The sequence below is a fragment of the Saccharothrix sp. NRRL B-16314 genome, assembly GCF_000716595.1.
GTDB lineage: Bacteria > Actinomycetota > Actinomycetes > Mycobacteriales > Pseudonocardiaceae > Actinosynnema.
The window spans coordinates 1-115,343 of the sequence record NZ_JNXC01000037.1; the positions used below are offsets into that span (position 1 = coordinate 1).

Genomic DNA, 115,343 nt, shown 5'->3' on the forward strand with positions numbered 1-115,343 from the left:
CGAGCCACAACCACCTCCCGCACTCGACATGCGGGACCAGCCTCGCCGATCAGACCGACCGATCGATTACCGGGTCAACCCTCCGAGACGCGCCACTAGTCCGCGCTGTCGACGAAGGACAGCATGTCGTCGGACCGATGGGTGGGCAGATTGTCCCATATGAGCATGATGGCGCGCCGAGTTGGCGATGTGCCGCGATGAGCAGGTCGCGGTAGTCGGTCTAGGCGAAGCTGCGGCGCCCGCCGCGTCCGGTGCACAGTCGAGGGCGATGGATCAGTCGTGAGCGTTGACCAGTCTTGTAGCGGGTCAGGGCGGCGACCGATAGTTGACGCCGTGCCCCGGCTCGCACCCGGATCACCGGGGTGCGACCGCGGAGCACCCAGGCGCGAGAGGCCAGCGGCGTCATCGCCATGCCGGATTCGTCTTCGAAGACGTTCCGAGCGTCGAGCGCCGCCGCAGCGCTTCCACCTGCGACCACGTGTCCTTCACCCAACCGGCCACCGCCTGGTCGTCGCGTTGCACCGCCCGCCGTACCGGCACTGGCGCGTCCAGCTGTGCCGTCGCAGCACCACTAAACGCCCAATGCACAGGCGTGATCACTGGCTGCATAGGTTGACGTCCTCCGGGGACTCGAAACTGTGCAGCTACTGCCGAGTCCTTCGCATATACCGGCCGACACGACGAGAATTTCGAAACGCTACGCCCCTCTGCGGTTCCCAGCTCGCCAGCGGAGCCTGCCCGCCCAACAACCTGTCCGACCCCATACTGTGGTCGGACATGCCCCGGAACATCACCTCAGCTTGACTCTGTCGGTGATCTTGGAACGGTCGGTGTGTCGTGGAGGGTGACCGGTAGGTAACAGCGAGGCTTCAGGGAGTCGGTGAAGTCGCGATGCTCCCTGAGGTGGTCAGATGTCGTTACCGGTCGGTCCCCGGTCCGCGGTGGAGGTCCCGGAACTCACCGCGCGGATGGCGCGAGCCAGCAATCCCAGTGGTACGACGGCGATGTGGGTGCGTGACCGCCTCGACGGCCTGTGGAAGGACGAGGACTTCGCCGACTGCTACTCGCGTAACGGGCGCCCTGGTCTCTCGCCGGCCCAGTTGGCCACGGTGAGCGTGCTGCAGTTCCTGCTGGGCCTGTCCGACCGCGGCGCCGCGGAGGCCGTGCGCTGCCGCATCGACTTCAAGTACGCGCTCGGCTTGGAGCTGCACGATCCCGGCTTCCATCACAGCGTGCTCGGCGACTTCCGCGACCGCCTCCTACGGGCCGGCCGGGCGGACCACCTCCTCGATGTCGCCCTGGCCCGTCTGAAGGACGCCGGACTGGTCCGCGAGCGCACCACCCAGCGCACCGACTCCACCCACGTCCTGGCCGCCGTGCGCGACCTGACCCGCCTCGAATTGGTGACAGAGGCGGTGCGTGCGGCCTTGGAGGAACTCGCCCGCGTCGCCGATCATGCGCTGCACGGGCTGGTCGACGAGCACTGGGGCCGCCGCTACGGCCGCCCCGTACGTTTGGGCAAGAACCCGACCCGACCCAAGAGCAGGATCAACGCCACCGGGGCGGACGCCCGCCACCTGCTCGAACACCTCAGCCACAACCATCCCGGCCTGCTGGACATCTTCCAGGTCCAGGCTCTGCGGCAGGTGCTGGTGCAGAACTACCACCGGGATGCCGTGGGCCGCCTGCGGTGGCGTGAGGACGAGGAGGGCAGCGGTCTTCCGCCGTCTGCGAATCGGATCGTCTCGCCCTACGACCCGACGGCGCGCTACGCGCGTCGTGGGCAGGTCACCCGCTGGCAGGGGTTCCTCGCGCACGTGACCGAGACCTGCTCCGGCGACAGCCCGAACGTGATCACCGATGTGGCGACCATGCCTGCCACCAGCTCCGACGCCGGGGTCCTGCCCGGCATCCACACCAGACTGCAACACCGCGGCCTACGCCCCGGACCGGCATCTGGTCGACGGCGGCTACACCTCCTTGGTCCACTTGGAGCAGGCCGAACGCGAACACCGGATCACCGGCATCGGACCACTCCCGGGAAACCCCACCCACCAGCACTGGAAGGGCGAAGGCTTCGCCCGCGACGACTTCCGCATCGACTTCGACCGCCGCCAGGTCACCTGCCCACAAGGCCAGGTCAGCCGAGGCCGGCACGGCCCCTACCCGACTTCCTCGCCGACCGCAGCCCCGCTGATCGTGGCCCGCTTCACCAAGGGCCAGTGGCAGCCCTGCCCGGTCCGAGCCCGGTGCACCACCTCCCGTGATTCCGCGCGCAGCGTGGGCTTCCCTCCGAAAGAGCTGCTCGAACTGCAGCTGCGCAACCGCGCCGAACGGCAGGAACCTGCCTGGCACAAGCGCTACGCGGTGCGTTCCGGCATCGAGGGGACCATTTTCGAGTTCACCCACGGTCATGGCATGCGCCGCTGCCGCTACCGGGGACAGAGCAAAACCCACCTACAGCACGTGCTCACCGCCATCGTGGTCAACATTGAACGCCTCAGCCGGCACCCTCCCGGAACAAGCGCGCCCGCACGACCACCGACGGCTTTCCAGGACTACCTCGATGAGCAGGACATCCCGCGCCTGCGTTCCTGGCGAGCCGCCAGCTGACACAGCAGCGACAAGATCACCGACAGAGTCAAGCTTAGTCCTCAAGTTCGGAGAGTGAAGATTCAATCACTTGTCGCTGTTCGACGAACTCCGAACACCTCAGCGCCGATCGCAAGAAATACACGGCCCGCTGCCTGAGGTCTCCACTCGAAATTCCACACATGAAAATTAGATCCACACAGGCCGAACGAGAATGGACATTCTCCCCGGTTTCCAGAATCTCGACATATGCAGGAAACCCAAGGCGCACCTCCTTCAGGCACTTCTCCGCAGACACCATTCCGTAGACAAGCGGATCCCTTTCATCCACCTCACCACCGGAGATATCGGCAAGCAGACCCAAGATGATATCCTCAGCCAACGGCGAACAGCACCACAAGGCATGCACCAAGCTTGATGCCACTGCAGGTGCGGCCTCAGACAACAGCTCGTTATCGAAAATTTCCTTCTGGATACGCGCCTGCGCTTCTTCCGCCACTTGCCGATCGGTCGCAGTGACAAGCTCACGGATGGCAGCTTCGAGGAGGTGGGCGTCACCACGGACTCCCCGCAGCGACGCCCACCTGTGCCGCCCTAGTTCAAACTCCACTATCTCCCACTCAGTCGAAGAGTCTCAAAACGTCGGCGTCAAAGACAGTCCCTGATCCTTGGAACCCACCTCTGCCGAACTGCCCCTCGCACGAGACACAGATGTTAATCTGCTGCCCCGTGCGCGGACGTACCGCAGAGGTGAACACGATCTTCGACGGATCTCCACCGAGTTTGTTCACCACGCATACCTCGGCGCACACACCCTTGACCGACTCCCCGGCCGTATACTGTCCGGTCTCGACATTGTAGCCTGCGGTCACAACTGCTGGGCGTTTGCTTTGTGACAGCCCCTTGACGCTGTTGGCATATGAATCGCGAAGCTCTTCAGCTCTGGACATCAACTCGTCTGGCGACAGGCCTGCTCCGTCACGCACCTCGCTGCCGCAGTTGTGAACCAGGGCAGATGCCGTTCCGGCGACCACGTAGTAGGTGTGGACGCCGTCAACCGTTAGGTCGTAGGTGCGTTGTGCTCCGCTGTAGGCACGGACCGCATCGATCTGGACATGCGTTCCCGCTGCCGTGCGGAGGAGTGCACCCGGCTGTAGGTGCTTGGCTTCGACCCAGCGGCCTTGAGTGACCGACCAGAACGGGTGGTTGTCGGTCGTCTTGACGGTGTGCTGTCCACTGTCGTCACGGACGGTGACGACGACGTGGGACTTGTCGTGGTCGGTCCGGATCGAACGGGTCACCTGACGGCGTTCCGTCTTGCCAGCGCCGGGGTCGGTGACCTGCACGGTGTCGCCCGGCTTCACCTGTTCGATCGGCTTGGTCGTACCATCCGCCAGCAGGACGCGGGTTCCAGCTGGGAAACTGTGGCAGTCCTTCGGCTTCTTCTTTGTCGCCGCTTTAGCTTTGGCGGCAACGGCCTTGGCACGTTCAGCGGCCTTCGCCGCCGCCTTCTTGGCGGCCTCTTCGGCTATCGCACGGGCCCTCGCGGCCTTCTCCGCAGCCGCCTTGGCTGCGGCCGCCGCTGCTGCCTTGGCGGCTTCGGCAGCTTTCTCCGCGCCTTGGATGATGGCGCGGGCCCACTTGATCTCTTGGAAGAAGGTGACGACGGCTTTGCCGGCGCGGAAGATGGCTTCGGCGATCTTCTTGGCCTTGAAGATCTTGCCCCAGGGCAGGGCGCCGATGACCACGGAGACGCAGGCGCCGATGTCGCCCTTGGCGTAGGCGTAGGCGGAGATGGCGGGCCCGGGTTGGGGCATGGGGTCGGTGCTGGTGAAGCGTCCGGTGTCGGGGTTGTAGTTGCGGGCCCGGAGGTAGTAGTTGCCCCCGCCCGAGGTGGAGTCCTGGTAGGCGCCGGTGTACTTCAGCGGGTTCGCCGGGCCGGACGGGTCACCCGGCTTGAGGGTGCCGCCTTCGCGCGGGTTGCCGAACGGGTCGTAGTCGTAGCCCGCTTCGGGTACGCCGTCGGGGCTGAGCATGTTGGCCACGCCGCCGAGCCAGTCGTGCGTGTAGGAGTGGGCGCCCGTGCCGGGGTCGAGCAGGGCCAACGGCTCGTCGTCCGGTCCGTAGGTGAAGCCCCGGCGTTCGGTGGTGGCGCCGGCGGCGTTGGTGGTGGTGTCGAGGGCGATCTGCGGCAGGGTGCCGTTGACGTCCCAGCTCCAGCGCTGGGTGGTGGTGGCCTGGCCAGCGCCGGAAGTGGCGGTCAGGCGCAGGCCGGTGGCGTCGTAGGCGAACGCGGTGGTGCGCCCACCGGTGGTGGCACTGGCCAGGGTGTTGTCGAGGTTGTAGGTGAAGGTGTCGCGGCCGGCTTTGGTCTGGTTGCCGTTGATGTCGTAGTCGAAGTCGGTGACCGTGCTGGGCCACCCGTTCGTCTCGCCGTCGGGCGCGTTGGCGACGTCGGCGCGGTGCTGGGTGACGATGCGCTTGCGGAGCTGGTCGGCGGCGTCGTAGTGGTAACGGGTGGTGTCGCTGCCGGCGGTGCCGGTGCGCTTCTGGGTGAGGCGGTTGCCGACCAGGTCGTAGCTGTAGTCGATGCGCCCGGCGGCCTGCGCATGCTGATTGCAGTTGGTGGCGGCGTAGCAGGCGGAGGTGACGCGGTCGGCCGGGTCGTAGGCGTAGGCGACGGCCTCGGACACCCCGCCGCGGGTCGTGGTGACCTTGATCGGGTTGCCGACCGGGTCCAGGTCGAGCTGGTAGGCGGAAATCGGATCTTGTACGTCGGCCGGTGGGCCGGTGCCGGGGGTGCGGTCGGTGCCGATGGTGGTGAGGCGGCCGGCGTCGTCGTAGGTTCGCCGTTCCACCAGGCCGGTGCCCTGGGGCAGGGTGGTGCTGGTGCGACGGCCCGCGATGTCGTAGCCGAACCGCCACGTGGCCGCGTCGGCGCCCGCGCTGCCGCCGTTCACGGCCAGTTCGGACAGGCGACTGTCGGCGTCGTAGCCGCTGGTGACGCGGGTGCCGTCGGGGTAGGCGCGGGCGGTGATGTTGCCGCGCACGTCGTAGTCGTAGTCGAACGTCTCGCTGCGCCCGGCCGCCTCTTCGCGGGTGACGCGGGTGATCTGGTCCTCGTCGTCGTAGGAGACCTTGCGCACGCCGAGCGGGTCGCCGTAGGCGGTGATGCGGTCCTTGGCGTCGTAGCCCCAGGTGTACTTCGGTCCGTTGTCGCCCAGGGCTCGGTCGGTGCGGCGGCCGACGATGTCGTAGGTGTCGACGATGGTGCGCTTGGCGCGTTCGGCGTCGCTGAGGCGTTCGTGCTCGCCGCGGGTGATTGCGGCGACGAGGTTGTTCTCGACGTCGTAGGTGGCTTCGACGCGGCGGCCGAGTGGGTCGGTGGTGCTGGTGGGGCGTCCGGCTCGGTCGTAGTCGATGCGGCGGACGTGGTGGTTGGGGTCGCGGATCGCCGCGAGCAGGCCGTCGTGGTGGTAGCTGTAGACGGTGGCGTCGTTGTGCGGTGCGTGCGGGTGGTAGCGGGCGTCGGGAGCGTGGACGCTCTCGATCTGGTTGTCCTCGCGGTACCGGTAGTGGGTGGTGTGCTGGTTGGCGTCGGTGACCGAGGTGAGCCGGTTGTTCGCGTCGTAGGCCGAGACCGTGGTGTGGTCGAGGGGGTCGATGACCTTGGTGCGGTTGCCCGCCAGGTCGTACTCGAAGTGGGTGGTGAACCGCTCGCGGTCGGCGCCCTCGACGTTGCCGCGCGGTTCGGTGACGCTGGCGAGCAGGCCGTCGTCGCTGTAGGTCCAGGTGGTGACGCCGCCGGTGGCGTTCTCCTGGCGGATCTTGTTGCCGGCCTCGTCGTAGGTCGACTTCGTGGTGTTGCGCCCGGCGTCCGTGTTCGAGGTTTGCCGGCCGTTGCGGTCGTAGCCCATGGTCAGGCTGCGGCCCAGGGTGTCCTTGGTCTCGGTGACCTGACCGGTGTTGTCCCGCTGGAAGGTGGACGGCTTGTTGAATTCGTCCACGGTGGACGTGGTGCGGTCCAGTTCGTCGACCTTGATGTCCTTGTGGACGACCTTGCCGCCCGGGTACGGGCGGGAGATGCGCACGAGGTTGTCGTTGGCGTCGTAGCGGTAGGTGGTGGTGAAGTCCGCTTCGACGGCGCCCGGCACGTTGCCGCGGGGCGAGATCGTCTGGTGCAGCAGGCCCTTGGCGTTGTACCGGTAGGCGGTGACGATGTCCTGCTCGCCGCGTCCCATCTCGATCCGTACCGCGGCGCGGCGCCCGGCGTTGGTGTAGGTGATCGAGGTGGTCTTGCGCGGATCGGTGACCTTCGCCAGCCGTCCGTTGTCGAGGTAGTGGTACTCGACCTTCACGTGCTCGGGGTTGACGGTGCTGGAGACCCGGCCGACCTCGTCGTAGTTCGTGCGCCACGGGTGGTGCTTGCCAGGCTCGGACACCTCGACCACGCGGTCCTGCGCGTCGAAGCGGTATTCGGTGGTGAACGCCCGCCGGTCGGCGCCTTGCACCGTCCCGCGCGGGTCGGTCGAGGTGATCCGGCGGCCGGTGGCGTCGTACTTGGCCTCCGTGCGCCTGCCTTCCGGCGAAATCACCGCCGCGAGCAGCCCGGAATTGGTCTGTCCGGCCGGGATGTGCTCGAAGCGGGTGACCTTGCCGCGCTGGTCGGTCGTGGTGGTGCGCAGGCCGCGCTCGTCGTAGGCGTAGTTGATCGAGTGGTTCTCGGCGTCGGTGCTGCGGATCAGCTCGTTGAACTCGTTGTAGGTGTTCTTCCAGACGTTGCCCTTGGCGTCGACGAACTCGATCGGGTTGTTGCGCTCGTCGTACTTGGTCTTCTCGTCGAAGCCCTGCGGTGCGGTGCGCCGGGTCGGGTTGCCGTTGGCGTCGTGCTGCGACTCGTGCTGGTTGTGGTTGCCGTTGACGAGCAGGTTGCGGTTGAGCGAGCCGTCGTAGCGGTGGTTGTCCGTGTCACCCGCGCCGCGCCTGCTGTAGAGCAGGACGTTGCCGCGGTAACCGTCGCGGACCACCACGCCGTCCGCGTCAGTGGTCGTCGCCTCCTGCTCGCCCGCGTTCCAGACGAACGTGGTGGCGTTGCCGACGGCGTCGAGCTGGCGCGCCATCCGCCCGGCCGCGTCGTACTCGTTGCGCACCAAGGTGGTCCGGTGAGGCTGCGGGTCCATCACGTCGACCAGCCGGCCTTCGGCGGAGTAGCCGTAGCGCCATTGGCCGGCGCGGGCGTCCTTATAGACCGCCAACCTGCCGGCCGCGTCGTACTCGTACTGGACCTTGCGGTGGTCGGGCAACGTGATCGAGCGGATCAAGCCGCCCTCGACCCGCGCACGCACCACCCGACCCGACGGATCGGTGATCGTGATCTCCTGCTCGCCGTACGCGAGCGTCACGCCCACGCCACGCGGCGTGCGGATCGACACCAGGCGACCCTGCGCGTCGAAGCCGTACACCAACTGGCCCACCGTGACCAGTTCCCAGCCGGCATCGGTCTTGCGCAACGTCGAACGCACACCCGGCGGACGCTGGTAGCCGCCGTCGACCAGCCGGTACAGCACGCTCGCGCCGTCGTCCGCCAGCACGATCGCGCCGTCGTCGGTCTGCGTCACGCGCATGCCGTACGACCACGCCCACCCCGGACCGAACAGACCCGCAGCGGTCAACGTCGAGGAGTACACCCGGGTGGAGGAGAACGGGACGCCGAACGACGCCATCGCCAGATCCGGCTCGATGCGGGTGAACGCGCCGGTCGCCGTGTTCACGCCGTCACCGCGGAACGCCTGCCGCGCGGCGGTCGTGCTCAACGCCGACCCGCAACCACAACCGGACGTCTGCTCGACCGGGATCGGCGGCGGTTCGACCGTCGTGCGCGGACGCGTGTTCGGCCCGGGCGCGGACACCAACTCGCCGCCTTCGTCCAGGATGGCGGCCAGCGTGACGAAGTACTCCTTGGCCGGATCGAGGACCCAACCCTCACGGCCGCCGAACGTGCGGCAGAACTGCCGCACCACCCCACAGGGAGTCCCCAACTCCGACCGCGGCAACACCGTCGAGGCCTGCTCGGTACCAGTCGACGCTTCGAACACCCGCGCACGCCACGACGACCACGCCCGGTCGTCGTGGCGTACGTCGAAGTAGGCCACCAACGAGGTGTCACCCAGCGCGAACCCAGGGCGTGTCAGGACGCCAGCGAACACCTCCTCGGCGTTCTTCGCCGCGGCCTGGCCCGGCTTGCGCACGCGCTCCCAGTCCTCGGCGGACAGGCGCACCGGCTCACCACCGGCCTCGACACCCGTCGGCACGACCGGCGGCCACTGCTCCGGCGGAACCGCCTCGTCCGGACGTGCGGACTCCGGCGCCGGTCTGTCCACCGGCCCCGGCCCCGCCGTCACCCCGGGCACCTCGCCCGCCACCGCACGCGCCCACGTCACCGGTTGCAGCAGGCTCGCCGCCACCAACAGCACGCACACCGCTGCCAACCAACGAATCCGGCTCATCCGAATCGTCCCCGGTTCCGTCACCGCTCCCCCAAATCCCAAATTCGATCGATACGCGAATCGTGCGCAGCACAAAACCGGACATGAAGGAACTGGCTGAAACCGACACGACACGTCGAATCAGCCGATACATGCCAGGACGCAACCACAGGAACGAAGCCCCTGGAGCCACCCGGACGAGCCGTTCTCGCCCATATGGACCCAGCGACTACAACGTCAGAAATTTCCACCGAACAGCATGAATATCCCCCCGGATGTCAAAGTGATCAACTCACCGCCGAGACGGCAGTGCCGTGCCATTGAAGCGGAAAACCGGCAACCAAAGACACGACCGACCGAGTGAATCCACGACAAGCAGTCATCGCGACCAGGAATCGTCAGCGTAATCGATAAAGGCCCTCGCGACCTGCAACAACGGCGCGATCCCGGCGAGAACGGCAGTAATCCGCAGAATTCGGACACGAACCCCAGCAGTCCCACAACGCACCCCGACAGCGAACTGATCATCACCGGAGACAAACCCTGTCCTGCACCGAAGCAGGCGACAAGGTGTGCGCTTGAAGCGCACCGAGCAGCGGACCAGTGGCAAGCAAGTGCTGGCGGTGCGACGAACGACAGTGAGCCCTTTCCAACCTGATGGTGTGGACCTGTGACCGTGGTGCAGACGCGGCGAAGCTCCTGGTAGATGACTTCTCGACCAAGAGCAAGGCCATCGCCAGGAGCTTCGAGTGCTTGTCTACCCATCCGCGATCGACCTGTCCAGTTCACACCTCCAGTTCCTCGCTCGTGAGCTGACCGCGCATCGACGGCGGATCGACAGCAGGTGGCGACGCCTGAATCCCGGACGTCAGGCCCTGCTGGTCTTGGCGCATCTGCGCTGCGGCGACACCTACAGCCGCCTGGCGGCCGGGTTCGGCATCGGCTTGGCCACCGTCTGCCGCTACGTCCACGAGGCGGTCCGGCTTCTGGCCGCCCTCGCGCCGGATCTCACCGAGGCGACGCGGGTCGCCGCGCGCAAGGCGTACGTCATCCTCGACGGCACTCTGCTGCGCATCGACCGGATCGCCGCCGATCGTCCCTTCTACTCGGGAAAGCACAAGCGGCACGGCATGAACATCCAAGTCCTGGCTGATCCGGCCGGGCGACTGCTGTGAACCTCGCCGGCACTGCCGGGCTCGGTCCACGATCTGACCGCGGCCCGCACCCACGGCATCGTCGATGCCCTCACCGTGGCCGACATCGACTGCTGGGCCGACAAGGCCTACCGAGGGGCGGGCGGTCCGTTTCGCGTGCCCTACCGGGGCAGGTGGCACAACCTCTCGCGCGGACAGCAGGCGGTCAACCGCTCCCACGCCCGCATCCACGCCCTGGGCGAACGTGCCGTCTCGATCCTCAAAGCCTGGCGGTTACTGCGCAGGCTCCGCTGCTCCACCACCCGCATCACCGACCTGACCCGAGCCGTCCTCGCACTCCACCTCGCCGCCGGATGAGGTTGGAAAGGGCTCAGTGACGGGTCCTGATCATGGAGCCCATGTGGTGTCTTGTCGACAAGTGCCGTGAACCAGACCTGTGGTGACGTCGCCGGTGGTCGCGGCGTGGTCGCACGCTCGTGTTCCACCTCCACCTCGGGAGGTGGAACGCGAAAGAAGGTCATGATGAGCAACCCTCAACATGGGCGCGTGTGTCGACGGTGCGGCTGCCGGGATGGCGCGGGCAGGCAGCTCGGCACCCGGTGCCCCGACCTGGCGGGCGGTAGGCACGGCGGTGGGCGTTCGCGGTCGACCTGCCGTCGCTGGACGGGTGTCCGGACCTTGCGGCGCAGCGGTTTCGCCACCACGACAGAAGCTCAGGCGGCGTCGGGCAAGGTGCTGGAGTACGAGCGGACCGGCATCGTCGCCGACGACAAGCAGACCGTCGCCGACTATCTGACCGCTGGCTGCGCGATAAGGCGTCAGCGCTCAAGCCGACAACCACGGCCCGCTACCGCGACTATGTCTTCAAGGATCTCGTTCCCGCCCCGGGCGCGGTGCGGCTGGACGCGCTCAGCCACCAGCACATCGCGCTGTTCATCCACGACCGGCTGGCCGCCGGACGCGGTCCGGTCACCATGCGGCGCTGCATTGCCACCCTGTCCAGCGCCCTGACCGACGCCGTCCGTTAACGGCGGTTAACGCACAACCCTGCCCGCTACGTCCTGGTACCGCGGCCTCCGAAGTACGAACACACCTGCTGGTCACCGACCGAGACTGCAAGTCCCGACCGTGTTCGACGCGTCCTAGCCGACGCCGGCATCCAAGTCGTCTTCAGGGTCCGCAGCGACGGGGCGGGTCTGTCAAACGAGCGGCTCTGGCCCGTAGTCGGTGGTGACGTCGAGTAACCAGCCATGATCATGATCTTGTGATGGATGTCGACTCCCTTGTGCGGACGGTGTTTTCCGGATTGTCGGCGCTGGTTGTCCAGGACGTGGCAGAGAGCGGCGGCATGGTGGCGGTCACGGCCCGTACTCGGGTTGTGCCCGTGGCGTGTCCGGTGTGCGGGACCCCGACGGCGAAGGTGCACGGATACCACCATCGGACGCTGAAGGACGTGCCGGTCGACGGCCGTCAGGTCGTCGTGCACCTGCGCGTGCGGCGGCTGGTCTGCCCGGCTCGGAGTTGCCTGCGGCAGACCTTCCGGGAGCAGGTTCCCGGACTGCTGGAACGCCACCAGCGCCGCACGGTGCGGCTTGTCCGGCAGATATCCCATGTGGCGCAGGAGTTATGCGGTCGGGCGGCCGCACGGCTGGCCGGAGTGCTCGCCGTGCCGGTGTCCCGCAGCACCGCGTTGCGCCGTCTGCGACGCCTGCCGCTGCCCGAGCTGACGGTTCCGCGGGTGATCGGCGTGGACGACTTCGCCCTGTGCCGCCGCCACCGCTACGCCACGATCGTCATCGACGCCGAGACCGGCCGACGTGTCGCGGTCCTGCCCGGCCGCGACGCCGCCACTCTGGAGACCTGGTTGCGCGAGCATCCCGGTGTCGAGGTCGTGTGCCGGGACGGCTCGGCCACCTACGCCGAGGCCGTCCGCCGCGCTCTGCCTGACGCGGTGCAGGTCGGCGACCGATGGCACCTGTGGCGCAATCTCTGCGACAAGGTCTTGGTCGAAGTCCGCGCGCATGCCGGGTGTTGGGCCACCGTCAACCCGTCCCGCCCCGGCGGAGTCCACGAGCAGACCGTCCGCGAACGCTGGAACAAGGTCCACGAGCTGCTCGGCCGGGGCGTCGGCCTGCTCGACTGTTCACGGCGCCTCGGCGTGGCTCTGAACACCGTCAAACGCTACGCCCGCATGCCCGAACCCCAAACCTTGCGCATCGCCCCCACCTACCGCCCGACCCTCGTCGACCCCTACCGCGACCATCTGCGCGCCCGCCGCGCGGCCGACCCCGCGGTCCCTGTCACCCAGCTGCTCGCCGAGATCCGCGAGTCGGGCTACACCGGCAGCGCCAACCTGCTGATCCGCTACCTCAACCAGGGTCGCGCCGAAGGCGACCGCCCGGTCACGACCTCCCGTCACGCCAGCCGGCTCCTGCTCACCAAACCCGACAACCTGCGCGCGAAGGACACGGCGCTGCTGGAGCAGATCACCATGGCGTGCCCGGAGATGGCCGCACTCGCCGATCTGGTGCGCGGCTTCGCCGCCCTGCTGACACCGGCCGCGGGCAACGACGCGAAACTCACCGACTGGATCGCGGCGGCCCGCGCCGTCGACCTGCCGCACTTGCGCAGTCTCACCAACGGTCTCGAGATCGACCGGTCCGCTGTGGACGCCGCTCTCACCCTGCCCTACCACAACGGTCGCACCGAAGGCGTCAACACCCGCACCAAAAGGATCATGAGGCAGATGCACGGACGCGCCGGATTCGACCTCCTCCGCCACCGCATCCTCCTGCCCTGACAAACGCCCAGCGTCACCACCGGCTACGGGCCAGAGCCGATCACGAGATAGACCCATGCAGGCCGACCGACTCCTCCAGTACGACGCACTATGCGGAGATGGTAATGCCGAAGCGCAGTGGAGCCCGAACTAAAATCGAGGCACTTCTACGACAAGAAGATGCGGCAGGCCGTGGACGGTCCGTCACCCTCCGCCCACCGCCTAGCCACTCACTCCGACGGTTGGAGCCCAAACCGGCATTCGACCACCAGGCTACCGCTATAGATCCGCTGGTCAGACCTGTTCCCATCCTTTGGCGCTCCTGCCGGGGATTCGAACCTGCGCAGCCATCCGACATGCCGTACCCCTTGCCCATCCGGCGGTGGCGTGGACGTCGTCCACGGGCGCCACCGGGGTGCGTCGACGTGGCAGCCGAACGGGTCGATGTGCCGTAGTGCGCCACTGCAGCGCCGTGCCGCCGCCACTGCGGCGACCGCCGGGTACGCGTGATCCGCAGTCTGCGTCCGATCGCGTCGGTTCAGGTCCACCAGGCGGCCGTATCGGCAGGTCAGAGCGCGTTTGGGACGCTCGGCGCACAGTGGAAGCGGTTCACCCCAACGGGTGGCGTTTGGCGTCGGTTGGCCGGATTCACCCGTTCGGGACGACCCCATTTGGCGTTGGTCAAAGATCTGGAGCGACCCGCTCCTTATTTCGCTCCTAAACACCGTTCACCAAGATCGCAAAGTTACCGTTCCGTGACCGAATGAAGATCGATTCCAATGCACGAAAAAGCCCGCTGACCTGGGATTTCATCCAGATCGAGCGGGCTTCCTCTGACCGTCGGGACGACAGGATTTGAACCTGCGACCCCTTGACCCCCAGTCAAGTGCGCTACCAAGCTGCGCCACGTCCCGGCCGCACCCCGTTGCGGTGTGCGCGGTTAGCTTAGCGCACTCTTCAACGGGGCCCGACGCGACCCCCCGGCCTCGTCGATCAGGGGATCTACCTGGGGAAATGGCAGAGGCCCGCATGCGCGGGCCCCTGCGCTCCCCTCGGTCTCACCGCTCCCCCGGGTCGACGCCGTACCCACTATGCGTTCGCCGAGTTTCGTGCACTACCGCCGAAAGTCGAGTCATCTGCGTCAACTTTCGACGGACCCACCGGTAGCTTCGCGTGCACGGCGAAGCTGCCGTCGGCCCGCGCCGTCGTGGTCAGGCTGCCCCCGACGGACGTCACGCGTTCCCGCAGGCCATGCAGGCCGTGTCCTCCTCGATCCGCCACCGGCACGGGGGTCGTGGGTGGGCCGTTGATCACCGACACGTGCAGCTGTCCGTCCTGTTTCGACAGTCGCACTTGGACTGTGGCGCCGGGCGCGTGTTTCGTCACGTTGGTCAGTGCTTCCTGCACGATCCGGTACACCGCTCGGCCCGTTGCGGACGGTGGGGGTGGGGTGATTTTGTCCTCGTAGTGCACGGCCAGGCCGGCCGAGGTCGCCCGTTCGATCAGTGACGGGAGGCCTTCGTAGCCCGGTGTCGGCTCGGTGTTCAGCAACCCCAGGGCAGCGCGCATCTCGGACAGCGCTTCCTTCGCCAGCGCACGGAGGCGCAGCGCCGTCTCCCGAGTGCCGTCGTCGTCCGTGGTGGCCGCCAACGCCGCCGACTCCACCGCGATGAGGGTCGCGTGGTGCCCCACCGCGTCGTGGATCTCCCGCGCGATCCGGGCACGTTCGGACGCCCGCGCCCCGACCTCACGCGCCTCCAACTCGGCGGTGCGGGCGCGGGACGCTTCGGCGAGGCTCGCGGTCAGTTTGCGCCTGGTCGTGATCAGGGCTCCCAACGCCGTGGGCGCGCCCGACATGAAGAGGCTGAACGCGACGGTCAGGAGCGCGGAACCCAGGGCCAGGCGTTGGGTCACCACCACCAGGGCGGACGGGAGGATGGTCGCCAGCGCCACCAAGGTGATCATCATCCGCACCGACGACTTCCGACCCACCCGGTACATGGCCACGACGGTGGGCGGCCAGCCGAGTCCTCCGATCAGGCCCGGCAGGCACGCCAGTGCCGCCGGCCACGGCCGCCAACGGCGCACCGGCAGCAACAGGCACGCCGCCAGCGCCGTCGGGATCGACCACGCGTACGGCACGTGGTCGGCCATCAGCACCATCGCGGCGGGCACCAGGACGGCCAGGGCCTCCAGGAGGATCACCACGGGCCCACCTGGTGCGCCACTAGGGCCGCTTGCACGCGGTTCTCCACGCCGAGTTTCGTCAGCACGGTGGACACGTAGCTCTTCACCGTCGCCTCGCTCAGCCCCAGCGACGCGGCGATGGCGCTGTTCGGCTGCCCGCTCGCCAGCAGGCCGAGCACCTGGCGTTCACGCGCGCTCAGGCCGTCGAGCTGGCGGTTCTCCCGCAGCCGCGTCGCGCGCAGCTTCGGCAGCAGCCGGGCGGCGATCCGGGGATCCAGCACCGCCCCGCCGGCCGCCAGGTCGAGCACCGCCCTGACCAGGGCTTCCGGCTCGGCGTCCTTCAGCAGGAAACCCTGGGCGCCGAGTTCCAACGCGGTCGCCACGTAGTCGTCGAGGTCGAACGTTGTCAGCACCGCCAACGCGGGCGGGTCGGGCCAGGCCAGCATCGCCTTCAACGCGGTGAGGCCGTCCATCCCCGGCATCTGGACGTCCACCAGCGCCACGTCCGGCCGGAACCGCCGCACGACGTCCAGCAGCCCGGCGCCGTCCGCGGCCTCGGCCACGACCTCCACCCGTCCGTCGGCTTCCAGCAGCACCTTCAGCCCTCGGCGGAGGAGCGCTTCGTCGTCAGCGAGGACCAATCGCACCGGCACGACGCCAGGCAACCGCATTCCGCCTGCCGGAGCAACCGATCACTTCTTGAGGCGCTTCTCCCGCACCCGCACCGAGATCCGCACCGGGCTGCCCGCGAACCCGAAGTCCTCGCGCAGCCTCCGCTCGATGAACCGCCGGTACCCCGCCTCCAGGAAACCGGTCGTGAACAGCACGAACGTCGGCGGCCGGGTGCCTGCCTGGGTGGCGAACAGCACCTTGGGCTGCTTGCCGCTGCGCACCGGCGGCGGGGTGGCGGCGATCAGGTCGGTCAGCCACGAGTTCAGCTGGCCGGTGGGGATGCGGGTGTCCCAGGACTTCAGCGCCGTCCGCAGCGCGGGCGCGAGCTTGCGCACCGCGCGTCCCGTCAGCGCCGAGATGTTGACCTTCTCGGCCCACGGCACCCGGACCAGCCCTCGTTCCAGCTCACGCACCATGTCGTGCCGCCGGTCCTCGTCCACGAGGTCCCACTTGTTGAACGCCAGCACGCACGCCCGACCGGATTCCACGACCATCGTCAGCACCCGCAGGTCCTGCTCGCTGATCGGTTCGGCCGCGTCCAGCAGCACGATGGCCACCTCGGCGGACTCGATCGCGGCCTTGGTGCGCAGCGACGCGTAGTACTCGGCGCCGGACGCGAAGTTCACCCGTTTGCGGAGACCGGCGGTGTCGACGAAGCGCCACATCTCGTCGTCCAGCTCCACCAGCGAGTCGACCGGGTCGACGGTGGTGCCGGCGACCTCGTGCACGACGGACCGGTTCTCGCCGGTCAGCCGGTTCAGCAGGGACGACTTGCCGACGTTCGGCCGGCCGACCAGGGCCACCCGGCGCGGGCCGCCGCGCACCGCTTCGAACGTCTCGCGCGGCGTCTCCGGCAGCGCCTTCAGGATCGCGTCGAGCATGTCGCCCGATCCGCGCCCGTGCAGGCCGGACACCGGGATCGGCTCGCCGAGGCCGAGCGACCACAGCGATGCGACCTCGGCGACCAGCCGCTCGTCGTCCACCTTGTTCGCCACCAGCAGCACGGGCCGCTTGGACCGGCGCAGCAGCTTCACGGCGGCTTCGTCGTTGGTCGTCGCGCCGACGGTCGCGTCCACGACGAACAGGATCGCGTCGGCGGTGGCCATGGCCAGTTCGGCCTGCGCGGCGACGGCGGCCATCATGCCGACTGCGTCGGGTTCCCAGCCGCCGGTGTCGACCACGGTGAACTTGCGGCCGTTCCACAGCGCGTCGTACGCCACCCGGTCACGGGTGACGCCCGGCACGTCCTGCACGACCGCTTCACGGCGGCCGATGATGCGGTTGACCAGGGTCGACTTGCCCACGTTCGGCCGGCCGACCACGGCCAGCACGGGCATCGGGGGCGCGCCGCCCTCCTCGCCCTCGACCTCCTCGTCGAACGCGGTCCAGTCGGACTCGTCCGCCCAGGTGCCGTCCAAGTCCGTCATCTAACTTCTCCTCGCTGACTGTCTAGCTCGGCCACAAGAGTGGCCAAGCGGTCGCGGACCTGCTCGGTGGCCTTCACGAGCGCCTGACGACCTTTGTCGGTCGGCAGCTCGAAAGGCTCGCCCACGAGCACGTCCACCACGGGCCGGAACCGCCGTCCGGTGCCGTCCGGGCGCCGGGTGCCCCGGCACGCGACGGGCACGACGACCGCGCCGGTCGAGCGGGCGAGCCACGCCGCGCCGCGCTGGGCCTCGGCCACGTCGCCCGCGCCGCGGGTGCCCTCGGGGAACACGCCCACCACGCCACCGGCCCGCAGCACCTTCTGCGCCGCGAGCAACGGCGCCCGGTCGGGCTCGCCGCGCCGCACGGCCAGCTGGCCGATCTTGCGCAGCAGCGTGCCCACCACGCCCTTGAACATCTCCTGCTTGATCAAGAACACCACACGTCGGGGCAGGACGCCGAACAATATCGGCCCGTCCGCCATCGAGCTGTGGTTCGCCACGACGACCACGGGGCCTTCCGCCGGCATCCGCGACACGTGGTGCGACCGCACCCGGAACGGTGTCCGGGCAGGTCCGCGCGCGATCCACCGCCCGATGTCGTGCAGCCGGGCGGAGGCACCGCCGGGGAGCTGGTCGGTCACCCGCGCACCCGTCCGCTCGGCTGGGCCAGCAGCCCGTGGTCGCCCACCAGTCCCATCAACGCCGCCAGCGTGCCGGCGAGGTCGAGCGACGTCGTGTCCAGCACCACCGCGTCGTCCGCCGCGCGCAGCGGCGACACCGCGCGCGTCGAGTCGTAGGTGTCGCGCCGCTGCACGTCGGCGAGCGTCGCGTCCAGCGTCGACTGGCGCCCGGACGCACTGTCCTGCTTGGCACGGCGCTGGGCGCGAGCCTCGGCGTCGGCCGTCAGGTACACCTTGAGGGGCGCGTCGGGCACGACGGCGGTGCCGATGTCACGGCCTTCCACCACGATGCCGCCCACCTCCGCCAGCGCCTCCGCGATGATCCGGCGCTGCTCGGCGACGAGCTGCGCGCGCACCGCGGGCACGGCGGAGACCGGTGACACGGCGAGCGTCACCTCGGGGCCGCGGATCTCCGCGCCGACGTCCTCGCCGTCCAGGGAAGTGGTCGACCGGTCGGGGTCGGTGCCCTGGACGAGCACCGCGTCCCGCGCCACCGCGGCCACGGCCGCCGGGTCCGCGAGGTCGACGCCGGCGCGCAGCACGGCCAGCGTCACCGCCCGGTACATCGCGCCCGTGTCCAGGTAACGGGCGCCCAGACCGGCCGCGAGCCGTCGCGCCGCTGAGGACTTGCCGGTGCCGGACGGCCCGTCCAGGGCCACCACGCCACGCAGCTCACCGTGTCCCACGGGTTGGTCCTCCTCAATGCGACGACGGTCGTCAACCTCCAATTGTGCCTGGTGCGGCCCGTCACACCCGCATCAGGTGGCCCGACCGTCAGTCGAGATCGGCGAGCAGCAGCCCGCTGCGCGGCTTGGGCGTGAAGTAGGTGCTCTTGCGGGGCATCCGGCCGCCCGCCGCGTGCACCGCCAGCACGTCCGCGAGCGGCACGGGCGCGATCAGCAGCAGGGCGTCCGCGTCGACGGGCGCGCCGCCGGTCACCGGGCGCACGTGCGGGCTCTCCGGGTCGAGCCCGAGCGCCTTGTCCAGCAGCACGGTCTCCACGAACGCGTGGTCGGCGCCCGGCGGCAGCTCGACCCGCACGGCGCTCGAACCGGCCACCGCGACCACCACCCCCGGCGACGGGCGGGTCGTGGCGTCGACCTGCGTCACCCTCAGCCCGGCCGAGCGCCACGCGGCGGTGAGGTCGGCCAACGTCAGCCCGGTGCCCGCCAACGCCCGGTGGATCGGCCCGATCCGGAGGTCGGGACCGGCGGTGACCAGCGCCAGCAGGCCGGACAGCCCGGCCGTCGCGGCCACCCGGTGGTTGCCGTCGGCCACCATCAGCGGGTGCTCCCCGGCGGCGGCGAGCAGGGCGTCCTGGCGTTCGCCCGGTCCGACCAGCCACAGCCAGTGCCGCCGCCCGCCGGGGTCGACCACGGACACGGCGGGCTCGTCGTCCACCTGCGCCACGAGCTCCGTCAGCCGGACTTCACGGCCCACCGGCACGAGCATCGCCGCGCTCGTCAGGCAGCCGAGGCCGGACAGCACCCGGGTGCGCTCGGCGACGACGTCCGGGTAGACGTCCTCGGTGTGCCCGACCGCCGCCGGGTCGACCATGCACAGCAGCCCGTACGCGGTGCCGTCCGGGCCGTCCACCCGGTAGGGCGCGACCACGTCCCGCACCTCGCGGTAGGCGCTGCGACGCAGGTGGGCGAGTTCGGCGCGGGCCTGGGGCAGGGCGTCGAGCAGGCTCGACCCGGCGGCCAGCGCGGCGGGCGTGCGGTGCGGGTGCTGCACGGCGAGGAGCGTGCCGGGCCGGGCGCGGGCCAGTGCGGCGACGATCCGCTCCGGCTCGGCGAACTCGTCCACGTCCGGTCCGGGCACCCGGTCCCGCACCACCCATCCCCGGCTGATCGACCGAACACGTGTCATCCGCAGATTATGATCGGACGGGTGAACGTCGAGGTGACGCCGCTACCGGGGATCGGCACCCGCCAGGACTTCGTGATCCGCGCGGGCCGTCGGATCGGGGTGATCACGCACCGTGACGGCAAGTTCGAGCTGATCGTGTCGCACGAGGACGACCCTGACGGCTGCGCGGCCTCGATCGCGTTGACGCCGTCGGAGGCGAGCACCCTGGCCGGTCTGCTCGGTTCACCGCAGCTGGTGGCGCACCTGGAGGAGCAGCACCGCGAGGTCGCGGGCATCTCCACCAAGCAGTTCCCGATCATCCCCGGCTCCCGGTTCGACGGCAGCCCGCTGTCCGAGACGGAGCTGCGCACCCGCACCGGCGCGTCCATCGTCGCCGTCGTGCGCGCCGGTTCGGTGCACCCGTCGCCTCGCCCGGACTTCGTGTTCGCGGGCGGTGACCTCGTCGTCGTGGTCGGCACGTCGGACGGCCTGACAGCCGCCGCCGAGTTGCTGGGTGGTGGCTGAACACCTTGCACAACACCGCAATCGCACTGATCCAACTGGGTGCGGTCTTCTTCGGGCTGGGCCTGCTCGGCAAGATGGCGTGGCGGATCGGCATCTCCCCGATCCCGCTCTACCTGATCGGCGGCCTGGCCTTCGGGCAGGGCGGCCTGGTGCCGCTGCACGGCATCGAGGAGTTCTCGCACATCTCCAGCGAGATCGGCGTGATCCTGCTGCTGCTCCTGCTCGGCCTGGAGTACTCGGCCGCCGAGCTGATGACGGGGCTGAAGCGGTCGTGGACGGCCGGCGTCGTGGACATCGTGCTGAACGCGACGCCGGGCGTGATCGCCGCGCTGGTCCTGGGCTGGGGACCGGTCGGCGCGCTGGCGATGGGCGGCGTCACCTACATCTCGTCGTCCGGGATCATCGCGAAGGTGCTCGGCGACCTGGGCCGGCTGGGCAACCGGGAGACGCCGGTGGTGCTGTCGGTGCTGGTGTTCGAGGACCTGGCGATGGCGGTGTATCTGCCGATCCTGACCGCGGTGCTGGCGGGCGTGAGCTTCGTCGGCGGGCTGACCGCGGTGGGCGTCTCGTTGGTCGCGATCACCATCGTCCTGGTCATCGCGCTGAAGTTCGGCCGGTACGTGTCGGCTTTGGTGGACAGCCCCGAGCCCGAGGTGTTCCTGCTCAAGGTGCTGGGCGCGGCGCTGCTGGTCGCGGGCGTGGCGTCGGAGTTGCAGGTGTCCGCGGCCGTGGGCGCGTTCCTGCTGGGCATCGCGATCTCGGGGTCGACGGCGGAGAACGCCACCCGGATGCTGGAGCCGTTGCGCGACCTGTTCGCGGCGATGTTCTTCGTGGTGTTCGGGTTGAACACGGACCCGGCTTCGATCCCGCCGGTGCTGGGCTGGGCGGTCGCGCTGGCCGTGGTGACGACGTTGACGAAGGTCGCCACCGGGTGGTGGGCGGCGCGACGGCAGGGCATCGGCCGGATGGGCCGGGCGCGGGCGGGCGCGGCGCTGGTGGCGCGCGGCGAGTTCTCGATCGTGATCGCGTCGCTCACGGTGGCGTCCGGCGCGGTGGACGGCGAGTTGGCGGCGCTGGCGACGGCGTACGTGCTCCTCATGGCCGTGGTGGGTCCGGTCGCCGCCCGCGTGGTGGAGCCGTTGGCGCGGAAGTTCACCCGGAAGGCCGGGACGAGCACCGCGGTGGGGTGACCTGTATCTCCTGCCGGTCCGGTGCCTCCACTAGGGCATACGAACCACGTTTGCGCCAGGGGCCAACTCTTACGGCCGATTGAGTACAAGCGTGATCCGGGGTTAAACCTGACTGCATTCCCACCCCGAAGGGGGTCGTCATGTCACAACCAACGGGCGCCGAGACCACTGGCCGTTATCTGGTGCTCCTCGAGGACAAATCGGTCGCGGCCGGTGCGCGGGAGATGAGCCGCGTCGCCGGCATCAGCACCGCCGGCAGCGCGGATTCCGCGACCAGGGAAGAACTCGCCGCAGCGGACGGCGTGATCTTCCAGGACTTGGGCATCGCCGTCGTCGACGCGACGCCGGACCAGGTCGCCAGGCTGACCGAGGCCGCCGCGGCGCCCGGTCCGATCTCCGTGGTCGAGGCCGAACGGGTCGTGCACGCCTACACCGTCACCGACGAGGCCGCGGCGCCTCCCGTGGACGAGTCCGTGTTCACCTGGGGCCTGCAGGCCGTGGGCGCGAACCTCAGCACGGTCACCGGCAAGGGCATCCGGGTCGCCGTGCTGGACACCGGTTTCACGGTCGCGCACCCGGACTTCGCGGGCCGCACCGCGGTCACGCAATCGTTCATCACGGGTGAGACGGTGGACGACGCGCACGGACACGGCACGCACTGCATCGGCAGCGCCACCGGTCCGCGTCAGCCCGCCGGCGGCGGCCCTGGCTACGGGGTCGCGTTCGAGGCCGAGATCTACGCGGGGAAGGTGCTGTCGAACGCGGGCTCCGGCTCGGACAGCGGCATCCTCGCCGGCATCGAGTGGGCCATCGCGAACGGCTGCGCGGTCATCTCGATGTCGCTCGGCGCGGCCGTCCGGCCGGGCACGCCGCACTCGCAGATCTTCGAGCAGGCCGCCACGCGGGCGTTGAGCAAGGGCACGCTGATCATCGCGGCGGCCGGCAACGAGAGCAGGCGGCCGGGGCGGGTCAACCCGGTCGGCCACCCGGCGAACTGCCCGTCGATCCTCTCCGTCGGCGCGATCGACGTGCAGCGCGCGATCGCTCCGTTCTCCTGCGGGACGGTGGACACCATCGGCCAGGTCGACCTCGTCGGTCCGGGCGTGGACGTCTACTCCAGCTGGAACAAGGAGGACGGCGGCCTCGGCATGCGCAAGCGCATCTCGGGCACGAGCATGGCGACGCCGCACGTCGCGGGCGTGGCGGCGCTCATCGCGGAGAAGTACGGCTCGCGCGGGTGGGAGCTGTGGGCCAGGTTGTCGCAATCCGCTCGTCGTCTGGGCTTGCCTTCCACGGATGTGGGTGCAGGATTGGTGCAAACCCCCTGACGCCCTGACGGAGGCGCCCGTGGACAAGGTCGTGGTCTCGGTCGCCGACGACAGCCTGGACGACCTGCCCACCGTGGTGTCCGCGTTGCGCGACGCCGGGATGGTGGTGGAGGACGTGCTGGAGACGCTGGGTGTGGTCACCGGGTCGGTCGCCCCCGATGTGGGAGCCCTGCTCGGGGCCGTGCCCGGCGTCTCGCGCGTGGAGGTGGACCGCGACGACGTGCGGCTGCCTCCGATCCCGGAGGCGTGACCGGGCCCCGCCGGTGACGGTGCGCATTTTACCCGGCTTACACCACCCGCTCGGGGGATGCGGGGTTTGATCCGACCACTTCGGGTAACCGGTTCCAGAGACGAACGGGTCGTCCGAGGAGGTCGAAGACGATGAAAGCCCTGCTCGCCGCGCAGACGGTGCAGGCTCAAGGCATCGGTGACGCAGCCGGTGACGCCCTGCGCAACGTGGTGACCTTCCTGCCGAAACTCGTCGGGTTCCTCGTCGTGCTGCTCATCGGGTGGATCATCGCCCGGGTGCTGCGCTCGGCGGTGAACAAGGTGTTGGAGCGGCTTCACTTCGACCGCGCGGTGCAGCGCGGTGGGATCGGCGACGCGTTGGCGCGCTCGAAGTTCGACGCGTCGGGCCTGGTCGCCCAGATCGTGTACTACGCCGTGCTGCTGATCGCGCTCCAGGTGGCGTTCGGCGTCTTCGGGTCGAACCCGGTCAGCGACCTGCTGAACCAGATCGTGGCCTGGCTGCCGCGGGCGATCGTCGCGATCGTCATCATCGTGGTCGCCGCCGCCGTCGCGCGGGCCGTGGGCGACATCATCTCGCGGGCGCTCGGCGGGCTGTCCTACGGTCCGACGCTCGGCAAGATCGCCTCGTGGTTCATCATCGCGCTCGGCGTGATCGCGGCCCTGAACCAGATCGGTGTCGCCACCACGGTGACCACGCCGATCCTGATCACCATCCTGGCGACGATCGGCGGTATCGCGGTCATCGGTGTCGGCGGTGGCCTGATCAAGCCGATGCAGCAGCGCTGGGAAGGCTGGCTGACGAAGGCCGAGGCGGAGGCGCCGCAGGCCAAGGCTCAGGCGGAGGCGTACAAGCGCGGCCGTGAGGACGTGCAGCGGACGGCGACGGGTGTCTCGCCGGCCGAGCGGACGACCCGGATGACCGAGACGCCGGCGCACGCGGCGTCGATGCCGGCGGCTCCCGGCGGCCAGCCGATGAGCGGCCAGCCGATGCAGCCGGGCCAGACCATGCCGCCGGGCCAGCCGATGCAGGGTCAGCCGATGCCCCCGAACCAGCCGATGCAGGGCCGACCGGTGCAGCCGCACCCCGGCCAGTACCCGCCGGGCGAACAGCGCTGACCGCGCCCGGTCACGGCACGCGTTAACCGGAACGCTCTCGCAGGGGTCCTCGCCAAGGGGACCCCTGCTTTTATTCTTCCCGAAGGGGCCGACAAGCCGGGGGTCGCGCGGACGCCGATGTGGACAACCGGCGGGGCTGTGGACAACCGGCGAGGCGTTGACACGGCAAGGGGTGGACACCGCAAGGCAGCGGACACCGCGAGGGGGTGGACACGACCTGGCACGGACACCGCGAGGCGCGGACACCGGCCGAGCACGGACACCGCGAGGCGTGGACACCGCGAGTGGTGGACCGAGTGGTGGACACCGGCGAGGCGCGGACACCGGCCAGGCGTGACACCGCAGGAATGGACCGGCCAGGCGTGACACCGCGGGGGTGGACCGGCCAGGCGTGGACAACCGTGGGGCGGGTGGCCGGCCGGTCGTCAGCCTTCGAGCGCGGGCTGGTCGCTGCGCGACAGGTGGCAGACGGCGGCGAGTCTCAGCGTCGTCCAGTCCGCGTTCGCCCAGTCCACGATCGCCGGCACCTGCCAGCCCTGCGCCGCCGCCTCGTCGAGCACGCCCTTGGCGTACCCGGCGAGCAGCACCGCCCCCGCCACCGCCGCCGCGGGCACGCCGAACGCGAGGATGTCGCGCACCGCCGCACCGTGCTGGTCGACCGCGGCCAGCACTCCGGGCGCCAACACGCCAGAGGCCAGCACCGCCGCAATTCCGAGTTCGTCGCTCAACCGGTCCAAGAACCGGCGAGCGGGGAAGTCCCACCAACCGCTCACAAGCCCGACACCCTACGCTGTGCGAGGCAATCGACCCACCATCGAACACGTGTTCTATGATCACGCGGGGGTCGAGCCGGATGCGCAGAGAGGAAAACGAGAACGTGCAGGCGGACACGCCCGTGGAGCAGGAAGAGACGGTGGACGCCGAGGCGCCCGCCGCACCCGTGCAGCAGGAGGTCGCACCCGTGCCGCAGGAAGAGCCCGAGGCCAAGCCCGTGAAGCGGGCCAAGTCGACGGCCAAGAAGACCCGCACGGTCGAGCTCACGCTGACCGTCACCGGGACCGCCGACGGCGAGTGGCAGGCCGACCTGGTGCACGGCACCAAGCGGGTCGTGCAGGGCCTCTCGATCTCGGCCGCGGCCGTGTCGCGGGCGGCCAAGGAGTTGCACGACGACATCGCCGGCGGTATCGACGAGGTCATCGAGGCGGCCCGCACCCAGCACCGCACGCGGATGGAGGAGCTGGAGGCCGAGCTCGCGAAGGTCAAGGCCGCGCTGGCCGAGCTGAGCGACTGATCATCCGGACCGGGGGCCGGCCGATCACGGGTGGCCCCCGGTCCGCGATGTCAGCCGTGGCAGCGGTGTTCAGCAGTGCTCAGCGGTTCCAGCAGTGCTCAGCGCGAATTCTCAGCGCCGAATCTCGGCGCAGGGTTTGTCAGCGCAGGTTTTTCAGCGCGAATTCTCAGCGCAGGATTCTCAGCGGGACGGGTCCAGGACCAGCTTGCCGGTCGTGCGGCGGGCCCGCAGGTCCTCGTGCGCCTGGCGCACCTCCGACAGCCCGTACTCGCCACCCGGCACGGCCCGCAGCTCACCGGCCCGGACCAGGTCGAACAGCTCGCCCATGGCCCGGTGCACGACGCGCCCCGGCAACCTGAACGCGTGCGGCAGCCACATGCCGACGACGGCCGTCGAGTGCACCAGCAGCCGGCCGGGCTCGACCGGGGTCGGCTGTTCCCGACTGGCCATGCCGTAGAACGCGAGCCGCCCGAACGGCGCCAGCGCGGCGATGCTCTGGTCGGTGACGGCGCCGCCGGTCATGTCCAGCACGACGTCGACCCGCCGACCGCCGTTGGCCTCGCGCAGCACGTCCGTCATGTTCTCCGCGGTGGAGTCGACCGCGACGTCCGCGCCCAGGTCCAGCGCCAGCTTGCGCTTGTCCTCGGTGCTCGCGGTGGCGATGACCCGTCCCGCGCCCCACTTCTTCGCCAGCTGCACGGCCACCGACCCGACCCCGCCCGCGGCGGCGTGCACGACGACGCTCTCCCCCGCCTCCAGGTGGACGCTCTTGCGGAGCAGCAGCCACGCCGTCGCGCCCTGCACGACCATGCTCAACGCGGTGAGGTCGTCCACGCCTTCCGGCACGTCGAACGCGGTCGCCTCGGGCACCACGGCCTTCTCCGCGTAGCCGCCGAAGTTGGTCAGGCCGACCACGCGCCGCCCGCCCGCCGTGCCGACGACCTCGCCGCCGGGCACCAGCGGGAGCTCCATCTTCGACAGGTAGGAGTTCTCGGCCTGGTGGGTGTCCGCGTAGTTGAGGCCGGCGCGGCTGACGTCGACGAGCAGTTCGCCGGGACCGGCGACGGGTTCGGGGAGGTCGACCTGGTGGAGGACTTCCGGTCCGCCGAACTCGGTGATCTGGATGGCGCGCACAGTTGTCAGTTCTCCTTGTCGATCAGGGGGTCGCGGCCGAGGGTGACGCGCTCGCCGGTGGCGGTGCGCGGGCCGGGCGGGTTGGGGAAGGTGAACGGCGCGCTGGGACGTCCGGCCTGCACGAACCAGCATTCACCGGCCTTGCCGTCCCGCAACACGGCGACGAAAGCGTCCACTACGTCGTCCACGCTCATCACCGGCATCCCGGCGGATTCCAGGGTGGCCTTGAAGCCGGTGATGATCGCGGTGTCGGCGAAGGACGGGCACACGGCGTTGACGGTGACGCCTTCGGCGGCGAGCACCGGTCCGAGGCCGCGGACGAGACCGACGACGGCGGCCTTGTTCGCGCCGTACAGGGGGTCCATGGGCATCGCCATCAGGCCGGCCATGCTGGCGGTGGCCACGATGCGCCCGCCGCCGCGCGCCTTCAGCGCCGCCAGCGCCGCGTGCACGCCGTACACGACGCCGTCGAGGTTGATGCCCATGACCTTGCGGTACCGCTCGGCGTCGAAGTCGTCGCCGAGGCCGAACCCGGTGCCGATGCCCGCGTTCAGCACCGCGATGTCCAGCGCGCCGAACCGCTCGACGGCCGTCGCCACCGCCGCTTCGCTCTGCCGGGGGTCGCTGACGTCGCAGTGGACGAACACGCCCTGCACCTCGTCGGCCACGGCTTTGCCCTGGACGTCGTCCACATCGGCGACGACGACGGACGCACCGGCGGCGGCGAGTCGGCGCGCGACCCCCGCGCCGATGCCGTTCGCGGCCCCGGTGACCAGTGCGACCTTGCCCGAGAACTCCACCGCGCCTCCTCTGGCTGACATTCCGACCAGTCGGTATGGTTCTCCTGACGAGCCCTGGCGTCAAGCCGGCGTCGCCGGTAGGTTACTAAGCGGTTGCTTAGGCCCGCAGATCAAGGAGGACTGACCGTGGCCCAGACGGACGCACGGGTGGCCATCGTCACCGGTGCCGCACGTGGCATCGGTGCCGCCGTAGCCACGCGGCTCGCACAGGACGGCATGGCCGTCGCGCTGCTCGACCTCGACGAGGGCAGCTGCGCCGAGGCCGTGGAGAAGATCAAGGCGTCCGGCGGGACGGCCATCGCGGTGGGTGTGGACGTCAGCGACAGCGCGGCGGTCGACGCGGCGGTCCAGCGGGTGGCGGACGAGCTCGGCGCGCCGACCGTCCTGGTCAACAACGCGGGCATCCTGCGGGACAACCTGCTGTTCAAGATGACCGACGACGACTGGGACGCGGTGATCAACGTCCACCTGCGCGGCACGTTCCTGATGAGCCGGGCGGTGCAGAAGTTCCAGACGGCGGCGCAGTGGGGCCGCATCGTGAACCTGTCCAGCACGTCGGCGCTGGGCAACCGGGGTCAGGCGAACTACTCGGCCGCCAAGGCCGGCTTGCAGGGGTTCACCAAGACGCTCGCGATCGAGCTGGGCAAGTTCAACGTGACGGTCAACGCGATCGCGCCGGGGTTCATCGCGACCGACATGACGGCGGCGACGGCGGCCCGGGTCGGCATCGACTTCGAGGACTTCAAGAAGGGCGCGGCGGCGGCGATCCCAGTGCAGCGCGTGGGCACGCCCGAGGACATCGCGCACACCGCGTCTTTCCTGGTCAGTGAGGGTGCCGGGTTCGTGTCCGGTCAGGTCATCTACGTCGCCGGCGGACCGAAGGACTGATGATGCGGGTATTCGCTGACCTGGAGGAGTTCGCGGCGGCCAAGGGTGAGCACCTCGGTCACGGCGAGTGGCACGAGATCACGCAGGCGGAGATCAACCTGTTCGCGGACGCCACCGGTGACCACCAGTGGATCCACGTGGACCTGGAGAAGGCCGCCGCCGGGCCGTTCGGCGCGCCGGTCGCGCACGGGTACTTGACCCTGTCCCTGATCCCGCTGCTGGTGCGGGACACCTACACGGTGCAGGGCTTGTCCATGGGCGTGAACTACGGGTTGAACAAGGTCCGGTTCCCGAGCCCGGTGGTCGTCGGCTCGCGGGTGCGCGCGGGGGCCGAACTGGCCGAGATCGCGGACGTGCCGCAGGGCAAGCAGGCGGTGGTGCGGGTGACGATCGAGATCGAGAACAACCCGAAGCCCGCTTGCGTGGCGGAAACCGTCGTCCTGCTGGTGGCCTGACCGGCCACTGCCACACCGCACCGGCCACCACAACGGTGGCCAGGCCGGTCGCCGCGCCGGCTACGCAGGGGTCCTCGTCAAGGGGACCCCTGCTTTGATCTTGCTACAGGTGACCGGCGATGTCAGGTGCGGAAGCGCGGACTGTGGACAACCGCGCCCCCTGTGGACAAGCACGGTGGACACCGGTTCGAGGCCCGTGAGAGTCAGCCGTCAGGCCTCGCGAGCGACGCGTTCCAGGCGGGCGCGGTACTCGGGCCACCAGGCGGCGTCCACCGGCGCGAGGTTGTCGTTGTCCGGGCGCAGGCCGGCCGTGCCGTCGATCAGTTCGCGGACGATGTCGGCGTGCCCCGCGTGCCGGTTCGTCTCCGCGATCATGTGGATGAGGATGAAGTGGAGGGTGATCGCCCGACCGCTGTCGGGCCACCACGGGACCTTGCCCGGCGAGTCGAGGTCCAGCTTGTCGATCGTCCGGTCGGCGTGGGCGCACGCGCGCTCGTAGAGGCCGAGGACGTCGGCGCGCGACTCGTCCGCCGTGGCCCACATGTCGACGTTCGGCTCGTCGCTCTCCAGCCACGCCAGGTGCTCGGCGAACGGGCGGTCGAACGTCGCGCCGAAGTAGCCCACCTCGACGCCCGCCAGGTGCTTGACCAGGCCCAGCAGGTTCGTGCCCGACGCCGTCAGCGGTCGGCGCACGTCGTACTCCGACAGCCCGTCGAGCTTCCACAGCAGGGCCTCGCGCGCGGCGCGGAGGTAGCGGTGCAGGTCGGCCTTCACGAGGTGCCCTCCACCGGACGCAGGGAAGCCAGGAACAGGTCGGCGAAGTGGCGGCCCACCTGCTTCGCCGACAACGGCCCGTCGGCGCTGTACCACTGGCCCAGGTGGTGGACGGTGCCGAAGAAGTAGTGCACGGTCAAGTCCGCAGGCACGTCGGCGCGGAACACGCCCGACGCCTGCCCTTCCTCCACAAGGGACCGGAACCGCTCGTGGTACCGGCGCCGTTCCGCGCGCATCTCCCGCACCTTGTCCTCGGCCAGGTGGTCCGCCGAGCGGAAGTACACCCGGGCCTGGTCGAAGTTCTCCACCGACGTGACCACGACGTCGACCGCCACCGCGTGCAGCCGCTCGGCGACGGGCGCCGAACCGGACGCGAACTCGTCCAGCCGCTCCGTCTGCATCCGCAGCAGGCTGCCGTAGATCTCGTGCAGCAGGTCGTCCTTGGACCCGAAGTAGTGGTACATGGCGCCCTTGGTGACGCCTGCCAGGTCCACGATCTCCTGCACCGCGACCCGGTCGAAGCCCTTGGCGGCGAACAACCGCGTCGCGGCGTCGATCAGCCGTTCCGGTACCGATGCCATGGGGAAAGCATCGCACGCCGGCTCACTGGAACATCGCGATCGGCAGCACGACCAGCTCTTCCGTCTCGGCCTTCCACCGCTGCACCTTGCCGACGCACCGGGCGTTGAACGTCCCTTCGGGCACGGAATCGCGCAGCAGCCAGTCGTCGCTGCACTCGACCCGCACCTGCGGTCCCTCTTCAGGGTCGTCCGGGTCGCCGACGGGCGCCAGGAGCACCGTGATGCCGTTCTGCTGCTGCACCACCCGGAACACGCCCTGCATGGACACGAAGCGCTGGATGCGCCGGAGCTTCATCGAACGGGTGGCCGGACCCGTCTCCGCCCGCTCCAGGGCCGCGTTGCGCAACAACGTGCGCTCGTCCAGGTCCACGTGCAGCAGGTCGTTCCGGTGCTCCAGCCCTTCCACCAGCTCGCCGATCAGGTCGATCGGCTCGTAGGTCTTCTGGTAGGTCTTGATCTCCTCACGGGTGCTGGCGACGTCGGCGCCCGAGTTGGCCAGCCACGGGATCGAGATCTTGCCGTCCTTGGTGAGCACGGCCCGTGAGATGATCTCGGCCGGCAGCCGCTCGATGCCGAACCGGCCGGTCGCGACGATGTGCAGCACGGCCTTCCCGTCCAGGTAGACGGGCACGCCCAGCGTCGGCCGCGCGTCGGACCGGCGTGCCGCGCGCCAGGTCACCACCGCCACCCCGACGGCCACGACGAGCGCCAGCTCGGTGATGATCCACACGACCGCCCACGGCCACCACACCGACCACCACAGTCCTCTATCGACAGCCACGGATCTCCTTCACCGCCTCCAGCAGCGATCCCGAACCGGCGTCGACCACCCGTCCGCCGGTCGCCCGCGCCACCCTGTCCAGCTCGACCGGGTCGGCCTCGCCGAACCGGATCGCGTACGTGCGCGCCGGCGGGTTCGGCCACGCGGCGAGGAAGTCGTCCGCGCTCATCCCGGCGTTGTTCTCGCCGTCGGTCATCAGCACGACCGTGCCGTCGCCGACGATCCGGTACGCGTGGTCCAGCGCCGACCAGATCGCGGTGCCGTCGGTCGCGAGTTCCGCCGACGCCAGAGCCCCGGCGAGCGCTTCCAGGTCCGCCGCACCCCGGACCACGACGCTGCGCTCCTCCTTCACGGTGCCCGCGAACCGCACGAGCACGACCGTCTCCCCCACCCTGAACTGGTCGAACCCGCCGGCGCGGCTCAACGTCGCGAACGCCTCCCGCAGACCGGCGATCCGCTCACCGGCCATCGACGTCGAGTGGTCGAGCACGAACACCACCCGGCGCGGGTCGCCCGCGCGGTCGTAGGCGGCGAGCAGGGCGTCCACGACTTCCTGCGTGCCCGGGAAGTACAGCGCGGTGCCGATCGGCTCGCGCAGCTCCTCCGTGCGCTCGACCTGCGGGTCCACCGGCCGGCGCGACGTGCGTTCCATGATCGCCCGCTGGGCGGTCGGCGAGCGCAGCCACTGCACCACGCGGTCGTAGGCGGCCCGCTTGTCCGGCTTGAGCAGCATCAACGGGTAGTCCGACAGCACGATCCCGTCCCGCGGGTACACGACTTCCAGCGGCTCGCGGAGCTGCCCGGACGCGTTCAGCGACAACACCGCCGACTCGTACGTCACCACGGCGTCCACCTCGTCCTGCCGCTTCACGTACTCGTCCACGACTTCCGTCGCGCCGGCCGCGCCGAACGCCCGTCCGGTGAGGAAGCCCTGGAGCTTGTCGCACGTGACGTCCTCGGACCGCAACGCCGCACCCGTGCCCGCCGCGGCCGTCGCCACCCCGATCAACGCCGCCATCCCGCTGCCGGACACGCGCGGGTCGGCCATGCCGAACCGCAACCCGCCCGCCGCCGCGCGCCCGGCCACGTCCGCCCACGACGCACCGCGCAACGCCTCCGCTTGACCCGCCTTCACGCCCAGCACCAGCGGCGACAGCATCGTCGTGGCGGACGGCGGCAGGTCGACGTCCTTCAGCTTCAGGTACCGGTTCGTGGACAGCCACGCCAGGTCGTGGTCGACGCCCGCCGCGACCTGTTCGCTGGCCCGCACCGTGCCCTCGTAGTCGAGCTTCAACTCGACCCCCGTGTCCCGGCGCAGGTCGGCGAGCACCGACGAGAGGTCGGCCAACTCGGAACTGGCCAGCACCGTCAACGTGGTCGGCTCGGGTTTGACGGACGTGCAACCGGCCAGGACAGCGGCCACCGCCACCAGGAGCAGCACGGGCCGCCTCATATCGGCACCCGGATCTCCGGGCAGCGGCCGACCTCCCTGATCATCGTCTCCAGGTCCGGGGGCTTGGGCAGGAACCCCTCGGTGAGGCTCGGGGCCGGCTCCGGCAGACCACGGGCCGCCAGCAGGTCCGGCAGCGCGGTCGAGTCCTGGTTGTCCAGCCGGAACCCCAGTTCCAGGGCACGTCGGCGCAGGTCGGCGTTGTTGCGGATCAGGTCGCCGACCCGTTCGCCCGCCGGGCTGAACGCGATCAGCCACGGCTCGGTGCGGTGGTGCGTGTCGGGGTAGAGCAGGACCCGTTCGCTGTCGGGCTTGCCGGTGCGCGCCACCGTGTCGAACTGGTGCGCCATGTACTGGTGCTCGTACATGACGCCGACCGGAGCGCTGCTGCGTCCGTCCGGGTAGAAGAACGTGGTGCCGATGCCGGAGCCGTGCAGGCCCTCGATCTCGAACACCGGCTTGACCCGCCGCGCCACCTCCAGCGCGTTCTGCTCGTTCGGCGCGACGGAGCCGTTGGCGGCGAACGCGACCAGGCCGAGCCACGCCGAGCCGGAGTAGGAGTCGCACGGGTTGGGCGACTGCGCGACGATCTGGTTGCGGTTGTCGACGGGCTGCTTCAGCTTGTTCCAGGTCTTCGCCGCGCCACCGCCTTCGGGCAGGGACAGCTTGACGAACTCGACCATGTCGAGCGTGTAGTAGAGCCCGCCCTCCTGGCCCTTCGCCACGCCTTCGGCTTCCAGCGCCTCGGCGTACTCCCTGAACGCGCCCAGCACGAGCGGGCTGGCGAACGGGAAGTACACCCGGCCGCCGAACCTGTCCCGGATCAGCTCGGCCGCCGCCTGCCCGGACGGCATCACGAAGTCGAACTCGCGGACCCGTTCCTGCCGGTCGCGGGCGATCTCCCGGGAACCGCCCGAGTCGGAGACCCGCACGTCGATGCCGTTGGCCATCAGGATCCGGCGGACCTCGGAGTCCTGGAAGTACACCGACTTGGAGGCCATCATGGCGCTCACCACGGTGACCTGCTTGAACGGCAGCGCCACCGTGCCGGACGCGAACAGCGCGATCGCACCGGCCAGCGCGATGCCCGCCGAGATCCCGAACGGCAGCAGGAAGCGCTTGCGGCGGAACGCTGACTTGGGCGGGTCGAGGATGGTGAAGCTGGGCTCTTCGGTCGAGCTCTTCGCGACCACGGAACTCCCCCGTGCGGACGGCGATCTCCCCTGCCTACAGGCTAGATCGCCGCGCCGCCGCCGTGGGTCACAAGTCGGGGATCAGCCCCCGATCGTCGCACCGCCGTCCACCACGAACGTCGCACCGGTGGTGTAGCCGCCTGCCGCCGAAGCGAGGAACACCACTGCCGCCGCGAGCTCTTCCGGATCGCCCACACGGCCCATCGGGAGCCTCGAGACGTGCGCTTCCAGGTAGCCGTCGGGGTACTGGTCGGTCATCTCGGAGCCGAAGTAGCCGGGTGCGAGCGCGTTGACCCGGATGCCCTTGCGGCCCGTCCACTGCTGCGCCAGGTCGCGGGTCAGCCCGAGCAGGCCCGCCTTCGACGCGGAGTACGCGGCCTGCGGCAGGCCACCGGAGATGATGCCGAGCACGCTGGACACGTTGACGATCGACCCGCCGTTGGTCATCACGGCCGCCGCCGCCTGCGCCATCCAGTACGCGCCGTTGAGGTTCACGTCCATGACGCCGAGGAACTGCTCGGGCGTCTCCCGGGACGCGGGCACCGCCGACGCCACGCCCGCGTTGTTCACCAGCACGCGGACGTCACCGAACTCGGCGGCGGCGCGGGCGACCTCACGGCAGTCGTCCGGCTGCGCCACGTCGGCCCGCACGATCAGCGCCCGCCGGCCGGCGTCCTCCACCAGCTTCGCGGTGTCCTTGAGCCGGTCCACCCGCCGGGCCGCGAGCACGACGTCCGCGCCCGCCTCGGCCAGGCCCTTGGCGAACGCCACGCCCAGGCCCGAGGACGCGCCGGTGACGATCGCGACCTGCCCGTCCAGCCGGAACTTGTCCAGGATTCCCATTCAGCTCAACCTCTCCAGGATGATCGCCATGCCCTGACCGCCGCCGACGCACATCGTCTCAAGCCCGAACTGCGCGTCACGGGCGCGCATCCCGTTGATCAGGGTGGTCATGATGCGGGCGCCGGTGGAGCCGAACGGGTGACCGAGCGCGATCGCGCCGCCGTGCACGTTCAGCTTGTCCATGTCGATGCCGAGCGCGCGCTGGCTGCCGAGCACCTGCACGGCGAACGCCTCGTTGATCTCGACCAGGTCGATGTCGTCGATGGTCAGGTTCGCGTGCGCGAGCGCCTGCCTGGTGGCGTCGACCGGGCCGAGGCCCATGACCTCCGGCGACAGGCCGGACACACCGGTGGACACGATGCGCGCCAACGGGGTCAGGCCGAGTTCCTTCGCCCTGGTGGCGCTCATGACGACCACCGCCGCCGCGCCGTCGTTGAGCGGGCAGCAGTTGCCGGGCGTCACCGTCCCCTGTGGACGGAACGACGGGTTGAGCGACGAGACGGCGTCGTAGGTGACGTTCTTGCGCGGGCCGTCGTCGGCGGCGACGACCGTGCCGTCCGGGAGCGTCACCGGGGTGATCTCGCGCTCGAAGAAGCCGTCCGCGATGGCCTTCTCCGCCAGGTTGTGAGAGCGGACGCCGAACTCGTCCTGGTCGCGGCGGCTGATGCCGAGCAGGGTGGCGACGTTCTCGGCGGTCTGCCCCATCGAGATGTAGTAGTCCGGCAGCTCACCGTCGTCACGCGGGTCGTGCCACAGGTCGTTGGACTGGGCGGTGCGCTCGGTGCGCGCGCGGGCCTCGTCGAACAGCGGGTTGAGGTGCGGGTCGCCGTGCCGGTAGCGGGAGACGCACTCCACGCCGGCGCTGATGAACGCGTGTCCCTCGCCGGCCTTGATCGCGTGGAACGCCATCCGCGCGGTCTGCACCGAGGAGGCGCAGAACCGGTTGACGGTGGTGCCGGGCAGGCCGTCCAGCCCCAGTTGGACGGCGACCCGGCGGGCCACGTTCTGGCCGTGCTCGTCCTGCGGCTCGGCGCACCCCATGTGCAGGTCGGTGATGTCCTCGCGGTCCAGCTCCGGGACCTGGTCCAGTGCGGCGGCGACGATCTGCGCGGCCAGGTCGTCCGGGCGCAGGTCGACCAGCGAGCCCTTGCGGGCGCGGCCGATCGGGGAACGCGAGGCGGCGACGATGACGGCCTCGGGCATGGCGGTGCTCCTGGTGTCTAGAGGCCGAGGTCGCGGCCGATGAGTTCCTTCATGATCTCGTTCGAACCGGCCCAGATCCGGGTCACCCGGGCGTCCATCCAGGCACGCGCCACGCGGTACTCGGTCATGTAGCCGTAGCCGCCGTGCAGCTGCACGCAGGCGTCGATGACGTCGTTCTGCACGTCCGCGCTCCACCACTTGGCCTTCGCCGCGTCCACGGCGGTCAGCTCGCGCCGGGTGTGCGCGTCGGTGCACTGGTCCAGGAACGCCTGCGTCACGTCGATCTTGGTGACCAGCTCGGCGAGGGTGAACTTGTTGTGCTGGAACGAGCCGATGGCCTGGCCGAACGCCTTGCGCTCCTTCACGTAGCCGATCGTCTCCAGCAGGATCTGCTTGGCGTGGGCGAGGTTCGAGATCGCGCCGCCGAGGCGTTCCTGGGGCAGGCGTTCCATCATGTAGATGAAGCCCTGGTCGACCTCGCCGATGACGTTCTCGTCCGGGACGCGCACGTCCTCGAAGAACAGCTCGGCGGTGTCGGACTCGGGCTGGCCGACCTTGTCCAGCTTGCGGCCCCGTTCGAAGCCCTTCATGCCGGTCTCGACGGCGAACAGCGTGATGCCCCTGGCCTTCTTCTCCGGGCTGGTGCGGGCGGCGACCACGATCATGTCGGCGGAGAAGCCGTTGGTGATGAACGTCTTGGAGCCGTTGAGGACCCAGTCCTTGCCCCGCTTGACCGCGTTGCTCTTGAGCGCCGCGAGGTCGGAGCCGCCGGACGGTTCGGTCATGCCGATGCCGGTCGTCATCTCGCCCGCGCAGAACCGGGGCAGCCAGCGCTGCTTCTGCTCCTCGGTGCACAGGTCGACCAGGTAGGGGGCGACGACGTCGCCGTGGATGCCGAGGCAGGAGGCCATGCCGGCGCTGACCTTGGACAGCTCCTCGCCGAGCACGGCGTTGAACCGGTAGTCGTTCGCGCCGCTGCCGCCGTACTCCTCGGGGACCTCCAGGCCGAGCAGGCCCTGCTTGCCCGCCTCCAGCCACACTTCCCGGTCGATGTGGCGCTGCTGGACGAACTTCTCGTAGTCCGGCTTGAGGGTGCGGGCGCAGAACTCCTGCGCGGTCTCGCGGAACGCTTCGTGGTCGGGTTCGAACAGCGTGCGGCGCACTTCTCGCATCCTCCATACTAAGCGGTTGCTTAGGCGTAAGCGTGCGCTTAGCCTGCGGTATCGTTCGGGCCCGTGTCAAGGAGAGGTGCATGACGTCGAGCCGTGATGAGTTCGCACTCCTGGACGAGACGTGGTCCTCGGTCGAGCCGCCGGCGGCCCGGCGGATGCTGATCGCCGCCGCCGCCGCGTTCTCCGTGCGCGGGTACCACGCGACGACCACCCGTGACATCGCGGCGCAGGCCGGCATGTCGCCCGCCGCGGTGTACATCCACTACCGGTCCAAAGAGGAGCTGCTGTTCCAGATCTCCCGGGTCGGGCACGCGACGTCGTTGTCCGTGCTGACCGCGGTGTCGGACGCGGACCCGGTGGTCCGGCTGACGTCGGCGGTGCGGGCGTTCGCGTCGTGGCACGCCGAGTTCCACACGACGGCGCGGGTCGTCCAGTACGAGTTGACCGCGTTGACGCCGGAGCACCTGGCGGAGGTGGTCGTGCTCCGTCGCCGGATCGAGGCGGCGGTGCGGGAGATGATCTCGGCCGGTGTCGACGCGGGCGCGTTCGACGTCCCCGACGTGCGCGGCGCGACGCTGGCCGTCCTCTCGCTGTGCATCGACGTGGCCCGCTGGTACCAGCCCTCCGGCCGCCGCACCCCCGAGCAGATCGGCGACCTCTACGCCGACCTCGTCCTCCGCATGCTCGGCGCCCCCACCACCCCGTGAGTCCTACGTTCAGAACGCGTGAGTCCTACGTTCAGAACGCATGAGTTCAACGCTCAGGTACGACCCGCGCGGCGCGACCGGCGACGGCGGGTGTTCTGAGCGTTGAATTCGGGGGTTCCGAACGTAGGACTCACGCGACCGGAACGTAGGACTCACGAGGGAACGGGGCGGGGCTCCCGGAATGTTCCGGGAGCGCCGCTGGTCCGGTCCGGGGGCTAGCGGACGGATTTCTTGCCGTAGAAGCCTGCGACGAGGCTGACGCCGATGGCGGCGATGATCACCTGCACGATGATCTCGATCCAGTCGATGCCGGGCGTGTCCTCCACGCCGAGAGCCCGGGCGAGGAACGTGCCCAGGAACGCCGCCACGATGCCGACAATGATCGTCAGCCAGATGGGGATGGCCTGCTTGCCCGGGGCGATGAGCTTGCCCAGCAAACCGATGATGAGGCCGACGATCAGAGCGCTGATCACACCGCCGATGCCCACTATGCCTCCTGCGGGTTAGTCGCCTTCGAAGAAGTCCCCGACCTCGTCGAGGGCCTCGCCCATCATCATCCCACCGAACACGCCGGCCGCAGCCCCAGCGACCATGCCGCCGGCCCCGATTCCCCCGCCGTGGTGACCTCCGTGGTGCCCACCGTGACCGCCGTGCATCCCATAACCGCCGGAAGATCGCCTGCCGGCCACCTGATCCATCCACTGGTGGAGCAGCGCCGCCCAGTCCGTGCGGATCACCTCATCGTGGGACATGGCGAAGTGTCCGAACGAGTCGCCGCCGGCCCGGAACAGCCCGCCGCGGCGGTCCGCCTCCAGCACGACGTACAGCCGGTGCGGGTCGGCCACGAACGTCAGCTCGAGCTGGCTGATCTTGCCCAGGAACTGGCCCGGCGGCAGGAACTCGATCTCCTGGTAGAACGGCAGCTGCTGCGGCACGCCGTGGATGCGCCCCGACTCGTTGTCCGCCCGCTGGAACCGGAACCCGAGCGCGCCGAACGCGTTCAGCACGTGCTCCTGCGACCGGATCGGGTGCACCGCGACCGGGTCGAGGTCACCGGGGTCGACGGCGCCGCGCACCTCCAGCTCCGTGCGCAGGCCCATCGTCATCCCGTGCAGCGGCTGCCCGTGCACCACCGTCACGGGCGTCTCGAGCGGCATCGGGAACTGGAACGGCAGCACGAGGTTCTGCCCGGCCGCGACGCTGACCCGCTGCGCCACGACGACCCGCGCGAACTCGACGTTGCGGTTGTGCTCGTTGTCGCCGCTCTCCACCTCGACCCGGGTGACCAGCGACAGCTTGACCTGGTCGATGTCGACCGGGTGGTCGCCGCCCGCGATGCGGACCTCACCGGTCAGCACCTCACCCGGCCTGACGTTGGGGTTGGCCAGCACCGTGTCGACGGACGGACCGCCGACTCCGAACGCGCGCAACATCCTCTTGAAAACCACGGTGGGTGCCTCCTGGCCTGCTTCTCGGGTCACGCACTTGGGCTGATTGTCCCAAGGACGCCTCGGTACTGGCATCGGTTCCCTCTGGACGAACGCTAAGCGCAGGTGTCACTATGCGACCGCGGTCACATACTAAGCGGTCGCTCAGGAGGTTGAAGTGCCCACGCTGCTCGTCGCCAACCGGGGAGAGATCGCCGTCCGAGTGCTCCGCGCCGCCGCGGACCTCGGCTGGCGCACCGTCGCCCTGGTCACCGACGCCGACGACGCCCACGGCCGGTTCGCCGACCGCGCCGTCCGGCTGCACGGCTCCTACCTGGACGCGGACGCGGTGCTCGCCGCCGCCGAGGGGTGCGACCTGGTCCACCCCGGCTACGGGTTCCTGGCCGAGAACGCGGGGTTCGCCCGGCGCTGCGCCGAGGCCGGGCTGACGTTCGTCGGCCCACCGCCCGAGGTGCTGGAACTGCTCGGCGACAAGAGCCGGGCCCGCGCGCTGGCCACCGAGGTCGGCGTGCCGGTGCTCGCCGGCGCCGAGGACGGGTTCGAGGACTTCTTCCGCACGCACGGCGCCGTCGTGGTGAAGGCCGTCGCGGGCGGCGGGGGCAAGGGCGTGCGGGTCGTGCGGCGGCTCGCCGACCTCCGGGCCGCCGTCGACCGGTGCCGGGCCGAGGCGCTGGCCGCGTTCGGCGACGGCACGGTGTTCGTGGAGGAGCTGCTCGAACCGGCCCGGCACGTCGAGGTGCAGCTGGTCGGCACCACGGTGCTCGGCGACCGCGACTGCTCGTTGCAGGTCCGGCACCAGAAGCTGGTCGAGATCGCACCCGCCCCCGACCTCTCCCCCGACCTGCGGACCGCGTTGCACGAGGCGGCGGCGACGATCGCGCGTGCCGTCCGGTACACGGGGCTGGGCACGGTGGAGTTCCTGGTCGCGCCGAACGGCCGGTTCGCGTTCCTGGAGGCCAACCCCCGGCTCCAGGTCGAGCACACGGTCACCGAGCAGGTCACCGGGCTGGACCTGGTGCGGGCCCAGCTGCTGCTGGCGACCGAGGTCGAGCCCGACCTGACCCACACCCCGCGCGGCAGCGCGCTGCAGCTGCGGGTCAGCCTGACTTCGACGGGACGTCTGTCGACGTTCGTGCCGCCGTCCGGTCCGGGCGTCCGCGTCGACACGCACGCGTCCGCCGGCTACCGCGCGGGCCTGGACTTCGACCCGTTGCTGGCCAAGGTCGTGGTGCACGCCGACGACCTGGACACCGCGCTGCGCCGCGCCCGCCGTGCGCTGGACGAGTTCACTGTGGACGGTGCGAAGACGAACATCGGCTTCCTGCGCGGTCTGCTGGACCATCCGGATTTCCTGAAGGCGCACACGGGTCTGGTCGATTCGCTGCCCCGTGAGGACACCGGTGCGCGCTCTCCCGTGCAGGGGACCGTCGTGGCGATCGAGTCCGGCACGGTCGTCGTGGAAGCGATGAAGATGCAGCACGTCGTGCCGATCGGTGACGCGCGGGTGCTGGTCGAGGTCGGTGACACGGTCTCGGAAGGCGCGTTGCTGGCCGAGGGCGTGGACGTCGCGGTCGAGGAGAAGGCCGTCGAGTTCGACCTCGACGACGTCCGGCCGGACCTCGCGGAAACGTTGGCGCGGCACGACTTCTCACGTCCGGAGGCGGAGGGGAAGCGGCACTCGCGTGGCCGGCGGACGGTCCGGGAGAACATCGCCGACCTGTGCACCGACTTCGTGGAGTACGGCGGCCTCGCCATCGCCGCGCAACGCCGGCGCCGGTCGTTGGACGAGCTGGTCGAGCGCACGCCCGCGGACGGGCTGGTCGCCGGCGTCGGCAAGGTGAACGGCGGCCAGGTCGTCGCGATGTCCTACGACTACACCGTGCTCGCGGGCACCCAGGGGCTGCGCAACCACGCCAAGAAGGACCGGATGTTCGCGCTCGCCGAGCAGCGACGGCTGCCCGTGGTGCTGTTCGCCGAGGGTGGCGGCGGACGGCCGGGCGACACCGACCACGGCGGCGTCAGCGGGCTGGACTGCCTGGCGTTCCACCTGTTCGCGAAGCTGTCCGGCCTGGTGCCGCTGGTGGGGATCGCGTCCGGCCGGTGCTTCGCCGGCAACGCGGTGCTGCTGGGCACGTGCGACGTGGTGATCGCGACCCGTGACGCGACGATCGGCATGGGCGGTCCGGCGATGATCGAGGGCGGCGGGCTCGGCGTGTTCCGGCCCGAGGAGATCGGTCCGGTCGACGTGCAGTCGCCCAACGGCGTGATCGACGTGCTCGTGTCGGACGAGGCCGAGGCGGTCGAGGTCGCCAAGAAGTACCTCTCTTACTTCCAGGGCCCGGTCGACGGCTGGGAGTGCCCGGACCAGCGGCTGTTGCGGCACCTCGTGCCGGAGAACCGGGTGCGCGCGTACGACGTGCGGACCGTGGTGGAGACCGTCGCGGACGCCGGGTCGGTGCTGGAACTGCGGCGCGAGTTCGGCCGCGGCATCGTCACCGCGCTGGTCCGGGTCGAGGGACGGCCGCTGGGCTTGATCGCGAACGACCCCGCGCACCTCGGCGGTGCGATCGACGCGGACTCCGCGGACAAGGCGGCGCGGTTCCTCCAGCTCTGCGACGCGTTCGACCTGCCGGTGGTGTCCCTGTGCGACACGCCGGGGTTCATGGTCGGGCCGGACGCCGAGCGCACCGCCACCGTGCGGCACCTGACCCGGATGCTCGTGACCGGCGCGAACCTCGACGTGCCGTTCGGGTTCGTGGCGCTGCGCAAGGCGTACGGGCTGGGCGCGCAGGCGATGGCGGCGGGCAGCTTGAAGGTGCCGCTGTTCGCCGTGTCGTGGCCCAGCGGCGAGTTCGGCCCGATGGGGCTGGAGGGGGCCGTGCGGCTCGGGTACCGGCGCGAACTGGACGCCATCGACGACCCCGGGCAGCGCAAGGAGATGTTCGAGGCGATGGTCTCGGCCGCCTACGAGCACGGCAAGGCGCTCAACGTGGCGTCCGCGTACGAGATCGACGACGTGATCGACCCGGCGGACACCCGGCTCTGGATCACCACCCTGCTCACCGGTCCCGACGCCGCCCCGGCCAGGACCGGCAAGAAACGCCCGTTCGTGGACACCTGGTGAAAGGGAATTCCATGGTCACGACCGCTCCTCCCGAGCGGCGCACGCTGCGCAAGCTCATGGCCGCCGGACTCGTCGGCTCCAGCCTTGAGTGGTACGACTTCTTCATCTACGCCACTGCCGCGGCGCTGGTGTTCCCGAAGTTGTTCTTCCCCGACGCGTCGCCGCTGGTCGGGCTGCTGCTCTCGTTCAGCACGTTCTGGGCCGGGTTCATCGCGCGGCCGGTCGGCGGGCTGGTGTTCGGGCACGTCGGCGACAAGTTCGGCCGCAAGCCGGCGCTGGTGGCGTGCCTCGCGATGATGGCCGCGGCGACGTTCCTGATCGGTCTGCTGCCGACCAGCGCGACGCTGGGCGTGCTGGCACCGGTGCTGCTGGTGGTGCTCCGGTTCGTGCAGGGCATCGCGGTGGGCGGGCAGTGGGGTGGCGTCGTGCTGCTGCTGACCGAGACCGCAGGGCCGGCGAAGCGCGGGTTCGCCGGGACGTTCGGGCAGGCCGGTGTGCCGCTGGGCGTGATCCTGGGCAACGTGGCGTTCCTGGTCGTCGGCGCGACCGTGCCGCCGGCCGACTTCGCCGCGTGGGGGTGGCGGGTGCCGTTCCTGGCGAGCGCGCTGCTGTTCCCGGTGGTGCTGTTCATCCAGCTGAAGGTGGAGGACAGCCCGGTGTTCCGGGAGATCAAGGAACGCCGTGCGGAAGCGCCCACGGCGGCCCCCGCGCCGTTGCGGGAGGTGCTGCGGACGCACTGGCGGACGGTGCTGCTCGGCTCCGGGCTGATGTTCGCGTCCAACGCGATCTTCTACGTGAGCATCGCGGGCGTGCTCGACTACACGACCCGTGAGCTGGGGTTGGCGCGCAACTCGGTGCTCGTGGTGACGCTGCTGTCGTCGCTGCTCAGCGTGCCGGTGATCCTGCTGGCCGGTCGGTGGTCGGACCGGCACGGCAGGCGCCCGCTGATCATCGTCGGCGCGGTGGGGTTGATCGTGTGGGCGTTCCCGTACTTCTGGTTGATCGACACGGCGTCGCTGGGGCTGATCTTCGTGGCGCTGGCCGTCAGCGGTGTGGCGTCGAGCCTGGTCTACGGGCCGGTGGCCGCGTACCTGGCCGAGCTGTTCGAGCCGCACGTGCGGTACTCGGGCGCGTCGCTGGCGTACCAGTTGGCGTCGATCCTGGTCAGCGGTGGCACGCCGTTCATCATGACGGCGCTGCTCGTCGCGACCGGCACCTCGGCCTCCGTGTCGACGTTCCTGCTGGTCATGGGCGTGGTGACGCTGGCGTCGGTGCTCTGCCTGCGGGAGACCCACCGCCCCTGACCGGAACCTCACGGAGGAAGGGGTATCCCCGACAGGGGGCATCCCTTCCTCCACGGGTGACCGCGACCGAGAACGAGGTGACGATGAGTAGCAATGCCGTGGTCGGGCGTCTACCAGGAGTGAACTGTCAAACGGGTGACGTGCGGAACGTTGCGCGCTTGCCGTACGTTGCCGTGCCGTGACCACTCTCCTGGGACGCTTCAAGCAGCGGCTGCGTCGGTTCGCGCAGAAGCCGGGCTCCGCCGACCTCACGCCCTACCGGAAGCTGCTCGACGAGGTCAACGAGCAGGCCGAGCGCGTGAAGAAGCTCAGTGACGAGGAGCTGACCGCCGCGGCGGCCGGGCTGCGCGGCAAGGAGGACTTCGGCCGGCCGGAGCTGGTGGAGGTGTGCGCGCTCGGTCGTGAGGCCGCGGAGCGCGCGCTCGGCCTGCGTCCGTTCGACGTGCAGATCCTCGGCGCCCTCGGCCTCATGGAGGGTCACGTGGTCGAGATGGCCACCGGTGAGGGCAAGACCCTCTCCGGCGCCATCGCCGCCGCCGGTTTCGCGCTGCGCGGCGACCAGGTGCACGTGGTCTCGGTGAACGACTACCTCGCCCAGCGCGACGCCGAGTGGATGGGCCCGCTCTACCGGCTCCTCGGCGTCAGCGTCGGCTGGCTCGACCAGAGCTCGAAGCCCGACGAGCGCCGCGCCGCCTACCAGGCCGAAGTCACCTACGCGTCGGTCTCGGAGATCGGCTTCGACATGCTGCGCGACCGGCTGGCCACCGACGTCGGCGACCGCATCGTGCCCGTGCCGCGCGTCGCGCTGGTGGACGAGGCCGACTCGGTCCTGGTGGACGAGGCACGCGTGCCGCTGGTCCTGGCGGGCTCCACCGCGGGCCCGGCGGTCGACCCGGCCCTCGCCGACCTGGTCAAGCGGCTGCGCCGCGACCTGCACTTCGAGATCGACGACGAAGAGCGCAACGTCTACCTGACCGGCGCGGGCAGCGAGCTGGTCGAACGCCAGCTCGGCGGCATCGACCTGTACTCCGACGAGCACGTGTCCACCACGCTGAGCAAGGTCAACGTGGCCCTGCACGCGCAGGTGCTGCTGCACCGGGACGTGGACTACATCGTCCGCGACGGCAAGGTGCACCTGATCAACGACACCCGCGGCCGGATCGCGAAGCTCCAGCGCTGGCCCGACGGCCTCCAGGCGGCGGTCGAGGCGAAGGAGAACGTGGCGACCACGGACGCGGGCGAGGTGCTGGACTCGATCACCGTCCAGGCGCTGCTCAACCGCTACCCGTCGGTGTGCGGCATGACCGGCACCGCGGTGGCCGTCGCCGAGCAGTTGCGCGACTTCTACAAGCTGGAAGTGCTGGTCATCCCGCCGAACGTGGAGACGATCCGGGAGGACGAGGCACCCCGGCTGTACATGACGCTGGAGCAGAAGGAAGCCGCGATCGTCGCCGAGATCAAGGAGGCGCACGAGTCCGGCCGCCCGATCCTGGTCGGCACGCTCGACGTGGCCGAGTCCGAGCGGCTGTCGCGCAAGCTCGCCGAGGCGGGCCTGGAGTGCGTCGTGCTCAACGCCAAGAACGACGCCGAGGAAGCCTCGATCATCGCCGACGCGGGCTCGTTCCAGCGGATCACCGTGTCCACCCAGATGGCGGGCCGCGGCACGGACATCCGGCTCGGCGGCCACGACTCGACCGACCGGGAGCGCATCGCCGAACTGGGCGGCCTCTACGTGATCGGCACCGGGCGGCACTCCAGCAGCCGGCTGGACGACCAGCTGCGCGGTCGCGCGGGCCGCCAGGGCGACCCGGGCGGCTCGGTGTTCTTCTCCTCGTTGCAGGACGAGCTGGTCACGCAGTACGTGCCGGACCACGACGAGCCGGCCGAGGTGGACGAGGACGGCCGCATCACCGACGCGGGCACGCTGCACACCGTCGAGCACGCTCAGCGCGTCGCCGAGGGCGTGCACCTGGAGATCCACCGCAACACGTGGCGGTACAACAAGCTGATCGAGCACCAGCGCCAGCTGCTGCTGGAGTTCCGGGACAAGCTGCTCACCACGGACACCGCGTGGCAGGAGCTGTCCGAGCGGAACGCCGACAAGGCGCTCGACCTGAAGGACCTGGACGAGGACGTCAAGGTCAAGGCGGCGAGGTTGATCGCGCTGCACCACCTGGACCAGCGGTGGAGCGATCACCTGACGTTCCTGACCGACCTGCGCGAGGGCATCCACCTGCGGGCGCTGGCGCGGCAGAACCCGCTGGACGAGTTCCACCGGGAGGCCATCCCGGCCTTCCACAAGATCATCCCCGACGCGTGGGACGAGGCCGAGGAGACCTTCGCCAAGGTGGAGATCGACGCCGACGGCGCGCACCTGGCCGAGGCGGGCGTCCAGCGGCCGAACACCACCTGGACGTACCTGGTCAACGACAACCCGTTCTCGTCCGGCCTGGAGGAGACGTTCAAGGGGCTGGTGAAGCTCGTCCGACGTCGGTGACCACGGGTGGCCGTGCGGGCTGGGAGCAGACCCAGCCCGCGGCGGCCGTCAGTGGGCGGGGGCGGACACCTTCTTGCCCTCGACCGGCTCCGCTTGGCGCGGGAGGGTGGCCGGTCTCGGCATCCGCTGCGCCACCGCCTGCTCGGTGAGCGCACGGATCTCCGCCAGGATGTCCAAGTGGTGCTGGGACGGTGGCGGACCGACGAGGTTCGAATGGTCGAACGCGGTGCGTTCGGCCTTGTGGGCGAGGTTCTGAATGCGCCGGATCAGGTCCCACTCCTGGTCCGTGCGCGTCGAGCGCCGTTGCTCAGTCACCCCGGAAGCAGACACCTCACGTCGGGTGAACGTAAATCACCTGGCAGTGCGAACTTCGCTGGGTCGACTGAGCTACCCGTGCCGGTGTCGTCGAAACGCACCGATCAGGCGACTAAAGCCGCCACCGCTGGGCGAGATGCCATGCCGCACAGGCATTGACGTCCAGCACATATGTAGTCGCCGTGCCGCATTGGTGGGCCGCGGTGCCCGGATCGACCGGTTGCCCGTGACCCATTCCGGTGACGGTGTGGGTTTCGACCACCGGTGACCCACCGCTGTCGCGGTACACCGCATGGGGGTAACCCGCGACGGTGTCGGTGACGTCCGCGGTGGCGTCCGCGCCGTGCACGTCGGTCCACTGCTCGACGATCTCCCGCTGGTTGGCCACGGCGACCGTGTAGTCCGCGGTGCCGTGCCACACGGTCATGGTCGGCCAGGGGCCGCGGTGGGCGGTCGCCGCACGCACCTTGTCGCCCCACTGCCGGGCGGTCAGGTTCCGGCCCGGGTTCATGCAGCCGAACGCGTCGAACGCGGTGGTGGCGCAGCCGAACGGCAGGCCGGCCACCACCCCGCCGCCCGAGAACACGTCCGGGTACGCCGCCAGCAGCACCGACGTCATCGCGCCGCCCGCGGACAGACCGGTGGCGTAGCTCGCGGACGTGCCGAAGTCGGCCTTCGTCCGCGCCACCATCGACGCGATCGACGCGACCTCGCCGAATCCGCGGGTCGTGTCCGCGAACTGGAACCAGTTGAAGCACTTGTTGTAGTTGTTCGTGCTCTGCTGCTGCGGCAGCACGACGGCGAACCGGAGCCGTTCGGCCAGCGACACCCAGCCGCTGGACGTGCCGTAGCGGGCGTCCTGGGTGCAGCCGTGCAGGACCACCACCAGCGGTCGGCCGGCGGGCAGGCCGTCCGGCACGTAGCGGAACATCCTGAGGTTCCCGGGGTTCGACCCGAACGCCGGCACCTCGGTGACGGTCGCGGCGTCGGCCTGTGGCGCGACCAGCGGGGTTGTCGACAGCAGGGACACCGACAGCAGGGCGATCAACGTCAGCACGCGCATGCGGACCTCCTTGTCCGCTTCTCGACCGTAGAAGTCCTCCCCGGGCGGCACGATGGCGCGGCGCACCACATCGACCCGGCGCGACATGGCGACCGGACCCATTACGCGGCAAGGTGGAGCGACTTACCGTGCCACGGGTGAACATCGCCGTTCCGCTGATCGCAGCGCTCCTCGCGACGACGGCGCAGGCCGTTCCCGCGTCCGCCCAAGGATGCGGGCCCCTGCGCGTTCCCGGTGCCGCGCACCAGGAACTGACCCACCTCGCCGACCTGTCCACCGCGGGCGGGCGCACCGATCCCGCCGACTGGGCCGGGCTCACCCCGGCCGGTCTGCCCGCGCCGACCCCCGTGTCCGGCACGCAGGTGGACGGCTACTTCCCCGACACGTCCACCGGCAACACCAACCACGGCTGGGCGCACGACTCGCAGTTCGTGATCCGGCTGCCGGAGCGCTGGAACGGCGGCCTCGTCGTGGCCGGCTCTCCCGGCGTGCGCGAGCAGTACGCCAACGACCGCGCCATCAGCGATTTCGTGCTGGCCCGCGGGTACGCGTTCGCGTCCACCGACAAGGGCAACACCGGTGCCGCGTTCCACCAGGACGGCCGACGGCCGGGTGACGCGATCGTCGAGTGGAACCACCGGGTCACGCAGCTGACCCGTGCGGCGAAGGTCGTGGTGGCGCAGCGGTACTGCCGGCCGCCGTCGCGCACGCTGGCCACCGGCATCTCCAACGGCGGCTACCTGGTGCGGTGGCAGCTGGAGAACCACCCCGAGCTGTACGACGGCGGCGTGGACTGGGAGGGCACGCTGTGGTCCGCGCGCGGGCCGAACCTGCTGACCTTCCTGCCGCCCGCGCTGACGGGGTACGCGACCGGCGACAAGGCGGCGGTGGTGGCGGCCGGGTTCCCCGCCGAGTCGGAGTTCCTGTGGGCGTTCCACCACCAGTACTACTGGGACCTGACCCAGCGGATCTACCGGGAGGAGCTCGACCCGGCGTGGGACGGTGACACGGTGGCGGGCACGCCGTTCTGCGCGCCCGGCACGCCGTCGTGCGACGCGGACTACGACTACCTCTCGCGGCCGGAGGCGCAGCGGGCGGTGTCGCGGATCGCGTTGACGGGGCGGATCGGGAAGCCGCTGCTCACGCTGCACGGCACGTTGGACGTCCTGCTGCCGATCTCCCAGGACTCCGACGTGTACGCGGACATGGTGCGGGAGGCGGGGCGCGGCGCGTTGTTCCGCTACTACCGGATCGAGGGCGGGACGCACGTCGACTCGCTGTTCGACGCGTTCCCGGACCGGCTGCGGCCGTTGACGCCGTGCCACCGGTCGGCGTTCGCGGCCCTGGAGGGCTGGCTGTCCTCCGGCACCCGGCCTCCCGCTTCCACGACGGTGCCCCGTCCGGCGGCGGTGAACGCCACGGAGTGCGCGCTGTCCTGAGTCGTCCCGCCGCTCGGCGTGCTCTGGGGGCGGCCGAGCGGCGGGACTTTCCCCGATCGTCAGCGGGGCAGGTACCGGCTCAGGACTTCGGCCTCCGCGCGGACCCGGTCGGCGAGGTCGGTGCGGCCGAGCCGGTCGTACTCCGCCGCGGCGGCGGAGCGTTCCCGGATCTCGTTCTCGACGATCGACCGCAGGTCGGCCTCGGTGAGGTGGCGGCGTTCCGCTTCCGCCGCACCGAGGCCGCTCGCCGCGCCCGCGAAGTGCTCGCTCACCTCGACCGCGTCCGGCTGGTGGTCGGTGGGGACGGCCTCGGCGTTGTCGATCGCCGCCAAGGCGGAGCGGAGTGCGGTGACGGCGACGACGTCCCGGCCCTTGAGGGCCGCTTTCAGGTCGCCGCGCAGAGTGGCGCGCATGGGTGAACAATAGCAATACGGCTGTATGGTATCGGTGTGCCCAGGGTTGCCGATCACGATCAGCGCCGGACCCAGATCGCCCGCGCGTTCCAGCGCCTGCTCGCCGCCGAGGGGTTCGCCGCCGTCTCGTTCGCGCGGGTGGCGACCGAGGCCGGCATCTCGGTCGGGCTCATCCAGCACTACTTCGCCGGCAAGGACGTGCTGCTCCACTTCGCCTACGAGGACGCCGCGCGGCGCCTGACCGAGCGGGTTCGGGTTCGGGTCCGCGATGGCGAGGCGGCCCGGCTCCCGCTCGCGGAGGTGCTGCTCGACAGCCTGGTCGAACTGCTGCCGCTCGACGCGGAGCGGAACGTCGAGTACCGCGTCCGGCAGGGGTTGCAGGCCCAGGCGGCGCACCATTCCGGGTTGGCCGATGTCGCCCGGCAGGCAGGCCGCGACCTGCTCGGACACGTCTCCGCGGTGATCGGGAACGGGATCGGACGCGGTGAGGTCGGGCCTGGCGTGGACGCCGTGCTCGCCGCGCGGACGATCCTCGCGACCGTGCAGGGGCTGGCCGATCAGGTCGCGCTCTCGGGCGCGGACGCGTTCCCCGCGCGGGACGTGCTCCGGCCGGTCATCGGCCTGGTGTTCAACGGGCAGAACGGCTTACCCCCGACGCGGTGACGGACCGCGTGCGCCGGCGTTCGGGGCCGTTCGACGCCGTGCGCTACCCGCTCGACCGCTCCTCGAGCCTCGTCTGGGCCCGGATCTGCACGGATCGGGCGTGGGCACAGCCCGCCTGGGACCTCGGCCGGACCTTCGCCGCGCACGCCGACACGTAATTCTACGAGTTCGCGCACGGGACTACCTGGCCGAGCATCGACTGGAGTTCTGGGCGCGGATGCCCTGAGGCACACTTCCGGACGTGGAACCCTACGAAGGCCGGCTGGAGCTCGAGTGGGTCATGAACTGGTCGATGTCCGTGCCGCTGAACGCCCACGGCAAGATCACGTTCACCGAGGACGGGTGGTCGGGCCACGCCGTTCCGGCGACGGCCGGCGATCGGAGTTTCCTATACTGGGACAGCCCCTTCACGCTTCGGCTGGACGACGGTCGCAGCTTCGAAGCCGCTGTGGGCGAACCCGACGAGAACGGAACGTTCCCGCTGTGGCCCTTTGAGACCTGGACGGAACCGAACCCGGCCTGCCCCGGTGCGAAGCGCCGATGCGGCAGAGCGGCGCGTACACGAGCCTCGGCGAGGGTGGCGGGGAGTGCTCCATATTCGAGTGCGCCGCCTGCTCGAGCAAGCACATGCGTCCCCACACCGCTGCGCCCTGGCTGGACGCTCCTTAACCTCCCAGCACCTTCATCAGCCGGAGCGCGAGCTGGACCTCCAGCACCCGTTCCGGCGACTGCCAGTCCTCCCCCAGCAGGCTCGCCACCCGGTCCAGCCGCTGCACCACCGTGTTCACGTGCACGTGCAGCTCGTCCTTCGCCCGGCTGAGGTTCGCGCCGCACGCGAAGTACGCCGTCACCGTGCGGACCAGCTCCGTGCCACGGCTCGCGTCGTAGTCCAGCAACGGCCCGAGCGTGGCCCGGACGTACCCGGCGACGTCGGCCCGGTCACCGAGCAGCACACCCACGAAACCCAGGTCCGCCAACGTCCCCCCGGTGCCCTTCCGATCGAGCTGGAGCAACGCCTTCAGGCACCGCACCGCCTCGGCATGCGCGGCGGCCACGCCCTCGGGACCGTGCGCCGGCCCGCCGGACCCGACCGTCACCGGCAACCCGACCGCCTTGCCGAGCACCCGCGCCGCGTCCTTCGCCGCGCACCCCAGGTCCGCCCCGGGCAGCACCAGCACCACGTGCTCACCGTGCACGCCCGCCAGCCCGCGGCACGACGACGCGTGGTGCGCGGCGGCGGCCAGCAGCCGGTCACGGGGGCCGTCGGCGACCAGGACCACGTGGTCCGCGGCCAACTCCACCCCCACCCGGCGGGCACGGGCGCGCAACGCGACCGAGTCGACCACGGACGTCAGGAGGTCGGTGATCAGCTCGCCGCGCACCTTGTTCTCCGCCTCCGCGACCGTGCGGCGCAGGAGCAGCAGCAGGGCGGTGACGACACCGGCGCGTTCGAACAGCCGGCGGTCGGCGTCGCCGAGGTCCGCGCGGTCGGTGAGCGTGATGCTGCCCAGCAGCTCACGCCCCGCCAGCACCGCGCACACCCACGTGCCTTCCTGCGGGATGGCCCGACCGCTGGCACGGGACGCGTTGACCGCCGCACGGGGTGCGAGCGCGCGCGACGTGCCGATGCGGGCCAGCTCACCGCCGTCGTTGTCGTGCACCACGATCCCGCCGTCGAGCACCTTGGCCACCGCGGCGGCCACCTCGGGCACGTCCGCGCCGCGCAGCACCAGGTCGGTGAGCCGGTCGTGCGCCTCCTCGGCTCGACGCATGGCCTCGTTGTGCGCGCGGATCGTCTCGCCCGCCGCGCGGGTCTCCTCCAGCAGGTGCGCGGTGTCCAGCGCGATGGCCGCGTGGTCCGCCAGCGACGACAGCAGCGCCACCTCGTCGGGCGGGAACTGGCGGGGTGAGCGGTTGGCCGCGTAGAGCACGCCGATGACCCGGCGGTCCAGCTTCAGCGGCACGCCCAGGATCGCGACCAGGCCCTCGTCCCGCACCGCCGAGTCGATCGGGCCGGTGTGGTTGAACCGGTCGTCGGCGAAGTAGTCGGCCGTCACGTACGGCTGCGCCGTCTGCGCCACCAGCCCGCCCAGGCCTTCGCCCATGCCCAGCCGAACCTGTTGGAACAGCGCGGAGATCGACCCGTCGGTGACCCTCATGTACGTGCCGCGCTCGCCCGGCTCGTTCATGCTCAGGTAGGCGATGTCCGCGCCCAGCAGCAGCCGGGCGCGGCGCACGATGGACCGCAGCACCGCGTCCGGGTCACGGACGCCGGCCAGGTCGTTCGCGGTGTCGAACAGCGCTTCCAGTTCCGTCTCACGGCGGCGGTGCGCGGTGAGCGTGCGGCGGATCCGCAACGCCCACTCCGTGGCGCGGGCGACGCGGTCCACCTCCCGATCGGGCAGCCCCGCCGCACGCGCCGCGGGGAGCACCGCCGCCAGCCGCTCACTGCCCGCGTCCGTCGCGAGCAGGTCGAGCAACTCCAGCAGGTGCTCCACCGCGTCCGCCTCGCTCATACCGTCATGCTCGCACTGCGGCCGGTTCGTCGTCGGTCCGGTTCAACGAGGTGCCCTTGGTCTCCTTCGACGCCAGCACCGCGACAACGGTCACCACGCACATCAGGACCACGTACAGGATGACCGGGAGCGTGCTGTTGTACGCCGCGAGCAGCGCCGTGGCGATGAGCGGTGCCACGCCGCCGGCGGCGATCGACGCGAGCTGGTAGCCGATGGACGCGCCCGAGTAGCGGACCTTCGTGCCGAACAGCTCGGAGAAGAACGCCGCCTGCGGCCCGTACATCGCGCCGTGCAGCACGAGACCGACGGTGACGGCCAACGTCATCGGCAGGAACGACTTCGTGTCCAGCAGGACGAAGAACACGAACATCCACGCGGCGATGCCGACCGCGCCGATCAGGTACGTGACCCGGCGGCCGATCACGTCGGACAGCGCGCCCCACATCGGGATCGTGATCAGGTGCACGGCCGAGCCGATGAGCACCGCGTTCAGGCCGGTGGACTTCGACATGCCCAGTTCCGTCGTGATGTAGGCCAGGATGAACGCGGTGATCACGTAGTAGGACACGTTCTCCGCCATCCGGGCGCCCATCGCGACCAGCACCTCGCGCCAGCTGTGCCGGAGGACGGTCACGATCGGCGCCTTCTCCTTGACCGCGCCCGCCGCGGCCTTCTGCTGCTCCAGCTTCCGCTGCGCCTCCAGGAACACCGGCGACTCGGACACGCTCAGCCGGATCCACAGTCCGATCAGGACCAGCACGCCGGACAGCAGGAACGGCACCCGCCAGCCCCACGACAGGAACGCCTCGTCGGTCTGCACCGCCGCCAGCACCGCGAGCACACCGGTCGCCAGCAGGTTGCCCGCCGGTGCGCCCGCCTGCGGCCAGGAAGCCCAGAAACCACGCCGTTCCGCGCTGCCGTGCTCGGACACGATGAGCACCGCGCCGCCCCACTCGCCGCCCAGCGCGAAGCCCTGGACCAGCCGCAGCAACGTCAACAGCAGCGGTGCCGCGAAGCCGATCGCGGCGTACGTGGGCAGCAGGCCCATCGCGAACGTCGCGCCGCCCATCATCATCAGGCTCAGCACCAGCAGCTTCTTGCGCCCCAGCTTGTCGCCGAAGTGGCCGAACACCAGGCCGCCGAGCGGACGGGCCAGGAAGCCGATCGCGTAGGTGGAGAACGCGAGCAGCGTGCCGGTGGCCGGGTTCGCCGTGGGGAAGAACAGCTTGTTGAACACCAGGGCGGCGGCGGTGCCGTAGAGGAAGAAGTCGTACCACTCGATCGTGGTTCCGACCATGCTTCCTATGACGACCTTCTTGAAGGACGGTTTCGGCTGTGGAGGGGCGGCGTTGGTCATGTCGGTCACCACTTCGTTGGGGTTGGGGGACGAGGGGGTTACTGGGCGGTCCAGCCGCCGTCGATCGTGAACGACGAGCCGGTGACGTGACCGGACTGCGCGCCGCACAGCCACAGCACGACGGACGCCACCTCCGCCGGTTCGACGAGCTGCTTGATGGCGTGCCGGGTGAGCAGCACGTCGGTCAGCACCTGGTCCGGCTCGATGCCGTGCGCCCTGGCCTGGTCGGCGACCTGGTTCTCGACCAGCGGGGTGCGCACGTAGCCGGGGCTGACGCAGTTGCTGGTGACGCCGTTCGGGGCGCCTTCCAGCGCGATGACCTTGCTCAGCCCTTCGAGGCCGTGCTTCGCCGTGACGTAGGCGGCCTTGAAGGCGCTGGCCCGCAGGCCGTGCACGCTGGAGATGTTCACCACCCGGCCCCAGCCGCGCTGGTACATGTGCGGCAGGACGTGCCGGGTGAGCAGGAACGGCGCGGTGACCATGACCCGCTGGAGGAGCGCGAACCGGTCGGGCGGGAACTCGTGGATCGGGGCGACGTGCTGGAGACCCGCGTTGTTGACCAGGACGTCGATCTCGGTGGGCAGGTCGCGGGTGGGGTCGTCGGCGGCCAGGTCGACCACGTGCTCGGTGCCGCCGGTCTCCCGGGCCGCCTCGGTGACCGAGTCGCGGTCGCGGTCGACCAGGTGCACTTTCGCCCCGGCGCGCGCGAGGGCCGCCGCACACGCCCGGCCGATGCCGCTGCCGGCGCCGGTGACCAGGGCGGTGCGACCGGACAGGTCGTCGCTGTGACCGGGAACACTCGTCATGGCGTGAAACGCTAGGTGACCTGCGGTTCGCGGCCCATGTGAACGGCCGCCACAACCTGCGGGCGGCAGGTGTGTTTAGCCAACAGTTAGTGTCGTGGTGATCGAGATGTTGAATACCGGGTGAAGCCGGGGTGCGACCGTAGGTACGCTGCTTTGGCCCGTTCGGGGGACGAACCACGTCTTGGGGGTTACGAAGTGTCACTCACGCCGATCTACGACGACCTGCTGCGCGAGTTCGAGGGGATCATCCTCGTCAGCGAAGCCGCCGAGGCAGTGCAGGGCGCCGCGGACACGCCTGACACCGCGACCGCGCCGGACGTCGCAGCACCGACGCAGGCTGTGAAGCAAGCCGTGAAGCCGGCCATGACCCCGGCGGCGAAGCAGGCCGTGGAGCCGGCGGCGAAGCAGGCCGCGCCCGGCGCCGTGCAGCAGGTGCAGCCGGTGCAGCCGGTGAAGCCGCAGCCCGCCGCGCCGGCCGTCGAGCCGTCCGTCAAGCAGGCCGCCACGCAGGTCTTCAAGAAGATCACCGTGGACGTCACGGAGCAGATCCGGGTCGACGCGCCGCAGGCGGCGGACGCGTCCTGAGCGTTGAATTCAGGGGTTCTGAACGTAGGACACGGGTGTTCTGAAGGTAGGACTCACGTGTTCTGGAGGTAGGACTCACGCGGAGCGGGCCGCCGGGCGTTGTGCCCGGCGGCCCGCTGCGTGCGTGGCGGCCCCGTGTGGTGGAGCTGCGTGTGGTGGGGTGGCTACTTCGGAGGTGGCAGGAGGTCGGCCGGGACGGGCTTGTCCTGCTCCAGCGCGCCGAAGAGGGCCAGCGCCTTCTCCTGGTCCCACTTCACGACCGAACCGGCGCCCGGCACGGTCGGCGTGCCGCCCACCGGGACGGTCACCGTGTCCACTCCCCCGCCCATCGCGAACGCCATGCCGGCGAGGTGGTGCAGGTGGTCGTCGGAGTTCACCGAGATGGAGTCGGTGCTCGCGAACAGCAGCGGGAAGGCGCGGAACGGGTTGGCCAGCGTGCCGAAGCTCGTCGCCTTCTCCGAGAGCGCCGCGAGGAACTTGCGCTGGTTCTCCACCCGCTGCAAGTCCGCCGTGGCGAACGCCCGCGACCGGACGAAGCCCAGCGCCTGCGTGCCGTTCAGCTCCTGGCAGCCCGGCTGGAGGTCGAGACCCGCCAACGGGTCCTGCATCGGCTCTTCGATGCACATGTCCACGCCGCCGATCGCGTCCACGATCCCGGCGAAGCCACCGAAGCCGATCTCCATGTAGTGGTCGATGTGGACACCCGTGGCACCCTCGACCGTCTGCACCAGCAACGACGGGCCGCCGAACGCGAACGCCGCGTTGATCTTGTTCTGGTCGTTGCCCGGGATGGGCACGTACGAGTCGCGAGGGATGCTCACCAGAGTGGACTTCCCGGAGCCCTCCGGGATGTGCAGCAGCATGATGGTGTCCGTGCGCCGACCGCCCGCGTCCCCTGTGGACAGTGCGGCCTTCTGCTCCTCGCTCAGGTCGTCACGCGCGTCCGACCCGACCAGCAGCCAGTTGGTGCCCGGCGTGTCGGCCGGCCTGCCCTCGTAGTCGGCCAGCGCGTCGATCCGGCGCAACGACGAGTCGACGTAGAACCACATGCCGATGGAGAAGGCCAGCAGCAGCACCAGGACGATGCCGATGTTCCGGCGGAATCTCGGCTTGCGGCGCTTGGGCACCGGGCGTCCTCCAGGCTGTTGGTACGCGGGTTGCTGCTGGTACCCGCCCTGCTGGTAACCGCCCTGGCGGTTGCCGGCCGGTTGGGGACCACGCTGCTGTGGACCGCGCTGCCGCGGTTGCCCACCCTGTCGGTATCCGCCCTGCTGATACCCGCCCTGCTGGTATCCGGCGCTCATCAAGCGACCCCGTCCGTGTGTCGGTCACTGCTCGCACCTAAAGACGCGGTGCGCTCCGAGAGGTTGCCACCCTAGTGGTCGGGTGGCAGGACGAGGGCGGTCAGCAGGCGGTCCAGCTCGGCCTCCGGGTCGTCGGTCAGACCGGTGTGCGCGGGTGACGTCTGGATGATCGTGCTGCGCGGCGCGGTGAGCCAGCGGAACCGCTGCCCGGCCGACGTGCGCGACACCGGGCCGGCCTTGGGCACACCGTCGCAGGACAGCCCCAGGTGCTCCAGGTTGGCCCGCAGCACCTCCACGTCCAGGAACGGGTCGAGCGCCAGCACGCGCTGCTCGTCCACGTGCACGCGGGCGCCGAGGAAGTCCAGGGCCGGGCAGTAGACCAGCACCCCGACGTTGACGAACTCGCCGCGTTCCTGCCGCGGCACGGCGCGCAGCACGGCGTACTCAAACACGTGCGGCACGAGCGGCCTCCAGTGCGTCGACCCACGTCCGCGGCGCGGCCAGGCGGGCGGTGAAGAACGACTCGTACGCTTCGCGCACGGCCTGCGGTGTGCCGTACGCCTCGTCCTGCTCCAGCCACGGGTCCGGCACCAGCGCCAGCACCTCGCGCACCACCTCGGGCGTGACGAGGGCGGTCAGCTCGGCGTCCACCTCGGCCATGCCGCCCGCGAACGGCAGCATCAGGTGGTCGGCCGCGTCGAACCGGTAGGTGGCCGCCGGGAACCGGTCGGGCCGCCAGGAGTGGTGGAAGTACAGCGACGCGCCGTGGTCGATCAGCCACAGCTCCCGGTGCCACAGCAGGGTGTTCGGGTTGCGCCAGCTGCGGTCCACGTTGAGCGTGAGCGCGTCCAGCCACAGCAGCCGGGTGGCGAGGTCGGCGCCGGGCTCGCGCACCACCGGGTTGTAGTCGAACGAGCCGGGCAGGTAGTCCAGCCCCAGGTTCAGCCCGCCACTCGCCTTCAGCAGCTCCTGCACCTCCTGGTCGGGCTCGGAACGGCCCAGCTCCGGGTCCAGCTCCACCAGGACGATCTCGGGCACCCGGAAGCCGAGGCGGCGGGCCAGCTCGCCGACCACGATCTCGGCGATCAGCGCCTTGACGCCCTGGCCCGCGCCGCGGAACTTGAGCACGTACATGCCGAGGTCGTCGGCTTCGATCAGCCCCGGCAGGGAGCCGCCTTCCCGGAAGGGCGTGACATAGCGGGTGGCGGCGACCTGACGCAGCCCGTCGGTGGGTTTCACCCGGGCATCATGGTCAATCGGCCGCCGCCCACGCCAACCGGTTTACCCCCTCACGAAGCCGCCGCGGTCAGGGCCGGGAGGTAGCCGGCTTCGTGACCGGCGCGGTTCGGGTGGTACGAGCGGTCGATGGGGATCAGCACGAGGCCGTTCACCCACGGCTCGTCGGAGCACGCGCCGTGCCCGTCGAACGCCTGCCGCACGTCGGCGAACTCGAACCCGGCCGCCCCGGCCCGCTCCGCCGTGACCTCGGCCATCGCGTCGGCCGCCCGGTTGATCGCCCGCCGCTTCGGCTCGCTCATCAGGCACCACACCCCGTACGAGAACAGCCGCGGGTAGCCCAGCACGACGACCTCGGCCGACGTCCGGGAGCCCACCTCGCCGTACAGCGCGTCCAACCGGCCGGGCAGCTCGTCCCGGACGAACCGCTCGGCCGTGTCGACCCGCTGCACGCACTCGGCGTCGGTGCCCGACGTGCAGGCCGTCATCACGTCCGCGAACCCGGCGTCGTTGCCACCCGCCGTGATGGTGACCAACGAGGTGGACGGCGTGATGCGCTCGGCCTGCCGCACCACGTCCGCCGTTCGCGCGCCGGCGCAGGCGGCCAGCACGAGCGACGCGCCGTTGCGCTCGGCCCACAGCTTCGGGAAGGCGTGCGGGCTCTGCCGGCAGGCGTCGTAGACCTCGTTGCCCGCGCCGGTGCCCGCCGCGTAGGAGTCACCCAACGCGACGAGCTGCGGCGCGGCCGGTGCTGCCGGCGCGGGGGTCAGGGCCATCACCATGGCGATCGCGATCAAGTTCATGGCCCCATGACGTACCACTGTGGACAGTGCCGCCGGCGAAAGTTGACCCGTCGGGGTTTAACCCTTCAGGGCGACGCACACCGGAACGGGCGAGTCGACCGTGCCGACCTGGCGCAGTTTCCCGGTGGACCGGTCGACGGCGAACGTGGTGACGGTGCCGGAGTTCTGGTTGGCCGCGAGCAGGAACCGCCCGGCGGCGTCGAGCGTGATGTGCCGGGGGAACCGGCCGCCCACCGGCGTCGCCTCGACCAGCCGCAGCTCCGCGCCACCGCGTTCGACCGCGAACACGGCAACGCTGTCGTGCCCCCGGTTGGACAGGTAGACGTACCTGCCGTCCGGTGACACGAGGATTTCGGCCGGGTAGTTGCGCGGCGTGGTCGGCGCGCCGGCGGGGAGCGTGCTCACCTTCGGGCCGGGCGTCAGCACCCCGCCGTCGTAGGCGGCCACCACGATGGTCGAGTCCAGCTCGTTGGCGATGTACGCGAACTTCCCGGACGGGTGGAACGCCAGGTGCCGAGGACCCGCGCCCGCGTGCAGGCGGGCCACCCCGACGGACGTCAACTTGCCCTGGTCGCTCAACGCATAGCTGTAAACCGAGTCGGTGCCCAGGTCGACCGCCAGCACGAACTCGCCGGCCGGGTCGGACAGCACCTGGTGCGCGTGCGGCCCTTCCTGCCGTTCCGGGTCCGGGCCGGAGCCTTCGTGCACGACCAGGTCGGTGCGCTCACCCAGACCTCCGTCGGGCCGCACCGGGTGCACGGACACGCTGCCCGAGCTGTAGTTCGCCGACAGCAGGAAACCCCGGTGCAACGCCAGGTGGCACGGGTCGGCGCCGCCCGTGGGTTGGCTGTTGACCACCTTCGGCACGCCGTCCGCGCCGACCTCCAGCGCCGTCACCGCACCGTCGGACTGCTCGTTGACCGCGTACAGCCGGCGGCCCTCGACGATCACGAACGACGGGTTCGGCACGCCCGGCACCACGCCGGTGGCGCGCAGCCGCCCGGTCGCGCCGTCGTACACGCCCAGCCCGATACCCGTGCCACCGCCCGGCCACGACGTGTAGGTGCCCAGGTACGCGGCGACCTCCGCCCTGGACCCGTGCTCCGGCCGATCCGCTCGGGCGGCACCCTCCGTCATCAACAACCCCGCTCCCACGCCAACGGCCCCCAGGAACCGACGCCTGTCCACACCCACACCGAACCTCCGCTCAGACCGCCCGCGGCGAGTCCCACAGTGGCGTGGATCACCGCAAATGAGCAAGAGGTGCAATGAAGATTGCGCCTAGCGCAACGGGTCGGAGTCCTGGAGCCGTGCCAACTCGACCGCCGGATCGTACGAGGGCTCGGGGTAGGTGGGCGTGAGGTCGCGCAGCGTTTCCAGGAGCAGACGGGCCACCACCCAGTTCCGGTACCACTTGCGGTCCGCCGGCACGACGAACCACGGCGCGGCCGGCGTCGAGCACTTGACCAGCGCGTCCTGGTACGCGAGCTGGTACCGGGAGAACTTGGCCCGCACCTCCAGGTCGGCCGGGTTGTACTTCCACAGCTTCAGCGGGTCCTGGAGGCGGGCGACGAGCCGTTCCCGCTGCCGCTCCGGCGAGATGTGCAGGAAGCACTTGATCGTCGTGACGCCCTCGGCGGCCAGCTCGGCCTCGAAGGCGTTGATCTGCCGGTAGCGGCGGCGCCACTCGGTCGACGGCACGAGGTTGTCCACCCGCGCGACCAGCACGTCCTCGTAGTGCGAGCGGTCGAACACGCCGATGTAGCCGGGCAGCGGCACTTCGCGGCGGATGCGCCACAGGAAGTCGTGCCGCAGCTCGGCGCGGGTCGGTTTCTTGAACGAGGCGATGTGCAGGCCCTGCGGGTTGACCAGGCCCGCGACGTGCCGGATCGTGCCGCCCTTGCCGGAGGTGTCCATGCCCTGGAGCACCAGCAGCACCCGGCGGCGGCTGCCACCCGTGCCCTCCGCGTACAGCGCCTCCTGGAGCGCGTCCAGCTCCTCGCCGATCCTCGGCATGTCCTCGGCGGCCTCGGCCTTCGACCGCGGGCCGACCGGCGTGGCCGCCGGGTCGACCTTGGCCAGGTCGAAGTCCTCCGGGCGCACCCGGAACGTGTCGGACACCGACTGGACCTGCGGGGACTTCTTCACCATCGTCGGAGGGTAACCGGACGATCATGGCTCTGCCGGTTGCGCAACAGATCGCTGCCCCACCCGGCGATTTGCGCAATGAAGACGACGGACGCGCAACACCTGGCGGATGAAATCGCTGGCGTGAGCCCCTTAGCCTGGTGACATGACCGCCACGGCTCCGTTCACCGCAGGGCACGCCGCTCCGACCTCCGAGCACTTCATCGGGCTGGACGAGGAATGGAGCACGCACAACTACCACCCGCTGCCGATCGTGATCTCGCACGGCGAGGGCGCGTGGGTCACCGACGTCGAGGGTCGGCGCTACCTGGACTTCCTGTCCGGCTACTCCTCGCTCAACTTCGGCCACCGCCACCCCGACCTGGTGGCCGCCGCCGTCGAGCAGCTCGGCCGCGTCACGCTGACCAGCCGCGCGTTCCACCACGACCAGTTCGGCCTGTTCTGCCGCGAGCTGGCCGAGCTGACCGGCACCGAGATGGTGCTGGCGATGAACTCCGGCGCGGAGGCCGTCGAGTCGGCGATCAAGGTCGCCCGCAAGTGGGCGTACCGGGTGAAGGGCGTGCCGTCCGGCACGGCCGAGATCGTCGTCGCCGGGTCGAACTTCCACGGCCGCACCACCACGATCGTCTCGTTCTCCACCGACGACACCGCCCGCAACGACTTCGGACCGTTCACGCCCGGCTTCAAGGTCGTCGAGTACGGGTCGCTGGACGCGTTGCGCGACGCGATCACCGAGCGGACGGCGGCCGTGCTGCTGGAGCCGATCCAGGGCGAGGCGGGCGTGATCGTGCCGCCGGCGGGGTACCTGGCGGGCGCGCGGGCGCTGTGCGACGAGCACGACGTGCTGCTGATCGCGGACGAGATCCAGTCCGGGCTCGGCCGCACCGGCGACCTGCTGGCGCTGGACCACGACGGCGTGCGGGCCGACCTGTACACGCTGGGCAAGGCGCTGGGCGGCGGCATCCTGCCGGTGTCCGCGGTGGTCGGCAGCCGTGCGGTGCTGGGCGTGCTGCGGCCCGGTGAGCACGGGTCGACGTTCGGCGGCAACCCGCTGGCCTGCGCGGTCGGCCGGGCCGTGGTGCGGCTGCTGGCGACCGGCGAGTTCCAGCAGCGGTCCCGCGAGCTGGGCGCCCACCTGCACGCGCGGCTCGGCGAGCTGATCGGGCACGGCGTGGCCGAGGTGCGCGGGCGCGGCCTGTGGGCGGGGGTCGAGATCGCACCCGGCGGGCCGCGCGGACGCGAGGCGTCCGAGGCGCTGGCCGGGCGGGGCGTGCTGTGCAAGGAGACCCAGGACACGACCCTGCGCGTCGCTCCCCCGCTGGTGATCACGCGCGAGGAGCTGGACCGCGGCGTCGACACGATCGGCGAGGTGTTGAGCACTCAGCGTTAACGCAGGTCACAGACGTGTCGAGGCCGACGTTTCCGGCGGCCCCGCCACCCATCATTACCGCCATGGGAGAACGCAAGCGGGCTGAAGCGGCCGTCGCGCTGGGGCAGTGGGTCGAACCGGAGGACGTCCTGGCGCGCGGACGCGAGTTGCGGGCGGCGGTCGGCCACGAGGCGCACCGCAGGGCGCCCCTCGCACCGGACCGGCCGACCGTGGTCGAGTTCATGGCCGCGTCCAACGAGGGCAGGCTGCCCGGGCTGGTGCCGCTGCGGGTCGGCAGGATGCTGGCCTCGCCGTTCGCGTTCTTCCGGGGCAGCGCCGGGCTCATGGCGGGCGACCTGGCCGTCGGCGCGAGCAGCGGGCTGGAGGCGCAGCTGTGCGGCGACGCGCACGCGGCGAACTTCGGCCTCTACGGCACGCCCGAAGGCCAGATCGTGATGGACATCAACGATTTCGACGAGACGTTGCCCGGCCCGTGGGAGTGGGACCTGAAGCGGCTGGCGACGTCGCTGGTGCTGGCGGGCCGCGAGGGCGGCGTGTCCGAGAAGGGCTGCCGGGACGCGGCGTCCGACGCGGTGCGCGCCTACCGCGGCGCGGCCCGGCACCTGGCCGAGATCCCGTTCCTGGAGTCCTGGAGCGCGCTGGGCGACGAGTCGGTGCTGACCAAGTCCAAGGCCGACGACCTGATGGACAACTTCAGCAAGGCGGCGTCCAAGGCGCGCAAGAACACCAGCGCGCGGGTGGCGGCGAAGTGGACCCGGCGCGAGGGCGAGCACATCCGGTTCGTCGCCGACCCCCCGGTGCTGACCCGGATCTCCGAGTCGGTCGCGCGGGACGTCGTGGACGCGCTACCGTCCTATGTGGACACCCTGCGCGAGTCCCGGTACAACCTGATCATGCGCTACAGCGTGTCGGACGTGGCGTTCCGGGTGGTCGGCACCGGCAGCGTCGGCTGGCGGAACTACCTGGTCCTGTTGCACGGCAACGGTGACGAGGCGCTGGTGCTCCAGGCCAAGGAGGCGAGGCCGTCGGCGCTGGCACCCTTCCTCGGGTCACCGGCGGTGAAGCACGAGGGCAAGCGGATCGTGCACGGCGCGCGGCTCGTGCAGGCGGAGACGGACATCCTGCTCGGCTGGACCACGATCGACGGACGGCCGTACATCGTCCGGCAGTTCCGCAACCGCAAGGGCGAGATCGACGCGACCACGTTGAAGCGGGACGACCTGGACGACTACGGCCGGCTCGCGGGCGCGCTGCTGGCCCGTGCGCACAGCCGTTCGGTGGACCCGCGGCTGCTGGCCGGGTACTGCGAGGACGGCGAGGAGCTTGACGAGGCGATCGCCCGGTACGCGCTGGACTACGCCGACCGGACGGCCGCGGACCACGAGGAGCTGGCCAAGGCGGTCAGGGCCGGGCGGCTCGCCGCCGAGGTCGAATGACCCGACCGGCGCACCCGCGACCGCAGATCAGGGAATGCCGGTGGGGCCCGGTGCGGCTAGGTTCGGCGGGGTGGACCCTGGTGACGTGGACTGGATCGGGCTGATCAGGCACGGCGAGAGCAGCGGCAACGTGGCTTCGGTGGCCGCGGAGGCCGCCGGTCACGAGGTGGTCGAGCTGCTGGAACGCGACGCCGACGTGCCGCTGTCCCCCGAAGGTGAGCGACAGGGTCGGGCGCTGGGCCGGTGGTTCGCCTCGATGCCGCGCGAGCAGTGGCCGGACGTGCTGGTGTGCTCGCCCTACCTGCGCGCCCTCGACACCGCGCACCTCGCCCTGCCCGGCCACCCCCGCAGCCGGGTGGACGAACGGCTGCGCGACCGCGAGCTGGGCGTGTTCGACGTGCTGACCACCCACGGCGTGGCGCGGCGGCACCCGGAGGAGCCCGCCCGCGAGCGGCGGCTCGGCAAGTTCTACTACCGGCCGCCGGGTGGCGAGTCGTGGGCGGACGTGGCGTTGCGCCTGCGGTCGCTGCTGCGCGACCTGGACGGGCGGCGGGTGCTGCTGTTCGGCCACGAGATCACCGCGTTCCTGCTGCGCTACCTGCTGGAGGGCCTGCCGGAGCGCGACCTGACGACGTTCGCGCGGAACACGGTGGTGCCCAACGGGTCGTTGACGTCGTGGCGGCGCGAGGAAGGGCGTTGGGTGCTGGAGCGCGAGTCCGAGACCCGTCACCTGGCCGAGGAGGGTGCCGAGCCGACGTCGGACGAGGACGCCACGACGGCGGTGGGCTAGCTGTTCTTCCGGTGAGGTCGGGAACGCGGCTGGCTGGTGGTCGGCCTGCGAGTGCGGTGTGGCCGCGGTGGTGATCGTAGGTGTGGAGCCACCGCGGCAGTGCCGCTCGTAGTTCGGCCTCGGAGGTGCAGGTCTGGGCGTAGGCCCATTCGTCGAGCAGGGTGCGGTTGAACCGTTCGACCTTGCCGTTGGTCTGTGGCCGGCCGCGAAGCTCCCCTTCGTGCTCGGGTGAGCCCCTGGCCCTTAACCAGCACGTTGGCCGCCGGCCGCGCCCGGCAGCCCGGCTACCGGGCGCGCTTGACCCTCGTCTCGTCCCACACGGGCTCGTCCACCTCGACCACCTCACCGTCCGACCGGAACAGCAGGAACCGGTCGAAGCCGCGGGCGAACCACCGGTCGTGCGTGACCGCGACGACCGTCCCGGTGAACCCCTCCAGCGCGTCCTGCAGCGCCTCGGCCGAGTTCAGGTCCAGGTTGTCGGTCGGCTCGTCCAGCAGCAGCAGCGTCGCGCCGGACAGCTCCAGCAGCAGCACCTGGAACCGCGCCTGCTGCCCGCCGGACAACGTCTCGAACCGCTGGTCGCCCTGCTTGCCGAGGCCGTAGCGGCTGAGCACGGCCATCGCCGCGCCCCGGTCGAGTCCCTTGCGGCCGTCCGAGCCGTGCCACAGGATGTCGACCAGGTCTCGGCCGATCCACTCCGGGTGCTGGTGCGTCTGCGCGAACAGACCCGGCACGACCCGCGCCCCGAGGCGGCAGACACCCGTGTGGGTGACGTCCGCGCCGCCGAGCAACCGCAGGAAGTGGCTCTTGCCCGAGCCGTTCGAGCCGAGCACCGCGACCCGGTCCTCGAAGAAGACCTCCACGTCGAACGGCTTCATCAGCCCGGTCAGTTCGAGGTTCTCCACGGTGATCGCGCGCACGCCCGTGCGCCCGCCGCGCAGCCGTGGCGTCACCTTCTCGTCCGTCGGCAGCTCCGGCGGCGGGCCCGCCTCCTCGAACTTCTCCAGCTTGGCCCGCATCACCCGGTACTTGGCCGCCATCACCTCGCTGATCCGGGCCTGGATCTGGAGCGTGCGGACCAGCTCCTTGAGGTGGTCGTGCTCCTCGTTCCACCGGCGGTGCAGCTCGGCGAGGCGGTCGATGCGGGCGGCGCGGGCCGCGTGCCAGGTGCCGAACGAGCCGGGGTGCGTCCACGCCGAGTGCGCCTCCACCGTGACCACGTGGGTGGCGGCGATGTCGAGGAGTTCCCGGTCGTGGCTGACCAGCAGCACGGCCTTGCCGGTCTCCCGGAGCCGGTCCTCCAGCCACCGCTTGCCCGGCACGTCCAGGTAGTTGTCCGGCTCGTCCAGCAGCAGCACCTGTTCCGGCCCGCGCAGGAGCGCTTCGAGCACCAAGCGCTTCTGCTCGCCGCCGGAGAGCGTGCGGACCTCGCGGAACCGGGCCCGGTCGAACGGCACGCCCAGCGCGGCGACGGTCACCGTGTCCCACAGCACTTCGGCGTCGTAGCCGCCGACCTCACCCCACAGGGTGATGGCGTCGGCGTAGCGCATCTGGGTCGGCTCGTCGTCGGTCTCCATGAGCTGGAGCTCGACCACGTCCAGCGCCTGGGCGGCGGCCCGCAGCGGCGCGGGTGACGCGGCCAGCAGCAGGTCGCGGACGGTGCTCTCGTCCCGGACGGAGCCGACGAACTGCGGCATCACGCCGAGGCCGCCCTGCACGCGGACGCTGCCCGCGGTGGGCACCAGCTCGTTCGAGAGGATGCGGAGGAGGGTCGTCTTGCCGACGCCGTTCGCGCCGACCAGCGCGACCACGCTGTTGGTACCGACTTTGAACGACACGTCGCGGAACAGCTCCCGCCCGTCGGGCAGGCGGAAAGCGAGGCCGTTCGCGTCAAGGAATCCCACCCGCGCATGGTCGGCCATGACGAGGTCCGGTGGCCAGCCGATTCCGGCTCATCCGGAAGGTGTGACGCACGGCATTGCGGGCACGCCCGTGCCCCGCGCGGCTCGCGTGGACCGAACGCGGCGACCGAGGGGCCGCTCAACGCCAGGTGTAACCGCGCATCAGCATCAGGACCGCACCGAAGCCCAACGAGGCCAGAGCCGGACCGAACGCCCCGAGGAACAGCAGCAGCACGCCCAAGACGGCGAAAGTCGCCACGAGCGCGTAGCTGACCACCGGGTGCCGGGGTTTGCCGTCGACGAGCGCCGAGGCCAAGCCCGGCTCTTCGTCCGCGAGCCTGCTCTCGATCTCACTCAGGGTGCGGCGTTCCGCTTCGCTCATCACGGCGGTGGGATACCCGGCGCCTACCCCGCAAAACCACCGCTGAACGGGGGTTTAGCGGGGAAAACTCAACGGGACAGCGCGACGAGACGGGATACCGCCCGCAGGTACTTCTTGCGGTAGCCACCGCGCAGCATCTCGGCCGTGAAGAGCTCCGAGAGCGGCTCGCCGGACACCGCCACCGGGATGTCCCGGTCGTAGAGCCGGTCGCCGAGGGCCACCAGCCGCAGCGCGACCGCCTGGTCGGGCGCCGGCCGGACGTGGCGCAGGTGCACGGCGGTGACGCCGTCCACCAGCCGGCCGTAGCTCGACGGGTGGATGCGGGCCAGCGCGTCGCACAGGTCGGCGAAGTCGTCCAGCGTGCTGCCAGGCGTGCTCTCGGACTTGGACAGCAGCTCCTCGTCGGCCATCGGCGGCGGCGCGTCGGGCAGGCCGCGGTGGCGGTAGTCGGGTCCGTCCACCCGGACCACGGTGAACTTGGCCGACATCGACTGGATCTCGCGCAGGAAGTCGGCGGCGGCGAACCGGCCTTCGCCCAGCTTGTCCGGCAGCGTGTTCGAAGTGGCCGCGACCGACACGCCCGCCGCGGTCAGCTCCCGGATCAGGCGGGTGACCAGCATGGTGTCGCCCGGGTCGTCCAGCTCGAACTCGTCGATCGCGAGCAGCTTGTGCGACGACAGCCGCTGCACCGTCTCGGCGAAGCCCAGCGCGCCGACCAGGTTGGTCAGCTCCACGAACGTGCCGTAGGCCTTCGGGCCGGGGACGGCGTGCCAGATCGAGGCCAGCAGGTGGGTCTTGCCCACGCCGAACCCGCCGTCCAGGTAGAGGCCGGGCTTGGCCGCGTCCTCGTCCGACCGCTTGAACAGCTGCCCCAGCCAGCCTCGGCTACCACCCTCGGAGACGCGTTCGGCGAACTCGCGGCACGCCCGGACGGCTGCCTCCTGGCTCGGCTCGTCCGGGTTCGGCAGGTAGGTGGCGAAGCGGACGCCGTCGAAGCGCGGCGGCGGGACCATCGCGTCCACCAGCTCGGCCGCGGCGACGTGCGGGATCCGGTCGGACAGGCGCGGCGGGGCGGACATGCCCGGATCGTAACGGCGTGCTGGGATGTGGTCGTGCGGATGTTGTGGCCACCACGCGAGGGCGAGATCACCGACGGCGAGCTGGAACGGCTCTACGACTACCCCGACGGGCTCGACCGGCCCTGGGTGCAGGTGAACTTCGTGTCCAGCGTGGACGGCGCGGTGACGGTGGCGGGCCGGTCCGGCGGGCTGGGCAACGACGCCGACCACAAGGTGTTCATGCTCGGCCGCGACCTGTGCGACGTGGTGCTCGTCGGCGCGGGCACGGCCCTGGTCGAGGGCTACCAGGGCGTCAAGGCGGGCGAGGTCCGGGCGTCGCGGCGGGCGAGGTTGGGTCTGGCGCCGGTGCCGCCGATCGCGGTGGTCACCGCGCGGTGCTCGGTCGAGCCGACGTCACCCCTGCTGACCAGCACGTCCGTGCCGCCGATCATCCTCACCACCGCCGCCGCCCCGGTCGAGCGGCGGGACGCGCTGGCCGCGGCGGGTGCGGACGTGGTCGTCGCCGGTGACGAGTCGGTGGACATGCGCGCGGCGTTGGAGGCGCTCGACGAGCGCGGGCTGCGCCGGGTCGACTGCGAGGGCGGGCCGAAGGTGTTCGGCTCGCTGGTCGACGCGGACCTGGTGGACGTGCTGTGCGTGACGTTCTCGCCGCTGCTCGCGGCCGGTGACGCCGGGCGGATCGCGGTCGGCCCGCTGCCGCCCGCGCCCCGGGCGCTGGAACTGGAGTCGGTGCTGCACCACGACAGCGCGCTGCTGCTCCGCTACCGCAGGGCGGCTTAGCGCCCATCACGTGCGCGGGGCCGGTCCACCGGGCAGGATGGCCGGGTGGCGCTCCCGTTGAACCCTCCCGTGCAGCCCATGCTGGCCAACGCGGTGGACAGCATCCCGACCGGCGTCGACCTCGTGTTCGAGCCGAAGTGGGACGGCTACCGCTGCCTGGTGTTCCGCGACGGCGACGAGGTGTTCCTCCAGTCCCGCAGCGGCAAGCCGCTCAACCGGTACTTCCCGGAGGCGGAGGCGGCGCTGCGGCGCACCCTGCCGAAGCGGGTCGTCATCGACGGCGAGTTGGTCGTGGCCAAGGACGACAAGCTCGACTTCGACGCCCTGTCCGAGCGCATCCACCCGGCGGCGAGCCGGGTGAAGCTGCTGTCCGAGCAGACACCGGCGAGCTTCGTGGCGTTCGACGTGCTGGCCGTGGGTGACGACGTGCTGCTGGACCAGCCGGGCACGAAGCGGCGGTCCACCCTGGAAGGCCTGGTCACACCCGGTGACGGCCTGTACCTCACGCCCGCGACCACCGACGCCGCCCTGGCGCTCCAGTGGTTCGAGCTGTTCGAGGGCGCCGGGCTGGACGGCATCATGGGCAAGCCCGCCGCCGGCGAGTACACGCCCGGCAAGCGGTCCATGATCAAGATCAAGCACGCCCGCACCGCCGACTGCGTGGTGGCCGGGCTGCGCTGGCACAAGGACACCGAGCCGGGCACGGCGGTCGGGTCGCTGCTGCTGGGCCTGCACGACGACGCCGGCATCCTGCACCACGTGGGCGTGGTCGGGTCCTTCAAGGCCGCCGAACGGCGTGCGCTCGCGCAGGAGCTCCAAGGCCTCATCACGTCCGACGACCACCCGTGGCTGGTCGAGCCGGACGGCCGCCGGCTGCCCGGCGAGATCAACCGGTGGCGCGGCAAGCACGCCGACTGGGTGCCGTTGCGGCCGGAGCGCGTGCTGGAGATCTCGTACAGCCAGACCGAGGGCGGCGCACCGTCCCGGCTGCGCCACAACGGCCAGTTCCGCCGCTGGCGCCCGGACCGCGAGCCGGCGTCGTGCCGCTACGACCAGCTCGACCAGCCCGCCCGCTACGACGTCGACTCGGTGCTGCGCGGCGAGGTCCGTCCCGCCTGACGGCTCACACCTCGGGTCTGGCGGTCCGGGTCGCGCCGACGGACGCCAGCACCACGCAGAACACCGCGGCCCACTGCGCCGGGTGCAGCGCCTCGTGCAGCACGATCAGCCCGGCCATCGCCGCGACCGCCGGCTCCAGGCTCATCAGGATGCCGAACACGCGCGGCGGCATGCGGCGCAGCGCCTCCAGCTCCAGCGAGTACGGGATCACCGACGACAGCAGCGCCACCGCCGCGCCCGCGACCAGCACCACCGGGTCGAGCAGCATCGTGCCCGCCTCGGCCACCCCGAACGGCAGCACCAGAGCGGACGCGAACACCATCGCCAACGCCAGGCCCTTGCCGTCGGACGTGCGGCTGCCCAGCGCCGCCGCCATCAGGATGTACCCCGCCCAGCACACCGCCGCGGCCAGCGCGAACAGCACGCCGGGCAGCGCCAGGCCACCGTCCACCCTGGTCAGCAGCAGCACGCCGCCCGCCGCGAGCAGCGCCCACACACCGTCCAACCAGCGCCGCGACCCGAGCACTGCCACCGCCAGCGGGCCCAGGAACTCGATGGTCACCGCCGCGCCCAGCGGGATGTGCTTGATCGCCTGGTAGAAGGTCAGGTTCATGGCGCCGAGCACCAGCCCGTAACCCGCGATGACCAGGTACGTCCGCCGGTCCAGCCGCAACGACGGCCGCCAGATCAGCAGCAGCACCACGGCCGCCAGCACGAGCCTCAGCGTGACCGTGCCCGTGGCACCCGCAAGGGTGAACAACTGCTTGGCCACCGCCGCGCCCACCTGCACGCTGACCACGCCCAGCAGCACCAGCGCGGGCGGCGGGATGGCGGCGAACCCCCTGGCGGCGAGCGTGAACGGGCCGGGGCGGGGAGACCGGCGTTCGGGAATTCCTTCGACGTGCGCGACGACCACCCGGCCATCCTCCCCCAGCCCGCTCACCGAAGTCTCACCTGGACTGTGTGAGGCTTTCCACCTGCCTGCCGGGAGAGAGCGAGGGACCGCTGTGCCGCGTCGGCGTCACGCCGCCTTGATGTTGGCGGCTCTGAGCGCGCTCGCGGCGTGCAGCGCGGGCCCGTCGACCCGGCCGGTGATCGCCGTGCACGGCGACGGCGAGGAGCTGTCGACGGCCGCCGTGCCGTCCGGCCCGCGCGAGGTCCCGCCGCTGGCGGACTACGAGGCGGACCGGCTTGCCTGGTCGAAGTGCACCGACTCCACGAAGGCCCGGATGGGCGACACGGCGCCGGTCGGTGGCGGCGAGTACGAGTGCGCGCGGCTGACCGTGCGGCTGGACGCGCCGAGCCGACCCGGCCGGGGCAGCCTGGGTCTGGCGCTGCTGCGCATCGGCACCGGCCGCAGCCCGCTCGTGGTGGTCGGCGACGCGGGCGGCGAGCCCGGCACGGTGAAGGCGGCCCGGCTGGCCGCGAGCCTCCCGCCGCAGGTGCTGAGCACGTTCACGCTGATCGGCGTGGACCGGCGGGGCACCGGCGGGTCGGACGGCGTGCAGTGCGTGCCGGACGTGGCGCGGGTGGGGATCGCCGAGTCCGATCCGGCCGAGGAGACGCTCGAGGAGCTGTCGGAGTCCTACACGGTCGCCAGCCGGGAGTGCGTGCTCGACCTGGAGAACCGGCTGACGGCGATGGACTCGTGGCGTGCGGCGGCGGACCTCGAACAGCTGCGCGAGTCGCTGGGCGTGCCGCACCTGAACGGCATCGGCGTCGGCGAGGGGTCGCGGGTGCTGTCGCTGTACGCGAGCCGGTACCCGGATCGGATCGGGCGGATGGTGTTCGACGGCGCGCCCGACCCGACGCTGGACGCGCCGGGGGTGGCGCAGACGCGGGCGGTGGCGGCGGAGGAGGCGTTCGCGGCGTTCGCGGCGGACTGCGTGATCCGGGGTTGCCCGTTGGGTGCGGACGCGGCGGGTCGGTTCAAGGCGTTGCTGGAAGCGTTGCGGGACGAGCCGTTGGACGGGCGCGACTTCGACCTGACGCCGGGGACGGCGACGGTGGCGGTGCTGGCGGGGTTGGCGGACCGGTCGCGGTGGCCGGCGCTGGCGGACGGGGTGGCCGCGGCGGAGGGTGGTGACGGCGCGAAGCTGAGCGCGTTCGTCAGTCCCCTGCTGGTGGACCGGGAAGAGGACCCGCCGTGGCTGGACGCGGGGATCGTCACGAGCTGCAACGACACCACGACCCGGATTCCGCCTGAGCGGGTGGCCGGGATGGCGGCGGACTGGCGGACCAAGCACCCGTTGTTCGGCGCGTACTTCGCACGTGCCCTGCTGGCCTGCGGCCCGTTCCCGGTGCCGCAGGCGGCGAAGGTGTCGAAGCCGGCCGGGGCGCCCCCGATGCTGGTCCTGACGACCGCCGCCGACCCGGTGACGCCGCGCGAGGGCAGCGAACGGGCCGCGCAGGCGTTGCCGGCCGGGGTCGTGGTCGGCTGGCAGGGCGGTGGGCACGGCGCGTTGGGGCAGTCGGCTTGTGCGATGAAGGCGGCCGAGGAGTTCTTGGTGAACGCGAAGGTGCCCACGAGCGGAACCGTCTGCCCGCCCTGAGGTTGCGGGAGGTCGGGTTTTGGCTGCCTGAGGTTCGGCAGCCTTCGGTTTGGCAGCCTTCGGTTTGGCAGCCCCCGGTTCGGCAGCCCAGGTTCGGCAGGCCCGGGTACGGCAGCCTCGGGTACGGCGGTCCGGGGTTCGGCAGCCTCGGGTACGGCGGTCCGAGGTTCGACAGCCCGGGGTTGGCGGTCCGAGGTTCGACAGCCCGGGGTTGGCGGTCCGAGGTTCGACAGCCCGGGGTTGGCGGTCCGCCCGGGGTTCTCCAGCCCGGGGTTCGGCAGCCAGCCACAGGATCTTGGCGGCCTTGGGCCCCGGCGCGCTGGGGCGGCCGGGGCCGGGCGTTCAGGTCATCGGCGTGACAGGCACGGGTCTAGCAGCTGGAACAACACCCGCAACCCGGACCCGTGCAACCGGTGCAGCAACCGCAACTGCCGAGCTGGGGCTCTTCCGCGGCCATGATCTCTACCACCATCTTTGCCTCCCCGGAGTCGGACTTCCTCCTGCGACCGAAGGTATTTCGACCCCACCGTCCGACCTACCGCCGGGCAGGGGAAGCCCCCTCACTCGATCGCGGAACGCCAATCATCAAAACGTTGCAATACGTGTTCGCCACCCCTCAGCCGCTCAGCTCGTCCAACGCCCGTTGCGCCTCCGCCAGCTCCGCCCGCAGTTGCTCGACCCGGGCGAGGTGACGTTCCCTGGCCGCGTCGATCACGCTCTCCACCGCCTCGTCGACCTCCTCCGGCAGCAGCTTCGCCGCCTGCGACACCGCGGACGCCGCCACCGGCGCGGCCTTCAGCGTCCGCTTCGACCCCCACTGCACGTCGACCGTCCACTCACCCTCGACGGTCGACACCAGCGTCACCGTCACCTCGGCCGGCTTCGCCTGCTTGCGCACCGCGGGCTTGCGCTCGGCGGCGGGCACGGCGGGCGCGGGTGCCGGCTTCGGCTTCGCCGGTGGCGGCGCGGGCGTGTAGATGTGCTCGATCGGCGCGGGCGCCTCGGTTTCCTCCTTCACCGCGGCGGGCGCCGGCGTGCGCTTGCGCGGCGCCGGCTTCTCCAGCGTCAACTCGGCCGGCGAGAACGACAGCTCGTCCTTGTCACCGGTCGGCCGCACCTGGATGAAATCGCCTTCGGCCGGTTCGGTGAACGAGATCACCTTCGCCGACCTCCCGGCCTCCACCCCCACGGCGGCGGAGGTGAACCAGACCGCGGCCGGACGACCCGCGGTCAGCTCCGCGCGCAAGTAGTCGATGTCCTCCTCGGACAACGAGTTCTGCTTCGCCTTCGCCATCGGTACCTCCACGACTTGCACAAGATCCGTCGTGTGCAGCTTGCCCTACGGCACCGACAATTCCGCGAGCTGCCGGTCGTGCGGGCGCGCGAGGACCCACTGCGCGACCACCGAACCGACGAGCGCGAGGAGCATGTCCCAGTGGGTGTCCCACACATCGCCCTGTGTGCCAAGGAAATCCGTCGCGGACTCGCCGCCGACCACCGCGCCCGCCCACTCGATGAACTCGTACCCCGCGCTGATCGCCAGGCAAGTCGCGGAGACGAGGAAGAACGTCCACCGGCCCGGCCGCAGCGGCGACCGGCGCAACAAGATCTCGCGCACCAGCACCGCGGGCACGAAGCCCTGCACGAAATGTGCGAAACGGTCGTAATGGTTGCGGTCCGTCCAGGGCAGGTCGCCCAGCGGCACCTCGGCGTAGGTGTAGTGGCCGCCGAGCGCGAGCACCAGCGCGTGCCCGAAGACCAGCCAGTACGCGAGCCGCGTCAGCGGGAACCGGCGGTACGTCACCACGAGGAGCGGCAGCGCGATGAGGATCGGCGCCACCTCCAGCAGCCACGTGCCGTAGCTCTTGGGCCGGATGGCGGACACCGCTACCGCCACCACGACCAACCCGGCCAGGACGAGCGGTAGGCGAGCCCTCGGTTCCATTCACCCGATCCTGCCGGCTCGCGCGCCCGGCCGGAGTCCACACAGGACACGGGCGGCGAGGTGAGCCCTCGCCGCCCGTGCCGTGCACCGCTCGCGCCGCCGGTGCGGCGGTGGGACTAGGAGCCGAACTGGATCCAGTTGACGTTCACGAAGTCGGCCGGCTGGCCGCTGGTGAACGTCACGTAGACGTCGTGCTTGCCGGTCAGGCCGGTGATGTTGGCCGGCACGGTCCGCCAGCTCTGCCAGCCGCCGGTGTTGCCGACGGCGAAGCTGCCGACCGGAGCGGCCGTCGTGCTGCCGATCCGGACCTCCACCAGGCCGCTCACGCCGCCCGCCGCGCCGCTGGCGACCCGGGCGACGAACTGCCGCCCGGTGCGGGTGCCGAAGTCGACGCCCCGGAAGAGCACCCACTCGCCGTTGGCGATGCCCGCGATGTTCTGGCCGCCGCCGGTGTCGGTGGTCGTCTCCTTGAACACGCCCTTGTGCGAGTCGTAGGACTCGGCCTGGATGGTGCCGAACGCGTCACGGGACACCGGCGGAGCCGTGGTCGTCGTGGTCGTGGTGGTGGTCGTGGTCGTCGTGGTGGTGGTCGTCGGGTCGGTGGGGTTCACGCCACCCGAGCCGGAGTCGACGCCACTGCCGGCCGGACCGCGCCACGCGGTGGACGACGCCGGGACGTTCAGCGTCTGCCCGTCCGAGAACGTCACCGTGGTCGCCGTCGCGCCCGGGTTGTAGGCCACGTACGTGCGGGCGCCGTTCTTGCTCAGCACGGTGTGCGTCGGCACGTTCGCGGTGACGGACGTGTCGGGCGTGCCGTACGTGTTGAGCGACGTGATCCAGTGGTAGGCGTGTGCCCGCGAGTCGCCGTCCTCCGGCGGGAGGCCGCCGCCGTAGTTCGCCAGTGCCTGCGCCGGGTCCGCGATCGCCAGGAACTGGGTGATGATGTCCTTCCACTCGACCTCGGTGCCGCCGTTGTTGGCCCGCAGCTCGTTGATGTTCTGCAGGACGTCGGCCTTGTAGTCGGCGTGGTACAGCGAGCCGCCGGTGATCGGCAGCATGTTGATGCCGTGGATCTCCTCCGGGTTCGCCGTCCACCACGTGCTGTAGCTGGCGCCCGCGCCCCACACCATGCCGACCGTGCCGTGCTGGAAGGAGGCGGGGAAGACGGAGTCGTCCTTGTCGAACCAGTACTGGGCGATCGTGGACTCCTGCGTGGTGTGCAGGTAGATGCCCGCGTCGCGCAGGGCGGTGTCACCGGTCGCCTGGCCGAACAGCACCGCGGCGGTGGCGAACATCATCCCCTCGGACGAGGACTCCTCGTTGTTGCCGTGCGCGAAACCGGCGTGGCCGGACGCCCAGCCGTGGCCCGCGTACGCGTCGAAGTTGCGCAAGAACGGGAAGCGGGTCTCGCCGCGGTCGTAGTTGTTGGCGTCCTTGACGAGCAGCTTGACCATGCCGCCGTACCGGGAGTCCGCCGCCCACGCCTGGTCGTGCTGGGCCAGGATCGCCGCCGCCAGCACGTAGTAGCCGGCGTGGAAGTGGTGGTCGTTCAGCTCGGCGTCGGTGCCGTACGAGGCGGGGTAGCCGGTCAGCGCGCCCCACGTGGAGTCGTAGACGAAGTGCTTGTCCGCCTCACCGGGGGTGGCGGTGAGCCAGTCGGTGAGCCGGTCGCGGACCATGCCCAGCAGCCGGTCGCGGCCCGCCGTGTAGCCGATCTGGTTGGCGACGCGGGCGAGTGCCGCGAGGCGCCACAACGCCTTGCCGGTCCAGTAGGTGTCCTTCGCGCCCTTCCACGGGTCGGCGGCGTTCAGCTCCTGGTCGATCTCGGCGCGCAGCCGGTTCTGGTCGGCTGCCGAGGACAGGGGGAGCGCCGGCAGGACGCCGTTGAACGTGCTGCGGGTGGTGAACGACGAGCCCTCGCGCAGCCGCATCTCACCGCGCGGCGAGGTGTAGCGGTAGGCGGTCGTGGTGTCGGAGGAGTTGATCCACTGGTGGCGGTAGAGCGCCTGGAGGGTGCCGGTCTGGGTGCCCTGGCGGGGTGTGGTCGTGGCCGTGTAGGTGGCGGTGAGCTGGGCATTCGCCGCGTTGTACGACCAGTTGACCTTGGTGTCGGTGACGAACGAGAACGCGTAGCGCTGGAACAGGGACAGCGCGTCGCGGCTCGGCAGCGCGGCGACCGAGAAGAAGGAGGCCGACGCGGTGGCCTCGGCGGTGCCGACGACGTTCCACGTGGTCGGGGAGAACAGCGCGTAGTCGCGGCCGTTGATCGTGACACCGAGCGTGGTGCCGGTGTTGCTCCAGATCGTGGTGGCGCCGTTGAAGCCGACCCGGGCCGTGCCGCCGGTGGCCTCCGCGTAGACGTACGGCGAGCCGTGGCCGATGGTCGTGCGCAGGGTGCGCGTCCCGTCGGTCCACAGAGGACTGACCGTCCAGTCGGACCAGCCGTCGACCGCGGTGCGCGGCGCGTTCAGGCCGGAGACGCCGACGAACAGGTCGTCCTGGTGCATGAACTCGTAGAACCGGCCGTCGGGCGTGATGCTCGGGGTGTTCGGGGAGCCGACACCGAGCCCCTGCGCCGCCGCGTGGAAGGTCAGCGGGTGGCCGTACATGTTCTCGGAGTAGGGGTTGCCGGGGTAGCGCTGGAAGGCCAGCGACGACCACCAGTCGTTGGTCGGGACGGGGCGGCCGGCCATCCGGGCGGTGACCTTCGGCGTGACGGGGGCGCCGGTGGAGTCGGACGGGCCGACCGTGCCGGCCGGGCGGGTGGTGGCGTAGCTGCCCGCGCCGACGGTCACGGCGTTGGCCGTACCGGTCAGGGCGAGCGGTATCGCCGCGGCCACGGCCAAAGCGGCGACGGCAGCCGCCAAGTGTGGTCGGATTGAACGCACAGGGACCTCCAGCAGGGACTCACAACCTTGTGAGAGCGCTCTCACGCATCGCAAACGGTAAACCCGTGCCTGCCTCGTGTCTACTGTCGACCGCTTCTGACTCTGTCAAGTAGCGGCGGTGAGACCTGCTCAGCCCTCGGTGTCGTCGACCCGGAGCCGGTACTCGCACCCGTACTCGACCGCGTACTGGAGGTCGTAGTGGTGCACGATCTTGGGGCCGCCGTGCAGGTGGACGTGGGTGACCGTCTGCTTCGGCGGGTCCGGCGCCTTTGCCCGCGAGTCGACCCTGCCGTCAAGAGGCCCACCGACGAACCGCACCACGTACGCCTGCGTCATCGGCTTGCCTCCCTCTCCTCCGGCATCGCCTCCATGGTACGAGAGGACCAGTCGGATCGCGGCCGAACTGCGGCCGGAAACAGCCGGTTGGCGCAAACTCCGGGGCCCGCCACCGGTGCCCGCTCGCCGTTGCCGAAGTCGGGGCCGGCCAGTCCGGCGAGCCCGGCCTATGGGCTCGTCACCCACGCCTCGGCGGTCGTGAGCCAGTGGAGGAGCCTGCCGCGCCAGACGTCCACCCGAGGGTGGACGCGAGCCCGACGAGCAGACCCGGGACGGGGCCGAGTCGAAACACCGTGACGACCCCGAACATCGCGCCGCCATCGGAATCGCTCACTCCACCGGCCGCACGGTCAGTCCGCCGGGTCGACGTACTCGTCCGTCTCACCGTCACCGATGCAGTCGTCCGGTGTCAACGAACCCCCCTCGCCGAACCCGGACGTGTCGAGCAACGCCCAAACGGCATGAGCGAAGGCCGCGTAATCGCGGGCGGACACGTCAGCTGGCAACAGCACTTCGAGGCGTCGGGTCTGCACACCCACAGCGTGACCGTGTTCGACCGGCCACGCGATCCCCTGAGGGAGCGGTGTTCGAGGTCAACGAGACCGGTGGCCCCGCCCCATCCGCCAGTCCGCGCCCACAGAACCGGCTACCACCGAGCTCGTCACCGGCAGTCCCGAACCGTGACCCCGGCGCAGGCGCGCTGCACCCCCGGCCCGTCTTCTCCCAGCTCTAGTTGCGCTTCCGCGACGGCTGCACGCGCGGTGGCTCGCCGGGCATCTTGGGGTAGTCGGGCGGGTATGGCATCTCGCCCCGCTCATCGCCCGCGTACCAGTCCAGCAGCGTCTCGATGCCGAACGCCTCGTCGTCCAGGCCGGCGTGCGGGTCTCCGTTGTCCGCCAGGTACTTCGGCACGGTGAGCACGTCGAAGTCGTCCGGGTCCACAGTGGACAGCTGCTCCCACGTCACCGGCGTCGACACGGTGGCGCGCGGGGTGCCGCGGACGGACCAGGCGGACGCGATGGTGCGGTCCCGGGCGGCCTGGTTGAAGTCGAGGAACACCCGCTCGCCGCGTTCCTCCTTCCACCACGACGTCGTCGCCCTGTCCGGTGCCCGCCGCTCCACCTCCCGCGCCAACGCGATCACGGCGTGCCGCACGTCCACGAAGTCCCACTCGGGCCGAATCCGCACGGCCACGTGGATACCCCGCCCGCCGGACGTCTTCGGGTAGCCGGTGAGCCCCAACTCGTCCAGCACCTCGCGCAGCACCATCGCGACGTCGATCGCGTCCCGGAAGTCCGTGCCCGGCTGCGGGTCGAGGTCGACGCGCAACTCGTCCGGCCGATCCGTGTCCGACCGCCGCACGGGCCACGGGTGGAAGTCGAACGTGCCCAGGTTCGCCGCCCACGCCAGCACCGCCGGCTCGGTCGGGCACACCTCGTCCGCGGGCCTGCCGGAGGGAAACTTGATGCGCGCCGTCTCGACCCACTCGGGAGCACCCTTGGGCAGCCGCTTCTGGTAGAACGCCTCCCCCGTGACCCCGTCCACGTAACGCTTCAACGTGGTCGGCCGGTCCCGGAGCACGCGCAGCAGGGGTTCCGCGACGGCGAGGTAGTACTCCACCACCTGGAGCTTGGTGATCCCCCGGTCCGGGAAGTAGACCTTGCCCGGGTTCGACACCCGCACCACGCGCTCGCCTACGTTCAGTTCCACAGCTTGGGCCGCCACGCGGGCGAGCGTAACAACGGCGAGCAGGCTGGGCAGGGCAAACGCACCCACCGCGCTACCTGCACGGCGCTGCACCCGCAGACGACGCGGAGCCTGCGGCGAGGACGGACACCCGAGCCCGCCACGTACGACCCAGTTCGGCAGCTTGGGCCGTCACGCGAGCGGCCGGAACGGCGGCGGGTAGTGGCAACTGCGCCGTCGTGGCGATCAGCACAGAAGTGCGATGTATCCAGCCCGCAGATCACCCGTCCGACCAGCGGTTTCACGCCCACCTATCACCGCGTTAGCACCGTCCGAGCCCGACCTGCTTTAACCCATTCGCGTGGACGTAGATGATCTCGGCCCCGCCTGCCTGGCGCTTCGATACAGTCTCGTGCTGACCACGGAGCGCAATCGGGGAGGTTTGTGCTGTGACCGGCGACAACGGGGGGCTGACGGGAAACGTCGGCCAGTACGCCTTACAGCAGTACCGCGAGCAGGGCGGTGGTGGACTGGCGAGCCTGTTCACCATGGGGATGAGCGACGTCGTCGCCGCCACCAAGGCCCTGTCCGCCGCAAGTGAAGCGCAGGCACTCTCGGTCGACCCACAAGCGGTCGACACGATGCTGAAGAAGCTCACCGAGATGCAGGACGCGCTCGACAAGATCGTGCGCCGCTCGACGCTGCTCACGTCCCACACCCCACTGGGTGGTGGATATGCCGAGGAGATCGGTGGGGTCAACGCTCAGCTCGGCAGCCAGGTGCTCAGTGAGATCATCCCCGAGATGACCACTGCGATCGATGACCTCAAAACCCAGATCGAAAAAAGTCGCGCGTCCTATCAGAATGTCGATGACGCCAAGGCGCAAACACTGAACAACCTCTGACAGGACAACACGACACCCCATGAATCGCCAACTCGCTCGAATCTCCGTCGCCGCCATCGCAGGCCTCGCCATGCTCCTCGTGGCGTGCACCGACGAACCTGGCACGCCGACTGCCGGCTCGACCCCCACCACGACGGCCGACTCTTCGACCACCAGTGCCAAACCAGATGCCGGCGCACTCGCGGACGTCAAGCCTTGCGATCTGCTCACTTCGAGCGAAGCAACCGGCCTGAACTTGACGAGCCCCGGGGAGCCTGATCGAGTCGGGGGCACCGATGCCTGCGATTGGAGCGAAAGCGGAAATGGCGGCCTGATCATCGGCGTCAACCCCACGCGCGGCATCGAAGACCTCGATTACCGTGGCGAAAAGACTTCCCCGATCAAGATCGGCAAATACGACGCGACCAAGGTGGAATCGCACAAGGGCGCCAAATACGTCTGCCACGTGGTGATTTCGGTCTCGAACTCGTCGAGTGTGCAGGCCATCGGGACGTTGAAGGCTACTTCCACCGACACGGTCGCCGCGTGTGAGCGCGCCACCAAGGCTGCCGAACTGATCGCACCGAAGCTGCCCTGACTGCTGTTCGACCGTCCCGAGGGGGGATGACATGACTCGCGAAAAGCCTCAGGCGCCCGAACCGACCGCCAACTACCCCGCCCACCCGCACGAGGAGATGAAGCGGCAGGTCGAGGAGAAGTTCGATCCCGGTCTCGCGGGCGAGATCGCCGATGAGTGGAAGAACATCGGGACCACGTTGACCGAACTGGCCGTCGACTTCCAGGTCATCGTCAACGGCTCGCAGGACGCCTGGACCGGTAGTGCGGCGGAGGGGGCTCGGGCTGCGCTGGCGAAGGTGGGCAAGTTCAGCGACATGACCGGTGACCACTTCACCGCCACCGGCACGGCGCTGCACTCGCAGACGACGGCGGCGTCGGAGGCCAAGGCACGGATGCCCGAACCCGTCGCCTACGACCCGAAGAAGATGTTCACCGACGCCATCGGCAGCGGCAACATCCTGAACCTGGCGGCATTGCCCATGACGATGCCCATGCAGAAGGCGAAGTCGGACGGCGCCAAGGCCGAGGCCATCCAGGTGATGCAGTCCCGCGACGACGCGATGCGCTCGGCGACCAGCGCCATGCCCGCCTTCGCCGAGATGCCGACCGTCACCCAGGAGCAGGGCACCGCCACCAGCACCACCCAGACCTCCTCGGTCAACACCCGCACGGTCGAACCGAGCAGCAGGGTCGGCACCAACACCCAGGGCACGGGCACCACCAGCGGCACGACCAACACGTCCTGGACCGCACCGCCCACCGTGGCACCGCCGCCACCCGTGACCCCGCCGGTCAACCTGCCGCCCTCCGGCCCGCCGGCCCCACCGGTCACCCCGCCCTGGGCGATGCCGCCCGGCACCAGGCCACCGACCACCCCGCCCGGCAAGCTGCCGCCCCAGTCGGGCAGGCACCTCCCACCACCCAACGTCCGCCCACCCGGCCTGCCCGGACGCGGCCCCGGTGGCGGACCAGGTGGACCGGGCGGACCAGGCGGACCGAACGCGACGGGCGGACGTCCCGGCATGCCCGGTGGACCCGGCGGCAGCGTGGGACGTGGCGGGTTCGGGCCGATGGGTCCCGGCGGCCAGAGCGGCTTCGGCCCGACCGGCACGCCGAACCACGCCGGCGCACCAGGCCAAGGCGGACGCGGCGCGGCGGGCACGCCCGGCGCAATGGGCGGCATGGGCGCGGGCGGTCAGGGGCAGGGGCAGGGTGGCGAGGACCAGGAGCACAAGGCCAAGTACCTCATCCCCACCGACGAGTACTTCGACGACAACCGCCTCGTCTCCCCACCCACCATCGGCGAATAACACCGCATGAGCACCATCGCGAGGCTGTCCCTGCCCGCCTTCGAGGTCCTCTGGGAGGACCTGCGGGCCGGGACAGCCATCCCCTACCCGTTCGACATCCCCCACCACGGCACGACGCTGGACGAACGGGCCCGCGTCCGCAATGACGTCCACGCCGACCTCGAACGCCGGGGCCTGGCCAGACGCGGCCGTCCGGAACCGGAACTCGAAGACGCACTGCGCCTCCTCGCCACCCCGGACACGTCGATCACCGTCATGGGCATGCTGGACGTCGCCAAGGAAGAACTCGTGCGCGCCCTGATCGCCGCCCGCGGCAGGTACGCCGTCCTGGCCGTCCAGGGGAGCGAAGGCGTCCAGCTCGACCTCCTCCGAGAAGTCGGCCTCGCCCACGCCGCGGTGAGCGTCCTGCCCCCACGACCACCAGGGCCGGGCCGTCCGGTCACCGTTCCCGCATCGGCGGTGCAAGGACGACGACCGCCGAGCCAGGGCATCAGGCAGACCGTCCGCACCAGCGCTGACGACGACGTCCGGGTGCTCCGGGAAATGCTGGCCGGCCCCATCACCGGCACCGGCCACTTCACCGCCCGCCCCCACGGAACCGCCGTCACCTGGATCGACACGCCACGCGGCCGGTACGCCGGCATGGGCACGGACTGGTTGACCGTCGCACCGGCCGACCACACGGGCCTGGTGCGCAGGATCAGCCAGGCACTCGCGCCTCAAGCCCGGTGACGAATGCGTTCAGCGCCAGCTCGAAGCTGTCGTGGTCGAGTTCCCGCGCCACCGCGGGCAGCAAGTGGGCCTTGTCCAGGTTCGGGTACCGGTCCCGGTAGAACGTCTGGTCCTCGGAGAACCCGCTCGAGAACGAGCTCAACGCCGCACCGAACACCAGGTACATCAACGACGCCGCGATCATGGTCGCCTCCCGCCGCGACCACCCCGCCGACACCAACCCGCCGTGCACGACGTCCAGCCGGCGCAGCGACGCCTCCCGGTGCGCCGGCCCGTAAGCCAGGAACGGCACGATGTTCGGGTGCGCGGCCAGCGCCGCCCGGTACGAACGCGCGCAGCTGAGCAGACCCTGCCGCCAGTCGCCGCCCTCGAACCCGGACACGTCGACCTTTTCCAGGATTCGGGCCGCCACGTCGTGCAGCAGGTCGTCCTTCGTGCTCACGTGCCCGTACAGCGAAGCCGCCTGAACGCCCAGCTCAGAGGCCAGTTTGCGCATCGACAGGCCGTCCAGCCCATCCCGGTCGATGATGTGCAGTGCGGCGGTCCGGATGCGCGAGGCACTCAGGATCGGGCTCCTCGGCATGTCCGCTCCCCTTGCCTGTGGTCGATTCCGCGCCTAGGTTAGATAACCTAACACCGTTCGGTTAGGAGGTCACCCCGGTGGATCTGCGCATCCCGGACGAACACCGGCAACTCAAGGACCTGGCGCACCGGTTCACCGAGGAGCAGATCGTCCCCCACGCCGCCCGCTGGGACCGCGACGAAGCCATCGATCGTGACCTCGTGCCCGCACTGGGCGAGGTCGGCTTCCTCGGTCTCGGCATCCCCGAGGAGTACGGCGGCAGCGGCGGCGACAACCTGGCGTACTGCCTCGTCCTGGAGGAGATCGCCCGCGGCGACTCGGCCGTGCGCGGCATCATCTCCGTTTCCCTGGGCCTGGTCGGGAAGACCATCTACAAGCACGGCACGGAGCAGCAGAAACAACGGTGGCTGCCCGGGTTGTGCTCGGGCGGGCAGCTCGGCTGCTTCGGCCTCACCGAGCCCGGCACCGGCTCGGACGCCGCGTCCCTGGCCACCAAGGCGGTCCGCGACGGTGACGACTGGCTGATCACCGGCCGGAAGGTGTTCATCACCAACGGCACGTGGGCCGACGTGGCGTTGATCTTCGCCCGCACCGGTGGTCCCGGCCCGAAGGGCATCACCGCGTTCCTCGTGCCGACCGACTCCCCCGGCTTCCGCGCCACCGAGATCCACGGCAAGCTCGGCATGCGCGGCCAGGCCACCGCCGAGCTGACCCTCGACCAGGTCAGGGTCAGGGACGACAGCCGCGTCGGCGACGAGGGCACCGGCTTCAAGCTGGCCATGGCCGCGCTCGACCGTGGCCGCATGTCCGTCGCCGCCGGTTGCGTCGGCGCCGCCCGCGGTGCGCTGGAGGCGAGCCTCAAGTACGCCAAGGAACGCGAGCAGTTCGGCAAGCCCATCGCCGGTTTCCAGCTGGTGCAGGAACTCCTGGCCGACATGGCCGTGGAAACCGACGCCGCGCGGCTGCTCACGTGGCGGTGCGCGGACCTCGCCGACCGCGGCGAGCCGTTCAGCACGGAGGCGTCGATGGCGAAGCTCTACGCCAGCGAAGCCGCCGTCCGGGTGGCCAACAACGCCATCCAGGTGTTCGGCGGGTACGGGTACATCGACGAGTACCCGGTGGGCAAGTACCTGCGGGACACCAGGGTCACGACCCTCTACGAGGGCACCAGCCAGATCCAGAAGTTGCTCATCGGCCGGGCGCTGACCGGCATCAACGCGTTCATGTAGACGGGTAGAGGGAGGACGGCATGGACTTCACGCTCGACGAGGAGCAGAAGGAGATCCGCGACTGGGTGCGGACCTTCGTGCGCAAGGAGGTGACGCCGCTCGAACCGGAGGTGCTGCGGCGCGAACGCCTGGGTGAGCCCGGTCTGACCCGCGACGAACTGAAGGAACTCCAGGACAAGGCGAAGGCGGCCGGGTTCTTCGGCGTGCTCACGCCGACCGAGTACGGCGGCATGGGCCTGGGTGCGCTCATGACGGCGCTCGTGGAAGCCGAACTGGGCCGCTCGTTCGTCCCGTTCCGCTTCGGCGGCTACGCGGACAACATCCTGTTCCACGGCAACGAGGAGCAGAAGCAGCGCTACCTGCTGCCGACCATCTCCGGTGAACGCGTGTCGTGCTTCGCGATCACCGAGCCCGGCGCCGGCTCGGACGCCAAGGCGATCCGCACGTCCGCCCGCAAGGAGGGCGGCGAGTGGGTGATCAACGGCGAGAAGACGTTCATCACGCAGGGCAACGAAGCGGACTTCGCGATGGTGTTCGCGGTGACCGACAAGGAGAAGGGCGCGGACGGCGGCGTCACCTGCTTCCTGGTCGACCGGGACATGGGCTGGAAGTCGGAGCCCATCCCGACCATGGGCCAGTGGGGTCCGGCCGCGCTCGTGTTCGACAACGTCCGGGTGCCCGAGGAGAACATCCTCGGCGAGGTCGGCAAGGGCTTCCACCTGGCCATGCAGTGGATCGGCCAGGGCCGCTACCTGCTGCCGGCGCGGGCGATCGGCTCGTGCGAACGGCTGGTCGAGATGGCCATCGAGCAGGCGAACAACCGGGTCACGTTCGGCCAGCCGATCGCCGAGTACCAGGCCATCCAGTGGATGATCGCCGACTCCGCGGTCGAGATCGAGGCACTGCGCTGGCTCGTGCTGCACGCCGCGTGGCTGGTCGACCAGAAGGTCGATTCGCGGCAGGCGCAGTCGATGGCGAAGCTCTACGGCGGCATCAAGGCCAACGAGATCGTGGACCGGGTCCTCCAGGTGCACGGCGGCATGGGCTACACCCGTGAGCTGCCGATCGAGCGCTGGTACCGCGAACTCCGGCTGCTCCGCATCTACGAGGGCACGGACGAGATCCAGCGCCGCACCATCGCCCGCAACCTCCTCAAGGGACACTCGAAGGTCACGGGAACGCTGGGCTGACAACACTTCTCGCCCGCCGGAGGGCTGTCCGCCATCAGCCCTCCGGTCCAGCACGACATCAACCCAGGCACGACATCAACCCAGGCACGTCGGCCCCGGCACGTCAACCCAGCCACACCACGTGCGCCCGCTGCGTGCCGGACGACCGTGAGCTGAGCTCGAACAACACCCGGGCGCTCTCCGCGCTCTGGGAGCTGAGCCGGAACCCGCCCTCCACGCCGTCGACCTCGGCACGGTCGGCGTAGGCCAGGCCGTAGCCCGCGACGCGCGCGTCCTCCGCCTCGCCGTACTCCTCCACGATCGCGAACAGCCGAGGCGCCTCGCTGACCGCCAGTTGGTGCATGAGTCCGGTGAACTCTTCCTTGGTCCACGGTGGCACGCGGGTACCCCTTCCCTTGTCGGCGCGACCGTTGGCGCGACCGTTGATGCGCTCACGCAACGTCACTGATCCGCTACGGTGACCGCACATTAGATTTCCCAGACTCGGCCGCGAAACGCAAAAAATGCATAGCTGCACCTTGCATTTGCCATGCAGCGTTCGGCGGACGCACGTGCACGAAAGGGGCCGGACCACCGTGGCCACGAAGAAGAGCGCGCCGACCATCCGACTGCGCAGGTTGGCCGGTCAGCTCAGAAGGCTTCGTGACGGGACGGAGCTGCGGCGGGAGGACGTCGAGGAGAAAACCGGCATCAACTCCACCACCCTCTACCGCATCGAGACCGCCCGGACCCGACCGCAGTACCGGACGTTGGCCGCCCTGCTCAAGCTGTACGGCGTGCCGAGCGATGAGCAGGAACGCCTGATGGCGCTGTACAAGCAGTCCGCCAACCAGGGCTGGATCCAACCCTGGCACGAGGATCTGCGCGAGGAGTACACCGCCTACATCAACTTCGAGGCCGAAGCGCAAGGTGTCCGCAACTACTCAGGGCTTTTCGTCCCTGGGTTGCTCCAGACCGAGGACTACGCCCGTGCGGTGATCCGCGGGATCCTGCACGAAGCGAGCGACGAGAGGGTCGAAGACCGCGTTCGCACCCGGATGGAGCGCCAGGCCGTCCTGGCGAAGGCGAAGCCGCTCAAGCTTTGGGTGATCATCGACGAGGCGGCACTGCGCCGTGAGGTCGGTGGAACGGACATCATGCGGGCACAGTGCGAGGCTCTGGTGAAAGCAGCCATGGCCCCGCACGTGACGATCCAGGTGATCCCGTTCAGCTCCGGCGTTCATCCAGGCATGCCCGGCCAGTTCCTCATCCTGGAGTTCGAGGACCCGATGGACGCCGACCTGATCTACTTGGACAGCCAGGCAGGTGAGATATTTTTGGAGTCGGACGCCGACATCAAGCACTTCCGGACAGACTTCGATCAGCTGGTAGCGGTCGCCAAGAGCCCCAAAGACTCGCTGTCGCTGATCGCCGAGATTGCCACTGGCTAGGACGAAGGGGGTTCAAGCAACCATGCAGCACAGGGACCTGTTGGGGGCGGCTTGGCGCAAGAGCAGCTTCAGCGGGGAAGGCGAATCCTGCGTTGAAGTGGCGTCGATGGGTGATCGGGTCGCCGCGCGCGACTCCAAGAACCTGACCGGACCGACGCTGACCTTCAAGGTCGAGCAGTGGCGGAAGTTCCTCGCCGGCCTGGAACAGGTCAGCCCAAGCTGGTGAGCATCTGGGCGCAGACGCGGGCGAGGTGCTTGCGCATCACGTCCGAAGCGCGGGACGGGTCACCGGCCGCGATGGCGGTGACCAGGGCGTCGTGGTCGTCCAACGACGCGTTCTGGTGCGGCGGGTCGTCCCGCAAACCGCTCCGCAGCAACACGACCCGCTGCTGCACCAGCCGCACCTGCTCCGCGATGCGCGGGCTGCGCGCGGCGTCCAGCAAAGCCTGGTGGAACGCCAGGTCCAGCCGGTACGGGAAGCGCTCACCGGCCGAGTAGGCGCGGCGCGACTCGTCGCAGACCGCGCGCAGCCGCACCACGTCCCCGTCGGAACGCCGTGAAGCCGCCAGCTCGGCCGCCGCGCACTCCAGCGCCGTCCGCAGCTCGAACAGGGCCTGCACGTCGGCGGCGTCGGCGTTCGGCACGGAAGCGCCCCGGTGCGGCGCGAGGACCAGGAGCCCTTCGGACGCCAGGTGCCGGATCGCCTCGCGCAGCGGTCCGCGCGAGATGCCGAGCCGTTGGGCCAGCTCGACCTCGTTCACCCGCGCGCCGGGCGCGATGTCGCCCGTCAGCACCAGCTCGCGGAGCACGTCCACGGTCTGACCGGCCAAGCTCATGTGCAGGGGAGGTGTCACGAACGTCTCCTAGCGCCAGACAACCCTCGCCATGTTAACTGTCGACAGTTGGCAGCGCATCGAGGAGGGGTCGGCATGGCACACGAACTGGTCGCCGAGGTGTGGCGAGGCGAGTTCCTGGAGTCCGTGCACCACGGCTCGGTGATCGCCCTGGACGCGGCGGGCCGCGAAGTGGTCTCCGTCGGCCGGCCGCACGACACCACGTACCCGCGTTCCTCGAACAAGCCGATCCAGACGTTGGCGATGCTCCGCCACGGCCTCGACCTCGACGGCGAGCTGCTGGCCCTGGCCTGCGCCAGCCACTCCGGCGAGGACTTCCACATCGAGGGCGTCCACCGGATCCTCGAACGGCACGGCCTGGACGAGTCCGCCCTCCAGTGCACCCCCGACCTGCCCATCGGCGAGGACGCGCTCAAGGCCCACCTCGCGGCCGGCCGGCCGAAGGCCCCCCAGTACATGAACTGCTCCGGCAAGCACGCCGCCATGCTCGCCACCTGCGTCGTCAACGACTGGTCGACGCACGACTACCTCGACCCGGCCCACCCCCTCCAGCGCGCCGTCCGCGACACCCTGGAGGAACTCGCCGGCGAACGCATCGGCGCCGAGGGCGTCGACGGCTGCGGCGCACCGCTGTTCGGCATCAGCCTCACGGGCCTGGCCAGGGCTTTCGGGGCGCTGGCCCGTGCGTCGGAAGGCCCGGAGCGGCGGATCGCGCAGGCGATGAACCGCCACCCGGAGTGGGTCGGCGGCACGAACCGCGACGTCACGAAGTTGATGCTGGCGATCCCGGGCGCGGTGGCCAAGGACGGCGCGGAGGGCGTCTACGCGATCGGTCTGCCCAGCGGCGAGGCCGTGGCGTGCAAGATCGCCGACGGGTCCAGCCGGGCGCGGGCCGTGGTCCTGGTGGCCGCGCTGCGCAGGCTCGGCGTGCGGGCGCCGGACGAGCTGGCGACGTTCCCCGTGCTCGGCCACGGCCGCGCGGTGGGTGCGATCAAGCCCTCACCGGCCCTCGTCGGCTGACCCTCCCCGGCGGTTGAACCGCCCATTACGCTGGGGTCATGGCCAGCGCCAGAGCCGCCGACGGACCGGACGAGCGCCCTCAGGGCGACATCGACGACGAGTTGATCGGCCTCGACCCCGACGACCCCGAGACCAAGGCGTTCGCGGAACACCTCGGCCGGATGAAGCGGCAGCCCCCGAGCCTCACGGTCGAGGGGTCGCTGGCGGGCGTCGAGCAGTTCGCGGACTCGGCGAACCGGGCGGGTGGCCTGCGCCGGCAGCTCGCGGTCGTGGTGGTGAGCCTGATCCTGCTGGGTGTGGCGCTCAGCGTCTGGTACTACCTGGGCGACCTGATCACCGTCTTCTTCGGGTGACTCGGACTAACCTGGGGTCATGGAACCTGTCGTCGGCGCCACCCCGAAGGTGGTCCACTCCGAGCTGGAGTGGCGGGAGATCCTGAAGCCCAAGGAGTACGCGGTGCTGCGCGAGGCGGGCACCGAGCCCGCGTTCGTGGGGGAATACACGGACACCAAGACCGAGGGCGTCTACGTCTGCCGCGCGTGCGGGGCCGAGCTGTTCCGCAGCGAGACGAAGTTCGACTCCCACTGCGGTTGGCCGTCGTTCTTCTCACCGGCGGACGCGGACACGGTGATCCTGCGCGAGGACCGGGCCATGGGGATGGTGCGGACCGAAGTGTTGTGCGCCACATGTCACAGCCACCTCGGGCACGTTTTCGAGGGTGAGGGCTACGCGACGCCGACGGACCAGCGGTACTGCATCAACTCGATCAGCTTGCGTCTGGTCGAAAGCCCACCTGGTCAAGCAGACTGAAGGTGCTACTCCGAATGATGTCAAGATCCACACCAGGAGGAATCATGCGCATCTTCAAGGGCACCGATGGTGAAGGTTCGGGCGGCGTGGACGGCGCTTCGTCATCCTGACGCCCGCTTGACGGCACCGGGTCGTGAACCCTAAGGCTTGCTAAAGCCCTCTTGTCGGGGTGTGGCCTGGCGCACACGATTGCCTCCTGCTGGTGGACCTCTTCGGTTCCACCGAGGCCCACAGGGGGTGGACCGTGGAGCGACCGTGGGGGCTTTCGGGCCCGGAATTCCTGGAGTTGTACTGGATCGCGCTGGCGGTGACGCTGGGGATCGCGATCTTCGTCCGAGTGCGCCTGCGGGGGACGCGGGGAGTCGTCCCCGCAGGCGTGCTCGGCCTGTTGGACATCGCTTACCTGACCGGCGGGCCACGACGGGTGGCCGAGACGTCCGTCGCCGGGCTCCTCGACGCCGGCACGCTCGTGCCCGCGCGCAGCGGATCGGTGCGGATCGCCGATTCCACCGTTCCCGCTCATCCGGTCGACCAGGCCGTGCTCGCCGACGCGACCCGTTACCGGTACCGGACGTTGACGCTGCTCATCACGTCGGTGTCGGATCACGACGCGGTCCTGGACGTCGGCCGTCGACTGTCCTCAATGGACTACCTAGTCGCGCCGGAAGTGGCGAAGTCCCGGTTGCGGGCCGGTGTCGTGCCGATGGTGCTGTTGTTCGTCGTCGGTGTGGCGCGGTCGGTGAACGGGCTGGTGATCGGTGCGCCCGTGGGGTGGTTGACGTTGCAGCTCGTGCTGACGGGGGTGCTGGTCGGGCTGCTGGTGAAGGCGTCCCCTCTGATGCTCACCGCCACGGGTCGTGAGGCGGTGGCGAAAGCTCGCGCAGGTGGGATCACCGGGGGGTGGGGAGGGACCGGCTCGGGCTCGGCGAACGCCGCCGAGCTGGTCGCTCTCAACGGCTTCAGCGCCCATCCGGACGTCTTGCTGCGTGCCGCTGCCCGCACGGCGCCGTTCCCGCGTCCCGGTGCCCGCTCTTCCGGTTCTCGTCGTCGTTCGGCTTCGGGTGGGGCGTATGCGGGCGGGACGTACTCCGCCACGACCGGTGGCGGGTGCGGCAGCGGTTCGAGCAGTTGCAGCAGTGGTTCGAGCAGTTGCGGCGGCGGGGGCTGCGGTGGTGGCGGCGGGAGCTGACCGCTCCCCACCCGCGCTTATGGCTCTTACGACTCCTTACGGCTTTGGCCCGATCGGACCGGTTCGGGCTTGACGGCTCCTAGGGTGGCGCCATGGCGTTCTCGTTGACGTTCCTGTGGTGGTACGTGCCGGCGCTCGTCGTCGCGGTGGTGGTGGGCCTGCGGTTGAAGCGGGTCGCCGGCGCCGCACCCGACCGGCCGTTGACGTTCGAGGAGATCGGTTACCTCGGCGGTGGGCCGGTGCGCGCGGTCGAGGTGGCGGTGTCGGGGCTGGTGGCCGAGAACCGGGCGAGGGTGTCCGGTTCGGTGGTCGCGGCGGTGCCCGGTCCCGGTGGTTCGCTGACCGCGTTGCAGTCGGTCGTGCTGGCCCGGCTCGACCAGCCGCGGGATGTGGACGAGCTGGTGGTGGGGGTGGCCACCAGCGGGCCGGCCCGGCAGATCGGACAACGCCTGGTGGCGGGTGGTCTGCTGGTGGCGCCGCGCCGGCGTCTGGTGCGGGCCTTCTTGGCCGTCGTGCCGCTGGCCCTGCTCGCGGTGGTGGCTGTTTTCGCAGGTCCGAGCGGTTGGCAGACGGTCACCGCGCTGTCCGTCACCGGTGCGCTGGTGGTCCTGCTGCTGTTGGGTCCGCCGCCTGTGCTGACCAGGAGGGGTGCGCGGGCGTACGAGGAGGCCACGGCGGGCCTCGCCCCGGTCGACCCGGCCGAGGTGACCGCCCGATACGGCCTGACTCGCACGTCCACGCCGCCCCTTCCGCCTGCGTCGCGCACGGGGTCGGAGTGGTCGGGCTCGGGCTCGGGCTCGGGGTCTGCGGGCTCGGGGTCGGGGTCGGGGTCGGCGGGGCGGGTGACGGGGGTGTTCGACGGCGAACGCGTGGAACCGATCGCACCTGCGGAAACGTCCCAGCATCCGCTTCCCCGGCGCAGGCGTGCCGTGGTGGTCGAACCGCAACGCTGGCGGCGGCGCAACGGGTGGCTGGTGGCCGGCGGGTGGTTCGCGGGTGGTTGGTTGGCCGCAGAGTGGTTGGAGGGCGATGATGGTGGCGAATTCATGGACTCCGGCTACGGCGGGTTCGACGCCTGACCCGTGGCAAGGGCACGCCGGACCAGCGCAAACCGGCTTGGGGTTGGAGGAGCAGGCCTTCCTGGTCGGCGGTCCGGGCCGGGCCGCCGAGTTCGCGGTCATGTCGCTGACCGAGGCCGGCGCGCTGCGGATCTCCCGCGACGGCCTGGTCAGCCCCGTCCAGTCCCGAACCCAACCGCGAACCCCGCTCCAGGCACGCACCCTCGCGTCCGTCCCCCGCTCGCTGGGTGACGTGATCACCGCGACGGCCGGCGGCCCCGAGTCGGGCCGGCTGCGCTTGCACCTGATCGACCGCGGCTTCGTGGTCTCGCCCGGACGGCGGCGCGCGGTGCGGGGGCTGAGGCGGCTGGTGGTGCTGGCGGCCGTGCTCGGGGTGTTCGCGGCGATCGCGCTGGACCTGCCGTTCGCGGTGGCCGGCGGGACGGCGGTGGCCATGCTGCTGGTGGCGGCGGTGCTCGGACGCGCGGGGCGTCCGCTGACCGCTTCGGGACGTGCCGAGGTGCGGCGGCTGCGGCAGGCGGCGGCGACGGCGATGACCGAGCCGGGGATACCCAACCGCCTGACGCTGGTAGCGGCGTACGGGCTGCTGGGGAAGGTCCGCGGCCAGTACCTGTGGAGGATCCTGGGCATCGCGCCGACGGTCTCGGCGACGCTTCGGCGGCGGTCGCGGAGTCAGGGGTCCAGCGGTGGGGCTTCGTGCGGCGGTGGGTGTGGCAGTTGCTCCAGCAGCAGCTGTGGCGGTGGCTCCAGCTCGGACAGCGGCAGCAGCAGCAGTTCGGACAGCGGTGGGTCGTCGTGCGGTGGGGGCGGTGGCTGTGGTGGGGGTGGCGGGGGCGACTGAGTGGGGCGGCCAGGTGGACAAGGGCTGAGCTGTCAGGTGGACACGGGGTGGACTGGTGGGGTTGCCGGGCTCCTTACTCTTTCAACGGAGTGGCGGTAACAGTGTTTCCGTACATATTTCGGTGATGATCACCCAATCGGGTAGCCAGGGCACTCAGGTTTGAAGATCGGCACGGTAGCAGCGGGAAGGGTGGGGCGCTCGTGGAGAAACTGGGTGTCGGGATCGGCTGGCGGCCGGAGATCGATCTCACCGTGGAGCGCTTGCCCGGCGTCGACTTCGTCGAGGTCGTCGCGGAGAACCTGCACGTCTCCCACCTGCCCGAATCCGTCCTCCTCCTCCGCGACCGCGGCATCCCGGTCCTCCCGCACGCCGTCTCGCTCTCGCTGGGCGGCGCGGAGCCGGTGGACCGCGACCGGGTCGCCCACCTCGCCTCGCTCGCCGAAGCGCTCGACGCCCCGCTGGTCAGCGACCACGTCTGCTTCGTGCGCGCCGGCGGGCTGGATTCCGGGCACCTCATGCCCCTCCCCCGCACCCGCGACGCGCTCGACGTCCTCGTCGCCAACGTCAAAGCCGCCCAACAAGACCTGCCGGTCCCGCTCGCCCTCGAGAACGTCGCCGCGCTCCTCGAATGGCCCGACGCCGACCTCACCGAAGGCCAGTTCTTCGCCGAACTGGTCGACCGCACCGACTGCCACCTCCTGATCGACGTCGCCAACCTCTACGCCAACGCCCGCAACCTCGGCACCGACGTCTCCCGCTTCCTCGACGAAATCCCCCTGGAACGCCTCGCCTACGTCCACGTCGCCGGCGGCGAAGAGCACCAAGGCGTCTACCACGACACCCACGCCCACGCCGTCCGCCCTGAAGTGCTGGACGTGCTCGCCCAACTCCGCGCCCGCGTCGACCCGCCGGGCGTCCTGCTGGAACGCGACGACCACTACCCCGCCGACGCCGAACTGGCCGGTGAGCTGGCCGCGATCCGGGCGGTGCTGGGATGACCCAACCCCAGCGCGACCGGTTGGCGGCGGCTCAGACGGAGCTGCTGCGGGCGTTGTTGGCGGACGGCGCGACGCCGCCGGGGTTCGACGAGGACCGGGTGCGCATCGAGAAACGGGCGTTGCGCAACAAACGGCGCGGGATCGTGGAGATGTTGCGCCCCGACGTGGCCGACGAGCTGGGCGAACGGTTCCGGCCGCTGTTCGACGCCTACGCCCGGACCCACCCGAAAGAGGACGGCACCCGCTTCCGCGAGGACGCCGCGAGGTTCGCCGACTGGGCCGTCGGCCAGGGGGAACTCAAGCCGCCGAAGAAGAAGCGCTGGTGGCAGCGCACCGCCACCTGACCGGACGACACGCAACCTGATCGCACCCCGCTTCCGTCCCGTTGACATGTGGAGACGGACCTGGCCCCTGGGCGTCCTGTTACTGGCCACCGCGTGCGGCACTGCGAACGTGGGCGGCGATGCGACGGCCTGCACGGCAATCGGCGCACTCGTCGGCGTAAGCGTGGACGTCGAGCACCCCGACGTCGTGTCCGGGACGATCGAAGTCTGCTGGGACGACCGGTGCTCGACCCCCGCGCTGGAGTTGCGCCCGTCGACCAAGGCCGGCGAGACGACGTGCACCGGCACCGCCCCGGACGACTCGTGCAGCGCACGGTTGGAGCCGACCGGCGGCGTACAGGGTTTCGCCGCCGTCCAGGACCTGCCCGCCGAGCAGGTCACGGCCACGCTGCGTTTGCTGGACCAATCCGGATCTTTGCTGGTGGACCGCCACATCACGCTCCACCCCGAAATGGTCTATCCCAACGGTCCGGACTGCCCAGCGGGTGGTCCGCAGGCAGGTATCTCAGTTGATCCTCACGGCGCAGTATCCGAGCGGTGAGTGAACGGCGGACTCCGCTGAATTGGTCAAGAACCTACCGACCAATCAGCGGCTGTCCGCGTCCGGCGGAGCCTCTAGCGTCGGTGACGTCAAGGGCCACGTCGTTCCCGGTGCATCCGCTGCCGCGACCGCGGGCCGCAACGCCCTTCCGGCCGCGTTCCGCCGTGCGCGGCACCTCACCGGGAGGTTCCAGAGAGTGAAGAGCAAACGTTGGCGCGGTATGACGTGGGGAGCCGTGCTGGTCGCGGCGGGCCTCACGGCGAGCAGTCCGGGTGTGTCGGGGGCTGAGGACGTCCCGCCCACGGCCGGGGCCGAGCACCACGAAGTCACGCTGATCACCGGCGACAAGGTCGTGCTCCTCGGGGACGAGGTCAACACCCTGATCCCCGCCGCCGGCCGAGAACGGACCGTGTTCCACAGCTACCGGCGTGACGGGCACCTGCACGTCGTGCCGCGCGATGCGGCGAAGGCGGTCTCCCAGGGCCGGTTGGACCCGCGGCTGTTCGACGTCACGACCTTGATCGAGTACGGGTACGACGACGCGGAACGCGACACCGTGCCCCTGATCGTGACCGGCGACGACCCACCGGCGACACCGGGTCTGCGCGTCGGTCTCCCCCTGTCCGCGGTCGGTTCGTACGCCGCGCAGGTGGTCAAGTCCCAGGCGACGGACACCTGGCGCACGCTCGTGTCGAGGGCGAGCGTGCGCAAGGTGTGGCTGGACGGGTTGCGCCGGCCGAGCCTGGACCGGTCGACCGCGCAGATCGGGGCGCCGGCGGCGTGGCAGGCCGGGCACACCGGCAAGGGCGTGAAGATCGCCGTGCTGGACACCGGCGTCGACCAGGACCACCCGGACCTGGCCGGGCACGAGGTCGCGGAGCGGAACTTCACCGACGCGCCGGACAACAGCGACGACGTCGGCCACGGCACGCACGTCGCGGCGACGATCGCGAGTTCGGGCGGGAAGTACAAGGGCGTCGCGCCGGACGCGGATCTGCTGGACGTCAAGGTGTGCGTCATGGAGGGCTGCACGGAATCGGCGATCGTCGCCGGTATGCAGTGGGCGGCCGACCAGGGCGCGGACATCGTGAACCTGAGCCTGGGCGGTGGTGACACGGCCGACCTGGACCCGTTGGAGGAGGCCGTCAACACGTTGTCGGAGCAGACCGGCACGCTGTTCGTGGTCGCGGCGGGCAACAACGGCCGTCCGGAGACGATCAGCTCACCGGGCAGCGCCGACGCCGCGCTGACCGTGGGCGCGGTGGACCGGGAGGACGGCATCGCGCCGTTCTCCAGCCGGGGGCCGAGGGTGGGCGACGGTGCGGTGAAGCCGGACATCACCGCGCCGGGCGTGGACATCGTGGCCGCGAAGTCGAGCAGCGGCTCGATCGGCACACCGGTCGACGACGGGCACGTGTCCATGTCGGGCACGTCGATGGCGACCCCGCACGTGGCGGGCGCGGCGGCGTTGATCGCGCAGCAGCACCCGGACTGGTCGGGTGCGCAGATCAAGGCGGCGTTGGTGGCGTCGGCGAAGAACAACCCGGCGCTGACGGCGTTCGACCAGGGTTCGGGTCGGGTGGACGTGGCGAAGGCGCTGACCGTCGCGGTGACGGCCGAGCCGGCGAGCCTGGCGATGGGCTTGCAGAAGTGGCCGCACACCGACGACGTGCCGGTGGCGAAGCCGGTCACCTACCGCAACGGTGGCACGGCGCCGGTCACGCTGGCGCTGACCACCGAGGTGACGGGTCCGGGTGGCGCGGACGTGCCCGCGGGGCTGATCAGCGTGTCGCCGGAGAAGGTGACCGTCCCGGCGGGCGGTGAGGCGGCGGTCACGGTCACCGCGGACACCCGGCTCGGGTCGGCGGACGGCCTGTACGTCGGTTCCGTGGTGGCGACCGGTGGGACGACGCCGCTGCGGACCGCGCTCAGCGTGAACCGGGAGGTGGAGAGCTACGACGTGGCGTTCAGCTTCCTGGACGACAAGGGCGCGCCGGCGGTCGACTACTACACGTCGGTCATCGGGCTGAGCAACGGCACGTTCGCCTTCCCCTACGACGCGGACGGCTCGTTCACCTTGCGGCTGCCGAAGGGCGACTACTTCACCAACTCCGACGTGCAGACGGACGACACCAGGCTGGCGCTGCTCCCGCGGCCGGGCCTGACCGTCGCGGCGGACACCTCGGTGGTGCTCGACGCCCGCACCGCGAAGCCGTTGAAGATCACCACGCCGGATCCGGCGGCGGCGGAGGCGTTGGGCGATGTCACGATGGTGCGCCGCCACGGTGACCGGATGGCCAGTGTGAGCACCGCGTTCCTCGGCGGGTTCGGCCCGAACGTGTCCATCGCGCACTCGGGACCGCAACTGCCCGCCGGCGACCTGACCGGTTTGCTGGGCGCGCAGTTCCGCGGCACGCCGGACGGGGACAAGCCGGTGACGTACCGGTTCGCGTGGTCGCAGCAGGGCAGCATGCCCACCGGTTTCACGCGCGCGGTGGCCGCGGCGGACCTGGCCGAGGTGCGCACGAAGTTCGGTCCGGGTCCGACGGGGCGCGAGTACGGCCACGGCGGCAATCCGATCACCGCGGAGGGCGTGGGCGGCTGGGCGTGGCTGCCGGACGTGGCGGCGCCGGGTGAGTCGATCAACCGGGTCACCACGGATCTGGCTTGGTCGTGGGGTTTCCTCCAGTTCGGCGCGGACGGCGCCGTCGAGGCGACGCTGACCTCGCCGGAGCGCACCTACGAGCGGGGTGCGACGAGTGACGAGCGGTTCAACGACCCGGTGTTCTCCCCCGCACTGCCCGTGTCTCGGACGCCCTACCTGTCGCGCAGCGGCGACCGGATCAGCTTCGCGCTGCCGCTGTTCACCGACAGCGCGGGCAACGGCGGCAACGCGGCGGTCTCGTCGGCTCGGACCACGTTGCTGCGCAACGGTGTCGAGGTCGGTGAGACCGCGTACGCGGCCAACGGGTTGTTCGAGGTGGCGGCGGGCGCGGCGGCGTACCGGGTGGAGACGGACGCGGTGCGGACGACCGGCACGTCGGAGTTCGCCACGAAGGTGAGCGCCGCGTGGACGTTCCGCTCCGACACCACGGCGGAGGACGCGTACGTGCCGCTGCCGTTGTCGGTGGTCCGGTTCACCCCGGAGTTGGACGCGACGGGTTCGGCCCCGAAGGGCCGGTCGCTGCGCGTGCCGCTGACCGTGCAGCAGCAGGAGGACGCGGACAACGGCCGGGTCGACCGGATCGACGTCGAGGTGTCGTTCGACGACGGCACGACGTGGACCCCGGTGGCCGTGTCCGCGGGCGCGGCCACGATCGCCAACCCGAACGCGGCCGGGTACGGGTCGCTGCGGGTGAAGGCGACCGACAGCAGTGGCAACGCGTTGGAGCACACCGTGATCCGGGCGTACAAGATCGCCTGATGCGGAATCCTTGACGAGAGGGGGCATTCACTCGGATGGATGCCCCCTCTCGTTGATATCAAGACTTTGAGTGATCGTTATTGGGCTGATCGAGTGCGGACTACCCACGAAAAAGACGCTGAACTCACCATTGCGGGTGGATAGCGTCGAAGTAGTCGGGGGGTTCGACTGTTTCCGCCGCCTTGGTCAGCGGCGCCTTCCGGCTGCGCGTTTTTCCGCCGCGCACAACAGATCCGGGAGGATGTCCTTGTTGACCGCGAGATCACGACGGGTCGCCTTGGCCGTGCTGGCCGCGGCCGGGCTCGTCGCCACCACGGCCACCGGGGTGGCCGGCGCGACACCGGAACCGGCGCACCGCGACACCACCGGCACGACCGTGACACTGATCACGGGTGACCGGGTCGTGCTCCACGGCACGGCGTTCACCTCGGTCGTTCCCGGCCCCGGCCGCGAACGGGTCGGCTTCCACACGTTCCACCGCGACGGACGGCTGCACGTCGTCCCGCGTGACGCGACCCGGGCGCTCGGGGACGGCAGGCTCGACCCGCGGCTGTTCGACGTGACGGGGCTCGTGGAGGCGGGCTACGACGACGCGAAGCGCGACACCGTGCCGCTGATCATCACCGGCCGGCCGCGGACCGGTGTCCACGTCACCCGCGCTCTGCCTGCGGTCGACGCCGTGGCGACGCGAACCGCGAAAGCCGACGCGACCGCGACGTTCCGGTCCCTGGTGGACGACCCGGGCGTCAAGAAGATCTGGCTGGACGGCCTGCGCCACCCCAGCCTCGACCGCTCCACCGCCCAGATCGGCGCGCCCGCGGCCTGGCAGTCCGGGTTCACCGGCGCCGGCGTGAAGGTCGCCGTCCTCGACACGGGCGTGGACCAGCAGCACGTCGACCTCGCCGGCAAGGAGGTCGCCGAGCGGAACTTCACCGACGAAGCGGACACCGCCGACCTGGTCGGCCACGGCACGCACGTCGCCGCCACCATCGCCAGTGCCGGCGGGAAGTACCAGGGCGTCGCCCCGGACGCGCAGGTCCTCGACGGCAAGGTGTGCACCCTCAGCGGCTGCGCGGAGTCCTGGATCCTCGGCGGTATGCAGTGGGCCGTCGACCAGGGCGCCGACGTGGTCAACCTCAGCCTCGGCGGTGTGGACAGGCCCGGCCTCGACCCGCTCGAAGAGGCCGTGAACACGCTGTCCGCGCAGAGCGGCACGCTGTTCGTGGTGGCGGCGGGCAACTCCGGCCGGAGCGGCACGATCGGCTCGCCCGGCAGCGCCGACGCCGCGCTCACGGTCGGCGCCGTGGACCGGGAGGACGGCATCGCGCCGTTCTCCAGCCGCGGTCCGCGCACCGGCGACAACGCGGTGAAGCCTGACATCACCGCGCCGGGCGTGGACGTCGTCGCGGCCAAGTCCGCCACCGGCCGGCTCGGCACCCCGGTCGACGAGGGCCACGTGTCCATGTCCGGCACCTCGATGGCGACGCCGCACGTGGCGGGCGCGGCGGCGCTCATCGCCCAGCAGCACCCCGACTGGACCGGCGCGCGGATCAAGGCGACGCTCATGGCGGCGGCGAAGGACAACCCGGCGCTGACGCCGTTCGACCAGGGCGCCGGACGGGTCGACGTCGCCGAAGCCCTGACCACCGCGGTGACGTCCGACCCGACCAGCCTGGGCATGGGTTCCCAGCCGTGGCCGCACGACGACGACACCCCGGTCACCAAGGAACTGACGTACCGCAACAGCGGCCCGGACCCGGTCACGTTCCCCGTCTCCGTCGAGGCCAGGGGCCCGCGCGGCGAACCCGCGCCCGCCGGCCTGGTGACCGTCACCCCGGCGACGGTCACCGTCCCGGCGGGTGGTGAGGCGAAGGTGTCCGTCACCGCCGACACCAGGGTCGGCACGGTCGACGGCGTGTTCGCCGGCGTCGTCGTCGCGGGCGACCTCCTGCGCACGCCCGTCAGCGTCGACCGCGAGGTGGAGAGCTACGACGTCACCACGACGTTCCTCGACGCGAACGGCCAGGCACCGGCGTACTACAGCGGTGTTGTGATGGGCATGGACAACGACGTGTTCACATCCCTGGAGGGCGCTGACAACACCGTGACCACCCGTCTGCCCAAGGGCGACTACGTGCTGGCCGCGGACGTGGCGACCGGTGACCCGCAGGACGGCCCTATCGCCGTGCTGTTCCAGCCGTCCCTGTCGCTCACCGGGAACACCTCGATCACCTTCGACGCCCGCACCGCCAAGCCGGTCAGGATCACCGCACCCGATCCGGACCCGACACCGGGGCTCTCCGAACTCCGGTTGACGCGCACCTACCACGACACGCGGTACGCGCTCGGCCTGATGTTCTTCGAGGGGTTCCCCGACGGCCTGTCGCTCGGCGGCCTCGGCGAGGCGCTGCCGGACGACCAAGCCAACTTCATGCTGTCGACCCAGCTGGCCGGCGAGCAGGTGGGCACGACCGCAGTCCGCTACCGGTTCGCGTGGCTGGAGCACGGCCGGGTGCCGACCGGTTTCGTCCGCTCACCCTCCCGGCGTGACCTGGCCGAGGTGCGAACCGCGTTCGGACCCACGCCGGCCGGGCACGAGGTCAGGCACGGCGGCCTGCCCATCGCACCCGACGGCACCAGCCCGATGGGCACGCTGTTCCCCGTGCCCGAGGGCGGCGACGCGGTCGACTACCTCACCGCCGACGGCTTCCGGTGGCACTGGCTGATGACGCAGTGGGACTCCGCCGCCAGTGCCGTGGCCGACTTCTCGATCGACGAACGCACCTACCGCAACGGCCGCACACACGAGGAGCGGTTCAACTTCCCGGTGTTCGGCCCCGGCCTGCCGCCGTCCCGCTACGACTACCTGGCCCGGCTCGGCGACGACATCACCGTGCAGGTGCCGCTGGTCAACGACGCCGCGAACAACTTCGGCTGGACGATCACCGACTCCGCCCGCACGACCCTCTACCGCGACGGGCAGGAGGTCGGCGAGTCCCCGGCTTCCTACGGGCGGTTCACCGTGCCGCCCGGCCCGGCCGGCTTCCGGGCCGAGGTGGACCTCGTCCGGGCACCGGGGGTCTCCGAGTTCGGCACCCGCGTCACCGGCGCGTGGACGTTCCGCTCCGACACCGTCGCCGGTGGGCAGAGCCGCAGGCTGCCGCTGTCGGTGGTGCGGTTCGCGCCTCGGCTCGACGGCGACGGCGGCACGCCCGCGGGCCGGGTGCTGCGCATCCCGCTGACCGTGGAACAGCAGCAGGGCGCGGACAACGGCCAGGTTCGCGGGGTCCACGTCGAGGTCTCGTTCGACGACGGCAGGACGTGGTCCCGGGTGCCGGTCGTCGGCGGCGCGGCACTCGTGCGCAACGCCGACCAGGCGGGCTTCGCGTCGTTGCGGGCCAAGGGCTCCGACAGCAAGGGCAACACGTTCGAGCACTCGGTGATCCGGGCCTACCGGATCACCGGCTAGCCGGTGCGGAGGGGCGTCCACGTCGGACGCCCCTCCCCCACTACGGCAGGTTCGTGACGAGTTCGGAGGCCGGCACGCGGGTGCCCGTGTAGAACGGGATCTCCTCGCGCACGTGCCGCCGCGCTTCGGTGTTCCGCAGGTGCCGCATCAGGTCCACGATGCGGTGCAGCTCGTCGGCCTCGAACGCCAGCATCCACTCGTAGTCGCCGAGCGCGAACGACGCCACCGTGTTCGCCCGCACGTCCGGGTAGTCCCGCGCTTCCTTGCCGTGGTCGGCGAGCATGCGGCGGCGGTCCTCGTCGGGCAGCAGGTACCACTCGTAGGACCGCACGAACGGGTACACGCAGACGTACTTGCGGGGGTCCTCACCAGCCAGGAACGCCGGGATGTGGCTGCGGTTGAACTCGGCGGGCCGGTGCAGCGCGACCTGGCTCCACACCGGGGTGGAGGCGCGGCCGACGGCGGTGCGGCGGAACCCGCTGTAGGCGTGCTGGACCTGCTCGATCTCCTCGGAGTGCCACCAGATCATGTAGTCCGCGTCCGCCCGCAGGCCCGCCACGTCGTACACACCGCGCACCACGACGCCCTTGGACTCCAAGCCGTCCAGGTACTCCTGCGCCTCGGACGCGGCCGGGCCGCGGTCGTCGGGCAGGCGACCGGGCTCCACCCGGAAGACCGACCACATGGTGTAGCGGATGGTGTCGTTGAGCTCGTTGAAGTTCAGGCGGGCCATGAAGTCAATCCTCTCACTCAGCGGACGCGGCCGAGCACGTGAGCGGCGACACGGGCCGCCGCGGCGTCCGCCGTCGCGATGCACGCGGGGATGCCGACGCCGTGCAGCGTCGCGCCCGCCACCGCCAGGCCGGGCACGGCGGCGACCGCGTCCTCGATGCCCTGGACGAGGTCGAGGTGGCCCACGCCGTACTGCGGCAGGCCGCCGCCCCAGCGCGTTACGACGGTGTCGATGGGCCGGGCCGTGATCCCGGTCAGCTGGTGGAGGTCGTGCCGGACCGCCGCGACCAGGTCCTCGTCGTCGCGCTGCACCAGGTACGTCTCGCCGTGCCGTCCGACGCTGCCCCGCACGAGCACCGGTTCCCCGGCGAGGTGCGCCCACTTGCGGCTGGAGAAGGTGAACGCCTTCGCGGTGAACGGGACGCCGTCCGGCGCCTTCTCGCCCTCCGCCAGCAGCACACCCGAACGGTGGGGCAGCTCGGTGCCGGGCGGCAGGGCCAGCGCCACCAGCGCCATCGACGCCAGTTCGACCTCGGCGTAGCGGCGGGACGCGGCGGGTGCGACGTCGGCGAGCAGCTTGCGGGAGGCGGGCGCGGGCACCGCGAGCACCACACCGTCCACGTCCAGGTGCTGCGGCGCGGCGGCGGAGCCGATCTCCAGCCGCCAGTCCCGGCCTCGGCGGACCAGGGCGCGCACCGGCAGGCCCAGCCTGATGTCCGGCCTCGACACCTCGGCGAGCCGGGTGACCAGCGTCGACAGGCCGTCGCGGAGCGTGCCGAAGACCGGCGGTCGGGTGATCTTCGGCGGGAGGGGTGCGGGCATCGCGGTCGCGGCGGCGGCCATCAGCGAGCCGGCGCCCGAGTCGAGCGCGCGAGCGAGCTGCGGCATGGTCGCGCGCAGGCCCAGGACGTCCGTGCGGCCCGCGTACACGCCACCCAGCAGCGGCCCCACCAGGCGTTGTCCCACTTCGGGGCCGAACCGCTCGGTCAGCAGCGCGCCGACGGCGACGTCCGCGCCGTCCAGCCGGATCGGTGGCAGGTCGGGTTCCGCGGCGACCCGGCGCAGGCCCTCGCCGGACAGCACCTGCCGCACCGCTTCCGCCGAAGCGGGGACGCCCATCATGGTGTGCGAGGGGATGGGCCGGGTGTCGCCGTCGGCGTGGATGCTCGACGGCGCCGTCGTCGGGTGCGCCACCTGGTCTGCCAGGCCGATCTCGGCGACCAGGGCGGCGGCCTCGGGGCGGCGGTGCAGGAACGCTTCCGCGCCCACGTCGTAGGCACGTCCGCCGACCTCGACCGTGCGCAGCTTGCCGCCGAGCCTGCCGGCCTGCTCGAACACGGTGATCTCGGCCGACGGGCCGAGCAGCTGGCGCAGCCGGTGCGCGGCGGCCAGGCCGGAGATCCCGCCCCCGACCACCGCGACTCGCAGCGCCCTCATCGCGGTGTCATCCCCGCTCGTGCACCAGCTCGACGGCCCGCGTGATCATGTCCGGATCGGTGTCGGGCAGCACGCCGTGCCCGAGGTTGAAGATGTGGCCGGCGGCGGCCTCACCCTCGCGCTTGATCCGCTTGACCTCGCGTTCCAGCGCGGGCACGCCCGCGAACAGCAACGCCGGGTCGAGGTTGCCCTGCACCACCGGCTTCGGCAGGTGCGGCGCGGCCTGCTGGAGTCGTTCGACGGCGACGTCCAGCGGGGTGCGCCAGTCGACGCCCACCACGTCCGCGCCCGCCTCGCGCATCGCGGGCAGCAGCTCGCCCGTGCCGACGCCGAAGTGGATGCGCGGCACGCCGGTGACGCTCTGGAGCACCCTCGTCGAGTGCGGCAGCACGAACTCGCGGTAGTCGCGCAGGGACAGCGCGCCCGCCCACGAGTCGAACAGCTGCACCGCCTTCACGCCCGCCTGGACCTGTACCCGCAGGAACTCGGCGGTGATGCCGGCCAGGCGGCCGAGCAGCGCGTGCCACAGGTCCGGGTTGCCGTGCATGAGCGCCTTGGTGCGCTCGTGGTTCTTGCTCGGGCCGCCTTCGACCAGGTAGGAGGCGAGGGTGAACGGCGCGCCGGCGAAGCCGATCAGCGGCACGTCGCCGAGCTCCTTGTTCAGCAGCCTGATCGCGTCGACCACCGGCTGCACCTGCTCCTCGTGCAGCTCGGGGATCGCCTCGACGTCGGCTCCCGTGGCGACCGGCTTGGCCACGACCGGGCCGGTGCCGGGCACGATGTCCAGGTCGACACCGGCGGCCTTGAGCGGCACGACGATGTCGGAGAACAGGATCGCGGCGTCGACGTCGTGCCGGCGGACGGGCTGCAGGGTGATCTCGCAGACCATGTCCGGGTCCATGCAGGCGTCCAGCATCGCGGTGCCTTCGCGCAGCTTGCGGTACTCCGGCAGGGAGCGGCCCGCCTGGCGCATGAACCAGACCGGGGTGCGTGACGGCCGGCCGCCGCGCGCCGCGACCAGCAGCGGCGCATCGGCCGCGGTGCCGGTCGGTGTCCCGGTCTGCGTCCCGGCTCCGGTTCCGGTCCGGGCGACGGATTCGGCTTCGGCTTCGGTGATGTCGTTCATCTCGTTTCCTATCGTCCCACGCGTTGGACGGGCGGCGTCGTGAGGTCCGGCGTGCCGCGCTCACGTTCCGAGGTTCAGGGGCCTACAGTCCGTGCTGTGACGGAGCCCGAACTGTTCCAGCGGGCGGTGGCGACGCTCCGGTCGGTGCGAACCCGACCCGAACTGGAGTTGACCGAGGTGCGCCCGCCGCAACGGCTTGCGCCTTGGTCCTTCGCGTTGACCGCGGAGGTGACCGGGCCCGCCGACGAGCTGTCCACCGGACGGCTGGTGCTGCTGCACGACCCCGAGGGGGTCGAGGCCTGGTCCGGCGTGTTCCGGCTGGTGGCGTACGTGCGGGTGGAGCTGGACGCCGAACTGGCCGCCGACCCGCTGCTGCCCGAGGTGGGCTGGTCGTGGCTGGTGGAGGCGCTGGAGGTGTCGGGCGCCGCGTTCCTGGCGCTGGGCGGCACGGTCACCCAGACGTCCTCGGCCCGCTTCGGCGACATCGCCGGCCCCGCGCGCACCGACGACCTGGAACTGCGCGCCTCCTGGACCGCCGAGACCGCCGAACTGGCCGCCCACGGCACCGCGTTCTTCGACGTCATGGCCACCGCCGTCGGCCTGCCGCCCGTCGGTGTGACCACCCTCCGCTGACCCCGACCGGCCGCCGCCGACGCCCGTGAGCCGTCGGCAGTCGGCCTGGCTGCCGGCCGGGCGGTGGTCAGTCGTTGGCGACTGTGGTTCGCCATCGGTCAGTCGGCCTCGGCTCAGCCAGCGTCGGTCACACTGCGGCGGCAGTCGGCGGTCGGTCAGGGTCGGCGGTCAGTCGGCGTCGGCGGTCAGTCGGCGTCGGTCGGCGTCGGCGGCGGGTCGGCGGTGGTCAGTCGTTGGCGCGGAGGACGCGGAGGACGTTGCGGCCGGCCAGCTTGGCGCAGTCGTCCTCGCTCCAACCCCGGTCCAGCAGCGCCCCGACCAGGCTCGGGTAACAGGACACGTCCTCCAGCCCTTCCGGCAGGCTCCGCGTCCCGTCGTAGTCGCCGCCCAGCCCGATGTGGTCGATCCCGGCCACCTCGCGCGCGTGCTCCAAGTGCTCGACCACGTCGTCCATCGTCACCCTGGGTGTCGGGCCGGCGTCCGGCCAGGAGTCGATGAAGCGGTGCCGGGCGTCGAGGTCGTTGTGGCTCTCCCCCGCCGCGGCCATCGCGTCCTTGAGCCGGGCGTCCCACTCGACGTACGGCTGGGACACGAAGTGCGGCACGAACGTCACCATGCACACGCCGTCGTTGTCCCTGAGCCGCCCCAGCACGTCGTCCGGCACGTTGCGCGGGTGGTCGGCGACCGCCCGGCACGACGAGTGGCTGAACACGACCGGCCGGGTGGACACGTCCAGCGCGTCCCGCATGGTCGACGCCGCCACGTGCGACAGGTCGACCAGCATCCCGATCCGGTTCATCTCGCGCACCACGTCCCGCCCGAAGTCGGACAGCCCGCCGTGCACCGGCTCGTCGGTCGCCGAATCCGCCCACGGCGTGTTCTCGTTGTGAGTGAGGGTCATGTACCGCACCCCCAGCCGCCGCAGGGCGCGCAGCACGTCCAACGAGCCGTTGATGCTGTGTCCGCCCTCCGCGCCGATCAACGACGCTATCCGCCCGTCCCGGAACGCCCGTTCGGCCTCGTCCGCCGTGGTCGCGATGGCCAGGTGCTCCGGGTAGCGCGCGGCGAGGGAGTGGACCAGCTCCACTTGCTCCACGACGGCGGTGACCGCTGCGTCGCCCGCCAGTCGGCAGGGGACCCAGACGGACCAGAACTGCATCCCCAACCGGCCGTCGCGTGCCCGCACCAGGTCCGTCTGCAACGCCGGCTGCCGCGTCGTCAGGTCGACGACCGAGACGGCGGCGGCGAGGTCGCCCGGTGTTGACTTTTCACCGATTTGCCCCTCGGTGACCAGATCGCGCAGGGCCCAGGGCAGGTCGTTGTGCCCGTCTACCAGGGGCACGCGGGCCAGCAGTTCCTCGGCCCTGGCCCGACCCGTGGTGCTCGCCACCCGCAACTCCTAGATGTCGTCGTGAGAACCGCTCGCGTTACGCGCCCTAACGAGTTGTCAGCCGATCGTGTGACAACAGGAGCCATCAGTGACAACTCATTCGGGATAGATACCCGATTGATCGTCCCGTAGACCCGCTTGGGCGGCTACGCTGCCCCAGACGACACCACTTTCGGTCGATCAGTGGCGCGGCTGATTGGACGAAAGTCCCGGTGCCGGTCGGGGGGCACGACCGACTCCAGGGAGGTAGTGACGTGGCTGCCGTCGGCTTAGGTCAGGCCGTTCGTACCACGCCAGCCGGCTCGTTGCCGGCGAACATGGTCCCGCACCCGCGGGAGGAGCTTTTTTCAGTGCTGGTGGTCGACGACCACCCACTGCTGAGGGAGGCGATATCGGCTCGGCTCACCCAGATGGGAGCCGGGACAGTGCATGAGGCGGCTTCGGTCGCGGAGGCTCGGGCGCGGGCACTCGCGACAGGACCGTGCGACCTCGCGATCCTCGATCTGGGTCTGCCGGATGGCACCGGCATCGACCTGGTCACGGAACTCCGTGCCCAGGGCTGGCCCCGCATCGTGGTGCTCGCGTCCTCCGACGACCCCTACGCGGTCAGGTCGGCCTTCCAGGCGGGCGCTCAGGCGTACCTGCTGAAGTCCGCCTCGCCGATGGTGGTCACCGACGGGGTGCGCAGGGTGCTCGATGGTGGCGTTTACGCAGATCCGAGCGTTGCGCCCGTGCTTGCCGCGGGCACGAGGGTGCCGGGCACCGACAACACGCCGCGGGAGCTGTCCGCGCGTGAGGTCGAGGTCCTCCAGCTGGTCGCCGATGGCCAGAGCAACAAGGAAATCGGCGAAGCGCTCAGCCTTTCCGCGCTGACGGTGAAGTCTCACCTGTCGCGGATCGGGCGCAAGCTGGGCACCGGGGATCGGGCTCAGATGGTGGCGCTGGCCATGCGTGCCGGCGTGATCCGCTGAGCAGGTCGGCACACTGAACCGGCCGAACACACCCGCGAGTGGTGCGTTCGTCGTAGGGTCTTCCGCCGTGGACGTACCCTCCGACGAGCCAACCGAACCAACCGGTGCTGATCCGGTGCCGCTGGTGGAACCCGCTGACGGCGTTCCGCCTGTCGTCGCCGACGCACCGTCGCTCCGGCGTGCCGCTGATGCGCTCGCCGGAGCGACGGGTCCGGTTGCGGTGGACACCGAGCGAGCCTCGGGATACCGCTACTCGCAACGGGCCTACCTGGTGCAATTGCGCCGGGAAGGCGCCGGGACCGTGCTGGTCGATCCGATCGCCCTTGGCGGCCGGATAGATCCGCTGGTCGAGGCGCTGGACGGAACTGAGTGGGTGTTGCACGCGGCGTCGCAAGACCTGCCGTGCCTCGCCGAACTCGGGCTCCGTCCGAGCGCGTTGTTCGACACCGAGCTGGCGGGCAGGCTGGCCGGGTTCGAACGGGTGGCGCTGGGAACGCTCGTCGAGCGGCTTTTGGGCTTTCGGTTGGAGAAGGGGCACGGTGCGGCCGACTGGTCGCGCCGCCCCCTTCCCGCCGACTGGCTCAACTACGCCGCACTCGACGTGGAACTGCTGGTCGAGCTGCGTGACGTGCTCGAACAGGAGCTGAAGCGGCAGGGGAAGCTGGAGTGGGCCCTCGAGGAGTTCGAGGCCGCCCGCCTGGCACCCCTGCCGCGTCCACGTGCGGAGCCTTGGCGCCGCACGTCGGGCATCCACCGGATCCGCAACCCCCGGCAGCTGGCCGCGGTGCGGGCGCTGTGGGAGGCGCGGGACGCGCTGGCCCGTGAACGCGACATCGCGCCGGGCCGGGTGCTGCCGGACGCGGCACTGGTCGACGCGGCCGTGCGCGCCCCGGCGGACGAGGCGACGCTGTCGGCGTTGCCGGTGTTCCGGGGTCGGGCGCAGCGCCGCATGGTCGGCGTGTGGCTGGGCGCGTTGCAACGCGCCGCGGCACTGCCGAAGTCCGAGCTGCCCGAGCCCTCACAGCAGCACGACGGTCCTCCACCCGCCAACCGGTGGGCGGACAAGGACCCGGCCGCCGCGGCCCGTCTGGCAGCCGCACGGACGGCTTTGACGGCGGTTGCCGAGGCGAACACCCTGCCGGTGGAGAACCTGCTGTTGCCGGACCTCGTGCGCCGGACGTGCTGGCAGCCGCCCGAGGACCTCTCGCCCGAGGGCGTGGCCGAGACCCTGCGCGCCGGCGGCGCTCGCAGCTGGCAGATCACCCTCACCGCCGAGGCCTTGTCCAAGGCCCTGGCCCCACCCCCCACCCCGTGAGTCCTACGTTCACGTCACGTGAGTCCTACGTTCCGAACACGTGAGTCCTACGTTCGGAACACCCGAGTTTAACGCTCAGCACTCCAGGCCCGGTTCGAGGTCGGCACCGTCCGACCTCGAACCGGGGTCTTCCTCCCCTGAGTGACGGGCCGAGAGTTCACGGCGGGCGAGGCGGCGCACGGCCGCCACGGCGGCGTCACTCAGGAACGAACGGACCACGACGCCCTCCAGGGCCTCGTCCTTGGACGGCATGCGCAGCACGTACGCCACGTCCAGTTCCCCCAGGGTCAGGCCCACGCGCGCGTACTCGTCCAACTCCTCCGCGAACTCGGGGTGCCCGATCTCCCGGGCAGTGGCCAGCACTCTCACCAAGGCCTTGAACGCGGGCGAATTCGGCCTGTGCTGCCAGCCCTGGCGCGCGACGAACTCCTCGCCTTGCCGCTGCGCTACCTCATCGTCGGTCGGCGGCACGACGGGCGCGATGGCGACCTCGACCGTGCCCATCGACTTGTGCAGCGACTTGTCCGGGTCGTCCAGCGCGGCCAGCACGTCGCGCACCGCCGCGATCGTCATCCCGCCGACCTCGACCATCGCCCGCACCAGGCGCAGCCTGCGTTCGTGGACCTCGCCGTAGCGGGCCTGGTTGGGGCTGGTCAGCTCACCGGCCGGGAGCAGCCCTTCCCGCAGGTAGTACTTGATCGTCGGCACCGGCACGCCGGCCGTGCGACTGAGTTCCGCGATGCGCATGTGCTCCCTCTTCTCTGAGGACCCCTCCCAGAAATGGATAGTGCTACTGTCCGACAGTAGACAGCACCGCTATCCATTCTGGGGAGTCGCTCGTGACCCGCATCCTCCGCTGGCACCCACCTCTGGTGCTCTTCACCTTGCTGATGCTCGCCCTGATCCCGGTCTCCCTGGTCGGGTTGGTCGCGGACGACCGCATCCTGGCCGGGTCGCCGATCTGGTTCAAACCGTTCAAGTTCGCCGTGTCGCTCGCGCTGTACACGATCACACTGGCCTGGATGTACACGTTCACGACCCGCCTGCGCCGCCTCGCCTGGACGGCGGGCACCGTGGTCGCGGTCGGCCTGATCATCGAGATGGTGGTCATCGTCGTGCAGGTCGTGCGCGGCACGCAGAGCCACTTCAACTCCACGACACCGTTCGACGGAACCCTGTTCCGGATCATGGGCGTCACGATCGCCATCGTGTGGGTCATGCACGCGCTGATCGCGCTGGCCCTCACGTTCACCCGGTTCGAGGACCGGGTGGCGGGCCTGGCGATCCGGCTCGGCCTGGCAGTGGGGCTCGTCGGCCTGGCCCTCGGCTTCCTGATGTCGATGCCGGCCGAGGGCCAGGACCTGAGCGCCGGAATCGTGGGCGCGCACAGCGTCGGCGTGCCGGACGGCGGCCCGCAGATGGCGTTGACCGGGTGGAGCACCACCGGCGGCGACCTGCGCATCCCGCACTTCGTCGGCATCCACGCCCTCCAGGCCATCCCGCTCGTCGTGTTGCTGTTGCGCGGGCGCGCGACCACGAACCTGGTCTGGGGCATCACGATCGGCTACGCCGGCCTGACGGCCTTGTTGACGTGGCAGGCACTGCGCGGGCAGCCGCTGCTGCGCCCGGATCTGCTCACCGCGCTGGGCGGGCTGGCCGTGGCAACCTGGACCGTCGCGGTGGTGGCGAAGTCACTGCGCGAGACCGGCACACCGAAGGACGTCGTGCACGCATAACCCGCCACGGCCCGGAACACGCCATGATCGCCGTGCCACCACTCGTGGCGCATCACGGTCCCGGTCGCCCGCACACCTACCGGCACTGTGGGCGACAATGAGCAGTCCGGACCCGGCACGGCGGAAGCTTTCCCACCACCGCGTGGGCCCGCTGCCGGCGTTCACGATCACCCCGTCGCCGTTCGGGTTCGGGCTGCTCCCGACCCTCCGCGCGTCCTGTGACCGACCCGACAGGGCGGACACGGTGGTTACCGGCCAGTAACAGGGTCTAGAGTTGTGTTACCGATCGGTAGGAGTCGCGCCCAGCCGTTCGGGCGAATCGTCACCACAAGTGGAGGAGACGCCGTGGCCGCACCAGTAGCGCCGGCACGCGTTCGAAACGTGGTCTTCGTCGACGGCGTGCGCACGCCGTTCGGCAAGGCCGGCCCCAAGGGAATCTTCGCGGAAACCCGTGCCGACGACCTGGTCGTCAAGGTCATCCGCGAGTTGCTGCGGCGCCACCCCGAGCTGCCACCGGACCGCGTCGACGAGGTGGCCATCGCCGCCACCACGCAGATCGGCGACCAGGGCCTCACCATCGGCCGCACCGCGGCGCTGCTCGCGGGCCTGCCGAAGTCGGTGCCCGGTTACGCCGTCGACCGCATGTGCGCGGGCGCGATGACGGCCGTCACGACGTCGGCCAGCGGCATCGCGTTCGGCGCGTACGACGTGGTCATCGCGGGCGGTGTCGAGCACATGGGCCGGCACCCGATGGGCGAGGGCGTCGACCCCAACCCGCGGTTCCTGTCCGACAAGATCGTGGACCCGTCCGCGCTCGTCATGGGCTCGACGGCGGAGAACCTGCACGACCGGTTCCCGGCCATCACCAAGGAGCGAACGGACGCGTTCGCGGCGGCGTCGCAGGCCAAGTACGCCGACGCGGTGAAGAACGGCAAGATCGGCCCGGAGTTCGTGCCGGTCGCGACCCGGTCCGCCGAGCACGGCTGGGGCCTGGCGACGGCCGACGAGCCGCCGCGTCCCGGCACCACCGTCGAGGACCTGGCGAAGCTCAAGACGCCGTTCCGCCCGCACGGCCGGGTCACCGCGGGCAACGCCGCGGGCCTGAACGACGGCGCGACCGGCTGCATCCTGGCCGAGGAGGAGACCGCCCGCGAGCTGGGCCTGCCGATCGGCATGCGCCTGGTGGGCTACTCGTTCCTGGGCGTCGAGCCCGACGTCATGGGCATCGGCCCGGTCCCCGCGACGGAGAAGGCCCTGAAGCGCGCGGGCCTGTCCATCGAGGACATCGGCCTCTTCGAGATCAACGAGGCGTTCGCCGTGCAGGTGCTCGCCTTCCTCGACCACTTCGGCATCGCCGACGACGACCCGCGGGTCAACCAGTGGGGCGGCGCGATCGCCACCGGCCACCCGCTGGCGTCCTCGGGCGTGCGCCTGATGACCCAGCTGTCGCGGCAGTTCGCCGAGCGCCCCGACGTGCGCTACGGCATCACCACCATGTGCATCGGCATCGGCATGGGTGGCACCGTTATCTGGGAGAACCCGCTGTGGAACGGGGAGAACAAGTGACCACGTTGACCGCTGACGAGGCCAAGGCCCTCTTCCCGGACGAGGTCGTGACCCGGGCCACCACCCGGCTGATCTCCGTGCCCGGCGTCGACGGCAAGGTCGCGCTGATCACCATCGACAACGGCCACGACCACACCCGGCCGTCCACGTTCGGCCCGCAGTCGCTGGTGAGCCTGAACGCCGCGTTCGACGAGGCCGTGGCGGCGTCCCCGGCGGCGATCGCGGTCACCGGCAAGCCGTTCATCTTCGCCGTGGGCGCGGACCTGACGGCCGTCGAAGGTGCTTCCCAGCGCGAGCAGGCCGTGACGATCGGGCAGCTCGGGCACGACGTGTTCCGCAAGTTCACCGAGTCGGCCGTGCCGACCTTCGCGTTCGTCAACGGCGCGGTGATGGGCGGCGGCCTGGAGCTGGCGCTGTCGTGCCACTACCGGACGCTGGCGTCCAACGCGGCGGCCATCGCGCTGCCCGAGGTGTTCCTCGGCCTGTTCCCCGGCTGGGGCGGCACGCAGCTGCTGCCGAACCTGATCGGCGCGAACGACGCGGTCACGGTGATCTTCGAGAACGCGTTGAACCAGAACAAGATGCTCAACCCCAAGCAGGCCTTGGACCTCGGCATCGCGGACGTGCTGTTCGACTCGGCGGACTACCTGGAGCAGTCGCTGCTGTGGCTGGCCTCCGTGGTGCGCGGCGACGTCGTGCCCGCTCGTCGTGAGATCGACCGCGGTGCGGGCTGGGACGCCGCCGTGGCGCGGGCGAAGGCCATCGTCGAGGGCAAGACCAAGGGCGCGGCGCCGGGTGCGTTGAAGGCGTTGGAGCTGCTGGAACTGGCCCGTGCCAACGACTTGGACGCCGGGTACGCGGCGGAGACCGAGGCGCTGGCGGACGTCGTGATGAGCGACGAGCTGCGGGCCGGGCTGTACTCGTTCAACCTGGTGCAGAAGCGGGCCAAGCGGCCGGCGGGCGCGCCGGACAAGTCGTTGGCGCGCAAGGTCACCAAGGTCGGCATCGTCGGCGCGGGCCTGATGGCGTCGCAGATGGCGCTGCTGTTCGCGCGGCGGCTGGAGGTGCCGGTGGTGCTCACCGACATCGACCAGGCGCGGGTGGACAAGGGCGTCGGGTACGTGCACGGCGAGATCGACAAGCTGCTGGCGAAGAAGCGCGTGTCGGCGGACAAGGCGAACCGGCTCAAGGCGCTGGTGTCCGGTTCGCTGGACAAGGCGGCGTTCTCGGACGCGGACTTCGTCATCGAGGCCGTGTTCGAGGACCTGGGCGTGAAGCAGAAGGTGTTCGCCGAGGTCGAGGAGCACGTGTCGGCGGAGGCCGTGCTGGCGACCAACACGTCGTCGCTGTCGATCACCGACATGGCGGCGGGCCTGAAGCACCCGGAGCGGGTCGTCGGCTTCCACTTCTTCAACCCGGTGGCGATCATGCCGCTGCTGGAGATCGTGCGGGCCGGCCAGACCGACGACGCGACGCTGGCGACCGCGTTCGCGGTGGGCAAGCAGCTGAAGAAGTCCTCGGTGCTGGTGAAGGACGCGCCGGCGTTCGTGGTGAACCGGCTGCTCACGCGGTTCATGGGCGAGGTCGTGAAGTCCATCGACGAGGGCACGCCGTTCGAGGTGGCGGACAAGGCCACCGAGCCGCTGGGCCTGCCGATGTCGCCGCTGATCCTGCTGCAGCTCGTCGGTCCCGCCGTCGCGCTGCACGTGGCGGAGACGATGCACGGCGCGTTCCCCGACCGGTTCGGCGTGTCGGAGAACATGAAGTCGTTCGTCGCCGCGGGCAAGAGCGCCGTGTACCAGTGGGACTCGGCCGGGAAGCAGACGGTCGACCCCGAGGTGCAGGCGCTGTGGGCGTTCGGCGACAAGCCGTTGACCGGTGACGAGGTCTTCGCGCGGGCGCTGGAGGCGTTGGCCGAGGAGATCCGGATCATGCTCGACGAGGGCGTGGTCGCGGAGGCGCAGGACATCGACCTGTGCATGCTCCTCGGCGCCGGCTGGCCGTTCTGGCTGGGTGGCATCACCCCGTACCTGGACCGTTCGGGCATCTCGGAGAAGGTGACGGGGAAGCGCTTCCTGGCGCCCGGCGTCGCCTCCGTGCCTGCCTGATCGAGGCGCTGCCCGACCTCCAGTCCCCTGCGCCCCGGCTGTCCGTTGACAGCCGGGGCGCAGTGCTCTCTATCGGCGGCCTACACCAAGGCCTCGTGCTTACACCGTGGGCAACGCCAGAAGTAGGGCGTGCCCCGCTTCCGGTCGGCCGACCGATGCAGCTCCGTCTCCGCACGGCAACGGGTGCAGGCGGGCGGATCGGCGAACCCGTCGGCACCCAGATCGGCGAGCAGGCGTTTCGCGAACGCCGAACCCCTGCAGGTGAGCATCACCTCGCGCGAGTTCCCGTGGGACAGCGCGTTGAGGCTGCCGATCAGCACCACCTGCTGGTCGATGACCACGATCTTCTTGTGCTCAAGACGAGCGCGGATGATGCGCGCACCGGTGGCCTTCAGCGCCTGGAGCCACTCCTGGTTGGTGTCGTTGCGCTGGATGAAGTCCGTGTCGTTCCGGGTGAACACCCGCACGTCGACGCCCCGCGCCACGGCATCCGCGATGAGCGGCATGAATCGCTTGCCGTGCTTGCCCACCCACGGCGACCACATCCACACGCTGCGCCTGGCCTTGGCGAGGCTCTTCGCCAGGGTCTCTTTGAACGCGAACTCGTCCTCGATGTCGGTGACCTCGACAAGGCCGCGCAGCACGTCGTGCAGCTCGGCCTCCACCGACGACACCGGCTTGTACTCGTGCTCGTCCTCCAAGCCGAGCAGGGCGCCGGCGCGGACCCATTGGATGCGACCGGCCTGCGCCAACCGCCGCACCGCGCCGAGCGGGCTGTTCCCCACCGCGCCCTTCACCGCCAGTTGCGAGTTGACGATCAGGTACAGGCGGTGCCGCGCCCTGGTGATGCCCACGCCGAACAGCCGGACCGCGCTGTACTCGAAGCTGCCTCTGTCCGACCTGGCCTTGCTGATCCACCCCTGGCCGTCTTCCACGAGGTCGAAGATGACGGTGTCGAACTCGCGCCCCTGGAACGAGTGGGCGGTACCGACCGGAACCACGAAGTCGGGG

102 protein-coding genes, 1 tRNA gene and 3 pseudogenes (1 of these 106 running past the window's edge) are annotated in these 115,343 nt (G+C 70.6%); 52 read left to right on the top strand and 54 right to left on the bottom strand.

Annotated features, from left to right (window positions below; all coding sequences use genetic code 11):
• Positions 1-1,004: 1,004 nt before the first annotated feature.
• Together OQ02_RS46265 and OQ02_RS46270 are read left to right on the top strand one after the other, a co-directional pair.
• A pseudogene (locus OQ02_RS46265) lies at positions 1,005-1,277 on the top strand (transposase); the annotation flags it as partial.
• Positions 1,278-1,860: 583 nt separating this feature from the next.
• Positions 1,861-2,613: a transposase gene (locus OQ02_RS46270; protein WP_231500343.1), complete on the top strand. Its 753-nt coding sequence runs from the start codon at positions 1,861-1,863 to the stop codon at positions 2,611-2,613.
• A gap of 34 nt (positions 2,614-2,647) precedes the next feature.
• Here the strand turns inward: OQ02_RS46270 and OQ02_RS44360 are convergent, their stop codons facing one another.
• Together OQ02_RS44360 and OQ02_RS33760 are read right to left on the bottom strand one after the other, a co-directional pair.
• Entirely contained in the window at positions 2,648-3,091 is a 444-nt protein-coding gene (locus OQ02_RS44360; RefSeq protein WP_156077478.1) for a hypothetical protein, read from the bottom strand.
• A gap of 121 nt (positions 3,092-3,212) precedes the next feature.
• Positions 3,213-9,098, bottom strand: coding sequence for a polymorphic toxin-type HINT domain-containing protein (locus OQ02_RS33760; protein ID WP_081916127.1), 5,886 nt, complete (start codon positions 9,096-9,098; stop codon positions 3,213-3,215).
• Between the two features lie 728 nt (positions 9,099-9,826).
• On the opposite strand from OQ02_RS33760, the pseudogene OQ02_RS40405 reads away from it, so the two are divergent.
• The 3 genes and pseudogenes from OQ02_RS40405 to OQ02_RS33770 all read left to right on the top strand — a co-directional run bounded on the left by OQ02_RS40405 (position 9,827) and on the right by OQ02_RS33770 (position 13,031).
• Positions 9,827-10,588: pseudogene (locus OQ02_RS40405) on the top strand (transposase family protein).
• A gap of 536 nt (positions 10,589-11,124) precedes the next feature.
• On the top strand, positions 11,125-11,259 hold the full coding sequence (locus OQ02_RS46835; RefSeq protein ID WP_269321658.1) for a hypothetical protein: 135 nt from the start codon (positions 11,125-11,127) through the stop codon (positions 11,257-11,259).
• A gap of 239 nt (positions 11,260-11,498) precedes the next feature.
• Positions 11,499-13,031, top strand: a complete 1,533-nt coding sequence (locus OQ02_RS33770) for an ISL3 family transposase (RefSeq protein WP_156077479.1) — start codon at positions 11,499-11,501, stop codon at positions 13,029-13,031.
• A gap of 819 nt (positions 13,032-13,850) precedes the next feature.
• Here the strand turns inward: OQ02_RS33770 and OQ02_RS33775 are convergent.
• The 7 genes from OQ02_RS33775 to OQ02_RS33805 all read right to left on the bottom strand — a co-directional run bounded on the left by OQ02_RS33775 (position 13,851) and on the right by OQ02_RS33805 (position 19,848).
• A tRNA-Pro gene (locus OQ02_RS33775) sits at positions 13,851-13,924 on the bottom strand.
• Positions 13,925-14,099: 175 nt separating this feature from the next.
• Positions 14,100-15,218 (bottom strand): sensor histidine kinase, encoded by a 1,119-nt coding sequence (locus OQ02_RS33780; RefSeq protein ID WP_033442727.1) that lies wholly within the window; start codon positions 15,216-15,218, stop codon positions 14,100-14,102.
• Positions 15,212-15,868, bottom strand: coding sequence for a response regulator (locus OQ02_RS33785; protein ID WP_033442728.1), 657 nt, complete (start codon positions 15,866-15,868; stop codon positions 15,212-15,214). Before OQ02_RS33785 ends, OQ02_RS33780 begins: the two co-directional genes overlap by 7 nt.
• 21 nt (positions 15,869-15,889) lie before the next feature.
• A complete protein-coding gene (gene der / locus OQ02_RS33790) occupies positions 15,890-17,296 on the bottom strand; it encodes a ribosome biogenesis GTPase Der (protein WP_033442729.1) in 1,407 nt (468 codons plus the stop codon).
• Positions 17,293-17,937, bottom strand: coding sequence for a lysophospholipid acyltransferase family protein (locus OQ02_RS33795; protein WP_033442730.1), 645 nt, complete (start codon positions 17,935-17,937; stop codon positions 17,293-17,295). The genes der and OQ02_RS33795 overlap by 4 nt, the downstream gene beginning before the upstream one ends.
• The gene (cmk, locus tag OQ02_RS33800) at positions 17,934-18,662 is read right to left on the bottom strand and encodes a (d)CMP kinase (protein WP_033442731.1); all 729 of its coding nucleotides are present in this window, start codon (positions 18,660-18,662) and stop codon (positions 17,934-17,936) included. The genes OQ02_RS33795 and cmk overlap by 4 nt, the downstream gene beginning before the upstream one ends.
• Positions 18,663-18,750: 88 nt before the next feature.
• On the bottom strand, positions 18,751-19,848 hold the full coding sequence (locus OQ02_RS33805) for a DUF1015 family protein (RefSeq protein WP_033442732.1): 1,098 nt from the start codon (positions 19,846-19,848) through the stop codon (positions 18,751-18,753).
• Between the two features lie 21 nt (positions 19,849-19,869).
• On the opposite strand from OQ02_RS33805, the gene OQ02_RS33810 reads away from it, so the two are divergent.
• The 5 genes from OQ02_RS33810 to OQ02_RS33830 all read left to right on the top strand — a co-directional run bounded on the left by OQ02_RS33810 (position 19,870) and on the right by OQ02_RS33830 (position 24,235).
• The gene (locus OQ02_RS33810; protein WP_033442816.1) at positions 19,870-20,352 is read left to right on the top strand and encodes a cation:proton antiporter regulatory subunit; all 483 of its coding nucleotides are present in this window, start codon (positions 19,870-19,872) and stop codon (positions 20,350-20,352) included.
• 5 nt (positions 20,353-20,357) lie between these two features.
• The gene (locus OQ02_RS33815; RefSeq protein WP_033442733.1) at positions 20,358-21,542 is read left to right on the top strand and encodes a cation:proton antiporter; all 1,185 of its coding nucleotides are present in this window, start codon (positions 20,358-20,360) and stop codon (positions 21,540-21,542) included.
• A gap of 140 nt (positions 21,543-21,682) precedes the next feature.
• The gene (locus OQ02_RS33820; protein WP_033442734.1) at positions 21,683-22,870 is read left to right on the top strand and encodes a S8 family serine peptidase; all 1,188 of its coding nucleotides are present in this window, start codon (positions 21,683-21,685) and stop codon (positions 22,868-22,870) included.
• A 19-nt stretch (positions 22,871-22,889) separates the two neighbouring features.
• Positions 22,890-23,120 carry a hypothetical protein gene (locus OQ02_RS33825; protein WP_033442735.1) on the top strand — a complete coding sequence of 77 codons (231 nt, stop codon included), beginning with the start codon at positions 22,890-22,892 and terminating at the stop codon, positions 23,118-23,120.
• 131 nt (positions 23,121-23,251) lie between these two features.
• The gene (locus OQ02_RS33830; RefSeq protein WP_081916128.1) at positions 23,252-24,235 is read left to right on the top strand and encodes a mechanosensitive ion channel family protein; all 984 of its coding nucleotides are present in this window, start codon (positions 23,252-23,254) and stop codon (positions 24,233-24,235) included.
• Positions 24,236-24,660: 425 nt separating this feature from the next.
• Here OQ02_RS33830 and OQ02_RS33835 read toward each other — a convergent pair whose 3' ends face one another.
• Positions 24,661-25,008: a DUF6401 family natural product biosynthesis protein gene (locus OQ02_RS33835; RefSeq protein ID WP_033442736.1), complete on the bottom strand. Its 348-nt coding sequence runs from the start codon at positions 25,006-25,008 to the stop codon at positions 24,661-24,663.
• Between the two features lie 80 nt (positions 25,009-25,088).
• Here OQ02_RS33835 and OQ02_RS33840 point away from each other — a divergent pair, with 80 nt between their 5' ends.
• The gene (locus OQ02_RS33840) at positions 25,089-25,526 is read left to right on the top strand and encodes a DUF6319 family protein (protein ID WP_033442737.1); all 438 of its coding nucleotides are present in this window, start codon (positions 25,089-25,091) and stop codon (positions 25,524-25,526) included.
• Positions 25,527-25,706: 180 nt separating this feature from the next.
• Here OQ02_RS33840 and OQ02_RS33845 read toward each other — a convergent pair whose 3' ends face one another.
• Together OQ02_RS33845 and OQ02_RS33850 are read right to left on the bottom strand one after the other, a co-directional pair.
• The gene (locus OQ02_RS33845) at positions 25,707-26,660 is read right to left on the bottom strand and encodes a quinone oxidoreductase family protein (protein WP_033442738.1); all 954 of its coding nucleotides are present in this window, start codon (positions 26,658-26,660) and stop codon (positions 25,707-25,709) included.
• Between the two features lie 5 nt (positions 26,661-26,665).
• Positions 26,666-27,481 carry an SDR family NAD(P)-dependent oxidoreductase gene (locus tag OQ02_RS33850; RefSeq protein WP_033442739.1) on the bottom strand — a complete coding sequence of 272 codons (816 nt, stop codon included), beginning with the start codon at positions 27,479-27,481 and terminating at the stop codon, positions 26,666-26,668.
• Positions 27,482-27,586: 105 nt separating this feature from the next.
• Here OQ02_RS33850 and fabG point away from each other — a divergent pair, with 105 nt between their 5' ends.
• Both fabG and OQ02_RS33860 read left to right on the top strand, forming a co-directional pair.
• A complete protein-coding gene (fabG, locus tag OQ02_RS33855; protein ID WP_033442740.1) occupies positions 27,587-28,348 on the top strand; it encodes a 3-oxoacyl-ACP reductase FabG in 762 nt (253 codons plus the stop codon).
• 2 nt (positions 28,349-28,350) lie between these two features.
• Positions 28,351-28,803 carry a MaoC family dehydratase gene (locus tag OQ02_RS33860; protein WP_197043614.1) on the top strand — a complete coding sequence of 151 codons (453 nt, stop codon included), beginning with the start codon at positions 28,351-28,353 and terminating at the stop codon, positions 28,801-28,803.
• A 210-nt stretch (positions 28,804-29,013) separates the two neighbouring features.
• On the opposite strand, the gene OQ02_RS33865 is transcribed toward OQ02_RS33860, so the two are convergent.
• From OQ02_RS33865 to OQ02_RS33900, 8 genes are all read right to left on the bottom strand, one after another.
• Positions 29,014-29,577: a DinB family protein gene (locus OQ02_RS33865; RefSeq protein ID WP_033442742.1), complete on the bottom strand. Its 564-nt coding sequence runs from the start codon at positions 29,575-29,577 to the stop codon at positions 29,014-29,016.
• Complete coding sequence (locus OQ02_RS33870; RefSeq protein ID WP_033442743.1) at positions 29,574-30,158, bottom strand: TetR/AcrR family transcriptional regulator; 585 nt, start codon at positions 30,156-30,158, stop codon at positions 29,574-29,576. The genes OQ02_RS33865 and OQ02_RS33870 overlap by 4 nt, the downstream gene beginning before the upstream one ends.
• Positions 30,159-30,180: 22 nt before the next feature.
• The gene (locus OQ02_RS33875) at positions 30,181-30,939 is read right to left on the bottom strand and encodes a hypothetical protein (RefSeq protein ID WP_033442744.1); all 759 of its coding nucleotides are present in this window, start codon (positions 30,937-30,939) and stop codon (positions 30,181-30,183) included.
• Positions 30,926-32,392: a substrate-binding and vWA domain-containing protein gene (locus OQ02_RS33880; RefSeq protein WP_033442745.1), complete on the bottom strand. Its 1,467-nt coding sequence runs from the start codon at positions 32,390-32,392 to the stop codon at positions 30,926-30,928. Before OQ02_RS33880 ends, OQ02_RS33875 begins: the two co-directional genes overlap by 14 nt.
• Positions 32,389-33,582, bottom strand: a complete 1,194-nt coding sequence (locus tag OQ02_RS33885) for a hypothetical protein (protein ID WP_081916129.1) — start codon at positions 33,580-33,582, stop codon at positions 32,389-32,391. Before OQ02_RS33885 ends, OQ02_RS33880 begins: the two co-directional genes overlap by 4 nt.
• Before the next feature lie 81 nt (positions 33,583-33,663).
• The gene (locus tag OQ02_RS33890) at positions 33,664-34,425 is read right to left on the bottom strand and encodes an SDR family NAD(P)-dependent oxidoreductase (RefSeq protein ID WP_033442746.1); all 762 of its coding nucleotides are present in this window, start codon (positions 34,423-34,425) and stop codon (positions 33,664-33,666) included.
• Positions 34,426-35,628 (bottom strand): acetyl-CoA C-acetyltransferase, encoded by a 1,203-nt coding sequence (locus OQ02_RS33895; RefSeq protein WP_033442747.1) that lies wholly within the window; start codon positions 35,626-35,628, stop codon positions 34,426-34,428.
• A 17-nt stretch (positions 35,629-35,645) separates the two neighbouring features.
• Positions 35,646-36,791 (bottom strand): acyl-CoA dehydrogenase family protein, encoded by a 1,146-nt coding sequence (locus tag OQ02_RS33900; protein ID WP_033442748.1) that lies wholly within the window; start codon positions 36,789-36,791, stop codon positions 35,646-35,648.
• An 89-nt stretch (positions 36,792-36,880) separates the two neighbouring features.
• On the opposite strand from OQ02_RS33900, the gene OQ02_RS33905 reads away from it, so the two are divergent.
• Positions 36,881-37,507 carry a TetR/AcrR family transcriptional regulator gene (locus tag OQ02_RS33905; protein ID WP_051773119.1) on the top strand — a complete coding sequence of 209 codons (627 nt, stop codon included), beginning with the start codon at positions 36,881-36,883 and terminating at the stop codon, positions 37,505-37,507.
• 215 nt (positions 37,508-37,722) lie between these two features.
• On the opposite strand, the gene OQ02_RS33910 is transcribed toward OQ02_RS33905, so the two are convergent.
• Positions 37,723-37,995 carry a GlsB/YeaQ/YmgE family stress response membrane protein gene (locus OQ02_RS33910; protein WP_033442749.1) on the bottom strand — a complete coding sequence of 91 codons (273 nt, stop codon included), beginning with the start codon at positions 37,993-37,995 and terminating at the stop codon, positions 37,723-37,725.
• 15 nt (positions 37,996-38,010) lie between these two features.
• Positions 38,011-38,955, bottom strand: coding sequence for a sporulation protein (locus tag OQ02_RS33915; protein ID WP_081916130.1), 945 nt, complete (start codon positions 38,953-38,955; stop codon positions 38,011-38,013).
• Positions 38,956-39,112: 157 nt separating this feature from the next.
• Between OQ02_RS33915 and OQ02_RS33920 the strand changes: the two genes are divergently transcribed.
• The 3 genes from OQ02_RS33920 to secA2 all read left to right on the top strand — a co-directional run bounded on the left by OQ02_RS33920 (position 39,113) and on the right by secA2 (position 45,880).
• On the top strand, positions 39,113-42,079 hold the full coding sequence (locus OQ02_RS33920; RefSeq protein ID WP_033442751.1) for an acetyl-CoA carboxylase family protein: 2,967 nt from the start codon (positions 39,113-39,115) through the stop codon (positions 42,077-42,079).
• 11 nt (positions 42,080-42,090) lie between these two features.
• On the top strand, positions 42,091-43,383 hold the full coding sequence (locus OQ02_RS33925) for an MFS transporter (RefSeq protein ID WP_051773120.1): 1,293 nt from the start codon (positions 42,091-42,093) through the stop codon (positions 43,381-43,383).
• 178 nt (positions 43,384-43,561) lie between these two features.
• Entirely contained in the window at positions 43,562-45,880 is a 2,319-nt protein-coding gene (gene secA2, locus OQ02_RS33930; protein ID WP_033442752.1) for an accessory Sec system translocase SecA2, read from the top strand.
• A gap of 48 nt (positions 45,881-45,928) precedes the next feature.
• Here secA2 and OQ02_RS33935 read toward each other — a convergent pair whose 3' ends face one another.
• Together OQ02_RS33935 and OQ02_RS33940 are read right to left on the bottom strand one after the other, a co-directional pair.
• Positions 45,929-46,195 (bottom strand): hypothetical protein, encoded by a 267-nt coding sequence (locus tag OQ02_RS33935; RefSeq protein ID WP_033442753.1) that lies wholly within the window; start codon positions 46,193-46,195, stop codon positions 45,929-45,931.
• Positions 46,196-46,307: 112 nt separating this feature from the next.
• Entirely contained in the window at positions 46,308-47,258 is a 951-nt protein-coding gene (locus OQ02_RS33940; protein ID WP_033442821.1) for an extracellular catalytic domain type 1 short-chain-length polyhydroxyalkanoate depolymerase, read from the bottom strand.
• 137 nt (positions 47,259-47,395) lie between these two features.
• Between OQ02_RS33940 and OQ02_RS33945 the strand changes: the two genes are divergently transcribed.
• A complete protein-coding gene (locus OQ02_RS33945) occupies positions 47,396-48,697 on the top strand; it encodes a tannase/feruloyl esterase family alpha/beta hydrolase (protein ID WP_269321659.1) in 1,302 nt (433 codons plus the stop codon).
• Positions 48,698-48,756: 59 nt separating this feature from the next.
• On the opposite strand, the gene OQ02_RS33950 is transcribed toward OQ02_RS33945, so the two are convergent.
• Positions 48,757-49,110, bottom strand: coding sequence for a GatB/YqeY domain-containing protein (locus OQ02_RS33950; RefSeq protein WP_051773121.1), 354 nt, complete (start codon positions 49,108-49,110; stop codon positions 48,757-48,759).
• Positions 49,111-49,146: 36 nt separating this feature from the next.
• On the opposite strand from OQ02_RS33950, the gene OQ02_RS33955 reads away from it, so the two are divergent.
• Entirely contained in the window at positions 49,147-49,773 is a 627-nt protein-coding gene (locus OQ02_RS33955; RefSeq protein WP_033442755.1) for a TetR/AcrR family transcriptional regulator, read from the top strand.
• Entirely contained in the window at positions 49,770-49,931 is a 162-nt protein-coding gene (locus OQ02_RS44365; RefSeq protein WP_156077481.1) for a hypothetical protein, read from the top strand. The genes OQ02_RS33955 and OQ02_RS44365 overlap by 4 nt, the downstream gene beginning before the upstream one ends.
• 507 nt (positions 49,932-50,438) lie before the next feature.
• Here OQ02_RS44365 and OQ02_RS33960 read toward each other — a convergent pair.
• Genes OQ02_RS33960 through OQ02_RS33970 form a run of 3 tightly spaced genes read right to left on the bottom strand, consistent with a single transcriptional unit; the run spans position 50,439 to position 54,452 of the window.
• Entirely contained in the window at positions 50,439-52,289 is a 1,851-nt protein-coding gene (locus OQ02_RS33960) for a helix-turn-helix domain-containing protein (RefSeq protein ID WP_033442756.1), read from the bottom strand.
• Positions 52,290-52,293: 4 nt separating this feature from the next.
• A complete protein-coding gene (locus OQ02_RS33965; protein WP_033442823.1) occupies positions 52,294-53,646 on the bottom strand; it encodes an MFS transporter in 1,353 nt (450 codons plus the stop codon).
• Positions 53,647-53,684: 38 nt separating this feature from the next.
• A complete protein-coding gene (locus tag OQ02_RS33970) occupies positions 53,685-54,452 on the bottom strand; it encodes a 3-hydroxybutyrate dehydrogenase (RefSeq protein ID WP_033442757.1) in 768 nt (255 codons plus the stop codon).
• 195 nt (positions 54,453-54,647) lie between these two features.
• Between OQ02_RS33970 and OQ02_RS33975 the strand changes: the two genes are divergently transcribed.
• Complete coding sequence (locus OQ02_RS33975) at positions 54,648-55,037, top strand: hypothetical protein (protein WP_033442758.1); 390 nt, start codon at positions 54,648-54,650, stop codon at positions 55,035-55,037.
• Between the two features lie 164 nt (positions 55,038-55,201).
• Here the strand turns inward: OQ02_RS33975 and OQ02_RS33980 are convergent, their stop codons facing one another.
• The 6 genes from OQ02_RS33980 to OQ02_RS34005 form a co-directional block, all read right to left on the bottom strand.
• Positions 55,202-56,164, bottom strand: a complete 963-nt coding sequence (locus tag OQ02_RS33980) for an LCP family protein (RefSeq protein ID WP_051773122.1) — start codon at positions 56,162-56,164, stop codon at positions 55,202-55,204.
• 248 nt (positions 56,165-56,412) lie between these two features.
• A complete protein-coding gene (locus OQ02_RS33985; protein ID WP_033442759.1) occupies positions 56,413-56,802 on the bottom strand; it encodes a DUF3037 domain-containing protein in 390 nt (129 codons plus the stop codon).
• Positions 56,786-57,580, bottom strand: a complete 795-nt coding sequence (locus tag OQ02_RS33990) for a HipA family kinase (protein ID WP_051773123.1) — start codon at positions 57,578-57,580, stop codon at positions 56,786-56,788. The genes OQ02_RS33985 and OQ02_RS33990 overlap by 17 nt, the downstream gene beginning before the upstream one ends.
• Before the next feature lie 50 nt (positions 57,581-57,630).
• Positions 57,631-58,380, bottom strand: coding sequence for an SGNH/GDSL hydrolase family protein (locus OQ02_RS33995; RefSeq protein ID WP_033442760.1), 750 nt, complete (start codon positions 58,378-58,380; stop codon positions 57,631-57,633).
• A gap of 57 nt (positions 58,381-58,437) precedes the next feature.
• Positions 58,438-59,517, bottom strand: coding sequence for a lactonase family protein (locus OQ02_RS34000; RefSeq protein ID WP_231500337.1), 1,080 nt, complete (start codon positions 59,515-59,517; stop codon positions 58,438-58,440).
• Positions 59,518-59,661: 144 nt separating this feature from the next.
• Positions 59,662-60,531, bottom strand: coding sequence for a PPK2 family polyphosphate kinase (locus OQ02_RS34005; RefSeq protein ID WP_051773124.1), 870 nt, complete (start codon positions 60,529-60,531; stop codon positions 59,662-59,664).
• A gap of 142 nt (positions 60,532-60,673) precedes the next feature.
• Between OQ02_RS34005 and rocD the strand changes: the two genes are divergently transcribed.
• From rocD to OQ02_RS34020, 3 genes are all read left to right on the top strand, one after another.
• Complete coding sequence (rocD, locus tag OQ02_RS34010) at positions 60,674-61,918, top strand: ornithine--oxo-acid transaminase (protein WP_033442761.1); 1,245 nt, start codon at positions 60,674-60,676, stop codon at positions 61,916-61,918.
• Between the two features lie 62 nt (positions 61,919-61,980).
• Positions 61,981-63,354 (top strand): DUF2252 domain-containing protein, encoded by a 1,374-nt coding sequence (locus OQ02_RS34015; protein ID WP_051773125.1) that lies wholly within the window; start codon positions 61,981-61,983, stop codon positions 63,352-63,354.
• 70 nt (positions 63,355-63,424) lie between these two features.
• Entirely contained in the window at positions 63,425-64,144 is a 720-nt protein-coding gene (locus OQ02_RS34020; RefSeq protein ID WP_033442762.1) for a histidine phosphatase family protein, read from the top strand.
• Between the two features lie 7 nt (positions 64,145-64,151).
• On the opposite strand, the pseudogene OQ02_RS43025 reads toward OQ02_RS34020, so the two are convergent.
• From OQ02_RS43025 to zapE, 4 genes and pseudogenes are all read right to left on the bottom strand, one after another.
• Positions 64,152-64,346, bottom strand: a pseudogene (locus OQ02_RS43025) (integrase core domain-containing protein); the annotation flags it as partial.
• Between the two features lie 82 nt (positions 64,347-64,428).
• On the bottom strand, positions 64,429-66,048 hold the full coding sequence (locus tag OQ02_RS34025; RefSeq protein ID WP_033442829.1) for an ABC-F family ATP-binding cassette domain-containing protein: 1,620 nt from the start codon (positions 66,046-66,048) through the stop codon (positions 64,429-64,431).
• A 136-nt stretch (positions 66,049-66,184) separates the two neighbouring features.
• Positions 66,185-66,427 carry a DUF3040 domain-containing protein gene (locus OQ02_RS34030; protein ID WP_033442763.1) on the bottom strand — a complete coding sequence of 81 codons (243 nt, stop codon included), beginning with the start codon at positions 66,425-66,427 and terminating at the stop codon, positions 66,185-66,187.
• 68 nt (positions 66,428-66,495) lie between these two features.
• Positions 66,496-67,506: a cell division protein ZapE gene (gene zapE, locus OQ02_RS34035; RefSeq protein WP_033442764.1), complete on the bottom strand. Its 1,011-nt coding sequence runs from the start codon at positions 67,504-67,506 to the stop codon at positions 66,496-66,498.
• 39 nt (positions 67,507-67,545) lie between these two features.
• On the opposite strand from zapE, the gene OQ02_RS34040 reads away from it, so the two are divergent.
• Together OQ02_RS34040 and OQ02_RS34045 are read left to right on the top strand one after the other, a co-directional pair.
• Positions 67,546-68,286 (top strand): pyrimidine reductase family protein, encoded by a 741-nt coding sequence (locus OQ02_RS34040; RefSeq protein ID WP_033442830.1) that lies wholly within the window; start codon positions 67,546-67,548, stop codon positions 68,284-68,286.
• Between the two features lie 45 nt (positions 68,287-68,331).
• Entirely contained in the window at positions 68,332-69,405 is a 1,074-nt protein-coding gene (locus OQ02_RS34045; RefSeq protein ID WP_033442765.1) for an ATP-dependent DNA ligase, read from the top strand.
• 4 nt (positions 69,406-69,409) lie between these two features.
• On the opposite strand, the gene OQ02_RS34050 is transcribed toward OQ02_RS34045, so the two are convergent.
• On the bottom strand, positions 69,410-70,321 hold the full coding sequence (locus OQ02_RS34050) for an EamA family transporter (protein WP_033442766.1): 912 nt from the start codon (positions 70,319-70,321) through the stop codon (positions 69,410-69,412).
• Positions 70,322-70,439: 118 nt separating this feature from the next.
• Here OQ02_RS34050 and OQ02_RS34055 point away from each other — a divergent pair, with 118 nt between their 5' ends.
• Positions 70,440-71,957: an alpha/beta fold hydrolase gene (locus OQ02_RS34055; protein ID WP_033442767.1), complete on the top strand. Its 1,518-nt coding sequence runs from the start codon at positions 70,440-70,442 to the stop codon at positions 71,955-71,957.
• Positions 71,958-72,573: 616 nt separating this feature from the next.
• Here the strand turns inward: OQ02_RS34055 and OQ02_RS34060 are convergent.
• The 6 genes from OQ02_RS34060 to ligD all read right to left on the bottom strand — a co-directional run bounded on the left by OQ02_RS34060 (position 72,574) and on the right by ligD (position 78,851).
• The gene (locus OQ02_RS34060) at positions 72,574-73,251 is read right to left on the bottom strand and encodes a DUF6319 family protein (RefSeq protein ID WP_033442768.1); all 678 of its coding nucleotides are present in this window, start codon (positions 73,249-73,251) and stop codon (positions 72,574-72,576) included.
• A gap of 45 nt (positions 73,252-73,296) precedes the next feature.
• The gene (locus OQ02_RS34065; protein ID WP_033442769.1) at positions 73,297-73,902 is read right to left on the bottom strand and encodes a DUF2238 domain-containing protein; all 606 of its coding nucleotides are present in this window, start codon (positions 73,900-73,902) and stop codon (positions 73,297-73,299) included.
• Positions 73,903-74,018: 116 nt separating this feature from the next.
• Entirely contained in the window at positions 74,019-76,769 is a 2,751-nt protein-coding gene (locus OQ02_RS46275) for a glycosyl hydrolase (protein WP_231500339.1), read from the bottom strand.
• A gap of 150 nt (positions 76,770-76,919) precedes the next feature.
• On the bottom strand, positions 76,920-77,126 hold the full coding sequence (locus OQ02_RS34075) for a hypothetical protein (RefSeq protein WP_033442770.1): 207 nt from the start codon (positions 77,124-77,126) through the stop codon (positions 76,920-76,922).
• 350 nt (positions 77,127-77,476) lie between these two features.
• Positions 77,477-77,659: a hypothetical protein gene (locus OQ02_RS44370; protein ID WP_156077483.1), complete on the bottom strand. Its 183-nt coding sequence runs from the start codon at positions 77,657-77,659 to the stop codon at positions 77,477-77,479.
• A gap of 196 nt (positions 77,660-77,855) precedes the next feature.
• The gene (ligD, locus tag OQ02_RS34080) at positions 77,856-78,851 is read right to left on the bottom strand and encodes a non-homologous end-joining DNA ligase (RefSeq protein WP_033442771.1); all 996 of its coding nucleotides are present in this window, start codon (positions 78,849-78,851) and stop codon (positions 77,856-77,858) included.
• A 410-nt stretch (positions 78,852-79,261) separates the two neighbouring features.
• On the opposite strand from ligD, the gene OQ02_RS34085 reads away from it, so the two are divergent.
• Genes OQ02_RS34085 through OQ02_RS34100 form a run of 4 tightly spaced genes read left to right on the top strand, consistent with a single transcriptional unit; the run spans position 79,262 to position 82,317 of the window.
• Positions 79,262-79,717: a hypothetical protein gene (locus OQ02_RS34085; RefSeq protein WP_033442772.1), complete on the top strand. Its 456-nt coding sequence runs from the start codon at positions 79,262-79,264 to the stop codon at positions 79,715-79,717.
• A 19-nt stretch (positions 79,718-79,736) separates the two neighbouring features.
• Positions 79,737-80,294, top strand: coding sequence for a DUF3558 family protein (locus OQ02_RS34090; protein WP_033442773.1), 558 nt, complete (start codon positions 79,737-79,739; stop codon positions 80,292-80,294).
• Between the two features lie 31 nt (positions 80,295-80,325).
• Positions 80,326-81,585 carry a hypothetical protein gene (locus OQ02_RS41595; RefSeq protein WP_051773129.1) on the top strand — a complete coding sequence of 420 codons (1,260 nt, stop codon included), beginning with the start codon at positions 80,326-80,328 and terminating at the stop codon, positions 81,583-81,585.
• A gap of 6 nt (positions 81,586-81,591) precedes the next feature.
• A complete protein-coding gene (locus OQ02_RS34100; protein WP_051773130.1) occupies positions 81,592-82,317 on the top strand; it encodes an ESX secretion-associated protein EspG in 726 nt (241 codons plus the stop codon).
• Here OQ02_RS34100 and OQ02_RS34105 read toward each other — a convergent pair.
• Positions 82,286-82,900, bottom strand: a complete 615-nt coding sequence (locus OQ02_RS34105) for a TetR/AcrR family transcriptional regulator (RefSeq protein ID WP_033442774.1) — start codon at positions 82,898-82,900, stop codon at positions 82,286-82,288. The two genes, OQ02_RS34100 and OQ02_RS34105, sit on opposite strands and share 32 nt — an antisense overlap.
• 77 nt (positions 82,901-82,977) lie before the next feature.
• Between OQ02_RS34105 and OQ02_RS34110 the strand changes: the two genes are divergently transcribed.
• Together OQ02_RS34110 and OQ02_RS34115 are read left to right on the top strand one after the other, a co-directional pair.
• On the top strand, positions 82,978-84,129 hold the full coding sequence (locus OQ02_RS34110; protein WP_033442775.1) for an acyl-CoA dehydrogenase family protein: 1,152 nt from the start codon (positions 82,978-82,980) through the stop codon (positions 84,127-84,129).
• Between the two features lie 20 nt (positions 84,130-84,149).
• Positions 84,150-85,319, top strand: a complete 1,170-nt coding sequence (locus OQ02_RS34115) for an acyl-CoA dehydrogenase family protein (RefSeq protein WP_033442776.1) — start codon at positions 84,150-84,152, stop codon at positions 85,317-85,319.
• A 103-nt stretch (positions 85,320-85,422) separates the two neighbouring features.
• Here OQ02_RS34115 and OQ02_RS34120 read toward each other — a convergent pair whose 3' ends face one another.
• Complete coding sequence (locus tag OQ02_RS34120; protein ID WP_051773143.1) at positions 85,423-85,698, bottom strand: hypothetical protein; 276 nt, start codon at positions 85,696-85,698, stop codon at positions 85,423-85,425.
• 196 nt (positions 85,699-85,894) lie between these two features.
• On the opposite strand from OQ02_RS34120, the gene OQ02_RS34125 reads away from it, so the two are divergent.
• Positions 85,895-86,749, top strand: a complete 855-nt coding sequence (locus OQ02_RS34125; protein WP_197043617.1) for a helix-turn-helix domain-containing protein — start codon at positions 85,895-85,897, stop codon at positions 86,747-86,749.
• Between the two features lie 22 nt (positions 86,750-86,771).
• A complete protein-coding gene (locus OQ02_RS34130) occupies positions 86,772-86,975 on the top strand; it encodes a DUF397 domain-containing protein (RefSeq protein WP_033442777.1) in 204 nt (67 codons plus the stop codon).
• On the opposite strand, the gene OQ02_RS34135 is transcribed toward OQ02_RS34130, so the two are convergent.
• On the bottom strand, positions 86,959-87,603 hold the full coding sequence (locus OQ02_RS34135; RefSeq protein WP_033442778.1) for a GntR family transcriptional regulator: 645 nt from the start codon (positions 87,601-87,603) through the stop codon (positions 86,959-86,961). The genes OQ02_RS34130 and OQ02_RS34135 overlap by 17 nt on opposite strands.
• A gap of 75 nt (positions 87,604-87,678) precedes the next feature.
• Between OQ02_RS34135 and OQ02_RS34140 the strand changes: the two genes are divergently transcribed.
• The 11 genes from OQ02_RS34140 to OQ02_RS34190 all read left to right on the top strand — a co-directional run bounded on the left by OQ02_RS34140 (position 87,679) and on the right by OQ02_RS34190 (position 101,318).
• Entirely contained in the window at positions 87,679-88,623 is a 945-nt protein-coding gene (locus tag OQ02_RS34140) for an asparaginase (RefSeq protein WP_033442779.1), read from the top strand.
• A gap of 38 nt (positions 88,624-88,661) precedes the next feature.
• Positions 88,662-88,976 carry a hypothetical protein gene (locus tag OQ02_RS34145; RefSeq protein ID WP_033442780.1) on the top strand — a complete coding sequence of 105 codons (315 nt, stop codon included), beginning with the start codon at positions 88,662-88,664 and terminating at the stop codon, positions 88,974-88,976.
• A gap of 19 nt (positions 88,977-88,995) precedes the next feature.
• A complete protein-coding gene (msrB, locus tag OQ02_RS34150; protein ID WP_033442781.1) occupies positions 88,996-89,433 on the top strand; it encodes a peptide-methionine (R)-S-oxide reductase MsrB in 438 nt (145 codons plus the stop codon).
• Positions 89,434-89,677: 244 nt separating this feature from the next.
• Entirely contained in the window at positions 89,678-90,622 is a 945-nt protein-coding gene (locus OQ02_RS34155) for a TIGR04222 domain-containing membrane protein (protein WP_197043618.1), read from the top strand.
• A 92-nt stretch (positions 90,623-90,714) separates the two neighbouring features.
• Entirely contained in the window at positions 90,715-91,701 is a 987-nt protein-coding gene (locus tag OQ02_RS34160; RefSeq protein ID WP_033442783.1) for a TIGR04222 domain-containing membrane protein, read from the top strand.
• Positions 91,655-92,542: a TIGR04222 domain-containing membrane protein gene (locus tag OQ02_RS34165; protein WP_231500340.1), complete on the top strand. Its 888-nt coding sequence runs from the start codon at positions 91,655-91,657 to the stop codon at positions 92,540-92,542. Before OQ02_RS34160 ends, OQ02_RS34165 begins: the two co-directional genes overlap by 47 nt.
• Before the next feature lie 200 nt (positions 92,543-92,742).
• Positions 92,743-93,540: a DUF692 domain-containing protein gene (locus OQ02_RS34170; RefSeq protein WP_033442785.1), complete on the top strand. Its 798-nt coding sequence runs from the start codon at positions 92,743-92,745 to the stop codon at positions 93,538-93,540.
• Positions 93,537-93,884: a hypothetical protein gene (locus OQ02_RS34175; protein WP_033442786.1), complete on the top strand. Its 348-nt coding sequence runs from the start codon at positions 93,537-93,539 to the stop codon at positions 93,882-93,884. The genes OQ02_RS34170 and OQ02_RS34175 overlap by 4 nt, the downstream gene beginning before the upstream one ends.
• A gap of 109 nt (positions 93,885-93,993) precedes the next feature.
• Entirely contained in the window at positions 93,994-94,425 is a 432-nt protein-coding gene (locus tag OQ02_RS34180; RefSeq protein WP_156077484.1) for a hypothetical protein, read from the top strand.
• 196 nt (positions 94,426-94,621) lie between these two features.
• Positions 94,622-97,849, top strand: coding sequence for a S8 family serine peptidase (locus tag OQ02_RS34185; protein WP_231500341.1), 3,228 nt, complete (start codon positions 94,622-94,624; stop codon positions 97,847-97,849).
• A gap of 241 nt (positions 97,850-98,090) precedes the next feature.
• Entirely contained in the window at positions 98,091-101,318 is a 3,228-nt protein-coding gene (locus tag OQ02_RS34190; RefSeq protein ID WP_081916136.1) for a S8 family serine peptidase, read from the top strand.
• Between the two features lie 40 nt (positions 101,319-101,358).
• Here the strand turns inward: OQ02_RS34190 and hemQ are convergent, their stop codons facing one another.
• From hemQ to hemE, 3 genes are read right to left on the bottom strand one after another with little or no spacing between them, the layout of a single operon-like run.
• A complete protein-coding gene (hemQ, locus tag OQ02_RS34195) occupies positions 101,359-102,051 on the bottom strand; it encodes a hydrogen peroxide-dependent heme synthase (RefSeq protein ID WP_033442788.1) in 693 nt (230 codons plus the stop codon).
• Between the two features lie 17 nt (positions 102,052-102,068).
• Entirely contained in the window at positions 102,069-103,487 is a 1,419-nt protein-coding gene (hemG, locus tag OQ02_RS34200) for a protoporphyrinogen oxidase (protein WP_081916137.1), read from the bottom strand.
• Between the two features lie 7 nt (positions 103,488-103,494).
• Complete coding sequence (gene hemE, locus OQ02_RS34205; RefSeq protein ID WP_081916138.1) at positions 103,495-104,613, bottom strand: uroporphyrinogen decarboxylase; 1,119 nt, start codon at positions 104,611-104,613, stop codon at positions 103,495-103,497.
• 96 nt (positions 104,614-104,709) lie between these two features.
• Here hemE and OQ02_RS34210 point away from each other — a divergent pair, with 96 nt between their 5' ends.
• Positions 104,710-105,246, top strand: coding sequence for a DUF3000 domain-containing protein (locus OQ02_RS34210; protein WP_033442789.1), 537 nt, complete (start codon positions 104,710-104,712; stop codon positions 105,244-105,246).
• A gap of 226 nt (positions 105,247-105,472) precedes the next feature.
• Here the strand turns inward: OQ02_RS34210 and OQ02_RS34215 are convergent, their stop codons facing one another.
• Positions 105,473-106,636, bottom strand: coding sequence for a dipeptidase (locus OQ02_RS34215; protein ID WP_033442790.1), 1,164 nt, complete (start codon positions 106,634-106,636; stop codon positions 105,473-105,475).
• 254 nt (positions 106,637-106,890) lie between these two features.
• On the opposite strand from OQ02_RS34215, the gene OQ02_RS34220 reads away from it, so the two are divergent.
• Both OQ02_RS34220 and OQ02_RS34225 read left to right on the top strand, forming a co-directional pair.
• Positions 106,891-107,607, top strand: coding sequence for a response regulator (locus OQ02_RS34220; protein WP_015099292.1), 717 nt, complete (start codon positions 106,891-106,893; stop codon positions 107,605-107,607).
• 67 nt (positions 107,608-107,674) lie between these two features.
• Positions 107,675-108,922: a ribonuclease D gene (locus OQ02_RS34225; protein ID WP_033442791.1), complete on the top strand. Its 1,248-nt coding sequence runs from the start codon at positions 107,675-107,677 to the stop codon at positions 108,920-108,922.
• Between the two features lie 75 nt (positions 108,923-108,997).
• On the opposite strand, the gene OQ02_RS34230 is transcribed toward OQ02_RS34225, so the two are convergent.
• Positions 108,998-109,669, bottom strand: a complete 672-nt coding sequence (locus OQ02_RS34230; protein ID WP_033442792.1) for a MerR family transcriptional regulator — start codon at positions 109,667-109,669, stop codon at positions 108,998-109,000.
• A 92-nt stretch (positions 109,670-109,761) separates the two neighbouring features.
• Between OQ02_RS34230 and OQ02_RS34235 the strand changes: the two genes are divergently transcribed.
• The 3 genes from OQ02_RS34235 (at position 109,762) to OQ02_RS34245 (ending at position 114,332) form a co-directional block, all read left to right on the top strand.
• A complete protein-coding gene (locus OQ02_RS34235; protein WP_033442793.1) occupies positions 109,762-110,658 on the top strand; it encodes a hypothetical protein in 897 nt (298 codons plus the stop codon).
• Positions 110,659-111,003: 345 nt separating this feature from the next.
• Positions 111,004-112,224, top strand: a complete 1,221-nt coding sequence (locus OQ02_RS34240; RefSeq protein WP_033442794.1) for a thiolase family protein — start codon at positions 111,004-111,006, stop codon at positions 112,222-112,224.
• Positions 112,221-114,332 (top strand): 3-hydroxyacyl-CoA dehydrogenase NAD-binding domain-containing protein, encoded by a 2,112-nt coding sequence (locus OQ02_RS34245; protein WP_033442795.1) that lies wholly within the window; start codon positions 112,221-112,223, stop codon positions 114,330-114,332. The genes OQ02_RS34240 and OQ02_RS34245 overlap by 4 nt, the downstream gene beginning before the upstream one ends.
• Positions 114,333-114,412: 80 nt before the next feature.
• Here the strand turns inward: OQ02_RS34245 and OQ02_RS34250 are convergent, their stop codons facing one another.
• Positions 114,413-115,343, bottom strand: the end of a protein-coding gene (locus tag OQ02_RS34250) for an AAA domain-containing protein (protein WP_197043620.1). The gene runs 2,255 nt beyond the window's last position; only the last 931 of its 3,186 coding nucleotides appear in the window; its start codon lies beyond the right edge, outside the window — the gene reads right to left on this strand; its stop codon occupies positions 114,413-114,415.

What these genes read in the sequence shown, in the direction of transcription:
- OQ02_RS33830 (WP_081916128.1), top strand. Translation starts at nt 23,252, where the DNA reads ATGAAAGCCCTGCTCGCCGCGCAGACGGTGCAGGCTCAAGGCATCGGT.
- OQ02_RS34075 (WP_033442770.1), bottom strand. Translation starts at nt 77,126, where the DNA reads ATGACGCAGGCGTACGTGGTGCGGTTCGTCGGTGGGCCTCTTGACGGC.
- OQ02_RS33850 (WP_033442739.1), bottom strand. Translation starts at nt 27,481, where the DNA reads ATGTCAGCCAGAGGAGGCGCGGTGGAGTTCTCGGGCAAGGTCGCACTG.
- msrB (WP_033442781.1), top strand. Translation starts at nt 88,996, where the DNA reads ATGGAACCTGTCGTCGGCGCCACCCCGAAGGTGGTCCACTCCGAGCTG.
- rocD (WP_033442761.1), top strand. Translation starts at nt 60,674, where the DNA reads ATGACCGCCACGGCTCCGTTCACCGCAGGGCACGCCGCTCCGACCTCC.
- OQ02_RS34055 (WP_033442767.1), top strand. Translation starts at nt 70,440, where the DNA reads ATGTTGGCGGCTCTGAGCGCGCTCGCGGCGTGCAGCGCGGGCCCGTCG.
- OQ02_RS33805 (WP_033442732.1), bottom strand. Translation starts at nt 19,848, where the DNA reads ATGACACGTGTTCGGTCGATCAGCCGGGGATGGGTGGTGCGGGACCGG.
- OQ02_RS34015 (WP_051773125.1), top strand. Translation starts at nt 61,981, where the DNA reads ATGGGAGAACGCAAGCGGGCTGAAGCGGCCGTCGCGCTGGGGCAGTGG.
- OQ02_RS34230 (WP_033442792.1), bottom strand. Translation starts at nt 109,669, where the DNA reads ATGCGCATCGCGGAACTCAGTCGCACGGCCGGCGTGCCGGTGCCGACG.
- OQ02_RS34040 (WP_033442830.1), top strand. Translation starts at nt 67,546, where the DNA reads ATGTTGTGGCCACCACGCGAGGGCGAGATCACCGACGGCGAGCTGGAA.
- OQ02_RS33995 (WP_033442760.1), bottom strand. Translation starts at nt 58,380, where the DNA reads ATGAACTTGATCGCGATCGCCATGGTGATGGCCCTGACCCCCGCGCCG.
- hemQ (WP_033442788.1), bottom strand. Translation starts at nt 102,051, where the DNA reads ATGGCCCGCCTGAACTTCAACGAGCTCAACGACACCATCCGCTACACC.
- OQ02_RS33870 (WP_033442743.1), bottom strand. Translation starts at nt 30,158, where the DNA reads ATGGCATCGGTACCGGAACGGCTGATCGACGCCGCGACGCGGTTGTTC.
- OQ02_RS33880 (WP_033442745.1), bottom strand. Translation starts at nt 32,392, where the DNA reads ATGAGGCGGCCCGTGCTGCTCCTGGTGGCGGTGGCCGCTGTCCTGGCC.
- OQ02_RS33940 (WP_033442821.1), bottom strand. Translation starts at nt 47,258, where the DNA reads ATGCGCGTGCTGACGTTGATCGCCCTGCTGTCGGTGTCCCTGCTGTCG.
- OQ02_RS33770 (WP_156077479.1), top strand. Translation starts at nt 11,499, where the DNA reads ATGGATGTCGACTCCCTTGTGCGGACGGTGTTTTCCGGATTGTCGGCG.
- OQ02_RS34090 (WP_033442773.1), top strand. Translation starts at nt 79,737, where the DNA reads ATGAATCGCCAACTCGCTCGAATCTCCGTCGCCGCCATCGCAGGCCTC.
- OQ02_RS46270 (WP_231500343.1), top strand. Translation starts at nt 1,861, where the DNA reads ATGTGGCGACCATGCCTGCCACCAGCTCCGACGCCGGGGTCCTGCCCG.
- OQ02_RS34165 (WP_231500340.1), top strand. Translation starts at nt 91,655, where the DNA reads ATGGTGGCGAATTCATGGACTCCGGCTACGGCGGGTTCGACGCCTGAC.
- OQ02_RS34190 (WP_081916136.1), top strand. Translation starts at nt 98,091, where the DNA reads ATGTCCTTGTTGACCGCGAGATCACGACGGGTCGCCTTGGCCGTGCTG.
- OQ02_RS33760 (WP_081916127.1), bottom strand. Translation starts at nt 9,098, where the DNA reads ATGAGCCGGATTCGTTGGTTGGCAGCGGTGTGCGTGCTGTTGGTGGCG.
- OQ02_RS33820 (WP_033442734.1), top strand. Translation starts at nt 21,683, where the DNA reads ATGTCACAACCAACGGGCGCCGAGACCACTGGCCGTTATCTGGTGCTC.
- OQ02_RS33840 (WP_033442737.1), top strand. Translation starts at nt 25,089, where the DNA reads ATGCGCAGAGAGGAAAACGAGAACGTGCAGGCGGACACGCCCGTGGAG.
- OQ02_RS34065 (WP_033442769.1), bottom strand. Translation starts at nt 73,902, where the DNA reads ATGGAACCGAGGGCTCGCCTACCGCTCGTCCTGGCCGGGTTGGTCGTG.
- OQ02_RS33785 (WP_033442728.1), bottom strand. Translation starts at nt 15,868, where the DNA reads ATGCGGTTGCCTGGCGTCGTGCCGGTGCGATTGGTCCTCGCTGACGAC.
- OQ02_RS34000 (WP_231500337.1), bottom strand. Translation starts at nt 59,517, where the DNA reads ATGACGGAGGGTGCCGCCCGAGCGGATCGGCCGGAGCACGGGTCCAGG.
- OQ02_RS34030 (WP_033442763.1), bottom strand. Translation starts at nt 66,427, where the DNA reads ATGAGCGAAGCGGAACGCCGCACCCTGAGTGAGATCGAGAGCAGGCTC.
- OQ02_RS33970 (WP_033442757.1), bottom strand. Translation starts at nt 54,452, where the DNA reads ATGACGAGTGTTCCCGGTCACAGCGACGACCTGTCCGGTCGCACCGCC.
- OQ02_RS34145 (WP_033442780.1), top strand. Translation starts at nt 88,662, where the DNA reads ATGGCCAGCGCCAGAGCCGCCGACGGACCGGACGAGCGCCCTCAGGGC.
- der (WP_033442729.1), bottom strand. Translation starts at nt 17,296, where the DNA reads ATGACGGACTTGGACGGCACCTGGGCGGACGAGTCCGACTGGACCGCG.
- OQ02_RS34130 (WP_033442777.1), top strand. Translation starts at nt 86,772, where the DNA reads ATGCAGCACAGGGACCTGTTGGGGGCGGCTTGGCGCAAGAGCAGCTTC.
- OQ02_RS33960 (WP_033442756.1), bottom strand. Translation starts at nt 52,289, where the DNA reads ATGAGCGAGGCGGACGCGGTGGAGCACCTGCTGGAGTTGCTCGACCTG.
- OQ02_RS33895 (WP_033442747.1), bottom strand. Translation starts at nt 35,628, where the DNA reads ATGCCCGAGGCCGTCATCGTCGCCGCCTCGCGTTCCCCGATCGGCCGC.
- OQ02_RS34115 (WP_033442776.1), top strand. Translation starts at nt 84,150, where the DNA reads ATGGACTTCACGCTCGACGAGGAGCAGAAGGAGATCCGCGACTGGGTG.
- OQ02_RS34100 (WP_051773130.1), top strand. Translation starts at nt 81,592, where the DNA reads ATGAGCACCATCGCGAGGCTGTCCCTGCCCGCCTTCGAGGTCCTCTGG.
- OQ02_RS33950 (WP_051773121.1), bottom strand. Translation starts at nt 49,110, where the DNA reads ATGCGCGCCACTCTGCGCGGCGACCTGAAAGCGGCCCTCAAGGGCCGG.
- OQ02_RS33965 (WP_033442823.1), bottom strand. Translation starts at nt 53,646, where the DNA reads ATGACCAACGCCGCCCCTCCACAGCCGAAACCGTCCTTCAAGAAGGTC.
- OQ02_RS41595 (WP_051773129.1), top strand. Translation starts at nt 80,326, where the DNA reads ATGACTCGCGAAAAGCCTCAGGCGCCCGAACCGACCGCCAACTACCCC.
- OQ02_RS34160 (WP_033442783.1), top strand. Translation starts at nt 90,715, where the DNA reads ATGGCGTTCTCGTTGACGTTCCTGTGGTGGTACGTGCCGGCGCTCGTC.
- OQ02_RS34105 (WP_033442774.1), bottom strand. Translation starts at nt 82,900, where the DNA reads ATGCCGAGGAGCCCGATCCTGAGTGCCTCGCGCATCCGGACCGCCGCA.
- hemG (WP_081916137.1), bottom strand. Translation starts at nt 103,487, where the DNA reads ATGAGGGCGCTGCGAGTCGCGGTGGTCGGGGGCGGGATCTCCGGCCTG.
- OQ02_RS34005 (WP_051773124.1), bottom strand. Translation starts at nt 60,531, where the DNA reads ATGGTGAAGAAGTCCCCGCAGGTCCAGTCGGTGTCCGACACGTTCCGG.
- hemE (WP_081916138.1), bottom strand. Translation starts at nt 104,613, where the DNA reads ATGAACGACATCACCGAAGCCGAAGCCGAATCCGTCGCCCGGACCGGA.
- OQ02_RS33925 (WP_051773120.1), top strand. Translation starts at nt 42,091, where the DNA reads ATGGTCACGACCGCTCCTCCCGAGCGGCGCACGCTGCGCAAGCTCATG.
- zapE (WP_033442764.1), bottom strand. Translation starts at nt 67,506, where the DNA reads ATGTCCGCCCCGCCGCGCCTGTCCGACCGGATCCCGCACGTCGCCGCG.
- OQ02_RS34060 (WP_033442768.1), bottom strand. Translation starts at nt 73,251, where the DNA reads ATGGCGAAGGCGAAGCAGAACTCGTTGTCCGAGGAGGACATCGACTAC.
- OQ02_RS33890 (WP_033442746.1), bottom strand. Translation starts at nt 34,425, where the DNA reads ATGGGAATCCTGGACAAGTTCCGGCTGGACGGGCAGGTCGCGATCGTC.
- OQ02_RS33860 (WP_197043614.1), top strand. Translation starts at nt 28,351, where the DNA reads ATGCGGGTATTCGCTGACCTGGAGGAGTTCGCGGCGGCCAAGGGTGAG.
- OQ02_RS33905 (WP_051773119.1), top strand. Translation starts at nt 36,881, where the DNA reads ATGACGTCGAGCCGTGATGAGTTCGCACTCCTGGACGAGACGTGGTCC.
- OQ02_RS34175 (WP_033442786.1), top strand. Translation starts at nt 93,537, where the DNA reads ATGACCCAACCCCAGCGCGACCGGTTGGCGGCGGCTCAGACGGAGCTG.
- OQ02_RS34140 (WP_033442779.1), top strand. Translation starts at nt 87,679, where the DNA reads ATGGCACACGAACTGGTCGCCGAGGTGTGGCGAGGCGAGTTCCTGGAG.